This is a genomic window from Leptothoe spongobia TAU-MAC 1115, from assembly GCF_018739885.1.
In the GTDB taxonomy this organism is placed as follows: Bacteria; Cyanobacteriota; Cyanobacteriia; order Phormidesmidales; family Phormidesmidaceae; genus Leptothoe; species Leptothoe spongobia.
The window spans coordinates 1-113,696 of sequence record NZ_JADOES010000001.1; the positions used below are offsets into that span (position 1 = coordinate 1).

Below are 113,696 nucleotides of genomic sequence, written 5' to 3' on the forward strand. Positions count from 1 at the left end.
TGTTTTCTCAGAAATTGGGCTATTTTGGTTAATCTATATGTACTACTGTCTCATTTGAGACGGGTGCAAGATCTGAGTTATATAGAAATTCTCTGGTTGTGCCTAACGTTAGTATTTGCATCCCTACTTACAATCGGGCAAACATTCTGCCCTATGCAGTGAATAGTGTCCTTAATCAGACCTACGGCGACTTTGAGCTGATTATCTGTGATGATGCTTCTCCTGATAACACCGCTGATGTGGTTGCCCAGTGGAATGATCCGCGTATTCGCTATATCCGTCAACCCCAAAATATCAAGCGCAGTCGTAACATGCGATCCGGGTACGAAGCTGCCCAAGGAAAGTATTTCATCAAATTTGATGATGATGACGCGCTAACTCCCACCTTTTTAGAACGTACTGTTGCCATCATGGACAAGCAGCCAGGTGTGGATTTTGTTTGCACCGATCATTGGGTGATCAATGCCCACCATGAACGGGATGAAGCTGCCACAGTGGCTAACTCAGCCAAATGGGGCAAAGATCGTTTGTCTGACGCTGCGATCGATGACTTACTCAAGGAAACCTTTGTCCATCAAAGCTTGCAGGTGGGTTCTACGCTCTTTCGTAAAGCCTGTCTCAAGGAGGTGGACTTTATGCGTTTTGAGGCCGATGGTTGCGAAGATTTTGATTTATTGGTGCGTTTAGCTGCGGCTGGCAAAACCGGGTATTTTATCCCTGAGCGTTTAATGGAATATCGATTTCACGGCGGTCAAACCAGTCTAAGACAAGATATTCATTTTCTGTCTGCTAAGATTTTTTGTCTGGAGAGTTATCGATTTAACGAGCGTCCAGATTTAGAATCTATTCGTCACGCTAAACTCAACGGTCTAAAACAGGTGCTGGCAATGCGGTTAATCGAAAAAGGTGAGTCTCAGCGGGGACGACAGCTAATTCAGGAATTAGCGGCTCAGGGGCCTTTATCGTCTAAAGCTAAATTGGGCCAGGCCTTATCTTATTTACCCCTAGGTCTACGTCAATTAGCATTTCAAGGATTTCGCCAAATACGACCTCAGGACTACAGCGAACGTGTGCGTAATGCAGCGAGATAAAAAACATAGAAAGCTATCTCTTTTTCTAGGGTTTGCCCTGGGGCTCACCCAATGTTCGACACCGCCAGTTATAGAGCTTGAGCCTATCGATGTGAGTCAGGCACCTGTGTCGCGACCTCAACTCACTGTAGAAAATTGGCCCGATGATGCCGCCGCTGTTGCCAATGTCCATATCGTGACGATTCCCCCGAACTATCCAATGGACGTAGCCGTGGATGAAGGGTTAAAAACGGTAGAAGAATTTGCAGTTGAGACTAAGGCTCTAGGAGTGCTCAATGGTGGTTTTTTTGATCCAAATAATGCTCAAACCACTTCATTTATTACAGTTGATGGTTCTTTAGTTGCCGATCCTCGTGATAATTCAAGGCTACTAGACAACTCCGATCTGGCGGTTTATATGGAGCAGATTCTGAATCGTTCGGAGTTTCGCCGTTATGACTGTGGTGAAGCGATTCGTTACGACATTACGTTCCATCAGGGGCCTGTTCCCGATAATTGTGTGCTTCATTCTGCCCTGGGGGCAGGTCCCCAGCTTTTACCAGATGACTCATCCCAAGCAGAGGGGTTTACTGACTACGCTGACGGTACGCTTATCCGTGATGCCATTGGTAGCCAACAGCGCAATGCTCGTAGCACCATTGGGATTAAACAAGACGGCACTCTGGTGTGGGTGATGGTGGCACAGATCACCCCCTCTGGTGGGATGACCCTACCTGAACTATCTGCATTTATGGCTAGCTTGGGGATTCAAAAGGCCTTAAATTTGGATGGCGGGAGCTCATCATCACTCTATGCCTCATGGCCAGATATAGGAGCGTCAGATATAGAAGATGGTGTCCAACCTCGGTCTTACTATGGGCGGTTGGATCAAATGGGTCAAACAATACAACGCCCTGTCAAGTCAGTCTTATTGTTCTCTAGAGAGACCGGTGCACCCTTATCGACGGATTAGTCTCCAGAATAGACATCAGCATGTCGTAGGTAGCCTAGCTGGATAAGTATCCAGCAAATCACACCGTATATGGTGCCTGCTGTAATCAGAATTTTATACCCAGGCTCAACGACAGTCTGCATGGCAGGCGGGGTGAGTATGACCCCTGCCAGTAGCGATGTAGCTACTGACGTCAATATAAATGTAAATGAGCTAATAGCTTCTGGAGAACGTCGGGTTTTAGGCTGTTTTGAGCGTTTAACCTGTCTTACTAAGGTACGAATATTGTCAAGAGCCATGCCTGCCCAAGGCCATAACTGCATTCCACTGATAAAAGCGATGGGAAACATCAGAAAACCGACAAGACCACTCAGATGAGAGTAAGGGGCGACTAGAGCGGTTAGATGAGTTCCGCCAAAGCTGCCGCCAAAGAGCAGTATGGCTGACGTGAAAAAATTGACAGTTGATTTTGGGGCTGGAGACGATGACATGGGGCGGGCAAAAGTTGTTCTGTCTGTTACGTTTACAGCCCGATTGGATGAATGTACGGAAGGCCATCATGAACTTATGGATAAGTGTTCTTGACCTGTGTAGATCTACTCGCAGGGCGTTAACACGTCCCTCAAACGGATACTTAAAGAGCAACCCATAATTCACGTCAAGGGCTACCTTTGCCAGAAAGTTAAGCAATGAATTCTCAGAGGCCTAATTATTTTCTAGTCTTTGGTCTACCTTTAGCCAAATTTGTCTAACAGCTCAAAGCTTGGACCTGATCAAAATAAAATCCTACTGATGCTCTGCGGCATAGGCAGCACAATCAATACGAGAAGTGCCATTGCTAAAAGTCCCAGCATGTCACGTATGCCATCTAACTCACTCAAATCATCCAGGGCGGGATCGTCTCGACTAGGCATAAATACCAGGAGTAGCGCCCATAGCAAATATTCTGGCTGGATAAAAACCATGGCTGCGACTAATACACGGGCAATATTGCCAATGGCTGCGCCCCCCCAACGGCCATACATGGCATGGACAATGTGGCCCCCATCTAGTTGACCCACGGGCATAAGATTGAGTGCTGTTAGGACTAATCCTAAACAGCCTGCGATCGCAACTGAATGCAAGTAGATAGCCTGATCCATCTGTAAGCTATCTCCCAATGCCAGCTTACTTAGAAGGGTTAGTAAGATTGAACCCTTGGGATCTAAGGACTGAAAGTTAAACAGGCTAGATGCTTCGGTCAAGTCCACCACCTGGGAATGGGCCAGCCCCCAAATCACAATGGGTAGGCTGACAATAAATCCGGCTAGGGGACCCGTTAAGCCCAGATCAAATAATGCCCGACGGTTGGGGGCAGGGGCTTTGATGCGCACAAACGCGCCTACGGTACCTAGAAAGTAAGGGACAGGAATAAAAAATGGAGCAGTTACCGCAATCTTATGGCGACGTGCGCTAGCGTAGTGGGCTAGTTCACGCACCGCTAAAATCACCATGACCGCCAAACTATAGCCCAACCCTTTAACCAGCAGCCTTGGCTGAGAAAGCAGTTCTGGAATTGATAATTCTCCGACCAGGAGCAATCCTGCCAGGGTAGTAGTGCCCAAGGTCAATATAAATAGCACCAGAGATAATAACCAACCACTATTCTCGGAAGACTTTGGCTGACGCTTATTAGGGACCAGGGTAAAAACAGGGTGTCCATTACGTTCTTCCTGTAAGACCACCAAAAACTGTTCACCAAATTGTGATCTCACATTCTGCTGTACAGTACTATGCGCAACGGCTGGTGTTGCTTTGAGCCGTCCTCGGCAAACCATCATCTGTTGACGACGTTCAATCTTTTGCAAAAAGTACACGGACCAAGGGAAACATGCCCGCAAACGCTCTTCCTCTTCCCGCTTGATCAACATCGGCGGCGGTTGAGACGGACGCGCTCTAGGAAGAGGCACGGTGGGCATCTCGTCTTGGGGGCGTCGTCCCAATAGTACTACCCACGTATAAACCAAGGGACAGATAACGAACAATGACAATATCAAAAGATTGGGCGGAGCATAGCGACCATATTTTAGGACCCATGCCGTTAACGCCAAAATTGGCGTCATAATAATCAGCCACAACAGCCAGACAGGCGAGCGCGTCATTGTCGCTACACCGCGACGAATGACCCAGTAAGTCAAAATTCCCAGTAAAATCGATAACAATACAAATGTCATAAACCCGCAATGCAACCCCTGCTAGGGCCCTGATTTAAGATACCAGGTGGGCCAGAGGGTTAGAGGCAATTGCATCTTTGGAGATATTGGTGTCTACTTCAAACCCAGGCAGTAAACCTGCTATTAACGAAACCACTCGAACGACCATAAAATTACCCCAACCGATATTTGATGCCAACTCAAGGATCCATGCATTTCCACCGAATCGTGAAACGTTGGGTGGGACAGCTTATTTCATAGAGGTCTTATCAGATGGTGGTTTAAGCAGCAATATTTTAGTTGATTGTCCTGCTTGGAATGATACTAATGTAGACTTTCTGATTCAGCAGGGCGGCGTGGAATGGCTGGTCATCACCCACCGTGGTGGCAGTAGCCGTGTCCGTGACTGGCAATCAAAATTGGGCTGTGAGGTAGTTCTCCAAGAGCAAGAGGCGTATCTGCTACCCCAAGTTGATACCAACCCGTTTCACCGGGAGCGAACGCTCACACCTCAGCATCGACTACTGTGGACGCCTGGGCATTCTCCTGGCTCGATTTGTCTCTATAGTGCCATTCATAGTGGCATCCTTTTTACGGGGCGTCATATCCTACCTACTCGTCAGGGAGGTGCTACACCTTTACGGGTTTCTAAAACTTTTCACTGGCCCCGACAGCTCCAGCATATCCAGCGTTTATTAGATGAATTCACCCCCCAAACCCTAAGCTATATATGCCCAGGTGCTAATACTGGTTTTCTCCGAGGCAAACGATACATTGAGCAGGCTTATGACAAGCTGGCGAGTCTAGACCTCCAGGAACTGTCCAAGAGCCAAGCGCTGCTTTAGAGGGAAGGAGTTGAGAACTAAAGACTACTACTCACGCTATCCTCAGGCATCGGGTTAAACGTCTTCAAGATTTCACCCACTGGCAGATCAGCTGGATGCAATAACCAAGTCTGATGACAGGGTTGAAGTAGGGTCTCAACTAAGGGCGATAGCTGACTAATGGGTACTAGCCCCTCACGGGTTTTGAGCTTAATACCTCGTTGGTAGAGGGTATAGCCCCGGTTACGAATATGACGTAAGCCCACGTAAATTTCAGTCTCTGGGACAAGACCATAGGCTTGACACCTCGTTGCTGAGAGGATGTCCGTTTGCTGCTTATAAGTGTAATGACTAATGTCTGTAGCCTTCAGGAGGCGACGATTGACAAAGCGCTGACATAGGTCTGCAAGCAGCGGATCACTATGATTTTGCCACTGCTGGAGATGATAGTGCAGCACATAGTCATCCTGAGCCAAGTATTGTCCCAAAGGGAGGTCATCGACCTTGTTACTCAACCAGCTGGTCATGGTGGTGTCAGCCTCTAGAGTCCCTGCTGCGAGGAGCTTTCTTGCTCGCTTGATAGCCTGCTCCAAAACCCAGGTCGCGACTAGATTTTTGGGGTGATTATAAATGTGAGCGTACATAAAGTAGCGCACCACTAGGTAATGCTCAATGGCACCCAGGCCTTTCTTGGCGACGATTAGCTGCTGACTGGCTGGATCATAGTCCAGGGCCAAGATGATGCGGTCAAGATCCAGCTGACCATAGGAGGCTCCTGTAAAGTAGCTGTCGCGCATGAGATAGTCAATGCGATCGCAATCCAATTGACTCGATACCAATTGCCAAACGCAAGGCACCGGATGTTCATGCTTATAAATTTGCTCAATCTCAAGCCGTAGGCCTCTAGAAAAAGTATCCAAAAGCCCACGCACTTCAGGAGATAGTTCCAGAATACGCAGCGTCCAATACTCGTGATGACCACCAAATATCTCCTCAGCAGTATGGCTAAAGGGACCGTGCCCCACATCGTGCAGCAGAGCTGCGCACAGAACGGCTCCCCGATACTTACCCAGCATGGGATAAATAGCCGCCAAACGATCAAACGCCCGTCGAGCAATGGCCATTACCCCCAAAGAATGGGTAAACCGAGAACTTTCTGCACCATGGAACGTTATATTCGCTGTCCCCAGTTGACGAATACGCCGTAGCCGCTGAAAAACCGACGTATCAATGAGCTCAATCAGCAGTGCCTCAACTGGATCAGCACTATCTAGGGTGATAGCGCCATGGAGAGGATCATGATACGTACGAGTTTTAGGCGACACAGCTTATGTCATCGACGGCATTAAGGCTTTCATCAACATCTGAACCGCCGCCTGATATTGACTATCCTCACTGGTAGCAAACTGCTCACGGGTCAGGGGTTCAGTGGCTATAGTTTGATCTGGAGTGATCCCCAACTTATGGATATCGTTATGGTTAGGAGTTTCATACTTAGCAACGGTTACAGCTAGACCTGAGCCATGGGGCAGATCAAACAAAGATTGAATCAGTCCTTTGCCAAAGGTCGTTTCTCCTACTAGTTGGGCTCGTTTATTTTCTTGGAGAGCCCCGGCTAAAATTTCACTGGCGCTGGCAGTGCCTCCATTGACCAGAAGTATTAAAGGATCTTGTGTCAAGGCTTCAGGCCCAGCTTCAAAGCTTTCCAATATCCCTTGACGATTGACCGTATAGACAATGGTGCCCTCATCCAACCAGAGTCTGGCAATTTCAATCCCTGCTTGCAATAAACCGCCTGGATTGTTACGCAAATCCAAAATATAACCTGCCGCGCCTTGCTGCTCTAGCTTGGTCAGTGCTGCTCGAATATCCTCAACAGCATTGCCATTGAACTGGCCCAAACGAATGTAACCAATCTTTTGAGTGTCTTCAGAACGCAATTCTGAAAACACTGGATTAAGGTTAATGCGTTCACGGGTGAGGTTTACTTCAAACAACTCAGTCCCTTCTCGCTCTATTCCCAAAGTCACAATGGTTCCTGCTGGGCCTCTCATTCTGGCCGCCGCCTCATCCAATGAAAAGGATCCTGTTGGAACACCATTGATAGCGACAATCTCATCCCTAGGTGATAGCCCTGCCCGTTCTGCTGGAGAACCAACAATGGGAGCAATTACGCGTAAATGCTGATTATCGTCATCCTTAGCAATTTGCAACCCTACTCCCAAAAGTTCTCCAGACGTATTGGTTTGTAGACTTTGATACTGCTCCGGCGGCAAAAAGCGTGTGTAAGGGTCATCCAGCTTTTGCAGCATTGCTTGAGCCGCTTGATAAGCATCTTCCCAAGTGTTTAACGAACGTTTAAGTACTTTTTCGCGAGTAAACCACCAGTTCTGATGATTAAAGGTCTCATCCAAATAGGCCCGATTCACAATGCGCCAAACTTCCATCACCAGCTTTTGCTGTTCTGTAAAAGCAAAAGCTGGCAGATTGGCACACCCAAAACTTAGAACTGTCGCGATACATATCGCGCAGATACCCCTTACAAGAACTACGCGTAGCAGCCCAGTTTTTCTCATTCTTCGCTATAGCTCAAAAACACCGCTACTTAACTAAAAAGGCAATCCTGTCGTTAAGAGCTATCAGGACATCTGTCATCGTCCCTTTTAGTCAGAATAGCGGCTTCCTCAGAATACTGTGATCCTTTCTACACTTGCGATCGTAATTCATAGACGCCTTAGTCTATCGATACAAAATTAATTTTTGCAAACTTTTCTCAGTCATGTAATTTGATCGTCTAGGTTGCCATTTGTCTATGTTCAAACTACTTAAAAATCTTGGCAATGACCTATTCTCTGGGTGATTAAGCTATTTTCGCTACAGCTTTAACAGGGTAGAGAAGTTTGAAAATAGGCAGTTTCTAAAGGGTGGTTGTGTTACATTTTTTAGTAACGGCATAGATCTATTTTTATATCCGCGCTTCATGTTTACTAAGCAAGTCACCGACTCTAAAGCCTACCAATGGTTTAATGAGCGTCTTGAGATTCAGGCACTCGCCGACGATATTTCCAGTAAGTATGTGCCTCCCCATGTCAATATCTTCTATTGCCTTGGCGGTATTACTCTGGTCTGCTTCATTATCCAGTTTGCAACTGGTTTTGCTATGACCTTCTACTACAAGCCAACTGTAGTGGAGGCTTTCAGCTCAGTTCAGTACCTGATGACTGATGTTAGCTTTGGTTGGCTAATTCGCTCCATCCATCGTTGGTCTGCCAGCATGATGGTGCTGATGATGATTTTGCATGTTTTCCGTGTTTATCTCACAGGCGGCTTCAAGAAGCCCCGCGAGCTGACTTGGGTGACTGGCGTCATTATGGCCACTATCACAGTTTCCTTTGGTGTTACTGGTTATTCCTTACCTTGGGATCAGGTTGGTTATTGGGCTGTAAAGATTGTATCTGGTGTGCCCAGTGCAATTCCTGTTGTAGGCGGTTTAATGGTTGAGTTTATTCGCGGTGGAGAAAGCGTTGGTCAGGCTACTCTGACTCGCTTTTACAGTCTGCACACATTCGTTTTGCCCTGGCTGATGGCTGTGTTTATGCTGACTCACTTCTTGATGATTCGTAAGCAAGGTATTTCCGGCCCTTTGTAAGGATTTGAACCAGCTTGGCCCTGAGCCTTATCTTCAGTTTGCATCAGCTTTGATAGCTTTTAAATGTTTTAGTTGATTGCTGATTGTATATTCAATCTTTGTTTCAGGGTTAAGCTGTCTTTACCAGGTCGCGCATTCTGTTTAGAGGTAAATTAGGAGACGATTTGAGCTATGGCAACGATTAAGAAGCCTGACCTCAGTGATCCTCAACTTAGAGAGAAACTGAAGCAGGGCATGGGGCATAACTATTATGGTGAGCCCGCTTGGCCTAACGATTTGCTGTATATCTTCCCTGTGGTAATTCTGGGTAGTATTGCATGCTGTGTGGCACTGGCTGTGTTAGATCCTGCGGTTATAGGTGAGCCCGCTAATCCTTTTGCGACACCTCTTGAGATTCTTCCTGAATGGTATCTGTACCCTGCATTCCAAATTCTTCGGATTGTACCTAACAAGCTCTTGGGTATTGCTTTGCAAACTGCAATTCCTCTTGGTTTGATGCTAGTTCCCTTCATCGAGAGTGTTAACAAGTTTCAGAATCCATTCCGCCGCCCAGTGGCAACAGCTGTATTTCTATTCGGTACCTTGACTACTCTTTGGTTGGGTATTGGTGCAGCTCTTCCTATCGATAAGGCTTTGACTTTAGGCCTGTTCTAGAAATTGACTTTTCTTTCGCAGCAGGTTACTAGCATTAGCTTCTTGAATGTTCGCTGTATGTATGCGAATTTTCAAGAAGCTTTTTAATGTGTCAAGATACGGCTAAGACACCTACCCATTTAGAGGCATCTATCGATTTTTCAGTTGTTTTCGGGCAAACTATTGGTGCGAACGTGCCGGTTAGTCGGACATGTTAAAGCAAGATCAGTTGATAGTTCAAAGTAGGCTAGAAGACCTAACTCAAGTACAGCAGTGGTTTGATCATTTTTGCTCTGCATCACAGCTGCCATGGCTTGAGTCAGTTTTCGATCAAGTAAATCTAGCACTGGCAGAAGGGTTTACCAATGCTGTGAGGCATGCTCATGCTGAGTTGCCGACAGAAACTCCCATTGAGATAGATCTACTGCTTTGGCAGGAGAAATTGGAAGTGCAAGTTTGGGATATGGGGGGACCATTTGATCCTACCCAATTGGTTGAGCCAGAGCCAGGAACACTCAAAGTAGGCGGTTATGGTTGGTTTTTAATGCGCCGGTTGGCCGATAACGTTGATTACGAACGTAATGATTTGGGGCGTAACTGTCTACGAATTGTTAAATGTTCGGCAGCATCGTAAAGACGTTATGAAGTATAGATACCAGATAGTCTAGAGAGCTTATAGAAAACTGGGGCTTTGCAGATGCAATTAGCTCGTGGCCCATGGGCACAAGATACATTTGTTTTTATTGAAGTATTTGGTTGTGAAGGGGGAATTCAGTCCTACATCAAGGACGTGCTGATGGCCTATGCGGGCTTAGATAGCGTTGGGACTGCGACTATTTTTCTGTTGCGTGACAGCCTAGATGATATTCCGCCTGAGTTTTTATCGCGTTTTAATTTCCATTGTTTCCAGTCAGGGCGGCCAATGGTTGACCGCATTCGGTTGACCTTATCTTTGGGGTTACACTTATTGCTGAAGCGTCCCCGCTGCTTATTTTGTGGGCATATTAACTTAGCTGCTATGGTGAGGCAGTTAGCGCGATTGGCCCATGTGCCCTATACCGTGCTTACCTATGGTAAGGAAGTCTGGTTCCCTTTAAAGCCTGCTGAAAGAAATGCATTGCGAGCGGCTGATCGCATTTGGACCATTAGTCGTTACAGCCGTAACTTAGCAGCTGAGGCCAATCAGTTGCAGGCAAACCGTATTGAAATTCTGCCTTGTACCGTTGATGCACAGGAATTTACTCCTGAGATCGCAAATCTAGAACTACAGCAGCGCTACAACCTCTCAGATTCCAGGGTCTTGATGACGGTTGCTCGCCTGTGGAAAGGAGATCCGTATAAGGGGGTGGATGTAACGATACGGGCATTGCCTGAGATTTCAGATTCCTTTCCCAATGTTAAATATCTTGTGATTGGTCGTGGTGATGATCAGCCTAGGCTAGCTCAGTTGGCTAACGATTTGGGTGTAGCCGACCGTGTTGTATTTGCAGGCTTTGTGCCCAACGTAGAGCTTGTCGAACATTATCGTTTAGCCGATGTATATGTCATGCCTTCTCAGGAGGGGTTTGGTATTGTTTACCTAGAAGCTATGGCTTGTGGTATTCCAGTGATTTCAGGTAATAACGATGGCTCTGCTGATCCGCTGCAGGATGGTCGTCTAGGCTGGCGTGTGCCCCATCGGGATCCTGAAGCCGTCGCATTAGCTTGTATAGAAGCGTTACGAGGTGACGATCGCCGTTGTGATGGCATTTGGTTACGTGACCAAACCCTAGCAAAATTTAGTAAGGATGCTTTGACAGGGCAACTGAGGAAGCTTTTAGAAGATTTTGTGCCGCTTGCATCTCAAGAAAATAGTCAGTTCAAAAGCAGACTGCGAACCTAGAGGTCGGACGGTGAGTCAAGGTTATAAAATATAGGCTCAAAGGCCACGCAGGAGGCGACAGAATGACTCCCAACGGATTTAGGCAGTTACAGCTCAACTTTTCTGGCATGGGATGCTGGTTAACCCTGGCCATTGGGTTTGGGTTAATGACCACTGTAGGGATTGGTTGGCTTTTAAAATCCTTGTTGGTCCTGATTGTTTTGTTGGTTTCAATACCTATCCTGTTGATTGTTGGCGCTCAGTTCTGGCTCAAACGGAACCTAGTTGAAGGTGCCTGCCCATCTTGCTCACAGCCTCTGACTGGGTTCCAATCCATGATGCCTATGTCATGTCCCAACTGTGGAGTAGCATTGCAGGCCAAGGATGGCACCTTTGTTAGAGTGGCACCTGAAGGCACCATTGATGTGGATGTTGTAGATGTAGATACTGTCGGAACCGATACTGCCGAAGCCAATGAGGCAACAACTATTATAGATGTGGAAGTTTTGCCACCTGCCGATAGTTAGCTTTAAACCTTATCCACGTCCAGAACTGGAGTTTTACCGTGGGAGAAACTACAGGTTTCAACTTGGACGTGGTTTATAAGATCTTAGTTAGTTTTGTAAGATTTTTAATCTGATGTAATTCATAAAAATACCGCCGATGAAAATTCATGGGCGGTATTTTGGCTGACATGAGTCATCAAATTGGGGTGACTAAAGATTTACTGCTGAATGGTCAGCGTAAAAGGAGCGCTATCCCCATCAATATCTCCAACATATAGATGGTAGGTGCCTGCTTTATACAAGCCTCGAGATTGAATTGTCCCTCCATCAAAATCATGGGCTAGGATGCACTCGCGTGAGTTATTGTCAGGCCCGACCATCAGTAATGTGTAATCATTACTGCCTGTTACTGCGATTGATACCGAAGCAGTGGGCTGAGTGATGTTGAAAGAATAGTCAGGCTGAGCGGGGACAAAACCGCATTCGGTAGATGTTTGAGGACCACCACTGGTGCCGCTAATTTCCGTTGCTGACTGACCATAAACAGCAGCGGTGGGTGCAGCAGCCATAGTGGCAGCAATTAACAGAGAAGCGATGTTTTTTGTGGCAATATTTTTCATCGATAGCACCTCGGCAACTTATAGGGTAGCCTTACGAGAACACTGGGTCTTTGTCTGAATAACATCCCTCAGGATGTATATCTCAATACTAGTGTCAGGATACAGCTAACGCGATCAGGTATGTGCCAGTTTGCTGAAGATTAATAAAGTGGAATTGTCGTATAGCCTGTATTACCAGGATTTTTAGGTTTGATTGATGGTGACAATTAGGCAATTTATCCTAATGAACTTGGGATAAAGCTCGTAGGCTTACTGAAAACAGCAAGGTTTCTCAATGGCTCAGCAGATCATGAATGCGCAGAACTCAATGGTACCTATCCCAAGAACGCGTTTAGCTAGGCTGGGTTGCAGACGTTTAGTGGCATGGGGATTAGAGATTGGTTTAGTAGCTATGAGTGTTGCAGTACCTTGGGGGTTGGGACAATATGAGCTGGTGAGAGACACTCAGATACTTTCACCTATTGAAAAAACATCTGAGAATTTAACGGAGCAGAGGCCCTTTGAGCAACCTAAGGAAGATGTTGCTCTAAATCCTTTAGTGAAATTGGCCCAGAAGGGATGGGCCCGTATGGCTCAAATACCGCCCCATCAACTGCATCAGACAGTTCCGCGTGCCACCAACATTCTCTGGACAATTGCATTGATAGCGCCTGTGGTCGTTACTGGAGGGCAACTCATACAGTTGAGTTGTACGGGGAGTACTTGGGCTAAACGATGGTTAGGTATTCAGGTGATTTCGACGGCTGGTGGGTACCTAAAGCCAAGACAGGTCCTGATGCGCGAATTTTTCCGCTGGGGAGTCTCTGTCGGGATTGGTGCGGGAATCATGTTTGCCACGAATATTTCGTTGGGAGCATTGACTCCTGCTGTAATTGGTCTATTGGCCATGGTTGAAGGCATGACGGCGTTCGCTGCAAATGGTCGCCCATGGCATGATCGCGTGGCCAAGACCCGCGTAACGATGAAAACGGCTGGGTATTTGCCTATATCTAGCGAACCCTTGGTTTATTCTCTGCCTATTAATAATGATTTCTTGTCTGGTGGCGTTTTATCGGATGATGCTCTATCTCATGGCAATGGCGCGATACAACTCTATGGTGAAACGGCCAATGATGATGATTGGTGGCTCACTGAAGATGAGGGCAATCTGACATCGGTGGTTTTAGCTCCGCGTGCTTCGCGGACGTCTGGTAATAGCTTAGTGCTTGCTGAACGGCCTAAATCAGCGTTATCTGGTCAACTTTCCTGGGTACTAGTGTGCGGTGGTATGGTGCTGGCTTGTGTGGCTGGTTTTGGGTTTGGTCGGCTCACTCAATCATCGGCTAAGGGACATTTGGAGGAGGATGTTTTTTTACAGACCACCCAAGCTCTCTCGGCTAATATTCAGTCTGGTGGGGATTACAGTGCCGCTATTTTGATGCTGGCTCAAGTAGACGATCCTCGTACGGCTAAATATCTAACGGATTTACTGAGCCAAAGCTCACAGCCAGAAACCCTAACTACGATTCAACAGGCGTTGGTGAGTCAGGGGCTGGATAGTCTATCGCCTTTGTTGGCATTGGGTCATGTCCTGGAAAGTGATCTGCAGCAACCACTATCTGCTGAGATTCGTCAAGTTCGTTTAGAGCAGCGTCATGTGGTTCAGGGTGCGATCGCAAAGTTACTGACGATTTACAGCAATAGACTAGCCAATGCTCATTTTGACCGTGTTAACTTAGGCCTCTACCATGATGCGGATCGTTCGTTTCGCCTCATTCAGCCAGGATTATTGGCAGCAGGGACAAGTTGGCAGGGAGCCAACTTAAGTCAGGCCAACCTGGCAGGTGCGAGTTTCTTTGATGTGGGTGCTGATGGCAAAGCTGATTCCTTTGACGATAGGATTAGTGACCTCCGTGGGATTAGCCTAGTCGCTGCAAGTTTGGAGAAAGCTAATTTGCAAGGAGCACAATTAGCCAATGCCAATCTCCGTCGTACCAACCTGACAGATGCCAACTTGGTCTATGGCAACCTAGAAAGGACACAGCTAACGAACGCTCGGCTTGTTAATGTCAATGCATCTCAAAGCCATTGGCAAGGCAGCAACTTAGTGGGAGCAGATTTGACTCAGGCCAATTTTGATAAAGCTGATCTAAGCCAGGCCAGGCTCAACCGCATCGAAGCGTCCCATAGTAGTTGGAAAAAAGCGATACTAACCCAGTCAGACTGGGTTGGAGCTAATTTGATTGGATCAGATTTTAGTCAGGCCACCTTGTCCAGCGCCAACTTTCAAGGTGCGAATCTCGACAGTGTTAATTTCAATCGAGCTGATCTGAGACAGGCAAATTTACGTGAGGCCGATCTTAGACAGACTAATTTAATTGGCGTAAATTTAACCGACGCTGACTTGGCTGGTGCAATTTTTCATGATGGCAGCAATGTTAGTGGCAGCTTTATCACCCCTAAGGCACAGGTGAGTGCCACTAATCATCTTCAGGGTGTCAATTTTAGCCATGTGCGTAACTTGGATAGTCGCCAGTTAAACTACATTTGTGCCCAGGGCGGAATTCATCCCTCATGTCAGCAAGTGCAAGCCCAAGAAGATGATGGATAGACCATGCAACGTACTCGACTGAGCACATTAGTGGAGCAAGCGGGTCAACGCTTTAGTCAGTGGATCTTTAATCCCTGGCGTCGTATCTCTTTGGCTGTGATTAGCTTGCTATTTGGGAATTTTTTTGCCACCGCAATTGCGGCAACGGCAGGACAAACAGCGGAGATCGATATTCTGATTTCGGCCATTCTAGTGGCAATGGTTGAGTTAATTAGCTGGCTGTATCACCGCTCTCGTACCAGGGACCAACGTACGGTGTTACCGGAAATACTCAACTCTTTCAAGCTAGGAATGGTTTATGGGCTGTTTGTTGAGGCCTTTAAACTCGGTAGTTAAGGCCATGGATTCGATCATTTGAGTGAGTTGGTGAGCCTGTCTCTGAATACTTTTCCAGTCTTGATGACGGACATGATCATCGGTGAACAATCCGCTAGAAATCCCCACTGCTGTTGCGCCAGAGGCTAATAGTTCGGCGGCATTTTCAACCGTTACACCTCCAGATGGAATCAAGGGAATATGGCCAAAGGGGCCTCGTAAACATTGTAGATAAGTAGCTCCTCCAAAGGCCTTGATGGGAAATACTTTTACACTAGTGGCCCCCGCTTCCCAAGCGGTTAATATTTCGGTGGGAGTCATAGCTCCTGCTACCGTAGGAATATGAACGGTACGACCATGATTTAGCAAAGCTAATGATGTGTGAGGGCTAAAGCAGAACTGAGCACCCGTTGCGATCGCAATTCGCAATTCCTCCTCAGTCAAAATTGTTCCAACACCTACTGTGCAATGGGGTATGGCCTGTTGAATGGCTTGCAGTAGTGCCACGGGCTGATAACTATTCCAAGTGATTTCGAGTAAATGAATGCCGCCTTCAGCTGCAGCCAAGGCCATATTGAGACCACTCTCTACTGTCTCAGCCCTAATAACCGCAATTACTCGATGGGTACGTAAGGTTTTGAGCCAACGCTGTTGATATTCGACAGGATGCGGCAAATTTGGACGAGGATGAACTGAATGTAGTGCTGTCATAACCTGTGAAGAGGGCCTAGTTCTACGACCATTGTGCAGGTACCCATCATTTTTGTTTGAACCTCTTAGGCTTTTAGACCAATTTGCAATACAGAAATTGTTGCTTTTGTAAGCAGTGCTAACAAAAGCAACAATCCGTGTAACAAAACAGCAAACAAAACAAAAGCCGCAGGCTACCCTGCGGCTTTAGATGTCAAATCTCCTAGGAGTCAGACTGAGAAACGCTGGTTTAAGATCTAAGCAATACTGGCCATGCTGACATTGTTTTCAATCAACAGGCGCTGCAGCTCATCAGAATCAACCGTTTCCTTATCCACTAGCATGCTTGCGAGCTGGTCAAGGACACCACGATTGTCAACTAGAACTTGCTGGGCACGGCTATAGGCAACATCCACCAGACTACGAACTTCTGCATCGATAACGGCAGCTGTTTCTTCTGAGAAATCACGTTCAGTGGCGATGTCACGGCCCAAGAAGGGATTACCCTGCTGACGCCCCAGCGCCACCGGACCAAGTTTTTCGCTCATACCAAAGCGAGTTACCATCTGGCGGGCCACCCGAGCTACCTGCTGGAGGTCATTGGAAGCACCCGTGGTAACTTCCTCATCTCCAAAAACGATTTCCTCAGCTAGACGGCCACCCAAAGCTACTGCCATCTGGTTCTTGAGATAAGAACGAGAGTAAAGACCAGACTCCAGACGTTCCTCACTGGGGGTAAACCAAGTGAGACCACCGGCCTGACCGCGAGGAATAATGCTGATTTTCTGTACCGGATCATAGTCTGGCATCAATGCGCCAACTAGGGCATGACCTGCTTCGTGGTAAGCGACCAAAGACTTTCTCTTCTCGCTCATCACCCGATCTTTTTTCTCAGGACCAGCCAAGACACGATCAATTGCATCGTTAACCTCATCCATGGAGATTTCAGTCAGGTTGCGACGAGCAGCTAGGATAGCGGCTTCATTAAGTAGGTTAGATAGATCCGCACCGGTAAAGCCAGGAGTACGACGGGCAATTTTCTCCAGGTCTACATCCTTGCTAAAGGTTTTACCGCGAGAGTGAACCTTCAGAATTTCTAGACGACCAGAGTAGTCGGGACGATCAACGACTACCTGACGGTCGAAACGACCAGGACGCAATAGAGCTGCATCCAATACATCGGGACGGTTAGTCGCTGCGATGATGATGATGCCAGTGTTTCCTTCGAAACCATCCATCTCGGTAAGGAGCTGGTTTAGGGTTTGCTCTCTCTCATCGTTACCACCGCCAAGGCCGGCACCTCGCTGACGACCTACGGCGTCAATTTCGTCAATAAAGACGATACAAGGGGCATTATTTTTGGCCTGTTCAAACAGGTCGCGGACACGGGAAGCTCCCACCCCCACAAACATTTCTACAAACTCAGAACCGGAGATAGAGAAGAAGGGTACACCGGCCTCTCCAGCAACAGCCTTAGCCAACAACGTTTTACCAGTACCTGGAGGGCCTACTAGCAGAACACCCTTAGGAATCTTGGCTCCAACAGCTGTAAAGCGATCAGCATTCTTTAAGAAGTCAACGACTTCGGTCAGTTCCAACTTAGCTTGGTCAATCCCTGCTACATCCCCAAAAGTGACCTGGGTTTGGGGTTCCATTTGGACACGAGCTTTGGATTTACCAAAATTCATGGCCTGACTGCCAGGACCATTTTGAGCTCTGCGTAAAACAAAGAACAGCACCACCAATAGCAAAATTGGAATCAATAAGGTGCTCAGTACTTGCAGTAGGCGATTTTCTTCTGCCTGACGTTGAACCTCGATATCTACAGAGTTATCAGTCAGGATATCAACGAGACCAGGGTCACTAGGCAGGTTCACAACAATTCGACGATCTTTGCCAGCCGAGTCGGGGCCAGTTGGATCAGAAAAACGAGCTTGGCTACGATCAGCACTAATGACGACCTTCTCAATGGAGCCATTTTCAACTTCATTAATGAAGCGGCTATAACGCCATGATTCAATCTCAATGCGGGGTTGTTCGAAAAATGCAGTTGCCAGTGCGATCACGACAACCACTAATAATACGTAGAGTCCTGCGTTTCTCCAGCGCTTATTCACAGGGAGTAAGCCTCCTAAAAGTTTGTATTTTCAGCAATTTCAGCGAGCTGACCTATGCTGAACTGAGATTTGTTAACTTATGTTAACGCATTTCAGGATTCTGCATGGGTTGCTCCACTTAAGCCTTTTTCATGTCCAGAATTGAAGTTTCCCTGTACAAGGAACCTCAAGGTTTTAACTTGGACATGGCTTAGCAGTTGCGCTTGCGCATAGCAGGACGGTAAACCATTTGCCTGAGAGCGCTTAGACCTTCGTGGGTAGAACTATAGTTTAGTTTAATATTCCCAAACAGAACTGTGTGGATTGGCAGGATGCCGACCACACAGTTGCTGTAGACCAAGCATTCGAACTTTGCTACGAGATCTAGTGTCCAGGGTTGGTCAGTAATGACTTGGCTAGTCAATGTTTTGATCAATCGGGCTCGGGTAATGCCTGGCAGCAGGCCTGAAGTGAGAGGCGGTGTCCACCAATGACCAGATTGGTATCCCCATAGATTGCCGGTACTCGTTTCTAGCCATTCTTTATCAGTACTCAAGATGGCATCACGGGCTCCGTGTTTTTTGGCCGCTTGCATGGCTAACCAGCAAGGGAGGTAGTTGCTGGTTTTATGACTGGGTAAACAGCGTTGATACTGAGGACCTTGGGCAACCCAGACCACGACTCCTTCGGTTTGCTGCTGCTCGAGGTTCTGGGGTAAAGGACGAGCCGTGATCAATTCTTGGCCACTAGCAAGGATGGTCAGGCGTAAAACTGGGTGATAGGTGAGCAGTGTTTGACAGCCTACAATAACGTTTTGCCAATTGGGTTGGGGCCAGCTGAAGGCTTGTACAGATTGGGATATGCGATCGCAGTGCTCCCTCCATGCTGTCAATGGATGCTCCAGACTCCTCTCATAAACCCGCATTGTCGTAAATACGCTAGCTCCATAGGCTAATGCAGGATTTTTGGGATCAATCGATAGGGGCTCATTCTCATATAGCTTTCCTGCAAACCAATAGCTCATCTGTCACGTATTTTTAGAAGTTGAGGAGCTACTTAAAATCATCAAGCCTGAACCCCAAAGATTGCTCAAATCTTAGAAGATGAGAATAGGCTTGGACAGGGGGCAAAGGGTGCAAAAATCAACGGTTAAACTGAGTCAGTATGAGGCTGCCTACTTAGATATCGGCGCACCAGATAACCCTGTGTTGCTATTTCTCCATGGTTTTTTAGGTGAAAGTAGTTTGTGGCTTTCGCTCATGGACCTCCTCTGTGATCAATATCGCTGTATTGCTCTAGATTTACTCGGATTTGGCGGATCGGCCAAACCGAAGCTGAAATACGCTATCTGGCATCAGACGGCTTTTTTAGGTGAGTTTATCGCTGCCTTAGAACTCGAAAATGTCACCCTCCTTGGTCATTCCTATGGTGGTTGGACCAGTGCGGCCTTTGCTATTGAGCAGGCCGATGTGAACTCATCCATTCTGAGTAATCTCGTTCTGATTGCGCCAGCTGGAATTCGAGATGATAGCTTTGTGGGGCGTTATAACTACATGCGTCCGATTTTGTGGGAAACGCCTGTGGTGGACTGGGTGCTAACGGGGCTGAAACCTATTGCCAAAGTGACAGGCCAGCAAAAGACCTATGAGCAGGTGACCATGGCAAGACGGGAGTTTGGTAAGCAGCCTGTGGCGAAGTCCTTTATCGTCGATCGCTTACGACCAGAAGATGCCATCGACACAGTCGAGCAAGAGATTCATAAAATTGCAATACCAACTCTGGTGATTGCGGGTGCCCAGGATACGACGATTCCCCTATGGCATTGTGAAACCTATGGTCAGGGTGTAACCGGTGCCAGTTTCGAAGTATTACTCGAAGCTGATCATGATTTGATTCGGACGGATTGCGATCGCATCGCCACTGTGATTAACCAATTCCTTCGATCATCGGATGGAAGAAAAAGGCTAGACCAATAATGGTGTAAGTTGCCAGCAACAGTGTCCCTTCTAACCAGTTAGAGCTGCCGTCGCTACTAATGGAGTTGGCAATTAAAATCGATACAGCCACTGCAATTAGCTGGAAGTTATTAAAGTCAAGGTCCATGGGTTTACCCATTAGCCAACCAGCAATCACTAATACAGGTGCAACAAATAGAGCTATCTGCATGCTGGACCCTACGGCTACAGACAAAGACAGGTCCATTTTATTTTTCAACGCTACGGTTACAGCCGTAGCGTGTTCGGCAGCATTACCAATGATGGGCAACAAGATAACGCCCGTAAATAACTCAGACAGGCCTAGCTGTTTAGTTGCTACCTCTAAGGAGCCCACCAACCATTCGGATTCCACCGCAACGACCAGGGTAGCTGCTAGAAGCACCCCAACCCACAGAACCAGGTTCGGATCTTCATGATGTTCTTCGTCTACACCTTCCTCTGCTGCTGTGCCCACATCATATAGATAGGCATGGGTTTTCATAGAGAACAGCAGTGTTAGGCCGTACACCAAAATCAACACAATGGCTACGGCCACGGACAGTCGCTGTAGCGTGGGTTCACTAATGGATGGAGATGTAAAATCCACCGCCGTTGGGATCAAAATCGCAATCACGGCCAAGTTCATGGACGATGCATTCATACGGGCAATCACCGGTTGAAAGGTTTGCTCCTTGAATTTGATGCCTCCTAGCAGCATCGAAAGGCCCATGACCAGTAGTAGGTTCCCGATAATTGAGCCGGTAATGCTGGATTTTACGACATTGATTAACCCTGCATTGAGCGCAATCAGAGCAATAATCAATTCGGTGGCGTTACCAAAGGTGGCATTGAGCAAGCCGCCTAAGGAGGGGCCTACAACCACAGCAATTTCCTCGGTGGCATGGCCCATCCAGCCTGCTAACGGAATGATCGCAATGGCCGCTGTGGCAAAAATGGCCAATTCCCCCCAGCCTAGGAAATGGGCCGCCGCAGAAATGGGCACAAATACCAGCAGACCAAAGAAAATGAGGTTTTTGACAGACATGGAGGCATTAAAGCATCGTTGAGCATCATCAGATTACCCAAAGGAGGGACAACTGGGGGGATATTTCTGATGATTCTTGGGATGAACTTTACAAGTTGTGCAGGTATCTGAAGACCGTCATCGTTGGAGCCTTAGATTGATTACTGGGAATGATTACTGAATCTAGAAAGGGCGGCTTGATTTTGAAGTTGATTCTGGCAATTGTAGGCTCGCTGTCACTGACATTGGTGGTGTTTTACGCTTGGGCAACTTCCGGTAGCTACCCTCGCGAAAACTATACGGATATCCTGACCTATAACGTTGATAGCTCTGATGCTGACGGGCAGCAACTGTCCCTGGTGTCCTATAACATTGGCTATTTGTCGGGGTTAACAAATCTAGAAGCGGTGAAACGTCCTCAGACCTTATTTGATGACAATTTGGCAAATGTGATTGCTAACTTCCGTTCTATCAATGCCGATATCATTGCTTTCCAAGAAATTGATATCGACTCTAAACGTTCCTACCATGTCAATCAACTGGAAGCCCTCGCGAATGGTCTGGGTTTGGCTAAGGCTGGTTTAGCAATCAACTGGAACAAAAACTATGTTCCCTTTCCCTATTGGCCTGTTTCGGCCCATTTTGGCAAGATCGTTTCGGGTCAGGCTGTGCTTAGCCGTTATCCGATTGCTGAAAATCAGCGCATTGTGCTGGACAAAGTAGCCAGTCGTCCATTTTTCTATAATGCTGTTTACCTAGATCGTTTGGCTCAGGTGACTCAGGTGGACATTGGCGATCAGTCCCTTATGGTCATCAATGTTCACCTCGAAGCATTTGATAACCCTACGCGGTTTCAGCAAACCCGCATTGTACGAGACATGGCGGAAACCTATGCCAAGGACTATCCGGTGCTATTAGTGGGCGATTTTAACAGCGCCCTTAATCGCCCCGACGAGGGAGACCGATCCATTGAAATCATGGCAGAGTCTGAATTATTGACATCGGCTTTACCTAAGGCTCAGTGGACTAATCAGCCGACGTTTCCGTCGCAACCACCTGAGCATAAGCTCGATTATTTGTTCTATACGCCAGCGACCATCGAACTCAATGGCACTCGTGTGGTAACAGAGGTTGGAACAGCATCGGATCACCTACCCCTAATGATGACGTTTACGCTGAAGTAACTTGCCATTGTCTGACCTATCTGTCTATCGGGAAGAGCCCCCCTACTCGTTGAAGTTCTAACTGTTAAAACGTGCATCAAATCCTATGGAGCAGCTGAAGTATTCCCTTGGTCCCTTTGAATTGTTTGCCGCGATTGTGGGTGGTTCGCCATTTATTTTGGCAGGATTTCTGATGTATCACCCGATTGAGAGTTTGGCGGATTTGGTACCAGTAATTCAGAGTAGTGGAACGGTTGCGATCTCACTGACCATACTATTTGTGAGCTACATCGTTGGTGGAACCATCCAAGGACTCAGTTGGAAATATTTTCTGCGGCTGTGCAAACTCTTTAAATATGAATACACCTACTTCGGTACTCAGCTAACGGATAGAGACCATGCCTTGCAAACGTTAAGTCCAAATCAGCCGTATACCCTAGAGCTTGAAGATCGTCTAGTAATACAACTCCGCAAAGAAATTGGCATCCCGAAAAAATCGAGTTGGATGGACGATCGTCTCAAAGCTTATTTGCGTGAACACAATAGCCCTTCTGTAGCAGCTTCAGATACCTATATCGCCTCTCACATCATGTATCGCAACCTTTCTCTAGGTTGTCTGCTCCTATGTATAGTTAGCCTTTTCAATTCTGTCCGTTTAAGTTCCTTAGAACCGCTCTTGATCGCTCCCTTTATCGGCTATACCGCCTATCTAATGTTCTTACGGTCTGTGAGTTTCAAAAAGTGGCAAAATCGGACGTTAATTCTAGGCTTCTACTATGCGGCAACTAAAGCCGCTGGCTGCGAAGGTAATCCCTAGAGTCTGGTAACGTTGATGGACGGAGTTGTGACGATTGGGTCAAAGACTCTCCAAAAAACGTTTGCAGCAGTATTTGAAAATGTTTGGCTTGGCACTCCATACCTCCACACCTGAGCTAGGTTTAGCCATTAGTGATTTTGAAACTATCCAGCGGCATCAAACTTGGGATCTCGGCCGTGATTTATCCAGTCAGCTCCACGCATTACTCCAAGGTTTTTTAGCGCCCCAAAGCTGGGAAGATCTTCGGTTTATTGTGATCTGTATTGGTCCTGGTGGTTTTACAGGCACCCGTATTGGGGTAACTACGGCCCGTACCCTGGCACAACAGCTAGATATTCCCCTATTTGGTGTTTCTGCATTGGCTGCGATCGCTCACCATCAACTTACCGTTTCTAGCCACAATTCTGAGCCAGGAAATGGCCAGGCTACCGATATTGCGGTTACCATGCCAGCTAAGCGGGGGGCCGTCTATGGTGCTATTTATCACTGGAATGGTACAACTCTGCTGGCCAAGCTAGACGATACGGTTTTACCTGCTAGCGATTGGCAGGCGAAACAACTTCAATGGCCTCAGTCTTTATTACCAGTGTCTGTAGAGCCAGGAATAGGGTTGGCAGACACCACATTGTCACTATTGCAATTGGGATACGACCATTGGCAGGCGGGCCAGCATCCTAATTGGCGTGAGATTATTCCGTTTTATGGTCAGCATCCTGTGAAGGTCTAAAACTTATCTGTTAGTTAAAGGCCCTAGTCTTGGTTCGCTTGACCATCACGACGCCCTAATTCATAAATAGCGCTGCCCATGCAGGCAATGATGCCCCAGCTTAATGTCCAACTATGTCCGAGGCCGATGTCTAGCAAGTAGTTGCAAAGACCGCCAGCCAATACAAAGGGCAAGATGCTGCCGATGGAGGCGTAGAGTTCGGCGAGATTAGCTATGGTTGGTTGCGATCGCTGAGTCGAGTCTAACCATCCCGTTGCCTGGTGTTCGAGGGCATCCACTAACCTGGTGACAAAAGGCGAAAATATCAGGTACAGCGCCAGTGCCCACAAAAATACGCCAGAAATCCAAGCCGGATCAAAAATCATTAGATAAAGAAAAATTGTTAGAAAATTAGGCAAGCGCGATGGTTCGCCAATCCTGTTACCTTTCTTTAAAAAGGTTTATGCTCTATAACATAGGCTAAAGGATTTGATGCATTCTGTCGTCTCTTTTGTGGCTATTAATTTGCGCCGACTAATATGAAATCTAGGCATTGAGCAGAACCCTAGCGTTTGACTGTGACCGTAGTTCCCAACTCAATATAGGAGTACAGGTCTTCAATATCTTCATTCAGCATCCGAATGCAGCCATGGGAAATGGCTTCCCCAATTAGACTTTCCTCATTAGTGCCATGAAAGCCAATTTCACCGTCTCTGCTGGACAAAAAACCAATCCAGCGTGAGCCCAAAGGATTATTCTTGCCAGCCGGAACGATCTCACCAGTGATGGGATGTTGCCATGTAGGATATTCCTGTTTTTGAATCACGTTGAAACTGCCCACAGGAGTTTCCCACTCTGACTGCCCAATGGCGATGAGATACTGTTTGATAATTTCGCCGTGACGATAAACATTCACCTTGCGCGCGTTTAACTGAACTACCACCTGCACATCAGAGATGGGTTGTTTGAGAGGATTTATCAGCCGTGGTCTCCGCCCATTGACAATGGAAATACGGGTACTGAGATTGCTAAGCCTTTCAGTTGCTGGGGTATCTTCCACTTTCCAATCATAGGGATCTTGCCACTCTAGCAACGCTAATCCTAAGGCTGAACCAACGCACAATAACGCAAAACTACTGGCTAAGGGATGGATTCCTTGCATTATTGAAATGACTAGAAAATCTGGGATAGTCAAGGTCGCGTAACCACTCCATATCTTACCTATTTCAGGATTTTCTTGAGTTGTATCGCAGATGGACTACCTCAAGCATAGGTTGGTCTTTGCTCCCATGTTATATCCCTGAAGTTGTTAGAATCATTAATGCTGTCATTAGTCTGACACAACAGCTTCGTTCGTAAAGGCAAAAGAGTGTGACCGTTAAACCAGACTGGCTCAGAGTAAAAGCCCCCCAATGGGAACGGGTCGGCAATGTTAAAGGCATTTTGCAGGATCTTGCCCTCAACACGGTTTGCGAAGAAGCCTCCTGCCCTAATATTGGTGAGTGTTTTAATGCTGGGACGGCGACATTTTTGATTATGGGTCCCGCTTGTACTCGGGCTTGTCCCTATTGCGACATTGACTTTGAGAAAAAGCCTCAGGCATTAGATCCAACTGAGCCTTTGCGTTTGGGGGAGGCGGTCCGACGTCTGGGACTTAACCATGTAGTCATTACGTCGGTAAATCGCGATGATCTACCTGATGGTGGCGCAAGTCAGTTTGTGCGCTGTATTGAAGAGACCCGCAAGCTATCGCCCAACACCACGATTGAGGTGCTGATTCCGGACATGTGCGGCAATTGGGATGCCTTGGCCATCATCCTATCGGCAGCCCCTGAGGTCATCAACCACAATACGGAAACAATTCCTCGTCTGTATCGCCGGGTACGACCCCAGGGAGACTATCAACGGAGTCTTGAGTTACTGCAGCGTACCCGTGAGTTAGCGCCCTGGGCCTATACAAAGTCAGGCATTATGGTGGGCCTAGGGGAAACCGATGAGGAAGTGCGACAGGTGATGGCCGATCTGCGGGCTGTGGATTGCGATATCCTCACCATTGGTCAATATTTACAGCCCACTCAAAAGCATCTGGGAGTCAAAGACTTTGTCACCCCTGAGCAATTTGACCAGTGGCAACAGGCTGGGGCAGCCATGGGCTTTCTGCAGGTGGTGTCATCACCTCTCACACGCAGCTCCTATCATGCTGAAGAAGTGAGACGACTCATGGCTGAATATCCTCGACCTCGCCCCCAGCCCCAGGCCATCTAGGCTTCAAACAGCGGTAGAGCTTTCTCTAAGGTTTGTCGTACTGACTGAGCTGAGGTTTCCAGCGCCGCTTGTTCATTAGCGGTGAGGGACAATTCGACAATAGAGGCTGCGCCATTCCTATCGAGATGGCAGGGGACACCCAGGTAAATATCCTGTAGACCATATTGACCGTCAAGATAGGCTGAAACAGGTAGAATAGCCGACTGATTCTGAAGAATGGCGGCCACCATGGTGGCTGTTGCTGCGGCTGGCGCATAGTATGCACCGCCTGTTTTGAGATGATTAACGATTTCTGCACCACCGTGGCGGGTACGTTCCACCAGTTCCTGAATTTTGGCAGCAGAGAGTAGTTCTGTCAGAGGAATACTGCTAACCGTGGTGTGACTGATGAGGGGCACCATCAGATCCCCATGGCCCCCCAGGACCATTGTGGATACATCCTGGGGCGGAACCCCCAGTTCATGGGCAATAAACGTTCGAAATCTAGCAGAATCTAACACGCCAGCCTGGCCCATGACCCGGCTAGGGAGAAGGCCACTGGTCTGCCACGTCAAATAGGTCATGACATCCAAGGGATTGGTGACCAGGATGAAATGGGCATCGGGGGAATGGGGCAATGCTTTGGCGACCACATCTAAAATGATGCGGCCATTGACCTTAAGCAAATCATCCCTGGACATCCCTGGCTTACGAGGTAAACCAGCTGTAATCACAATTACCTGGGAGCCCGCCGTATCTTGATAGTCGTTGGTGCCAAGGATGTGGTGGGTGCAGCCTTCTAAAGGGCAAGCTTCGGCCATATCCAGGGCTAATCCCTGGGGGCGACCTGAAACAATATCTAGCAGGACAACATTACCTAAGTTTTGGGAGAGCAGACTGCGGGCAAGACTGGCACCGACATTACCGGCCCCGATGATGGTGATTTTTGGAATCGTGATTGCAGTTGGGTTGAGGACTGCAGTTTGAGGGGATGGACTAGCTACTGCCATAGGACTCCTAAAGACCGCTTGAGGGCACTTTAGTCAATCAGTCACCTAAAAAGTCGCCCAGAGACGGTTCACTAAATGGGTTGTAAATATACCCAAGTCAATGATTAATTTTGACTTGGATACAGCTTATATCTCCATTGTGTCGAGCATTACTTAAACTTGGGGGCATCCCATGGAGATTCTTAATACGTAGCGGCGCTTGCTCGTCCTAAGTTTTTGTTCCTTGCACAGGGTCGAAAGGAACGATACAGCCTTACTTGAATTCTTCTAGCTGTGCCACCTGCAGCCAAATATTGGGTGTGGGAACTCGACCAAATTTGACCAGGGCGTAGTCATCGCGAACTTCCAAAATCTCGCCTTGGGATTCAAAAATATAAGGGGGAAAACGAGTATCGCTAGCGGTGGCTTCTACACTGTTTTCTAGCTTTTCGCGTACGACACGAACAAAAGTACCTTTTTTGATTGCCATCACTAAGAAAAATAACCGGTCACTATATTAAACCTTGTCCACATCCAGAACTGTTGTTTTTCTGGAGAGTAACTTTCGGTTTTACTGGGTCGGTTTTCTTGATTTTAACCGACTTATTTTTGGCAGTTGGGGCAATAGTGGGCCGAGCGTCCAGCTAATTTAATCCGTTTAATAGGGGTGCTACACACGCGGCAGGGTTCGTCTTCGCGGTCATAGACCCAGGCCACGCCACCGTAGTTGCCGTTGGTGCCATGGATATCACGAAAGTCACTAAAGGTAGTACCACCGGCTTCGATACTGTCGTTGAGGACTTTGCGAATGGAGGTGTGCAGGCGTTTGAGACGGAGCTGGGAAATGCGATCGCACCTAACCTTAGGGCGAATACCACTCAAAAATAAAGCTTCGTCAGCGTAGATATTACCAATACCTGCCACCATTGCCTGATCTAACAAAGCATTCTTAACAGGGCGCTGTCTGCGTGCAAACCAGGTTTGCATGTAGCTGAGAGAAAACTGATCGGCAAAAGGCTCTGGCCCCAAACGTTGTAGCCCTGTCATGACTGTTTCGGGGGGGCTTGCTGGAGGAACCCACCAAAGACGGCCAAAGGTGCGCTGATCAACGTAACGTAACTCTCGATCGTTATCAAAAAACAGACGAACACGGCAGTGGGAAGAGACTGGCATTGATTGCTCGACCCATAGAAGTTGCCCCGTCATTCGTAGATGGCAGCCTAACCAGCCAGCTGGCTGATTTTGACGTGCTAAGACTGCCAGCAAATATTTTCCTCGACGCTGCCAAGTTGTAATCTCAGCTCCCATGATGGCAGCTAAAAAGTCTGTAACAGAAACGGGGTGGGCAATGCTGCGTTCTAACAGCACATTCCCACCCCGAACAGGTTTATACAGAGTAACTCGACTGAGCCCTCGTCGGACAGTTTCTACCTCAGGAAGTTCTGGCAAGGCAAGTTAAACAAACAACTTTGCTAAGTTTACCAAGCCATTCTAGATTGCTAGATCTATTAGACTACCTTTAATTCAGATTCAGCAAAGTTGTTGGTGTTGACGCCAGCATAGTTAACCTTGTCAAACCGAACAACAACCGAATACTTAATACCGCTTTGGTCAACGGACGCTACCTTACCAGTATCTTGAAACCAGTAGGATTCTTTCCGTAGGATACGTACTTTAGATCCACGCTTAACCATGAATAGGCCTCTCTTGTTCAAAGACGAGTAATTAATGATGCGAGCAGCAAGCTACTTCTCACCAGATTACTACTCCTTCGAACCGAACTTGCATTCTGGCCATTTAAGAATTGTTGCATATCGAAGATTTTAGAAATAATTCTTTAGAAAAAACCTTGAATAAAAAATACTGCCGTTCTGAACCAGACGTGATGTCCATAAAAACAAGCTAAAAGCCACGGAACATAAAGTCCCGTGGCTTTTAGCTTATCTAACTAAGGGTAGTTAAATACCAGGATTAGGGAGAGCTGGGAGCGTACTTATAGTTGATACAGCCTCAGTAGCTGGAGCAGCTTCTTCAGCAGGAGCTTCTTCGGTGGATCTAACTAGCCTCTCAACCTCAATTCCATTCTCAACTAAAATAACCCGTGGCTCTATTGCACGAGTATCAATACGCTTAACCAATACGCTGTCGTTAGCAATACGATCACCTGGTCTCACATAACGTTCGACTTCATTGGGTGCTTTAACAATGGCATAGGGCTGTCCTCCGATTTGGATGACACCTGATACCCTGACAGCTTGCGCGGTTGTCGGCTTTGGAATTTCGGGCAATGCTGCGATTTCTGGCCGGTTTGACTCTATCTCAGGTGCCTCGGCTACACTTGGGCGTGTCTGAGCCTCTGAGGAGGTTGGTGTGCTATTTCCTTGTGCCGCGACTCTGCCTGTCGCGGCTGCTTGACCAGACGCAGATGCTTGGCCACTGGCATTGTTACCACTGGCATTGTTAGTAGTTCCTGGGACCTCAATGGGTTGAGGGGGAACAAGTGGAATAGTCAGACCTGCAAACGGATCGGAGCGAGTCCGCTCCACTCCAATTGCTCGTTCATTAGGGTCAGTAGATTGAATTAAATCACGAGCAATAACAGTAGGAGAATTCTTTAAACCTTCAACGGCAGTAGTTGATATTTCGCCATTTGGAAGATTTGGCAGATTACCATCTGCCGTTTCTGCTGTTTGGCCCGTTTGCTCTGGCGATGGATTCTCGATAGTAACGTCATCAACGAGGTCATCAACATCGTCACGACTAAAGAACCCACAACCGCTCAGGGAAATTGCCCCAGTTGTTATTAGCAATACCAAGAGCAGACGCTGCATCTTTTCATCCTCCAAGGACTTTCGTTCGCAAAGTATAAGACAAGTTCTGCAGAATGCATAGAGGTTTATGCAAAATCCTTTTTTTCTTCCTCGGTGGGAGCCATTAAATCCCGCAGACGTTTGAGTCCACTTTTGACCCGACGAGAGACAGTTACTGCACTAATGCCTAAGCGTTCAGCGGTTTCCTTTTGAGTCAAGTCGTGTAAGAAGACAAACTCTAGTACTTCTTGGGTTCGACGCTCTAGCTGGGCTAATCCTTGCTGAAGACGAATACGATCTTCTTGAGCGAGTTGAAAACTCCGATATTTTGGATCGGGTAGTAAATCGCTAAGAGAAGCAGAGCCACTGCCTTCTTCTTGAATAGGAGCATCTAGACTTAGCAATGAACGGTTACGGCTGGCTAACTTAACTTCCTGCCATTCCTGAACTGTGATTTTGAGATGGTCGGCAATTTCTTGATCGGTAGGCTTACGATCTAATGTTTCTTGTAGCTGACGGATAACGCGCGCTGACTGGTGCTGTAAGGACTGCCATCGTCTTGGAATACGAACAATAGCGCTGCGATCGCGTAAATAATGTTGAATCTCGCCACGGATGTAGGGGATGGCAAAAGAACTGAATGCATAGCCCTTTGACATATCAAAGCGCTCAATAGCTCGAATTAGGCCTAAACTACCGACCTGCATCAGATCATCAAAGGTCTCATTGGAGTGGTATAGCCAATGATGGGCTTCTCTACGTACCAGCCCCAGGTTCATCTGGACTAATTTATTTCGTAGCTTGGGCGAACGATGTTTTTGATAATCATTCAGTATCTCTAGAGTTTCGCTTTTAAGCGCGTTGTTGAGTTTGGATGACGACATGGGGAACCCCTTTGACATTTATAGGCTCAACTCTATGCCCCACTGGGATAGATGCAGTATTGAGCTACGAAAAACAGAAACTTAAAGTTAAGAGATGAAACCACTACGTTTACCGTAGTGATTCAATAGTGAACATCCAGGCCCAAGAGCACAGTGACTGAAATCACAGCCTTTAACTTATCAAAGCAACTTTCAGGGCTAGGCTACTCTGTAGAAAATCATCTGAACAATGACGTATATACGGAAGTCTACGCTGAGCAGTGCCAGTATGATTACCATCAGTGCTCCAGTCTTTATGATGACTTTACGTACAATGCTGGTTTTTAAAGTAAAAAAGGGTAGAAAACTCTGGAGTTTTCTACCCTTTTTCAAATGTATTCTAGCGAAACTACCTAAGACCTAAAAAGCTTAGATTAGGAATGGGCATCGCTAAGCTCAGAATGCTCTAGGCATCAACTGTTTCTACACGACCGTAGAACAAGCCTTGTACCTTCACGTCGGAAGGCTCAGCAGTACCCATATCTGTGTCAGAAGGCTGCTCACATTCAAATGTGCCAGCAATTTCACCGGTGACACTATCCACTTTCTCAATCTGAAGAGAAATAAATCCCGTTCCAATTTCGAAAGCCTTGATATTTTCCTTGATCAACTCTTCTGTATCACCACCAGCTGGTAAAGCTACGGCTGTATCGTAACCCGTGGTTAAACCGCGACCTTTGGGATCTAAAAAGTTAGAAGTCCGATAGGACGGCACACGATACTCACCAGAAAAATCGGTAGATGATGTTACTGCACTTAATCCAGCCTGGGTCTTAGCAACTAAGCCTTTAATAGTAAATAGGAAAGGCACTTCCTCTCCACCTGGAAGGAGAACAGTTACAGCCTGGAAGTCCATTCCACCTTTCTCACGGAAGACCAAGCCGCCATCAGCGTCTGCTTCTAGCGCACCCCTTACCTGATCAAGGCTGGATGTATAACGGGTCAAAGATTTGCCAGGAACAAACTCAGCTTCTCGGCGCTTATTTGCGGGCTCTTCTTTAACAAAGTAGCTAGTGGGCTCTAAGCATAGACCAGCAATCTGGTAGGATTGGCCGTCTTCAATAGCAATCTCTCCGCGACGAACACTAGAAAGCTGAGGGCAGCTACCAGCTAATCCTGTATTTCTAATCTGATCGTAGGTTAAAGGAGTGTCACTACTAGCGCTAGGAGCATCGCTACATGCTGTTAATACACCCATGCAGAGTGCTAGAAATGCAACGATTAGGGCACGATACCTCATGGTCAACCTCAAACAAAAAGTATTTATGTAAGAAAATTTGTCAGTGGTTATATAACCGACTAGGGACTATAAGGTTGCCTATACCTAGAGCTTTCTATCTCAAAAAGCCTTCTGACTAGTCTGACTGAAGTCGCCCTCAGGATAGTCAACTAACCTTCCCGAAAGTATTTTACACGGACGAGTCCCCGGTGCATGCTGAAAATTGCAATCTGGTGTATTGGTTAACACTTTGAAGCCTGATATGGGACAGGCGTATCGGCTAATTTGGGCTACACTGTCTGCATCGTCAGGTTTTGGTGCAATCAGGGTTAGGCTGACTAGATGAAACCGTACTCTTCAGATGCCGAGCATGGGCAAAGTGCTGATATTGAAGCAATCCGTATCGCTGTGCAAGTGGCTGCTCAAAAAAGAGCCAATGATTGTGAGGCTCTTTTATCACTTTTGAGGCAATTGGAAGTGCTCCATCGAGATATTCGTGAAACCCTTTTTCAAGAGTCTTTGCCTACTAACCGTCAGCGTTTGTATCACTTGCTTAGGGATATTGAAATCAATGGTGGATGGCCTTATATCCAGCGGATGAAACTGGTGGAGTTGCTTAAGGGGGTGGATCCCTCCCTCGACCCAGAAGCCTCTGAAGATTAGAGGGAAGATTGTTGACGTATGACAAGTTACGTCGCACTGATGAACGTACGCAACAGACAGCATTTGCATAAGGGGTGATAGAATCTGCCAGTTTTTGGGTAATTGAATGCTATGGGCTGAATCAATTACTCAAAATTGACTTGATGTGCATTGTGTTCTACCAACAGATTTTTGTTGTGTTTAATTGTTCAACGGTATAGTGCGCGGCTATGGGAAATCTTCGGCATTTGAGCAGGAGTCACTGTTTGCTTCGGGGCATCTTGGTTCGAGGAGTATTGTCATTATTGGGAGTGGCCTTGATTCATCGGCCAATGCCTGGATTTGCTCAACTTGGAGATCTCAATCAGCACTGTCAGCTTTCTCAGGTTGAGGTTGATGCTAAGGAGTCTGTACGTCAGCAGGCGGCTAATGGAGATGCGTTGGCGATCGCACAATATGGTGATCTGCTCAAACGCCATGCTGAGTTATTGCGGACCTGTCGTCGACGTCAGTGGCCACGTCAGCAGGCTACCTGGATTAGGTTATACCCCTGTGATTTGAGACCCGGCGTCCTCGATGCCTTGATGGATCGGATCGTCAACTTGGGATATACCGAAGTCTATGTTGAGGCGTTTTATAACGGTCAGGTGCTATTGCCCCAGAGGGACAATCAGACCGCTTGGCCCAGTGTGGTGCAGCAACGGGGGTATGAGGATCGGGATTTGTTGGCGGATGCGATCGCAGCAGGCCACAAGCGCGGCCTCAAAGTACAGGCCTGGATGTTCACCATGAATTTCGGCTATTCCTATGGCCAACGACGAGATCGCCAGCAGGTTCTAGCCAGGAATGGTCGTGGTGAAACAACCTCAGTCTTTGCCAGCCGTGGTGGTAGCAATAACCCCGAAGAAATTTTTATCGACCCTTACAACTATCAAGCTCAAAGTGACTATTTACGAATGTTGCAGCTTGTCCTGCAGCGAAAGCCAGATGGTGTTCTCTTTGACTATATTCGCTATCCGCGTGGTACCGGCAGTAACTCTGTTGTAGGGCAAGTCGGTGATCTTTGGATCTATGGCAGTGCTGCTCAAAATTCCTTGATGCAAAGAGCCTTAAACAACAAAGGGAGAGAACTTATTCGACAGTTTCTCAACCGAGGATATTTGGTTGATGGAGATCTAGATCGCGTTGACCAAACGTTTCCAAATGAAGTGGAGCCTCTATGGCAGAGTCGTCAACAGTCCGGTAGTACGAGCGATGTGCCAGCTTCAGTGCGTCGTCCCGCTTTACAACTAGAACTGTGGCGTTTGAGTGTTGCCCATGCGGTACAGGGGGTGATTGATTTTCTCAATACGGCGGCTCAGCCTGTTAAGCAGCAAAATATTCCTGTGGGTGCCGTCTTTTTCCCCACAGCCAACCAGCCTGTAGGCACTCAAGGATATGATTCCCGTCTGCAACATTGGAATCGTTTTCCAAAATCCATTAGCTGGCATCCAATGGCTTACAGCATTTGTGGAAATACCAGCTGTATTGTGCAAGATGTACAAATGGTTTTACGTCAGAATAATGTCAGTAACGTTCGACCAGCATTAGCAGGGGTGTGGGGCAAAGCCATTAATAACCGGCCCTCTTTAGAAGCGCAGATGGCAGCACTCCAGCGAGCGGCCCCCAATATCAATTCAGTCAGTCACTTCGCCTATTCCTGGCAAGACCCAGAGTTTGACCGGGTACGAAAGTTTTGTGCATTGCCATAGATAGTGTCGATATGCCTTCATGGCAAGAGGCGTGAGAATATCATCTGAAATTGATGGCCACTGGGTTTGGCTTGTTTTAGGCCAGAATTCTCGTCAAGGAGGCTTTGACAAACAAACAGCAGATAGAGTCCTACTGTGATTACCAAAGCATGCCATAAACGTTGCTTCACCTTCACCACCTCATTACGTCTATGGTGTCTAATTTTGGCCACATCAGTTAGGACAGTCTTTAGCCTGGAACGCTTTAAGTTAAAACACCCATGTGACGCAAAAAATCCTGATGTCGGCCTTTTGCTAATAGCTTATGAGGATGATTTTCATTCCGTAACTAAATATGTTCCGTAAATGAAATTGTCACATTGATAAATGTCTTGATCGTTCAAAATTTTTGTCAATGGATTGGTCTAAAAACACTTTTTTAACAACCATTTTCATCGCTAAAGAATCAAAGCCGTCGATCTGTAAAAGACCGACGGCTTTGATTCTTTAGTAACAGATATGAGCAGAATGTATCCCAAGCATGCAATCATTACAAGTTCAGGATTACAGTCTTTTTAGCCCTTATTCAACACCCTCGATACGGTTTTCTACTTCCTCATAGAGTTCTTGCAAACGCTCGATGTTTTCTTCACTAGTTTCCCAATAGCCTCGACCATTGACCTCTAAGAGTGTAGTTACCATACGGCGGAATGAATTGGGGTTTAGATCCATCAACCGTTTACACATTTCTTCATCATCAATGAAAGTAGTGTTGGCATCCTCATAAACCCAGTTGTCAACAGCATCAGCAGTGGCCGACCAACCCATGGTATTGACCAGACGATTGGATAGCTCACGGACCCCTTCATAACCATTAGCCAGCATGCCCTCATACCATTTAGGGTTGAGCAACTTGGTGCGAGAATCTAAACGAACTGTTTCTGAGAGAGTTCGTACCTGGGCGTTAGCGGTGGTGGTATCTGCTACAAACGAGGTAGGTTTCTTGCCATCATCCCGCAACTGGCCAATCACCTTGGTCGGGTCAGAGTCAAAGTAGTGGGAAACGTCAGTCAGAGAAATTTCAGACGAATCTAGATTTTGGAAGGTTACGTCAGCCGTCTTCAGAGAGGCCTCCAACAAATCGCGAGACTTATCCATGACCCCAGGATTGTCAGAGTTGAAGGCAAAGGATTTACGCTTGAGGTACATTTCCTGGAGCTCAGATTCCTCTTCCCAGCTGCTGTTTTCAACGGCCAGGTTTACATTGGCTGCATAGGAACCAGACGCGTTAGAGAAAATGCGAGTTGCGGCTTCACGCAACGACAGACCCATTTCCTCAGCTTGTTTGAGAGCATGTTTCCGCACAAAGTTCATTTCTAGAGGCTCATCTGCTTCAGCAGCCATTTTCACGGCCCGATCCAGTAGCGCCATTTGATTAACAAACAAGTCGCGGAATACACCAGAGCAGTTGATAACAACGTCGATACGGGGTCTGCCTAATTCCTCTAGGGAAACAATCTCCAGCTTATTTACGCGGCCCAGAGCATCCGGTACCGGCTTAACCCCAACGAACCAAAGCATTTGTGCCAATGACTCACCGTAAGTCTTAATGTTGTCAGTGCCCCAAAGTACAGCGGCAATAGTTTCTGGATACTGTCCACCGTTTTCTTGACGTTGACGCTCTAATAGCCGATCCACCACCACCTTTGCAGACTGGACTGCTGCTGTTGTGGGAATGGACTGTGGGTCAAGGGCATGAATATTTTTGCCTGTGGGCAACACATCTGGATTACGGATGGGGTCACCACCAGGACCAGGCAATATGTACTCTCCATCCAATGCCTTGAGCAGAGACGCTAGCTCGTTATCAGCAACAACTTGCTGCAAACAAAACTGTAGATACTCAAACAAGGGCTTGAGGGCTTCTTCATCCACATTCTTATAGCCAAGATTGTGGAGAGCTTCCAACCAAGGATCCTTACGCTTACCAAAGTTAAAGAACTTCAGCATAGTCTGCAGAGATACGCGGCCCTCATCATCCAGCTGTTCGTTGACAATAGCTCCGACAGCGGCCCGAGTGGCTTCATTGATTTCGTACAGAAGCTGGACATCATCCAAAACACCCAGGTCACTGTTGTTATAAATCTCGGTGATATCGCGTTCGATGCTTTCAGCAATAATGCGCTGGAGACTTTTAAAACCTTCCTCTTCGCGATCTAGGCCTGCAATATTAACCAGAGTGGCCACTGCTTCTTCCGCCGTAGGTGGCTTACCGATAATGTGGAGACCGCAGGGAAGTAAACGAGATTCGATTTCCATCAGTTTGATGTAAATCTTACCGACGAGGGTATCGCGGTCTTCTTTGCTGATTTCGCTGGCATCCTCTATATCAGGGAAAACCACATCACGGTCCAAATTAACCTGACGGGCTTTCTCGATAATGGCGTTAACAATGGAAATCGCCCGACCACCGTCCTTAAGACTCTGATAAGAACCAATCAGTTCGCTCAACTCCTTTAGTCCCTTGTACAGGCCGGCATTTTCCGCCGGGGGTGTCAGGTAGCTAATGGTTTCTGCGTATCCACGACGCTTAGCAATTGTTGCTTCAGATGGGTTATTAGCGGCGTAGTAATAGAGGTTGGGAGTACTTCCAATCAAGTTGTCAGGATAGCACTGCCCCGACATCCCCATCTGCTTACCAGGCATGAATTCTAGAGAACCATGGGTACCAAAGTGCAGTACTGCATCCGCCTTCCAAATTTTCTCTAGAAAGGTATAGTAAGCGGCAAACCCGTGGTGAGGACTAGCCGAGCGGGAAAAGAGCAGGCGCATAGGGTCACCTTCGTAACCAAAGGTCGGCTGTACACCGATGAATAGATTGCCGTAAGTTTTTCCAAATACTAGAAGATTTTGGCCATCGGTGTTGAGGGTTCCGGGCGGCGGCCCCCAGTTTTCCTCTAAACGCTCGGAATAGTGAGTGAGCTGTTCATACTCGGCAACCGACATACGATAGGCAATATTCAGCTCAGGACTATTGTATTGAGCCTGGGCATCGTTAATCACCTCTAACATGAGGGCTTCTGCCGATTCAGGCATGCCTTCGATAGCGTAGCCACCGGCCTTCATATCTGCCATCGCCTGATAAATAGAGCCAAAGACGTTGAGGTAGGCAGCAGTTCCCACATTGCCCTTATCGGGGGGGAAACTAAATACGGTAATGGCTAGTTTTTTCTCAGCGCGGGAGATACGGCGCAGGTTGGCCCACTTGAGGGCCCGCTGGGCAATGATGGCTACCCGGTCTTGCAGAGTAATAGCACGACCGGTCATACCATCACGACCAGAAACCACAATCGGGTCAATGGCACCATCTAGCTCAGGGATAGCCATCTGTAGAGCCACCTGAATCGGATGTAGACCCAGGTCGCTATTTTCCCATTCCTCAGTGGTTTGGAAGACCAGAGGGAGTGCCACCATGTAAGGACGATTGAGCTTTTGCAGTGATTCAATTGCTTTGGGATGATCTTGCCGGGCAGGCCCACCCACTAGGGCAAAGCCAGTTAGGGACACCACGGAGTCGACCAGAGGCTCCTGACTCACAGGTTCGTAGAAGAATTGCTCCACAGGTTTGGAGAAATCTAGCCCACCCGCAAATACAGGGATTACCCGTGCGCCAAGATACTCAAGCTCCTGGACCATGGACACATAATGGGCTTCATCACCGGTAACCAGATGAGTGCGTTGTAATACGACGCCTACACAGGGAGCTTGCTCTCGCTTATGGGAGGCAGGCAAATCCTGACGTGAGCTATACCAGTTGAGGTATTCTTTAACATCCTCATACATACAAGGAGCAAGGGGATGCCAGATACCTGTATCGGGATAGGTAACAGGCTCCTCATAGTCCATTTTGTCAGGAGCACCTTCAATATCCTTATCGCCAAACATATAGCGATCGGCCAGCATCAGCATGAAGTTCTCCAGGTTCTCGGGAGAGCCGCCTAGCCAATACTGGAAGCTCAGCATAAAGTTGCGGGCGTCCTGGGCCTTGTCTACTGGCAGATACTTGAGCACCTTGGGCAGAGTGCGTAGTAACTTCAGCATGGCATCTTCAAAACTACCGCCTTGCTTCTGACGGCGCTTTTTCATGAATTCGCCAATGGCGCTCTTGGATTGGCCCAACTGAGCCATGGAGAAGCTACCCATTTTGTTGAGGCGCATCACCTGAGGCATGGAGGGGAAAACCACGGCCACGTCGAGGGTGTCACGGTGAGGGGTGACGGCGGCAACAACTTTTTCAGCGAGTTCTTCAATAAAAATTAGGGAGGCGACAAAGACGTTAGCTTCGGATACGTCTTGCTTAAATGCTTCATAGTTGGCATTGTCGCGAAGTTCTTCAATTAAATAACCACTAACCTCTACGGCAATGTGAGGGTTATTGGCGTTGATGGACTTAACCGCTGCTGACAGAGAACTTTGATACTGTGGCTCTAATACGACGTAGACCACTTTCATCAAGGACCGTTCGCCAAGGTTCTCGGGTGAGATATGTCTCACAGTGGGCTTGACGTTGGTGAACATGCAGTTTAACTCCTTCCTCTGTGTTTTAAACCATGTCCAAGTGGACCAGGTTTGTCTCTTCTAATGGGTGACAATAACTGCCACATAGCATATAAACCCAAGATTTTCTGGGGTTTTGCTACCAGTCAGACTGATTAGCCGATCATGATCGGCACAGTAATCGAAAAAGCATTTGCAAAAAACACTTTACAAAATCGAAGTGATTACTGTAATGAGAAACATTCCATAACATCTGAACAGGTTTTTAAACCTATTGTGTTTGTACCAGAAAATCCCTACTGACTAGGGATACAGCTATATATGCGATACAAAATGACATATTAGCTCTCGAATTGTGTAACAATTTTGTTACACAATTCGAGAGCACTACTAATCCTTATACTTCAAATAAAGTAAAAAGATAAGGGTTGACAAAAATTGAGTTTTACCAAAGTTTTCTTCGATTTTCTAGGCTTTACGGGATTTTGTTGAGCATTGTTTTGTGATCGCAACAATCTTCCATAAGATTTTAGGTTGAAGGGATAATCTATCGGTTGTTTTTTGGGTTGGCTATGCGAATTTTGGTGATGGGTGGAACCCGGTTTATTGGGGTGTATTTAACACGATTATTAGTGGCGGCGGGACACGAGGTGACACTGCTAAATCGGGGGAATCGGCCTGCGCCTGAGGGGGTGGAAGTCGTTAAGTGCGATCGCAAATCCCCCGATGCGCTCAAGGCAGTCCTCACTGGCAAAGCATTTGACGCCATCTACGACAACAACGGTCGTGAACTCAGTGATACCAAGCCCTTGGTCGAACTCTTTGGCGGTACCGTCAGTCAGTTTATCTATATCAGCTCTGCCGGTGTCTATCTCAAAAGTGAGCAGATGCCCCACCTTGAGGGTGACCCCATTGATCCCGACAGTCGCCATAAAGGCAAGCATCATACCGAAGACTACCTAGTTCAACAGGGTGTGCCTTTTACCTCCATTCGTCCTGTCTACATCTATGGTCCCCAGAACTATAATCCTGTCGAAAAATGGTTCTTTGACCGGCTCAGTCATGACCGTCCTTTGCTGATTCCTGGTAATGGTAAGGCGATCACGCAGTTAGGTCATTGCGCGGATCTCGCTGAAGCGATGGTGGCCGTCCTAGGTAATCCCAAAGCTATTGGTCAGATTTACAACATTTCAGGCAATCGCTATGTCACCTTTGACGGACTAGCCCATGCTTGTGCAGCGGCCATGGGTAAACCTGAACCAGATATTCGCCATTACGACCCCAATCAGTTCGACTTTGGTAAACGGAAGGCATTTCCTATGCGAGTTCAGCATTTCTTTGCCTCAATTGATAAGGCTCAACAGGATCTAGGTTGGACACCTCGTTATGATTTGGTCCGAGGATTAAAGGACTCCTATGACAATGATTATTGTCAGTCTGAGCAAGCCGTGGACTTTGACCTAGACGGGCAAATCTTGGCATCTAGGTAGCCTGAGGCTGGGTCGCCCGCCCTACAACCGAAATCCAGGTTCGGTAACCCCCCCTTCAGAGAATCGCTCTGGATTAGCACTATAGTAGTGAGCTTTTAAGAAACCAAATTTTGAGGTTCGTTTAGAAGCAGCGCTATTGCTGGTTGATGGGAAATGATGATCAGCAATACCAAAGACATGATTCGCCGGAGCAATTGATATGGGAAAAGTAGTTGGTATTGACTTGGGGACTACAAACTCTGTAGTCGCTGTGATGGAAGGGGGAAAGCCCACTGTAATTGCAAACGCAGAAGGTTTTCGCACCACCCCATCTGTCGTTGCCTATGCCAAGAGTGGTGATCGCCTAGTGGGTCAAATCGCTAAGCGCCAGGCCGTGATGAATCCGGTAAATACGTTTTACTCGGTGAAGCGCTTTATTGGTCGCCGCAATGATGAAGTTGGCAATGAGTCATCGGAAGTTCCCTACAACGTTCTAAATGTCAACGGCAATGTCAAAATTGAGTGCACCAATGCTGATAAGCAGTTTGCACCTGAAGAAATTTCTGCCCAGGTCCTGCGTAAGCTAGCGGACGATGCTAGTAAGTACTTGGGAGACCAGGTCAGCCAAGCGGTGATTACCGTTCCTGCTTACTTCAACGACTCCCAGCGTCAGGCAACTAAAGATGCTGGTCGGATTGCCGGTCTAGATGTACTACGGATTATCAACGAGCCGACGGCTGCTGCACTCGCTTACGGTCTTGATAAGAAGAGCAACGAAACCATTCTCGTCTTTGACTTGGGGGGTGGTACCTTCGACGTTTCCATTCTGGAAGTCGGTGACGGTGTATTTGAGGTACTGTCCACATCTGGTGACACCCACTTAGGGGGTGACGACTTTGACAAAAAGATCGTAGATCACCTGGCAGAGCAGTTTATGTCCCAAGAAGGCATTGACTTACGTAAGGATAAGCAAGCGCTGCAGCGTCTGACTGAGGCCGCTGAAAAGGCCAAGATTGAACTCTCTAGCGTTACCCAGGCAGAGATCAACCTGCCCTTTATTACAGCTACACAAGACGGTCCTAAGCACCTCGACCTTACCCTGACTCGGGCGAAGTTTGAGGAACTAGCGTCTGACTTGATCGACCGTTGCGGTGTACCGGTAGAAAATGCCATCCGCGATGCCAAGCTGGCTAAGGGCGACATCAACGAAATCGTACTAGTGGGTGGTTCCACTCGAATTCCTGCGGTTCAGGAGCTGGTTACTAAGATTCTGGGTAAAGAGCCGAACCAGAGTGTTAACCCTGATGAAGTTGTAGCTATTGGTGCTGCGATTCAGGGTGGTGTTCTGGCTGGTGAAGTCAAAGACATTCTGCTACTAGACGTAACTCCCCTGTCTTTGGGTGTGGAGACTCTAGGCGGTGTCATGACCAAGCTGATCCCCAGAAACACCACAATTCCTACCAAGAAGTCTGAGGTGTTCTCTACAGCAGTAGATGGTCAGACCAACGTTGAAATCCACGTCCTCCAGGGGGAACGTGAGATGGCTAACGATAACAAGGATCTGGGGGTCTTCCGGCTAGACGGTATTCCTCCTTCTCCCCGTGGCGTACCTCAAATTGAGGTGATCTTTGATATCGATGCCAACGGTATTTTGAACGTGACCGCTAAGGATAAGGGCACTGGTAAGGAGCAGTCCATTAGTATTACTGGTGCATCTACTCTGTCCGATGACGAAGTAGATCGGATGGTTCGTGATGCTGAAGCGAACTCGACCGCTGACAAGGAACGTCGCGAGAAGATTGACATTAGAAACCAGGCTGACTCGCTGGTCTATCAGGCTGATAAGCAGATGGGCGAGCTGGGTGACAAAGTTTCTGATGAGGATAAGGCTAAGGTTGAAGCTGAGATTGCCAGTTTGAAGGAGGCGCTCGCAGCTGACGATGCTGACCAGATCAAAGCTGGTACCGAGTCCCTGCAGCAAGCATTGTTTTCCCTCAGTAGCAACATGTACGGTGCTACTGAGGCAGCGGCAGCGGCGGCTGATCCGGGAGCGGCTAGTGGCGGCGATGCTCCTAGTGATGGCGGTGATGACGACGTCATCGATGCCGAGTTCTCAGAAGAAGGCGACAAGTAACCTTCATCAACCACGGCGGTTATCCTCTGTCGGGAGCGCCGCCGTGGCATAGCCGACAAACTTGCTCCGGCTAGCAAGGGGGTGGATGGTTTTACCATTCACCTTTTTTTGTTATTTACGATACAGAAGCGCTCAGCTTAACGTCAGGCTGCATCGTACCACCTTCAAATTTGTTGCTTGTAGTTGCTTGTGTATGAAGCGAGTATCCCTAGATTACCAACCTTATTTCAGGCCAATTAGCGAAACGATGCTGTGCCCAGTGAAATACTCGATGGCGATCAAAATCAAGAAGCCCATCATGGCAGCTCGTCCATTTAGCTGCTCAGCATATTGATTAAATCCTTTTTTGGGACGTTCAAGGTTGGGGCTAAGGGATGGCTTAATATCAGTCACGGTGTTAGGCGCTGGGTTATATCTATCTATTCTCACTATCAAAGGGAGAGTTCGTCAATCAGTTTTCCCAGATGGGGCATTCTATTTTATGGACAATGCTTGCCCAGGATCAGCAATGCCCTGCCTTTTTGCAGGAGCGCTAAGCTATAGCTAGAGGCTAATTCAACAGCTATAGCCTTGGAATTGTCCAAAACTAACCCCTTTCAACTGGAGGTGCCCGTGCAAATTGGTGTACCCAAAGAAATTAAAAACCTGGAGTTTCGAGTGGGGCTCAGTCCTAGCAGCGTTAGAGCCCTGACAGAACAAGGTCATCAGGTTCTGGTAGAGGCTGATGCTGGTGTGGGAGCAGGATTTAGTAATGCTAATTATCAGCAGGCAGGGGCAACAATAGTTGCGGCGGCTGAGGCTTGGCAGCAGGCCATGGTAGTCAAGGTCAAAGAGCCATTGCCTAAAGAATATGACTATTTACAAAAAGAGCAGCTGTTATTCACCTATCTCCATTTAGCGGCTAGTCGCGAGTTGACTGAGGCCTTAATGCACAGTGGTGCTACGGCCATTGCCTATGAAACCGTTGAGAAAAACCACCAGCGGCCTTTGCTGACGCCCATGAGCATGATTGCTGGACGGCTATCGGTGCAGTTTGGCGCAAGGTTTTTAGAAAAGCAACAGGGAGGTCGCGGTATTTTACTCGGCGGTATTCCCGGTGTGACTCCAGGCCATGTGGTAGTGCTGGGTGGGGGTATTGTGGGCACCGAGGCAACCAAAATGGCGGTGGGTTTGGGGGCTCGGGTCACGCTGATTGATATCAACCTGGATCGCTTAAATCAGCTCGAAGAATTATTTGGCTCACGGGTGCAGCTGCTTTACAGTAACTCTGCCAATATTGATATGGCAGTGAGTCAAGCTGATTTACTGATTGGAGCCGTGTTAGTGCCTGGTCGGCGACCACCGACGCTGGTGTCGCGATCGCAAGTCCAACAAATGCCCGATGGTGCTGTCATTGTAGATGTTGCTGTCGACCAAGGCGGCTGCATTGAAACCGTAAGGTCCACCTCCCACAGTGAACCCGTTTATGTAGAGTCGGGGGTATTGCACTACGGTGTCCCCAATATGCCAGGGGCCGTACCCCGTACCGCAACCGAAGCGTTGAATAACAGCACACTACCCTATGTACTCAAGCTAGCCAACCTGGGCTTAGGGGCATTGGACACAGATGCGGCGTTAGCCGAAGGGCTCAATGTCGTCAGTCATCAGCTTGTACATCCAGCTGTACAAGCTACCTTTCCAGACCTAGCTTAACGTTGCAGATTTAACATGGCCTGGCGAGTTTGCATTTGCAGCCAGCCCACCTGCTCTTGTTTATCCAGGTGGGCCACAGGCTTTAGGGATATGGCCTTACTAATTCTGACATCGACGGCACGGTAGCGAGCGATGGACCGAGTATTGGTTAAGTCGTAATGCTGTGCCAGATGGGGACGTACTGCCGGTGGGATGCTAATGGGCTCTAATTTTTCTGCTTTGGGGATAATCATTGCCGGAATGACGGGGACCTGAGCCGTATAGGCGAGATGGGCAAATCCCGATTGCAGTTCGGCGAGGGGAGCCTCAAAGTCGTTGGCAAAGATATAGCCCTCACCCTCTGGGAAAATACCGAGTAGTTTTCCCTGCCGTAGTCGCTGTAATGCTTTTTTGATGGATGAAGGGGTAGGACGTCCTTCAGTTTTGACAGGGACCATGCCGGTCAGCTGGAGCACCTGGCTGGTAATCGGAACTGCTGTCATATAGTCGGCAACCATCCAGGCAATGTAGCGTGGTAAGGCCAGGGTGATTAAAAGTCCGTCGGTGTCAGAACGGTGATTGCAGACGAGGATAGCTGCTCCATGCTGGGGTAAGTTGTTGATGCCGTGGGTTGCGATCGCAACACCCCTCAGCAAAAAAGGGCGTAATAACCATCGCAGGCTATGGTAAACCGCTATTTGAACATCCATACCATCATCATTGAGAATGAGAGTGAACCTGACTTTAATCTAGGCTAACGCGTTACCTTCATACTCATGCCCACACCCCGCGAGATTTTAGACGCTTTACTACCGAACCTCAAGATAGCCGCAGGCTATGCAGCAAAAATGCAGGCCAGTATTGGTGCTCGCCCCGATAAGGTAGCCGCAGATCATAATTTGTTTGCCGAGGCTCTGACAGACGCAGATCTATCTATTCAGACCTTTATCGAAGTGACGATGCTGTCGCTGTTTCCAGACATTCGTTTCTATGGCGAAGAATTTGAGCAGACCTACAACACTAAGTATTTTCGGTCGATTGAGTTAGGTCCCCAGGATGACTATTTGGTTACCCTCGATCCCATCGATGGTACTCGCTTCTACATGGATGGCCATCCCAACTATCAAATTATTCTGACTATCCTCAATGCTGATAGTTTTGAAGCGGTCATTGCGCTCAGTCCAGCTTTCGATCGGTTTTACTATAGCCTGCGGGGCCAGGGGACATTTTTGGGCTCTCTAGCAGATGACCTCGATAGTTGTCAGCCCTTAAAGATCGATACTCCCAAAAATCAGGTCATTCTCAGTTGGACTATGGGCCATCTGGCAGACGCCTTACGTGAAAATTTTAGTGTGATCAGTGTTCAACCTGACTATTCCCGTGAAGTGGCTATTCCCAATACGAATGGTCTCCTGACCGGTGACTTGACCGGGGCGATTTTAGCAGCGGGTAAGTTTATCGATGGCGGTGCCCTGAGCTGGATGGCTCAGGAGATGGGCTATGTGTTGACTGACCATCAGGGAAATGAGCTACCGGCACTGCAGGATTGTGAGAATTATCAGTGGCCTGGGGTGGTGGTGGGTTCCTCGCCAGCGGTGCATCAGAAGCTACTGGACGTATTGGCCCAGCAGTAACGGTAATGGGGTGGGCCATGTCCACTGGGGTATTGGCAGAACTAAGGGAGCTACCGGTTGCTGTGCACAATGATGTGTTGCTTTATACTGATCTGTGCACGTTTTTTACCCACAGTGACGAGCAGGATCAGGCGCAAAGGTTATTCTTGGGGAGGGCTTTAGCGGATGCTCAAATCCAGAACCGTTCCCGTAAAATTCGTGACAAGCTAATCAACTTGCCTCAGTACACTGTCGAGGCCACTCTGGAAGCTATGGACACGGTGGGCGATAGCTTGGCTGCGTTTAAGGATGAGGTGAAACACTCAGCTCAGTATGCTCTGAACCAAACCTGGCATAAAATTTGCGAACGCTTAAAGCTAGAGGGCCATCGCGGCTCGGTTAGGTCCGTGGCCTTTAGCCCCCAGGGGGATCGGATTGTCTCCGGTAGCGCTGACAACACTCTGCGACTGTGGGATCGTGAGGGCAACCCCATCGGTCAGCCCCTAGAGGGCCATCGCGACTCGGTTTGGTCCGTGGCCTTTAGCCCCCAGGGGGATCGGATTGTCTCCGGTAGCTCTGACAACACTCTGCGACTGTGGGATCGCATCCGCTGGCAGGACTGGCTCCATGACTGTTGTAATCAGCTGCTGCACCACAGCGACCTGGTACGGCCTAAGACTGATGCGGCTAGGGGAGCTTGCCAAGTGTGTATGGACCAGGCCTGGACACGCCGTGAGCGGGCCGAGTTTTTAGTGGCCCAGGGGAAGGCGTTGGCGTATTACGAGCAGGATGCGGATGGGGCGGTAGCGAAGTTTGATGAAGCGTTAAGTCTTGACGGGACGGCGTTAGAGGTGGAGCCGAGGGAGCTGGCAGAGCAGATTAAAGGGTGGGGGACCTCTCCCTAAGTCCCTCTCCTGGGAGAAGAGGGACTTTGATGGAATGCGGTTAGAAACGATGGGGATTGAGTACTTGCCGATACATGACGCTACCTCTACCTCCCCTTCTCCTCCCAGGAGAAGGGGCCGGGGGATGAGGTCCTCAATCGCTCCGCTATCACCACCAATACCCCCTCCAACGCCTTTTCACTGGCCGATTGTTTAGCCACAGCATTGGCAGAGTGACGGATGATGCGAGACATTTTTTCCTAGACGGTGGCGAAGGTTGAGGCAGCGGTAGCGATTGATGAGACGACGTTAGAGGTAGAGCCGAGGTGCTGGCGGAGCAGATTAAGGGGTGGACCTCTCCCTAAATCCCTCTCCTGGGAGGAGAGGGACTTTGATGGAATGCGGTTAGACAGAGAGGGAGGTTGAGTAACTTACCGATACATGACGCTACCTCTACCTCCCCTTCTCCTGGGAGGAGAAGGGGCCGGGGGATGAGGTCCTCAACCGCTCTGCTATCACTACCAACACCCCCTCCAAATCCTCCTGCACCTGTTGATTCGTCACCCGCAGCACCTGCAATCCCACCGATTCCATCCACGCATCTCGTGCCGCATCCTTTTCCTGCTGCCGATCATGAATGGTGCCATCGACCTCGACGACTAACCCGGCTTCATGGCAATAAAAATCAGCGATAAAGCGATCGATGTTATGCTGCCGCCGAAATTTGTAGCCATATAATCGGCTAGCCCGCAAACATTCCCATAAACTTTGTTCCGCTGGCGTTTGCCGCTGGCGTAGTTCGCGGGCTCGTCGGAGTAGAATGGCGGGAATCTGACGGTGGCGGCCTGAGATAGCAGAAAGGTTTGGATCGGTCATGGGCTTAGGGTAGACCTCTCCCTAACTCCCTCGATTGGGAAGAGAGAGATTGTTGAACCGCTGTAGGGCAGATTCTTTGTTTTAGAGGGCTTTAGCATCATTGGAAGTGTTGCTCGAAACCTCAGTTTTCAGCATTGGAGCAAAAAAAAGGATAGCCATTGGCTATCCTGACTTAATCGCGATTTAACTGGAGAAAACCTACTTGAGCTAATCTGTCTGCTAGACGATGAACTAAGGATCTGTCTGAGAGCTAACCCAAGCTGTACATCCCTGGGGATGGTTGCAACTGGGCATGACACTTCCAGCAGAAAGTCACCGTCCTAAGGAGCTAATAACATCGAGACCGCACCTAGTTCGCTATCTTGGGTAAGCAAATTACCCTCGGTATCGTACAAATACAGATCGATATCCAGACAGTGCTCATTGCAAGTGGCCGTAATTGTGTCACCGGTTGTGAAATTAGTTTGAACCAGTTCTGATTCGCCATTGGCGAGTCAGAAGGTCAACTCTTGAGCCTGAGCGGGAGACACGCTTAAGAACGTAGTCAGGGATGCAATTGCAACCAGGTATGAACCGTTCATAGGCTTAGTCAGCCCCTTAAAATTACGTAACACTATGGTTCCCTGTGAACATGCTTTTCCTCGTGGTGAAATATGCGGAACCTTTATATGAAGAGTTCTTGGGGCGTTCAGAGTACTTGAGGTGGTTATCGAGTTTGAAAGATATTCTGCACCATTTGCTTATCAGAATTGGCGGCGGCTCGGTCCAACTCATCAATTTCGCCTGGGCTCAGCCGCCAACCTAAAGCACCGATATTTTGTTTAGCCTGATCGAGACTTTTGGCTCCTGGAATTGGAGTAGTCCCTTTGCAAATGCACCAGTTCAGAGCGGTTTGGGCCATCGTCTTATCTCGTTCTATGGCTACTTCCCGCAAACAATCGAGCAGCGGCTGAATGCCTGGTAACAGCTGTCGAAATAAAATACCTCTTAGCCCCTTTGGTTTCGGTGTATCTACGCCATACTTACCTGTAAGTAACCCTAACCCAAGAGGACTGTAGGCAATCATCTGAATACCAAGTTCGTCACACACCTCTTTTAATCTCAGATCGGTGACTGGAAATGTGGATAACAGCGAATACTGTACTTGCAAACAGGTGATGGGCACTCCTCGTTCGGCAAAGCGTTTGTGTACCCAATGTAGGCGTTTGGGACCATAGTTGGATAGACCGACACCTTTGACAAGGCCTTGCTCGTACAGATCAGCGAGACCATCTAACAGAGGGCCTTCCTGCCAAGGAAAATAATTGGCCGTAGGCCAGTGCATTTGAGCAATGTCCAAACGCCCCATGCGTGCTTTTGATGCTTGACCGGCTTGGGCCATCATGCCGCGTGTCAATCGCCAGGGATAGGCGGCTAGTTTGGTTGCTAGGCAGATTTTGTTTTGATTGGGTCCTTGGTAAGCCTGGCTAAACTGGCCTAATAGCTTTTCACTTTGTCCCTTCAGCTTTCCTGTCCCATAGGAGTCGCCTGTATCAAATAGGGTGACTCCATTGTCAACACAATAGTTAAATACCTGTTGCAGGTCAGCATCCATGCTTTCGTCATAACCCCAGAGCAAACGGTTTCCCCAAGCCCAGGTACCACAACCCATTTCAGGCAAAGTAATCGTTGTGGCAGTGGAGACATTAGCAGGCATAGGGATGGGTAACGATGAATGACTAGATGCTGATACTGATTAGGAGCAGGAGCAGCAATGGCGACTAGATAAACCTATCGGTTTGGAGTAAATCCTGGCAAGAAATTATTCGGGATTTCTTATCTCTAGGTTTACAGTTCTGCTTTCAAAAAAGCTGTTGTTGATTGGTGATACGAAATCCGGGTTACCTGCGACCGATATCCCAGGGCACCCACAAGGGGATGCCCCTACAGGACTATCTGTTTTGAATCGGATTTGCTCAATTCGGATTTGGTATAAGATGACGCAGTCTAGACGGATGATTATTTGTCAGGACTTACCAGCTTAAATCCTCTCAAACCGCAGCAACGTTCAAAAAAACTGGGCTAGACTACGTCTAAATCATTTTATTGATAGGGCTGAGGCTGTGAAATCTTTTTGGTGGCTGGGTTGCTGTGGAGCGCTATTGGTGATCGGGGCTAGCCTGGGGCGGCATCATATTGTTTCAACTGGGTCGCCTGGGTCGCCTGGTCGAGCGATCGCACAAACCCCTCAGCTAACGACCCAAGCCAACGGGCAGTCAAACCAAGACCTGCTCACCGAGCTGGCCCAGGCTGATGTGATCTATTTAGGCGAAACCCACACAGACGCAGCCGACCACATGGCCCAGCTTGAGATCATTACAGCCATGCACCAGGCCCGTGGTGATATTGCCATTGGCCTCGAAATGTTTCAGCGTCCGTTTCAGTCAGTTCTGGATCAATACATTGCCGGTGAGATCACTGAAGCGGACTTAGTGGAGCAAAGCGAATACGAAACCCGTTGGGGCTTTGCCTGGGAGCTATATGCCCCGATTATGCGCTACGCCCAGAATAATCAAATTCCATTAATTGCGCTCAATACTCCGAGAGAAATCACCAAGAAGGTGGCCAGACAGGGGTTAGCCAGTCTAACGGGGGATGATTGGCAATATATCCCACCCATCGATGAAATCGACACCAGTGATGAAAACTATCAGGCCATGCTAGCCCAGGTATTTGGACATCATGGTGGTCATGGTAACAGCGGTCCCAGCTTTGAGAATTTCTTTGCCGCCCAGGTACTGTGGGATGAAACCATGGCGGCATCGGTCGCTGATTATGTCATCGCTGCTCCAGATACCCAGGTGATTGTGCTGGCTGGAGAGGGACATATTGTGTTCGACTTTGGTATTCCTAGCCGGGTGGAACGTCGTTTAGGGGAGGATCTGGTGTCCCATAGCGTACTACTTAACCCAACGTCCACATCCCCTGAGCTAGCTGATTTTTTCTGGTTTTCAGAGTCGACGACACCTGAGGTGGCTGAATAGTAAGCACATCTTTCAACTTCGCCCAAAGGTGCTGCTGATACGAAATCCTGACTGATAGCACCCGATATCGAAGGGCATCTACAAGGGAGTGCCCCTACAAGATTGTCCATCTTGAATCGGGGTTGAGGAATTTGGATTTGGTATTTTTCTTATTCCACTGGGATAAAGTCAAATCCTAGGCCAGAGCGTTCACCTGGTTGAATATGGACTAGCTGGGCCGCCCGGTTGCGATCGCCTGAGGGCAGAAAATGTACATTGCCTGTAGCTCCATCTGCTGAGAAATTCGCTTCATGTAGGGTTTTGCGGATGCCTTCACGACTGGGGTCTTCGAGCAGAGCTGCACCGAGGGCTGCGATCGCATCATAGGCCATGGCGCTGCGCCAACTAACATCACCACCCCAGATGTCACGTGCTCCCGTCACAAACTCAGAATTTGGATCCGACAATACATGCCAGGGAACGGCAACGACTAATCCCTCTGCATTAGCTCCCCCATCTTCTAAAACCCGAGGATGATACAGATCATCACCGCCAATTAAAGGAAATTCTTGATTTACCGCCGCCATCACATCAAGGGAGGGATCTAGCGTATCTGTACTAGATGCCAACATAATCACATCTGCCCCTTGTTCCTTGGCTAGGGCAATCTGCTTATCCGCATCAAAATTAGAAGAATCGGCAAGATCATACTCGGTCATCACCTCACCACCATCACTAAAGACAGACGTGGCAAACTCACTTTTCAGCGAAAGGCTATAGGCGCTATTGGAATCGTAATAAAGAATCGCTTTTTGCGCTCCGAGATCATTGATCATGTAGCGAGCCAAAGCAGCAGCGGCAAAGCTATCACTGGGCACTGTCCTTAAAACATAAGGACTAAAGCCAGATAACTCTACTGACGTACTAATGGCAGACACCATGGGCAGTTTGCCCTGGTTATAGACAGGAGCTGCCTCTAAGGTAACGCCACTGCTGTAATGACCGAGGACACCTAAAACCTCAGATCGTTTCACCAAGTCGGTGGCTACAGATTTAGCAATGCTTGGGTCATTATCATCATTGGCAATCAGAATCTTGATAGGAGTTCCACCGGCCCCAACCAATTGATTGAGTTCTTGTTGTGCCTGCCCTGCCCCCCGCAAGATTTCTAAGCCGATCTCACTTGTATTCCCAATCGGTGCAATCACCGCCAATGTATGGGCAGGTTTCTCACCAATACGGGCGTTATTTAGATATATAAATGCTTCAGGATCATTGCGATTCTCATTTAAGGCGGCTTCTAGGGCCGTAATAGCTGTTGCATAATTTCCGTCGGCATAGGCGGCAATACCTTGTTGCTTTAAATCTGAAGGATCAGGTAATAGACTCTGTGAGCCGTCACTCAATCGTTTTTCTAAAGGTGATGGTGATGGTGATTGAGGCTTTACTTTTACTTTTGGCTCTGAGCTTGATGTCGCAGCGACGTTGGCAGGTTTCCGACTAAACGAGCCTGAAATGCCCAAAAAGAAGATCCCTAGAATCCCAAACGTTGCTAAAAATAGGATTATTTCAAACTTGTAGTTTTTAAGTGTGCGCATGGCTCAGGCGGAAGAAGTTGAATTTAAAAATCAGCGAATCATTAACTCAGCCTGTCTAACCTCAACCATCCCTCATGGTTTACTTATCTGCTGAAGTTATTGGAGCTATGTTATTGCCAGTGAATATCTTATATACGCAGTAAGTTAGTAGACTTTCACATCATGTAACAAGTGACAGTAGTGTACCCAAGGCTGGCATAGACTTTGCCATTATTAAAGCTATGCTAGACCTACATATCAAAAGCCCTGCTACCGGAAGATAACAGGGCCTTTGATATGAATTGTAAAGTTGAAGCAATCGCTATTACATCGCGCTTAAGCGATACATTTTAAACGCTTCATCGATTCAGGACATAGATCTGTATCAAGGGCTAGTTTATTTAACTGACACCTTAGCACCAGCTTCCTCAAGTTGCTTCTTAGCGGCTTCAGCATCATCCTTGGAGACGCCCTCTTTGATCGCCTTGGGTGCACCCTCAACAATCGCCTTGGCTTCTTTGAGGCCCAGACCAGTCAGGGCACGAACAGCCTTAAGAACGGCAATCTTGTTGCCACCGAAGTCTTCGAGCACTACATCAAACTCAGTCTTCTCTTCAGCTGCTTCACCAGCACCAGCGCCACCGGCACCAGGAGCCATCATCATCATGCCACCAGCAGGTGCAGCAGCACTTACATCGAAGGTTTCTTCGATTTGCTTAACGAGTTCAGAAGCTTCTAGTAAAGTTAAAGACTTCAACTTTTCCAAAATTTCATCAGTTGCAGCAGACATGGATTTCTCCTTGATTAATTACAAAATGAATAGGCAATGGACCAAAGCTGGAACTTATTCGCCGCCGTCTCCACCTTCCTTGTCGACATAGGCTTGCAGACCACGAGCAATAGATGACGGGACTTCCTTGACACCCACTGCCACTTTTGTTGCCAGAGCATTGAGGGCACCTGCAATACGTGCGTATAGCTCTTCCTTGCTAGGTAGATCGGCTAGAGCTTCTGCTTCTGCACTGGTCAGAGTTTGTCCTTCTAGTACGCCACCACGCAGTTTGGTTTTCTTCGTGTCTTTCTGGAATTTTTTGTATTCCTTAACGACACTACCAATGTCTTCTTTGGTCAGTAGTAATGCAGTCGTATCCTTGAGGAACTCCTGTACAGGCTGCCAATTTTTATCGTCTTGAACCGCAATTTTGATTAGGGTGTTTTTTGCAATTTTGCAAGTACCGCCCTTCTCTCGAATACGGTTACGCAGATCGCTAATTTCAGCAACCGTCAGACCTTTGTAGTCAATAACAAAAATTGATTGGGTGTCGCTTAGGAGATCCTTAAGCTCAGCAACAATCTCTTTTTTGTTTTCTAGGGTTCTCCCCATTCGGATCTCACCTCCTTGATTGCGGGGATAGGTTGAAAATATGGCCAACTGCAAACTCAACCTAAAACACTCGACTGACAATGAATCTTGAGATCTAAAAAGGCCTCAGCTAATCGCCGAGACCCAAAGATGAGCGCTACTAACACCCATGCTCTACACCTCGGCAGGATATTAAGCAAAATGCACCTGCTGTCTTCGAATGCTTATTTGGTTGTTGGATGTCTTAGAGCAGTAGCAATATCTCCAAAGCTTTTATCTGTTGATTATCTCAACAGAGTGGATTAATTTATGCAGCGGATTCTTCCAGTTGAAGATCGCGCAGTGCACTAATATCCATTTTAATCGCAGGACCCATAGTAGCAGCTACTGACATTGTGCGCCAGTAACGACCTTTGGCTCCAGAAGGACGATTTCGATCAATTGTCTCTTGCAAAGCCTTTAGGTTGGTCAGTAGGTCTTCTGCGGAGAAATCAGCTTTGCCAAACATGACGTGGACAATGCCAGACTTGTCTGCTCGAAACTCCAATTTACCTGCCTTAAAGTCGTTAATCGCCTGGGCTAAGTCAAAAGTTACCGAACCACCTTTGGGGGATGGCATCAAACCACGGGGACCCAGGATACGTCCAAGCTTGGCTACCTTGGGCATCATGTCAGGTGTAGCGACAAGGATGTCAAAATCCATCATGCCTTTTTGGATTTCGTCGATCAATTCCTCAGAACCTGCCAGATCGGCACCATTTTCAGTAGCTTCGGCCACCTTTTCGCCACGAGCAATGACCGCAACCCGAACAGCTTGACCAGTACCGTTAGGAAGAGCCACAGTAGTACGCAACTGCTGATCAGTATATTTAGGATCAATGCCTAGGCGGATGTGAGCCTCAATTGTTTCAGTAAACTTTGCAGTCGCTGTTTCTTTGACTAACTGCATTGCCTCTAAAGGCTCGTAAAGCTTGTCCTGCACTTTGGTCTGCAGCTCTTTTAAGCGGCGCGACACTTTTTTCGCCATAAGTTACTCCTTGGGGTGATAGCGAAGTATGAGTTCTTCCCCAGATTGATTTTCTGATACTTTCAAAAAGTAAAATACGTGTACTGAATTAATCAGACACGGTGACTCCCATATTGCGGGCGGTGCCTTCGATGATGTTCATCGCTGCTTCAACGTCATTAGCGTTGAGGTCAGGCATTTTCATCTCAGCAATTTCTTGCAATTGGGCACGGGTGATTGAGCCAACTTTTGTTTTGTTTGGCTCACCAGAACCCTTCTCAATCTTTGCCGCTTTTTTGATCAGCACAGAGGCTGGCGGTGTTTTGAGAATAAAGGTGAAACTTCTGTCTTCAAAAACAGAGATTTCAACCGGAACAATTAGTCCAGCTTTGTCAGAGGTCTTAGCGTTGTACTCTTTGCAAAACGCCATAATGTTGACCCCGTGCTGACCCAAGGCGGGACCAATTGGCGGTGCAGGGTTCGCTTTTCCAGCTGGGATTGCCAGCTTAATAAGGGCAACTACCTTCTTCGCCATTGATTAACTCTCTTTTTGCACTTGGTTAAATTCCAGCTCAACGGGGGTATCACGACCGAAAATCGATAACAATGCCTTTAGCTTGCTCCGTTCAGGACTGACTTCAATGACTTCGCCACTAAAGTCCTTAAACGGACCAGACAGCACCAAAATTTTGTCACCTTCAGCCATATCAACTTTGACTACGGGTGCTTGCTCTTGGGTCTGCTTAAAGATACGCTCGACCTCCGCTCGACTCAAAGGCATGGGTTTAACATGCCCTCGCCCACGTCCAGTGGCACGGCGCTGTTCAGCACCGACAAAGTTAATGACATGGGGGGTGTTTTTGACCACTTGCCATACGTCATCCTCTAGAATCATCCGGATGAGGACATATCCAGGAAAAACTTTTTCCTCAATATTCTGACGACTACCATCCTTGCGCAACTTAACCGCAGGGGTTTGCGGTATTTCAATTTGAAAAATGTACTGGTTAACGCCCAGAGTAATAGCCCGTTGCTCAAGATTGAGCTTGACGCGCTTTTCACATCCGGAGGCTACTTGTACTGCATACCAGCGAGACTGAGACTTCCTTGGCTCGTCGGGAACCGCAGAGTCATTATTATCTGCTGTATAGTTTGGATCGTCAGAAGCGTAAGTCATTAAAACACCTGCCTAGAAGCCCAACCAAAGAGTTTATCCACTAAGTAAATAAGTGTCGCAGACACACCCACCATTAAAATTACAGCCGCCGATTCACTAATCAGCTGCTGTCTGGAGGGCCAAACTACTTTACTTAACTCTTCGCGGGTGCCTTTAACAAAAGACCCTGCATCAAATGAGTCAGAGGAGTCGCTTGCCTGCTTGTCCACTACTTTCTTAGCGTCCTTTTTGACCACGTCATTAGCTTCCTTGTTTCCTACATCGAGCCTGGTCGATTTGGTCATCAACCTAGAGCTATCCAAGCAAAAATTCTACCTAAAGCTTATTGCTTTGGAGAGAAAGAAAAACCTCTTTCCCTTTTCAGCAATAAATCTAAATGCTTCAGGCAGAACTTATGCTAATCGCTCAGCGCGCCCTGGAGGACTCGAACCCCCGACATTCGGTTTTGGAGACCGACGTTCTACCAACTGAACTAAGGACGCACGACTCTTTGAACTTGTCCCATTGTAAGGCTTAACCTGCGGGCTTTAGATGCCCTAGGGTTATTTATTTTTTGCCTGATTTTTCGATGGGACGGTCAAAGCGCTGTTTCAAGCGAGTTGCTTTACCAACGCGATCGCGCAGGTAGTACAACTTAGCACGACGCGCTTTACCTCTACGTAAGACCTTAATATTGGCCACGCGAGGTGCATGAAGTAAGAAAACACGCTCTACACCCACACCTTGAAAGATGCGACGTACGGTGATCGTCTCGTTGATACCACCATTGCGCATCGCAATGACAGTGCCTTCGTAGGGCTGCACACGTTCCTTACCACCTTCTACAATTCGGACACCGACCCGAACTGTGTCCCCAACATAGATTTTGGGGACATCTTCTTTGATATGTTCCGCTTCTATTGAGCGGATAATCTCCTCAGCGTTCATAAGCCCTGAAAAGCGCACGGTCTTTAATAGTAGGCCAACATGGTCATAAATACCAAGGGTTTTTAGGAAACCATTTTCAGGGTAGGTATGGCCCAACCAGCTAATAGGGCAGCAGGGAATGGTGAATGGGCAATAGGGGGATGGAGCAAGAATCTTGCATACTATAGAGTATGAGTTGGATAATTCGACTTTCGATATGAAGCCCTCCTTACAAAACTCAATCACCCACTATGAATGTTTTAGGTAATTTGCTTTCGCGAGCTTTGGCTGTTCCAGTCATGGTAGGACCGCGTAAACATCAAGGGATTGAGTTAAAGTCCGAGCCGGAACAAGAAACGATGCGGCAAGCGGGTCGGATTGTAGCGACGGTGCTCAAGGAGATTTCTGAACTGGTGCAGCCGGGGATGACGACGGCGGATTTGGATGATCATGCCGAGCGGCGGATTCGAGCAATGGGGGCTAAGCCTAGTTTTAAGGGGTATCACGGTTTCCCAGGCTCTATCTGTGCCAGCATCAATGATGAGGTGGTGCATGGTATTCCCCGCAAGCGTAAAGTCATCAAGGCTGGGGATTTACTAAAGGTTGACACTGGGGCCTACTACGACGGGTTTCACGGTGATTCTTGTATTACGATTGCAGTCGGTAAAATCAATACCAAAGCTCAGAAGCTGATGGATGCAGCTGAGGCGGCCCTCTATGCCGGTGTGGCTCAAGCACTCCCAGGTAAAACGCTACTGGATATTGCTGGAGCAGTTGAGGACAGCATTCGGGCGAGTGGCTATACCGTGGTTGAGGAGTTTACTGGCCATGGTGTGGGGAGAAATCTGCATGAGCCTCCATCAGTGTTTAATTTTCGGACTAAAGAACTGCCAAATGTGACCTTAAAACCGGGTATGGCTTTGGCAATTGAGCCGATCCTCAATGAGGGATCTAAGGTAACGCGAACCCTGAGGGATCGATGGACCGTGGTCACGTGCGATCGCAAACTTTCTGCCCAGTTTGAGCATACCGTCCTCATCACTGAAGACGGTCAAGAAATTCTGACTGATCGCTCCCAGATATAGCCTAGAGAAGGATTTCAGTATGACTACTATTACCGTCTAAAGGGACTGGGGCTATTGTCTTCCTCCAAGAAGTTCCGACTCCCTTCTGGCGGTGTCGGAGTTGTCCTGGGTTGGGTTGTCGTTTCTGGTGATGCTACACCTAGCTTGGCTAAACTAACGCAAGCGTCCTCGTTATATTTCACTTCAACGGGCACAGCATAAATCTTCTGGACAGCTTCATCGGGAAACTCACTATAATCCTTGATTTTACCTAGAGCAATATCGTTAAGAAATGGATAGCCAGAACTGCGAAGGAGAGTGGGCTCGGTAGCAATTTCTCCAGTTGCATCCACAACAATGCCGACTAAACCTGTTTTTGGTAACGGGCTCAGACATCTGTAAAGCTGTCGAGGGCCATTATCTTCAAGCATGAGGGGATAGCTGATTTCTAACGACTTTTCCAGTTCATGGATAGCTGACACTTGGATATCTGGCTGTCCTTCTAGCGTTGTTAGCCATGCCTGCTGAGCTTCGGCAGTGGCCACATCTCTCGTTTCTTGCAAACTGTACTGCAAACGAGCCAGGAAATCTTTTAGCAACCGGGGCACGGCTTTAGCGTCTGTGCCATCTCTCAGTGCCGTCAATGTTGGTGGTTTCTGAGTAGCAGACTCTCCTGTGGGGACAGTCACCGGCACAGGGTCAGAGCCAGTGTTTGTATTGTTGGGTAGATCGGGTAATCCAGGGGTTGGGGTATTACGAGCCGTTTGATTTGAACGGTTGTTTCTACTATTGCTGCGATTATTCGTGGTCCGACTGCCAGTATTAGAGCCACGGTTAGACGACGAACCGCTGCTAGTAGAACGTTGCTGACCACCTTGAGAACGAGCCTGAGATCGCTTCTGTTGATTGTTAGAATCAGTACCAGGCTTACCACCAGTTGGCGCTTGAGTAGTGGTTGCTGGACGAGCCGTAGCTAGACGATTAGCCGTAGCTTTAGGCGCTACCGTCTGACCAGCGCTGGGTTTTGCTGCTTTAGGCGGAATTCGAGTAACCGAAATACTTTCCCCTTCTGGATCAGGTGCAGGCACCAGGCCTTCAGAGGAACCACCGGCAACTGGAATCAGCAACAGTCCTGCATGCAGACCCGCTGCCAGCAGAAAAATAGGATTAAAAAGGAGTTTCAAAGCGTTCATGGCAGTGCGGGCAAACAATAAACAAAAGCCAATATATCCAGCTTAAACAATGGGAATGATGTTTCTGAAGTGAACTATTCCAAATATCTAACTGATTGTGTAAGGCATGGTTAAGAGAGTATCCAAGTCCAGGATGTGATTATCCCTGACGTGGATCGGCTGGCCAGACAAACACTAGCGTCGTCCCCTTTAAATCGATTAACGAGATGTAGTTCACTGGCTGTCCATCAGCAGAATAAACACCATAGAAAGGATGACCGCCATACAGGCCTTCATCCACCTGACTCATACCCGCGCTGGTCAAAGCCTGTCCTAATCCTTCACGGCTCACCAGTTCAATATTCCTAGAGATTTGCTTAAACGTGGCTTCGGGCAATGGCAAATAGGTGCCAGCATTGATGCTATCAGTCGTGAAAAAGGCATAGGGGTCAACCACATTCGTTATATCATCCGCCCTAAACCCCATTAAGACTGAATTTGTCGGGTCAATGTTTAACCATTGATTAGTGACATCAAAATTACTGGTTCCTTCACTTGAAGATCCTAAGAATTGACTTAAGCTGCTATTTAGAGCTGATTGCTGAGCTGGGTCAAAGGCAAAGGACTGTTCATCACCGTTATCCTCAAATTCATCGCCAACGTCATCCTCAAATTCATCGTCGAAATCTTGGTCGTCAATAACGTCCTCAAGTTGCTCAGGCACCTCTGTCAACACAGGTGGAGCGACAACGGTCGGTGGAGTCGCCTCTGGTGGTGGAGCTTGTGGCTCTTCTGGTGGTGGAGGAACCGGTTCTTCCGGGGCCAAGATATCACTGAGACTAACAGCTTCAATGGGGACTTCCTCTTCGGGTTCAGCCTCTACCACCGCTTCTAATTTAGGTACCGAAAGATCAACAGCAGGGAGTATCAGCAAAGCTCCATGGAAACCCAAGGCTATCCACACAACTGGACGTCTGAGAAAAGTAACTCCATAGGTTGAGACCTGAGCAGTTACATCCGGTAATGCCTGAACGAACAATATTGGCTGCATGATCAGGCTTTTTGCCGTCTTGACCAAACAATTGCCAGATTCAGGAGGATTAATACTTACCATGGGTTAGAGCACTGCGTAGTAAATACCAAGGAAACCTTGGAGGAGCGAACATTCCCCCAAGGCAAAAATGGTTGATGCACACTGAGCGTGTGAAATTCAAAAAAAACTTAGAACACCTATCCTTAGGACACCTATTGCCATGTCCTAAGGATGAAATCAAACGCTCATCAACAATTAGTTGAAGATAGTGTTTGCGTCTGTGTCGTAAGCTTCGAGAGTAGAATCGGTTGCATCTGTAGGCAGAGGAACATAACCAACTTCAAGGATCAAATCACCTGCAGCAGCTTGCTCAAGGTAGAAAGAAACGAAGTCAGCAACACCAGTGCTAGAGTCTGCTAGAGCTGCAGTATTTACATAGATGAAGATAGGACGACCAAGGGGCTTGTAAACGTCAGCTTCAACGTTAGCTACGGTAGGCTCAACAAATGCCTCACCGTTGTAGATGTTGGCTGCACCCAGAATCTCATCATTCTCTAGGTAGTAAGCTAAACCGAAGTAGCCAAGAGAGTATTCGTCACCAGCAACACCACGTACAAGGACGTTGTCATCTTCACTAGCAGTGTAGTCAGCGCGGCTAGCACCTTCTTCACCGTTGACCTTCTTAGTGAAGTAGTCAAAAGTACCGGAGTCAGTACCAGGACCAAACAAGCCGATTTCCTCATTGGGCCAAGCAGGATTAACCTGGTTCCAACGAGTGATAACGCCTTCAGCAGCAGGGTCCCAGATAGCGTTTAACTGTTCAACAGTCAACTCAGTTGCCCAATCGTTGTCAGGATGAATAACAACCGTTAGAGCATCGTAAGCAACGGGAACTGCAATGTACTCGATGCCAGCTTCAGCACAAAGCGCTTTTTCTTTGTCTTTGATGGGGCGAGAAGCATCAGAGATAACAGTCTCACCAGCACAGAATTTCTTGAAACCACCGCCAGTACCGGAAACACCAACAGTGATGTCTGCACTGCTGTTTACAGTGGCGTACTCTTCAGCCATCGCTTCAGTGATGGGGAAAACAGTACTAGAACCATCAATGGCAATAGTCTGAGCAACTGCAGATGTTGCAGTTAGAGCACCAGCAGTAGCTACTGCAGCTACTGTGCCGAAGAATTGAGCGAACTTAACCATAACTACACACTCCGTGGCTATTTGTTCAGGCCATGAAGCATGGTAACGATGCCACACTAAGACACCATTATCACCCAATTAAGGAGGGTTTTTGATTTGTTTAAGGCAAGGTAAAAAAAGAAGCTAAGCCGCCTGTGGTGAAATGCGACTTACCTTTCGGTAGAGTAATTAATAATTTGTCAACTGAATTTCAGCTCAATGTTAGAGCACAATGATGCACATAACATTGCTTTTAGTTAAAAACTCATAGAAATTTATAAACTCGACCGGATGTTCCCTCTACCAGAGGGATACGCCAGTAGTGTTCCCAAGCATATATGCAAACGTTCAACTCCATGAACATTTGTCGATATGTATTTATCGTTTCTAAACAAAAGTTGTGCTGCTGGTGGCTATATGTTGCCTTCAAGGTATCGATACCAGACAGCATTGCCGATGACAGTCAGTAGAAGAATGCTGCCGCCGCCTGCGATCGCAAGCATAGGATTGTAGCCACCGCGTGTGAGATTTTCCATCCACAAATGAGTCGTAGCTGAAGGAGTAATTTGATTGGCTAAAAATGGAGTCAGATAAATTAAAGCGCCACCACTCAGTAGCCAGCCCACCATGGATGCGAGCAGAAAAACTGTTTTGCCTTTGGTTTGAGTACTCATGACAATATTCTGTTTACTGAGCTGCTAAAGGGGTGCCACTTAAGCAGGCGTTTGCCATGGTGGCTCCGTCAAAGTTGGCATTGTCCACATGGGCGCACAGCAAATTTGCTTGGGTTAAATTGGCCCCTCTCAAAACAGCGCCGTTGAGATTTGCCTCTTCTAAATCAGCCCGCGATAAATCTGTCCCTGCAAGGTTAGCGTTGCTCAAGTCTGCATTTCGCAGAATGCAGCCAGCTAAGTTGGCCCCCCGTAAGTCAGCTCCCCGTAAGTCGGCAGCGACAAGGGTAAGATTGCTCAAAACAGCACCGGCTAAAAATGCTCCAGCAAAACTCGTATTTGTAGTGTCAGCCTCCAGTAAGATAGCGCCTCGGAGGTCGGCATTACGCAAGTCAGCATCAGTCAGGTTAGCGCCCATCAGGTCAGCGCCCCTCAGATTGGCCCGAAGATCGGCTTGTTTTAGCATCGCCCCATTAAGATTGGCTCCTTTGAGGTTTGCCTGGGCTAAATTAGCATTACTGAGGTCCATCCCAGCTAGATTGGCTCCCATCAATTCCTTGTTATGCCCTTGCAGAATAGCCTCTAGCTCGGATGGACTCATGGGGTGACCTCCTTGGATAAGGAAGACCATTTATTAGTCGTTGGGGCTTGAGATCGAATGTCTTCGAGCCATACTGTTGGCTGCTGACTGGGGCGTTCCGGTAGTTGTAGCATGCCAATTTCAGCTAGTCGTACGATGGTGCTCAGGGACTCGATTAGCTTGGGGTCAAAACGTCGATTGCTCAGTTTCTCACAGGCTGCTAACGCCTCACCGAGGGACATGGCAGACCGCTTACCTCTGGTTTCAGTGAGTTCTTGAAAATAGGCAACTAGTCCCAAAATTCTCGATTCTAGAGGAATATCTTCGCCTTTGAGGCCATTGGGTGTACCGCTGCCGTCCCAGTATTCTAGTTGATGGGTCACGATACGACTGACAGGTGTTAACTCAGGCATGGAGGACAGGAGCTGCCCTCCCAGAGCAGCGCGATCTCGCCAAAATACCAGGCTAGCCTGATCCAGATGATCAGCGGTTTGCTGAAAGATTTCCCTAGGAGCTTCAGCTAATCCAATGCGGAAAAGCAATCCCGCAAGGCGCAGGCGTCGGAGCCTGATGGTAGACAAATCAATCAGCTGACCTAACGTCTCTGCTAAGGCAGATACCTGTAGCGAAGCAACAGGATTGGCCAAGTCTCGTTCATCGATTTTTTGTACCATTCGCAAAAATGCCTGCAGCTTATTGGCAGCTAAATTGCGATTGAGCTTCAAAGCTTGTCCTTCTAGCTCCCACAGTTCGCGAGTTTGACGATTAACAGTAACCAATTGTTGTTGGCTACTCTGGAGGTAGTTAACAATGCGGGAAACGACACCACTTAAGTCAACACTAGTACCTGAGGGATTATTTTTGAGACCGTTAAAATGCTCTGTGAGTCGATCGGCAAGGGATGTATTGTAAGGGCGCATCCGATCGATCAAAATTTTGGCAGATAATTCTACCGACTGACGCTCAAAAGTCCAAAGACCATAAAACTTACGCTCCACGTCTATGGTTGGGATATTGTCGTTACGATAATCCTCTTCGGATAGCTCATGACACAGCACCATAGCTGCATAGCCAGGAGCCAAGATGATCAGGTTCCACTCTTCGGTGAGGCTATCATCTGCTTCGAGATCAACCAGATCGACATTAGGAAGTTGACTGGTGGCATGGTCGCTAAAGCCGCTGTCAGGAATGGCTGCGATCGCAACTTGCTGTGAACAATTAGCAATATCTCTATAGCGGTCAGCTTCTTGCAAATACCACTTACCTTGCTGGAACGTGACCAGTACTAATGGTTTAGCCCCATCAGACTGTTCCAGAATATGATCTTCTAGAGCATGGCAAAGAGCCACCAGCGTATTTTTAAAGTAAACACCATAGCTGGAGGGCATTTCACCCTCGGGCAGGGCGGCCTTGAGTTGATGAAGGGTAGCCTCAGAGTTCATAGAAACACGCTTAGTGAACCAAGATGAGCATCTGCTCCCAGAACAAAAAGCTGGTATATGCAGCCCCGAATTCTTACCAGATGGAGCTTATGCAGAAGCAGCTAAGTACTATCCATGATTTCATACTTTGATGAAAAGCGTGGTTAGTCCAAAACAAATTGCACTAATGATTTGATCACTGGCGCAGGGAGGCATTTGAGAATGCTCAAAAAGGTCAAGAGTGCTCGCTTTTGTTATGAAACGATACAAAATAAGTAGCTTAAATAGGCAAAAGTACTTACCTTGTATAAAGAGCCGCCCAGTTACCATGGGTGGAATTGAACAAAATCGAGTGAAAACTATGGCTAACCTATCCCAAGAACAGACCTGTCCTGCATGCGGTGTTACCGTTGCCAATGACGTGGTGCAATTTTCCAATGGGTCTACAGGTACCCGTGCCCGGCTTTATGCCAGGGTTTGTCAGTACGCTAAGAAGCCTGAGTGTATTAACCAAGATAAAGAGCTGATTGGTGTAGTGCTACATGAAGATGGCTTTATGGAAGCACCACCAATTAAGTTAGGTTAGTAGCGCCAGCTTTTCCTTGCTTTTTTCTATCCGAGTCGTTCTGCCACCTGCTTTAGCCGCTGCAACTGGGCTGCCATATCTTGCTTGGTCCAGTTAGCGGCAAATTGGTTAAAACCAAATGCCACTAGCGGATTCGGGATTTCAAATTCAAATCGGTTGAGCAGGTGAGTGCCCGAGCCTTCTGGCATACATTCCCAGCGATCTTTGCCTGTAAAAAAACCTGTAAATGCCCACACGACTAGCCCCGGTCGACGCTCCACTACTGTACTGATTAGACTGGGCTGCAGTAGCGGGATTTGGATAATAAAACGTGTCTGACTGTTTAGCTCTGTGCTCCAAGTCTCTGACATGGGTTCACATCGTAGGGCTGGATTCAGCCACTGATGCATGAGGTTGCGATCGCAAATACATCGTTCAACGGTAGTAGCACTGGCATTAATAACAATTGATTGCTCAAATACACCCATAGGTAGTGGCGGTCAGTGGCGTTATGGCTGTTCCAAACCACAATGGTCGATAGCCAATGAAGGCTACCGACCATTGTCACTTATTTAGGTTCAACAACGCTTAAGACAGACAACGCTAATGTCCGTGGTGGGCGTGTTGCTTGTGGTCGTGGTGATCATGGCTATGCTCACCGTGATGATGGCCATCATGGTGATGACCGTTGTGAGCGTGGTCATGGTGGTGACCTGAGAAGTCTTCAGCAATCTGTGCTCGTTGACTTTGATTGACCACGATCCCCTGTTCACCCAGGAGGTCCGAAATTAATCCATCGACCCAGCCAGCGGCCATGGCAGTAAATTCATCACTGTCATTGACACAGGGCATTTGCACATAGGTGACATCGGGGCGCTTGCGTCGTAGATGGCTGATAATATGCTCCACATCTAACAGGGTTTCGTGGTTTTCCGTGGCAAAGCCAATGGGCATCAAGACTAGAGCCGTTGCCCCCAAATCCATTAGATTTTGAGCAGCCAGGGTGACATTGGGCTGGGTCCACTCAATCATGGGAGTGTCGTGGTTGAGCCAACCAATGGAAATCAACGGATAGTTGTAAATTAATCGCTCCCTTACTGCTTCATAGAGGAGCTGGCTTTCCGTAATTCCTGAGGTAAAGCCCTTGGCCTTGTGGGGGCAGCCATGGTTCATCAGCACAATGCCAGTTTGTGACGGTAGGTGGGCCACGGCCAGATGCTGTTGAATTTTATCCTCGACCTGGCGAGCTAGTAAATCAATATAGTCAGGCTGATTGTAAAAGGACGGCATGTAGCGCGTACTTTGGAGCCAGTGGTCTTCTCCTGCCTTAAATGTTTGGGCTAGGGCGTTGTTAACCTGCTCTACGGCAATACCACTCGTGAAAATAGAATCCACCACTAGCAGAGGATAAATCATTAGCTTAGTGAATCCTTGGGACTGGATTTCCTCTAGTACCTGATGAGGTAAATGGGGTGCACAGAAGTTAAACGCCTTAAAGACGCTTACCCGTTCTCCCCATTTAGACTGCAGGTGGCGCTCGATGCCCTCACGCTGCCGCTCAAAAATAGCATTGTGGGGGGAAATAAAATGGTCATGTTGATGATCCCATTCATGGCGATCAAACAGAGCCAAAAGCTTGGCTAAGGGGGGATAAATCCAGGTGGGGACTGGGGCAAATTTGGCGGTGAGTAAGTTAAGAGCTTGTTCGTTGTAATTGGCAAAGTCTTCGTAGCTTTCTACTTCGCCGTAGCCCATGAGCAAGACCGCCACGCGATCGTCAGAGCTGGACGGATCTGGGGATGATAAATGCGTGCGCGAAATCGCAACCATAATAAATAATGTGCCTTAGAGGTGAGTTGAGCCGTCACAACGGACAGGGCTAACGATAGCTCACCTTTTGGGCTGTATGGCTCAGACCTCGCAAGAATTTAAGACTCCTGAGATGAATCGACATGCAAGTGTTGCTATCTGTTAAGTCTTGAGTTGTTTATATATCAGTGGTTGTAGCCAACACTACATAATTGTAAGCCTGATTCAAATGCCTCTCTCAATCACTCCATAATCGTCTGCGTTCGGCTCCCTTGAGGCGCTCATGAGTATCCTGGAGCAATGTGGGTATAGCTAGCTGCTGGGGGCAGCGGGGTAGGCAGTCACCACAGTCAGTGCAGCGATTTCCCTTACGTCCTGGGAACCAGTGTCCTGCCCGCTCAAACATGCCATAGCGATATTGGCCAAACTGCTCCATGTCGTAAGCAAGAGCTAGATTTCGCAGGCGCAGTACTTCCGGAATATTGATTGCTTCAGGGCAGGGTAGACAGTCATAGCATTGGTGGCATTGCTCAGTATCTAGGACGGTTTTCTGGGCCTGTTCTAGCCTTGCTAAGGTTGCTTGCTCTGTTGGGGCGAGAACACTGGTGCTGTTCGCAACCTGCAGGGGCCAATCAAGTTCTGCGGGCACCGCTGGCCCCACACTGAGGGTGGTGATCCGTGAATCGCTCAAAAGCCAGCGGTACGTGAGTAATAACGGATCAAAGGGAGCGCACAGTTCCTTGAGCTGATTGGGGGGAGTGTAGAGCTGTCCCCCTTTGTCTGCAGGGGAAATGATGAAAACACCCAGATCTTTTTGATGAGCTAGTTTAATGGCCGGGGCGTTGCGACGATTGAAAAAGTAGTAGTGCAGGTTGATAAAGCTGATTATGGGCAGTGCGATCGCCCCCATCACCACCTCTAAATCCCCATGGCTAGATGCACCGATGTGACGAATGCGACCATCCTCTAACACTTGGTTTAGCGCTGGTATCATCTCCTCAACCTGATGCAGATGCTCAGCTGTATTGACACCATGTAGGGCGAGGCAATCAATGTAGTCTGTTTTCAGCCGCTCTAGGGATTCATCCACGAAACGATCAACATCGCTCCCTGGTAACAGCTTAGTGGTTAAAACTAGCTCAGAACGATTTAAGCTGCTTAAGGCCTGGCCAAGATATTGCTCGCTTTGACCGTAAGCCCGCGCTGTCTCAATATGATTAATTCCCCGGTTCACGGCAGCCGTTAAAACCTGGTGAAAAGTATCCGCATTATCCAGGCATCGCATCGTACCCAGGGAAAAGACAGATAGGTTTAACTCTGTTTTGCCAAAGCGTCTATAGTGCATAGACTCAGCGAACATTCTGCTCTACTGATTAGACGAACGCCCCTTCTGTGCAAAATCTGATGGACTCAAGTTAGAGACAAAATCCCGGAATGCTTCTTTTTCAGCTTCATCGGCTTCTCGGTCGACGGGAATCGAGGCATCGGCTACCACTTCTTCCATCACCCATATAGGCGCACCCATACGCAGTGCTATCGAGATTGCATCACTGGGGCGTGAGTCCAATTCCTTAGTAACCTCTCCTTGCTTGATGGTCATAGTGGCATAAAACGTATTGTCTTTGAGGGAGTGAATGACCACACGATCTAAAGCCAGTTCCCAGTCATCCAGCAAATTGGAAAATAGATCATGGGTCATGGGACGCACAGAGTCTTCATTTTCCAAAGCGACGATAATGGCGCGGGCTTGCTCATTGGAAATAAAAATAGGCAATGCTCGTCGCTCGGATTCGTCACGCAGCAAAATTACAGGATTTCGTGAAACCGCATCCAATGCAATGCCAGCAACTTTCATTTCGATCATGGATATTAATCCTCTTGGCTCCGCAGGAATCTGACCCAGTAACTAGACTGTAGCACCTGAAAATTTCCGAAACTGTGTCAAACTATCTGCGAAATATGACAGTTGACCTTTGGAAAATATCAGTAGCAAATAAATGTGTTGAACGGCTGGTGCAAGTAATATTCCCTTTCTAAGCTAAAAGAGTCTGTTCAGCTTGTTGGCCATTTCATAAAAATCTTTATTTAGATTCTAAAAATCTTTATCTATAGCTCCATGCTTGTAACCTCTATAAATAAACCTTGTCCACGTCCAGAACTGGAGTTTTTCTGTAGAAGAAGCTACATGTTTCAACTTGGACGTGGTTTATGTGTGATTAAGCTGTTTAGAGTTGTGATAGTTATACGCTTATGGATTAGCGAATCCAGCACGCTCTAACATTACTGCCCCTAGAATTATCATAAGAATGTGTTTACCGGACTAATTCAGGCTTTAGGAAAGCTTCAAACCTTAGACAACGATCGGCTACAGGTTACTTGTCTTGAACCCTGTGATGTCATCATGACAGACATTGAGTTGGGGGATAGTATCGCTGTAGACGGTGTATGTCTAACGGTTGGCACTATTTTGCCTCAGGGGTTTATCGCAACGGCTTCCCCTGAAACGTTAGTGCGATCTACGTTAGGCAAAACTCCCATCAACCGTCCTGTAAATCTGGAGGCCTCACTTCGAGTCGGCTCCAAAATTGGTGGCCATTTTGTGACGGGGCACGTTGATGGTCAAGGCTATTTAAGTGACATTGTTCAAACTGATAGCGCTTGGGAAATCAGCTTTACAGTGCCTACAGGCCAAGCATCCCGCTATATTGTCCCTAAAGGCAGTATTGGGGTGAATGGCATTAGTCTGACGGTGGCTGAATGTAGCCCCTCTGGTGATTGGTTTAAGGTGGCAGTTATTCCTGTGACCTATGACGAAACGAATTTGCAGTACTTACAGCCTAATGACGCGGTCAACCTTGAAGGAGACATTCTGGGTAAGTATGTGGAGCGTTTTACCCAATTGGGTAATGGGGCAGTGGAGCCGGATATTTCGTTAGACTTCTTATCTGCCCATGGGTATGGCTAGCCTAAGGGCAATAAAGCGTATCCTTGGTTGCTCGTCCCGTTACCGGATTCACCCCTGCAGCGACTTCGCACAGCATGTCATTGGTCTGGACATCCAAATCCACATCGGTGAAGTCAGCGCCCTCTATATCTGCTTTACGAAAATCAGTACTAAATGCGTACGCACCTTCAAGGATTGCGTTTTTAAGATTCGCTCTAATAAACCGGGCTCCATCCAGGGTCGCGCCAGTCAAATTGGCATTTTCTAAATTTGCCTTGGTCAAGTTTGTGTCAAAGAGTCGTACGCCACGCAGGTCAGTATTACTTAGATCTGCCTCAGCCATGTCGGTTCTGGTGTAATTATTTCCACGCAAATCCTGACTTGCAAAACTTTGCTGCCTGAGGCTCTGACGGTCAAAATTTTCTGCCTGGGCTGGGGGTGTCCAAGTTAAGCACAGGACACAGATCAATAGGCAGCTTAGGAGCCAGCTTTTCCACCAAACGGAGTTTAGATACCTCATAACTTAGCGATCTCAACAGTACTAACCATGCATTCTAAAACCGTTTCAGTACCTATGACTATTGGCTTCGATACTTGACAAGTCAGTCAAAAAGGAAAAGTCCAAACAAAAAAGCCTCCGCTCTAGAGCGGAGGCTTTTTTTAAGCAATATCAGACCAGAGCTTAGTCTAGGTCATCCATTCCTAGTACTGCCTCATTTGTACGATCAATACCTTTCTCGAAACCACCAGCAGCAGCACGAGCGCGGCCCGCATGCCATAGGTGACCAACCAAGAAGAAGAAGCCAAGAACGAAGTGAGACGAAGACAACCATTGACGGGGATTCACAAAGTTAACAGAGTTAATCTCAGTGATAACGCCACCTACAGAGTTGATCGACGCGTTAGGCGCGTGGGTCATATACTCAGCAGCACGGCGAACCTGCCAGGGTTGAATGTCATTCTTGAGCTTGTCTAGATCAAGACCGTTAGTACCACGAAGGGGAGCTAACCAAGGACCATCGAAGTCCCAGAAACGCATAGTCTCACCACCGAAGATAATCTCACCAGTAGGAGAACGCATTAGATACTTACCAAGACCAGTAGGACCTTGAGCTGAACCAATATTCGCACCCATACGCTGGTCACGGACCAAGAAGGTCATGGCCTGCGCCTGGGAGGACTCAGCATTAGTAGGACCATAGAACTCACTGGGGTAAGCAGTATTGTTGAACCACACCATGCAAGAAGCGATAAAGCCCATCATGGACAATGCGCCCAAGCTGTAGGAAAGGTATGCCTCACCAGACCAGATGAAAGCACGACGTGCCCAGCCAAAAGGCTTGGTTAGGATATGCCATACACCACCGGAGATGCAGATCAAACCGATCCAGATGTGACCACCGATGATGTCTTCCATGCTGTCAACACCGACAATCCAGCCGTCGCCACCGAAGGGAGCACCGACTAAATAACCCCAGATCACAGCAGGGTCAAGGGTGGGGTTAGTAATGACACGAACGTCACCACCACCAGGAGCCCAGGTATCGTAGACACCGCCAAACAAAGTGGCCTTGAATACGAGTAACAGGGCACCACAACCAAGCAGAATCAGGTGATAACCAATGATATTGGTCATCTGATTCTTATCCTTCCAATTTTGTTGGAAGAAGTTGGAATACTCCTCAAGTGTTTCGGGACCACGAACAGCGTGATATATACCGCCCAGACCAAGAACTGCAGAGGAAATTAGGTGCAGTACACCAATGACAAAGTAGGGAAATGTATTAACAATTTCACCACCGGGACCTACACCCCAGCCCAAAGTAGCCAGGTGAGGAAGTAGGATAAAGCCTTGCTCATAGAGCGGCTTCTCAGGCACAAAGTGAGAGACTTCAAACAAAGTCATCGCACCAGCCCAAAGGACAATAAGACCGGCATGGGCCACATGGGCACCCAGGAGTTTACCGGAAAGTTCAATCAGACGAGCATTACCAGACCACCAAGCAAAACCTGTGGATTGCTGGTCACGACCTGAAATGTAATTACTAGAGAGCGTTACCACGTGGCAGTACCTCTTCGGGGAATACAAACTTCTCGTGGGGCTGGTCCTGAGAGGCCATCCACGCACGAATACCTTCGTTAAGCAGGATGTTCTTGGTATAGAACGTTTCGAATTCAGGATCTTCCGCAGCGCGGGTTTCCTGAGAGACAAAGTCGTAAGCACGTAAGTTCAGTGCGAGACCGACGATGCCAACCGCACTCATCCAGAGACCGGTGACCGGCACAAACAGCATGAAAAAGTGCAACCAACGCTTGTTGGAGAAAGCAATACCGAAAATCTGAGACCAGAAGCGGTTTGCCGTCACCATCGAGTACGTTTCTTCCGCCTGTGTCGGTTCAAAGGCACGGAAGGTGTTGGCTCCTTCGCCGTCTTCAAACAACGTGTTTTCAACCGTCGCTCCGTGGATCGCACACAACAGGGCTCCACCCAGGACGCCCGCCACACCCATCATATGGAAGGGGTTCAGGGTCCAGTTGTGGAAGCCTTGCAAGAAGAGCAAAAAGCGGAAAATGGCAGCCACACCGAAGCTTGGCGCAAAGAACCAGCTGGATTGGCCCAACGGATACATCAGGAAGACCGATACGAACACGGCGATGGGAGCCGAGAACGCAATGGCGTTATAAGGACGCAGTCCAACCAGACGCGCGACTTCGAACTGACGCAGCATAAAGCCGATCAAGGCGAACGCTCCATGGAGAGCGATAAAGGCCCATAGTCCACCGATTTGGCACCAGCGAACGAACGATCCTTGAGCTTCTGGTCCCCACAGCAGCAACAGGGAATGACCCATGCTATCTGCAGGAGACGAGACGGCGACCGTCAAAAAGTTAGCCCCTTCGATATAGGAAGAGGCGAGTCCATGGGTATACCAGGACGTCACAAAGGTGGTGCCAGTGAGCCAGCCGCCAATGGCCAAGAAGGCACACGGGAACAGCAGCAAACCGGACCAGCCAACGAAGACAAATCTATCGCGCTTGAGCCAGTCATCGACGACGTCGAAGACGCCTCGATTGGCTCCAGCACGGCCCATTGCAATGGTCATCTCAAATCCTCTTAATATGGCATCAAGTCCTATAGGTAAAGGGTTGAGGGATATATAAGCAACCCTTAAAGGACGTGGGGATGTCACAAGCACCCACACATAGGATGGCCGTAATCACCATCAGGTAGGATTTTGGCTTGTACTTTATGATAAATAGACTTTCGTTTTTTTACAATCTGTCACGTACTTCTCAGATTCAGAAAAATCGCTAAACCCCCTTTCATGAAAGAGATTAAGCGATTTTATCAAAAAATGGAGTGAAGATTTGTGTCGATTTTGATGGGTATTTACCCTTGTTTGCATACGTTTTGTACTTTTTGGAAAACATAAAGACACAATAAATGCATCGAAAATGCATCGCATTTTATAGTTTTTGTTCAAATATCTTCGATAGGGTACAGAGTGAGTCGTAAAATGTTGACCATGTCCATGTCGTCGACGGTAGCTATTTAGTCAACGCCTTCATATATCAGAACACTTCGCTCAGAATGATACGCTGTATAGATGAGTAGTTTCAGATGGTTGGTTAAACTACTTTCTGAAGGGTTAGGAGATACTAAAAGTTCAGCGCATGTATAATTCGAGCGTCATCGGCGGTAGTCTCAGTATTTCTGGTAATCGCCTGTTTGTATATGAAGTCAAAGGGCTAGACTCAGCAGCCGGGAGCACAGTGCCCGTGCGTCAGAGTGGAAGCACTTTCGTGACAGTTCCCTACGAGCGTATGGCCGAAGAAACTCGGCGAATTACTCGGATGGGAGGCGAGATTGTCAGCATTCGTGCAGTAAATGGCAATGTGCCAGTTGCATCTGTGACTCAAACAGCACCTGCAGCAAAGAAACCCATGTCCGAAACGAAAGCAAAAGCTAAAAAGCCTGGTGCTAATGTACCGGTCAATACTTATAAGCCTAAAAGTCCTTACCTGGGCGCATGCTTGTCGAATGAGCCTTTAGTGGCTGAAGGCGGAATTGGCATTGTTCAACATATTAAGTTTGACCTGACTGAAGGCGACCTTAAGTACGTAGAGGGTCAAAGTATCGGCATTATCCCTGAAGGGACTGACGAAAAGGGCAAGCCTCATAAGTTGAGACTTTATTCAATTGCGTCCACCCGTCATGGTGACGATGTAGACGATAAGACCGTGTCTTTATGCGTACGTCAGCTGACGTATCAGCACCCTGAAAGTGGTGAAACCATTAATGGTGTTTGCTCTACCTATCTCTGTAACCTAGAACCTGGAACTAAGGTCAAGATTACAGGTCCTGTTGGTAAGGAAATGCTATTGCCTGACGATCCTGATGCCAAGGTGATCATGATGGGTACGGGTACTGGAATTGCTCCATTCCGGGCTTATCTGTGGCGCATGTTCAAGGACAAAGAGCGTGCGGTCAATACTGACTACAGCTTCAACGGTATGGCTTGGCTGTTCTTCGGCGTACCTAAGACCGAGAATATCCTGTACAAGGAAGAGCTAGAGGAGATGCAGGCCAAGTATCCTGATAACTTCCGCTTGACCTATGCCATTAGTCGTGAGCAGCAGAATTCTGAAGGTGGTCGCATGTACATTCAGCATCGTATTGCTGAGTATGCTGATGAGCTTTGGGGTCTGATCCAAGATGAGAAGACTCATGTCTATATCTGTGGTCTGCGCGGAATGGAAGGCGGTATTGACGAGGCTTTGACAGCGGCAGCGGCTAAAACCGGTGTTAACTGGGATGAATATCGTCGTGCCATGAAGAAGGGTCACCGCTGGCACGTTGAGACTTACTAGGTTTTACTGACCTGGTCTGTCACGATGTCAATTACATAATATGTAAAAGCCAGGTGAATCTTCGGGTTCCCTGGCTTTTACAATGAGCTGTGGTAAATCGATTGGGATAGCACATTGGTTTTTAAGGTTGGATTATTAGGCTTGGGCACGGTAGGCACAGGCACAGCTAAAATTTTGTTGGACGCTGCCCAGCGTCATCCGTTGCTAGAGACCTTAGAGATCCATAGGGTGGGTGTACGCTCTTTGGATAAGCCTCGTGCTGTGGATTTACCAGAGGATTGTTTGACAACTGATCTCGAAGCAATTGTTACCGATCCTGATATTGATATTGTGATCGAAGTTATTGGTGGGTTAGAGCCTGCTCGTTCGCTGCTGTTAGAGGCGATTGAGGATGGTAAGCACGTAGTCACTGCTAATAAAGCTGTTATCTCTCGCTATGGAAATGAGATTGCGGCTGCGGCCAAAAAAGCTGGAGTCTATGTGCTCTATGAAGCAGCTGTCGGCGGTGGTATTCCTATCATTCAGCCGTTGCAACAGGCTCTAGGTGTCAACCGGATTGAGACGGTCACCGGCATTATTAATGGCACCACCAACTATATATTGACCCGCATGCAGGCGGAGGGTGGAGACTTCGGACCCATCCTGACCGATGCTCAGGCCTTAGGTTATGCCGAGGCTGATCCAACCGCTGATGTCGATGGCCTAGATGCAGCCGATAAGATTGCTATTTTGGCATCGATTGCGTTTGGTGGAAAAATCCGTCGCGAGGATGTTTTTACTGAAGGTATTCGCAATGTGAGTGCCTCTGATGTTGACTATGCGAAAACCTTGGGGTTTGTGATCAAGCTGCTTGCGATCGCAAAACGGAATCCTCTCAATGCAGACAAGACAGACACTATCCAGCTGCGTGTTCATCCAACCCTTGTCCCTCTCAATCATCCTTTAGCTAATGTGAACGACGTTAACAATGCGGTTTTAGTCGAAGGCGATCCCATTGGTCAGGTTATGCTCTACGGTCCTGGTGCAGGTGAAGGACCGACAGCCAGCGCCATCGTATCGGATGTTATGGCCATTGCCGCCACACTGCACATGGAGTCTCCGGCAGAGGAAAAATTACCCAATCCTTTACTCAGCAATGCCTACAGCGACTATAAAACCATTAGCCCCATGGAGGAACTAGAAAGTCGTTTTTATCTGCGGCTAATGGTAAAGGATCAGCCAGGGGTAATTGGTCACCTGGGAGAAATTTTTGGCAATCACGAACTGAGTCTAGAGTCGATTGTACAGATCGGTCTGCAGGATAATCTTGCTGAACTCGTGATTGTTACCCATGAGGTTCAGGAAGGTGCATTCCAACAAGCCATCACTGCTTTGAAAGAGTCTGGCGATGTGGATTCAATTGCGAGTGTGTTACGAGTGTTGGGATAAATTTTGAGTTCTGAGGTGATCCCGGTATCGGGAGAAGTTCTGCATCATTGGCGATGTCAGGCCCAGACAGACGCCCAAAATGCTGATGTCCCTTTGTATGAAGTGGACTGGTTGTTGCAGGGGGTGAGTGCTCTGAGTCAGTCAGACCTCAGTCTGGGGTTATATCGTGATCGGCTAAATGTGCCATTACGGCAATCACTGGCTTGGTTAACTGAGCAATGGCAGCGTCGTTTAGTTGAACGAGTTCCGGTCCAGTATCTGGTGGGTGAAACACCTTGGCGAGATTTGATGTTGACGGTGACGCCCGATGTGTTGATACCTCGACCTGAAACAGAGCTGATAGTGGATATTGTGCAGGCTTGGGCTGAGCAGCAGGAACTAACCTCAGAGCCACAGGTTTGGGCAGATTTAGGGACTGGGAGTGGGGCAATAGCAATCTCACTGGCAAAAACATTTCCCCAATTCCACGTCCTAGCTGTCGACATTAGTGCCGCCGCCTTGGATGTAGCCCGTCAAAATGCTGAGCGCAATCAGGTGGAAAATATCCAGTTTTACCAAGGCAGTTGGTTTGACACTTTAGAAGATTGGTATGGGCAGCTATGGGGCGTCATTGCCAATCCCCCTTACATTCCCAGTAATGTAATACTTGAGCTAGAGCCTGAAGTGATGAATCATGAACCGCACCAGGCATTGGATGGTGGTCAGGACGGGTTAGACGATATTCGCCTGTTGATCGAGCAAGCGCCTAAATTTTTCCAGTCCGATGGTTTGTGGTTGACCGAACATATGCAGGGCCAGGCCCAATCTATTGCAGCTTTATTGGCAGCTGAAGCAGTTTATACAGATATTCAGACTCACCAGGACCTAGCGGGTATCGAGCGATTTGTCTCAGCAAGGTTATCGTGCTTGGACCAGTTGTGACTACAGTCTGCATCATCGCTAGTGTTACCTAGTTCCCCGCTAGAATAGTTGAATCGCGGGCGACCGCTTTTGTTCTACTAAGCTATGGTTTCGTTAGCCCGTAAAAATTTACTCAAAGACCTGCCACGATTTTTGGTAGCCCAGGCAGGCATTATGTTTGCCGTTAGTTTGGTCACTATTCAAACCGGTATTCTCAAAGGCTTTACCCGTTCGACCACGCTGCTGATTGATAGCTCTGCTGCCGATATCTGGGTTGCTTCGGAAAATATTGTCAACTTTGAGCTAACAGAACCATTTCCCTATGTGCAGGTCCAGAGAGCACAGCAAATTGAAGGGGTGGCGTTAGCCGAAGCCCTCACGATTGGTTCAGGGCGTTGGTATTCGGACGGTAAGCTCACCACACTGCGGGTATTTGGCTTTGACCCTAATGGACAGTTGTTTCGTCCTGGGAAGGTTTCTGATACTGCGATCAAGGCCTTAAATGCTCCCTATTCAGCCCTGATTGATCGCACTAACCAGCGTTCTTTCCGCATTGATGGGGTGGGGGATATGGCGCGGATTCGCCAGCTGCCCGTCATGGTGGTTGGGTTTGCCCGCGATACCCAATCATTGGTATCTAGCAAATTTGTATTTACCTCGTTAGTGAATGCCAATGCCTATATCAGTTCTGGCTTTTCGTCGGGGTTGACCTGTCAGCTGGGCAATGGAGACATTACCTGTGTCAATGCCTATCAACGCGATGAAGATACGGGCAATGCTGAGGTGGTGGATCCAGAATCGTTGAATTCAGACTCGCCCGTGACCTATATTCTGGTTAAAGCGGCACCGGGGGAAGATGTACAACTCCTTAAGCAGCGGATAGAAAGTTCCTTGTCAGGGACAAAAACATTTACTAAAAATGAGCTGATCAACACCACCCAGTCCTATTGGCAAAATCGTACGGGTATTGGTTTTATCCTAGGTCTAGGGGCCATTGTTGGTGTGTTGGTGGGCATGGTGGTGGTGGCCCAAATTTTGTACACATCGGTTTCTGAGAATCTGCGCGAATTTGGCACTCTGAAGGCGATGGGGGCGTCAGATTGGGATATCTACAGTGTAATTTTGGAGCAGTCGTTGTGGATGGCGGTTTTGGGCTATTTGCCGGGGCTGTTGCTGTGTTGGAGTGTGGGAACTTGGACAGCTGCGACCCAGGGCATTGTGGTTCTGATCACGCCCATTAGTGCCGTTGGTGTTTTTGGGATTACGGTGGTGATGTGTGTGGGGTCTGCTGTTTTTGCAATTCAAAAAGTGACTCGTGTGGATCCCGGTATTGTATTTAAGGCTTAGCGTCCCTTGATGTAGATGAGCCCGTCTGTGAGGTGTGAGTTTAAGAATTAATGGTTGCGATCGCAGCACAAAATATCCAAATGTCCTTTATGTCGGGCACCACTGAAACCAAGGTGCTCAAAGGCATTGATCTGGCTATTCCCTCAGGGCAAATCCGTCTAATGATGGGACCTTCAGGGTCTGGTAAAACGACGCTGCTATCGATTTTGGCGGGTATTTTGACCCCGACGGCAGGGCAGGTACAGCTGCTGGGTCAAGAAATAACAACGCTCTCCCGCAAAGAACTCACCGGCTTTCGCCGTGACCACATTGGCTTTATTTTTCAAAGCTTCAATCTGTTTCCAGCCCTTACTGCGCTAGAGAATATTGAGCTGGCTTTACAGCTCAAGGGCTATAAGGGGCCAGGTAATAAGGAACAGGCCTTTGATCTTTTAAAACAAGTCGGTCTGGGCGATCGAGCTAATAATTTGCCTGCGGATCTATCCGGTGGTCAAAAGCAGCGGGTGGCCATTGCCCGTGCATTGGCGGGTGAGCCGGAACTGATCATGGCCGATGAACCGACAGCGGCGTTGGATTCTGCCACTGGTCATGATGTGATCGAGCTGATGCAGTACTTAGCGAAGAATAAGGGCTGCACGGTGCTGATCATTACCCATGATCCACGGATTACAGATGCTGCGGATGAGATTACTTACCTGGAAGATGGCATTTTGGCCAAACAATCGAGTTTAGTTAGCGGATTTCATTGAGGCGGCGGCGATGACTGCCACCCTAATTCAGAGTCCTGACAGGGTCGTTTTACAAAATATTAGCTGGCAAAGTTATCAGGGCCTGATTCGTGACTTTGCCCAGGAACCTGCTATTCGGCTCACTTATGACCATGGTGCTCTTGAGATTCGTATGCCGCTAGATCCCCATGAACCGTTTAAGAAGCTGATTGGTCGGTTACTTGAAGCAGTGACTGAAGAGCTAAATTTGGAAATTCGTAGTTTGGGTTCTAGAATCTGTGATCGAGAAGATCTCATAAATGGGTTAGAACCGGATCAGTGTTACTACATTCAAAATGAGCCTCAAGTTCGTGGCATTGAGGAGATCGATTTAACTCAATTACCACCACCAGATTTAGCAGTTGAAATCGATATTACAAGCAGTTCTCTGAACCGATTTTCTATTTATCAAACGCTGGGAGTTCCAGAAATCTGGCGTTACGATGGCAACCGCTTAGAAATATATGTCCTACAGGGCGATGAGTACATTATTCAATCTAGTAGCCGAGCGTTACCTTTATTAGCAACAGATATTTTGCGATTTCTTATCCCTCGCCAAACCCTGAGTGAGAATGCCTTAGTCAAGCAATTTCGTCAGTGGATTAGAAAACAGTAGAAGCTATCTTTCAAAAATGTCAGCGATGGTTACTTTAGCTGTAAATTCTGGCTAGTTTCGAGATGTTTTGTAAATAACCATGACACCATGACACGTAAAGAACATGGAATATGTAAACTTTGCCTCAAAGAAAGCAAACTATGTTATTCACATATTCTGTCAGAATTTCTTTATAAAGAAATGTATGAGGATCAACGATTTGCATTGAAGCAATCTGGGCATAAACAAAAAAAACAACAAAAGGGTATTCGTGAATATTTACTATGTGGAGAATGCGAGAAAAAACTTAGCAAGTATGAGTCTCATGCTTCAAGAATTTTAAAGAATAAGTGTGACTGGCCATCGCCAGAACATTCAGGCTATTTCACACTTAAAGCCTTCAATTATCAATTTTTAAAGGGTTTCTTCTTATCAATTCTCTGGCGTTCTAGTGTTTCAAAAAACCAGTTGTTTGATCAAGTTAATCTTGGAGGGAATGAAGAAGATATACGTTTGCGTTTATTAGGCGAAGATTTTGGAGGGCCCAGAAATTATCCTGTTTGTATGTTTACTTTGGAAGATAACCCGCTTAGTTTTTATGATGAGAAATATACATTAGGGAATTTTCACTTTATCCAGCCACCGGTAAGAAAAAGAGTCGAGAAAAATTGGGCATATATTTATGTCTATATGGGCTTTAAGGTTTTACAGTTCTCTTCATTTAGAGTTTCTTTATCCGAAAAATTCGATAATATTTATCTACAGCCAGATTGCTGGAGGATTGGACTACTCACAAAAGAAAATAATCCACAAACATACATTGATTTTGCTGAGAATGTTAAAAGAATTTTCAGCTAGTTGTAGCTTAATATCCTAAAAATCGTTCAATTAAGTGAGCATTGGATGGACTTGCTTATGTACCTCGTCCAACAGTGAAATGACTGCGGTGATAGCAGATGCTTTAGTTGGTCAAACCCAACTCCACGGAAGTCGCTGGCATAAATATCGGTTTACTAACTAACTGTCTGTAGTTCTTTAACGATACCTGTCAAAATTTCAGGCGCTAAGCGAGGCCGCCAACCAAGGTCTCGCATGGCCTTTTCACCACTGATGCGTACACAGCGGTCATATATATAGTGGACCAGTTCATTATTGAGGGGAGCATTCCAGAAAAAGAGCTTGCCAATGGGGTCTAGGATGTTACCAATGAGTCTGACCAATGGTTGAGGAGCATCCGCTGGAGCTTTTACCCCGGCTGCCTCCCCTAGAATTTTGAACATTTCGCCAATGGATAGCTCCCCGGCAGAGATGATGAAATGTTCGCCGGAGGGGGCTTTTTCGGCAGCAAGTACCATGGCCTGGACGAGATCGTCTACGTGGACGATGCCGGTGATGCGATCTCACTTATGACTGCTGCGTCCGTAAAGTTAGACGTCAATTGTGATGGTACTTGATAGATAGAATTGCCTATGACTTCAGCAGTTTGGGCATTTTGGGATTAAACGCTTACAAAAAAGTATGACCATGAAATGTCCCGTCTGTAGTGATTCATCTCTTCACATCACAAGTTTAGAGTCTCGCCTAAATGCATCATGCTGTTCAGACTGCCAAGGGCAATGGATCTCCGCTAATGATTACTGGACATGGCTAAAGCACCATGGCGAAACTCTACCTGAGAAAGAGCCTGATGAACTTCCCATTCAGGCTGATGATGTGCAACGAGCTAAGCTCTGTCCAGAATGTAAGCGCATCATGCTCCGTTATAAGGTGGGTCATAGCCTGGATTTTAGGCTGGACCAATGTGGCAGCTGTAATGGCGTATGGTTTGATGCCAATGAATGGGAAGCCCTCAAGCAGCGAAACCTGCATGATGAGGTTCACCTAATCTTTTCGGCTCCCTGGCAGTCTCAAGTGCGTAAGGATGAAGCGCGTAAGCTACTGGAAGCTATATACACCGAAGCGTTTAGTGATGACTATGGCAAGATCAAAGAAATCAAATCATGGATAGAAAATCATCCTGAGCAGGAGAAGATTCTCAACTATCTGAGTAATGAGGATCCCTACGAGATCGGCGCGTCAAACTCGGCTAATTAATTTGTATCCCATTTCGTCACTAAGAAACCCGGAGTTCTTTGACAATTCCGGTCAAAATTTCTGGTATGGAACGGGGCTGCCAGCCTAGGTCTCGCCTAGCTTTTTCACCACTAATGCGAACACAGCGGTCATAAATGTAGTGAACTAGCTCATTGTTCAGGGGCGCGTTCCAAGAAAATGCTTTGCCGATGGGGTCCAGGAGCCCCCCAATCAGTCTAACCAGAGACTTCGGAGCATCCACCGGCGCTTTAACACCGGCTGCATCGCCCAGGATATTAAACATTTCGCCGATGGATAATTCCCCGGCAGAGATGATGAAATGTTCGCCAGAGGGTGCTTTTTCCGCTGCCAGTAACATGGCTTGGACGAGGTCGTCGACGTGGACGATGCCAGTGATGCGATCGCATCCCGGCCAAATCGGTAACCTTCCCTGCAAAAACAATTTAATCACCGGCCCAAAGTGCGGATCATCCGCCCCAAAAATCCCACCCGACATTAAGCTTACCGCTGAAAACCCATCAGCCACATGCTGATTCACCAGCTGCTGCGCCTTGAACTTTGTCTCATCATAGGCTGAGGAAAATCCTTCCTGGGTACGCTGATAAGTTTCATCGATCACCTTGCCCGCCGTATCACCATAGATACCGATGGTGCTGCAATAGACTAGCTTGGGCGGATTAGGCTGTGCCCTGATTGCCGTCAATACCGTACGCGTTCCCTCCACATTCACCCGCTCCATGCGGGCCGCATCCACAATGCCCAAGTCCACGCAGGCCGCGATGTGAAACACCACATCTACATCTGCCATCGCCTGGTTTAAAGCATCTGCATTGGTAATATCGCCATACACCAACTGCACATCTAGATCGGCCAACCGCGACAAGTCACTGGTGCGGCGCACTAAACCGACCACATCATTGCCTTGGGCAACCAATAGCTGAACCAGGTGGGATCCCGTGAAACCGTTTGCCCCTGTAACCAGTGCTTTCATCCGTTTCTCCCATAGTCCCAGGCTGTATCGTAGCGGAAATCAGGGAGCGGCTGAATTTGTAACTAAAAATCGTCTTTAAAGAAAAAGCAACTTAAGATGTAGATACTTTAAGAGCCGCTTCTTTGGATGATTAAAACAATTAATAAGTCTGACTTTGTTCTCACACCATATATGCAGAGCAATGACTTACGAGCCACTTATCAAGTTCTAAATACAATCATCCCCTATATTTTTCTATGGTTTTTAGCGGTCAAAGTAGTCGATATTTCTGTTTGGTTACTGCCGCCGATCATTATTTTGCTAGTGCTCTTTTCATTGCGCTGCTTTTCCTTAATGCATGATTGTGGTCATTACTCACTTTTTAGTTCTAAAAAAGTCAACCGAGTGGTTGGCTTTATTTTTGGGCTGGTGAATGCCATGCCCCAATATTGGTGGTCGCGAGACCATGCCTATCATCACAAAACAAACGGTGACTGGGAACGCTATCGCAGTATTGGTGATTTTTTATCTACTAAAGAATATGCTCTACTCACGCCATCTGACCAAAGGTTATATGGGATGCTTAGACATCCTTTAATGGCGTTTCCAGGTGGCTTTTTCTATCTAGCCTTCAAACCCAGACTGATTCTGCTTCTAGGCAGCTATGACTTTATCTGCCATGCTTTTGCTTGTTTAAAGTCGGATGCTAGTTTAGGTCTATCAACAATTATTTCGTCCCATAAACCTAAGCATTGGTCCACAGCCGCAGAGTTTTGGGATATCCTCCTAAATAGTTTTTTTGTTGTAGGAGGATGGCTTTGTCTTTGTCACTTGCTGGGGCCAGTTTTCTTCCTGAGCGTGTACTCAATTGTTTTGACGCTATCTGCGGCAATTTTTATCAATATTTTCTTTGTGCAGCATATTTTTGAAGGAACCTATGCCCATAAAACAGAGGGTTGGGACTATCTAACTGGAGCCCTTGAAGGCAGTAGTTATTTAGATGTACCCGCATTTTTTAAGTGGTTTACTGCGGATATTAGTTATCACAGTATTCATCACCTATCTGAGAAAATCCCTAACTATAATCTGAAAGCGTGCCATGAAAAAAACGGCCACTTACTTACCCATGTAAAGGCAATTCGGATTAGCGATGTGCTTGACTGTTCTAAATTTATTTTGTGGGATGCTGACGAGAATAAACTGACATCTATTCAGGAATTTGACCAGCGTCAGGTTAATGCTTTTTCATAAATCCGGTAGGTTTTGTAGATGGTGGCTCCGGTGCTTTCGATGATGTTACGCGATCGCATATTGTCCTCATATACCCAGGATAGCTCGGAGCGCTTATAGGGTCGTTTTTTCTCTGTACCGCCCTTCATCCCCAAGTAAACCACCGCCAGGGCGACCATTCTACGACTGTATTCCGGTAGTGTACAAATAGCCAGCACCCTTGCCTGATCTATCTTGCGACGATACCAAAGAAACTTGAGAATGCCAAAGATATTGAGTTTTCCCTTCACCTGTTTGAGGGCAATGTTGTAATCAGGTAAGGCCATAAAAAAGCCCACCATCTTGTTGTCTGAATCTTTTTTTGGATCTTCTGCAATGACGAAGATGTCTGTATCCACTAAGGTTTGCAGCTCCCGTGCCTCGAACATAAACTCCTCTTCCGTACGGGCACTGGAACTCCAGTTATGGGCAAACGCAGTGGTAAACAATTCGTAGATCTGACGACAATCTTGATCAAAAGCCTCACCCTTGGTGTGGATACTTCGGAAAGTAATGCCTGCTTTCTGAGCAATTTTATAGCCTCTTTCAAAGCTATTTGGCAATGGATGATCTAATGGCAAATCATAGGCATAGGCATCTTTTGCCTTTTGCCAGCCATTCGCCTCCATGATGTCCAAATAATACTGGGGATTGTAGGGCATCATTAACATCGGATCTGAATCAAACCCATCTACCAAAAAGCAACAGTTATTGTGGGTAGACAGATCGATTGGCCCCCGAGCGTGGGTCATCCCCTGTTGCTGGAGCCAGTCAGCCGCTGCATTTAAAAGCGCTTGACCAATTTCAATGTTATCGATGCATTCAAAAAAACCTATTAATCCGATTGAGATGCCTTCTCGCTCAATCAGTCGATCATTCACTGCTGCCACTACCCGTCCTACGGGTTGATCACCCTGATAGGCAAGAAACTGCTGCAGCTTTCCATATTGGAAAAACGAATTTTCTGCAGCGAACTGCTTAGCGATACTTGACTCAATCGGTGCCACCCAATGAGGATTATCGCGATAGACATAAGCTGGCACAGCAATAAATGCAGCCTGTTCGTCAGCTGTGGTAATTGGCTTAATTGAGAAAGTACTCATGGGGGAATGTGAGTATTGAATGGTGAATAGGAATTGTATTTAAAGTTAGAGCCTTTAACGCTTAAAAGGCTAACTTGACCTTGTTGTTCTAATTACTATCCACCATTCATGATTCACCCTCTATGCATACTGAGCAACTGCACCGCCTAGTTTTTGACGAACAGTGACCATGGACTCCACCAACTGATCCATTTCGGCTTGGGTATGGAGGGCATTGGCCGTAATCCGTAGACGAGGCTTGGCAATAAACCAGATCGCCGAAACCCAGATACCATGTTCTTCCATCAGAGCACGGGCAAAGGCCTTGGGATCCAAATCTGGAGGCAACAGTACAGGGACTACGTTAGTTTCACCAATGGCATCAAACCCAGCAGCGATCAGCTTAGAGCGTAAGTACCGAGTATTGGCCTGAAGTTTTGCCACCCGTTCCGGTTCGCGGCGTACCAGACGAATGCTTTCTAGAGCCGCAGCTGTCACTGGTGGTGGTAGGGAAATCGTACCGATGGATGTGGGTGATACGTCCAACAGATCGATCAACTCACGGTTAGGGGAGCTAATGGCCGCACCTGCAGAACCTGCAAACTTGGAAAACGTGGTCATAATGACGGGGACAATACCTCGCTCAACCACCGACTGAGGCGTAATGCCAAAGTGGTCATAAATTCCCTCACCCTTACCACCAATTGCCCCACTGGCATGGGCTTCATCCATAACCACAATGCTGCCAGGGTAGTCTTCCATAATGTCTAACATGCGGGGCAGAGGTACCACATCACCATCCATAGAGAAGACGGCATCAGAAATAACAATCACCCGATCATCAGGACGGACATAGCGACGCATCTTGCGCTCTAGGTCATCCATATCACAGTGACGGTAGGCTTTGACCCGTACTTTAGGGCTGTGGCCAAACATTTTACCTGAGCGATTATCAGCGTTGACCACGGCTGCAATGATGCAGCCGTGGTTGAGGACATCGCTAAAGATAATGGTCTCGCGAGTGTGCTGAAACCCTTGTACAGGAACTGCTAGGTGGCAAAAACCATCCATCAGAGCCTGTAATGCCATCCAAGCATTGAGAAACAGCTGAGTATGGGGCAAATGCTTAAATTCAGAAATTTCTTCTTCTAGCTGACGGTGTAAGTCAATCCGACCACTGAGGACCGAACAAGAGCTATTAGAGGTACCATAGCGGCGGATAGAGTCGATGGCGGCCTGAGTTACCGCATTATCTTGGGCCATGCCCAATACATCGTTGGTACAAAACGTTAGGACCTGGTGCCGCTTGCCAGTGCCCTGTTCCTCTACATCTATCTGATTACCATTTTTTTGATGGCAAATGAACTTGTCAGGGTATAACCCGCTTGCATGCAAACGTTGCACGTAGTCATTAACGACTTCCACAATTTACTCCTCATCACCTACATTGAGCATATCAATCAACCAAGATCTGAGCTAAAAAAGCCGATAATCCCTGGCAACAGGCCTTGGTAACGGAGGCTTGGGCATCCCAAGCGGGCGATTCACACAAGCATACCGTTACTAACCTCCTGGGATGGTTGGATTGAAGACTCTTTTGATGCATCAACAGAAGATGTGTGAGAAACGCCTGAACGCTCATATTGACCGACAATCACTCGCTGTAAAGCAATTATTGCCGGATTGACCTCGACGTAGTTACGGTGCGGATCGATGGAATAGTTACGTTGCTCGCTTTCCATCATCTCTACATCCTGGTGTAGAAATTTGAGGAAAATATTGTTCAAAATCACCTTTTCCAGAACCCTCGCGATAGGACCGTTCAATAACCACTGGGGCAATGGCAACTTGAGAAACATTAAGGAAAAAGATTTTGTTTCTGTAGGTCCTATAGGCAAACGCATCAGATAGAGCGACGATACTGATTCGAGGGACGTAGCGTAGTGGGGATAACGATAGTGAATAGATACCGTACGAGTGGCACTATCGCTACCTTTTGTCCCTAAGCCTAGTAATTTACTTAGAAAGCCTTCGTAGGAAACCTGGTATTCGGCGGCTACACCATCATCGTCTTGCTTGAGCTTGAGTAGTTTAGGCTCGTACCAGCCTTGAAGATCCTTATGTAAAAAGCCATGGAAAACATCCATCGTATTCTCATTACAGATGGAGAAATGGGCTTGAAAATGGCCGGGAATACGTACCATAAACCATCCTGGTTGGCCATATTGAGGCACATCTGGCAGCGGCTGTTGCTCGGCTAGTTCGGCTAAACCTGGAAACACCCACACGATGCCATAGGCTTCGCGGGTGGGATAGCTTTTGGCTTGGGCACAGGGCAGCTTCTGTTCCTTGGGAAAATAAGGAATACCGACACATTGACCATCACTATCAAATTCCCAACCGTGATAGGGACACACCAAATTGTTGCCATGGACCTCTCCCTTGTGCAGTTCCACTCCTTTGTGGGGGCAGGCATCGGCCATGGCATGAACTGTGCCATCAGCATCTCGGTAAACCGCTAGGGAAGAGTCCCATATCTTTACAGAGACTACTTCTTCAGGCTTGAGCTGGTCTGCCCAAAAGACTGGGTACCAATAGTTTGGGTTAATACCAACGGCGCGTGCACGCCGATATATGGGTTGACCTTTAAGAACAGCAGATGCTTCCATCTTCAATGGCTAGAATTGTAAGAGTTGACGGTGATTAGCAGTAAAGCCTTTTCACTGTAAGAGACTTATCTTGATTTTTACTGAGGAAAACCCTTATTAAGGGTAGATTTTTGACTCAATTCAGGGATTATCGTAATTGCAGTATGGCGGGGATAAACACTCCGCTGACAAATTTTAGTGACGCTTCTCGAACTGTCAATAGAGCTTGCTAAGAACAATTAGGCTGTCAGCTAAAACATGAATAGACGCCTCGGCAGATAGTAGACATATGCACGTAACAATGCGCATGGACAAGGTATAAGTTTTTGCCTATGCCCCGCCTCTGTAATCAGTTATGGGTAATGTTAACATCTATTAACTTGTCACGAGTGATTGGCCTTTGAGGTGTCGTTCCTACAAGTGTTGTTGTGTGCCCACCTATGACCACTGTTTATCAGAAAGTTGCCCCTGAGCTAGAGACGTTAGACCGCTTTCCACCACCATCGCCAAAACACCACCCCTGGCAGGTATTAGCTGTCCTAATGGTGGCGGGGTGTTTGTCAAGTGCGGCTGGAGCGGTGGTGGCCCCCGTTTTTCCAGAAATTGTTGATCAGTTTCAGCTGAGCACTCGCTGGGCTGGGGTTCTAGTGAGTGCCCATACCTTGACGACAGCCCTGGCAAGTCTTGTGTTTGGATTGTTGGCCAGTCGTTTGGGCAGCGTACGCATTTTACTGTCTAGCCTGGTGGGCTATGCCATTTTTGGCGGACTGGGAGCCATGGCTCAAGGTTTTTGGGGGATCTTGCTCTCGCGGGCACTGGTGGGTGTGGCTAGCGGTGGTATTGGTGCCGGTAGTATTGGCATCTTGAGTAATCTCTACGATGGCGAAGCCCGCACTCGGATGATGGGCTACGCCACTAGCGCCTTGGCTACGGCCACTGTGATTTTTCCGATTTTGGGTGGTTGGTTAGGGCTGTACCATTGGCGTTGGGCCTTTGTGCTCTATGGGTTGGGTTTGCCAGCCGCGCTAGCGGGGTTATATTTTTTGCCAAAAGGGCGACGGCGTAAGGTCCGTGGTATTCCTCAAACTGATGGTATTGGCGACATTCTCAAACAAGGACAGGTGTTGCTGATTTTGCTGGCGTTAGCGACAGCATCGGCAATTTTCTATGTGGTTGTAGTCTATGCACCGCTGTATTTGAAAGAGGCAATTGATGCGTCATCCTTGCTCAATGGTTGTGTTTTGGCGGCACGCTCGGTGGGTGCGGCGGTGATTGCGGCGGTGGGTGCGGCTAAGGTTTCGAAACGCTTGGGGCCTGGGGGGGCGATCGCATCTGGATTCTTCCTCATGGCTCTTTCCCTCGCCACCATTCCCAATGTCTTATCCCCACCCCTAATGTTACTAGCGGGGTTACTCTTCGGACTAGGCTTTGGTATCGTCATGCCCAACTTCTACAGTGCCCTGGCTGATTTATCCCCTGACTCACAGCGATCTGGTGTATTAGCTATTGGCACTGGCTGTGCGTCTCTGGGGCAATTTATATCACCCTTTATTTTTGGCCCCGTATGGGCCAGTGCTGGCACGGATGTATTTTTCCTGGCAGCGGTGATTGCTGCTACGGTGGGATTTCTAAATTGGCTGCGTCGTTAAGGCCGACCGCTCGATGATTCTCAAGTATTCACTGCTGAAATTTCTCAAAACAGGTGCCGTTCCCCTGTTATTGACCACAGTTGCATTAAGACAGATTATTTTAGTCCATACAGCTGGTCTAAGTCCGTGGCATGGAGGTGGTTTTGGCATGTTTGCCTCCATTGATCGAGATGAGCGGCGTGTGGTGACTACCCAGCTGATTGACTGTAGCCAGACTTCCAGCTTTCTGCTGACCAAAGTTATGGCTGACTACCCTGGGTTATTGAGTCAAGACACTTACACTCATATCAGCACCTTTCCCACTGAGGCCGGGCTGCACCGTATGGGCAAAAAGTTGCTCTCCCTAGAGTCCCAGAGTCTCATTGCTGAGCTTTACGCGACCAATCGCGAAAAAGGCTGTGATTCAAAACTTAAATTGCAGCCCTGGCGATTGGTGTATGACGGCGAGTCTATTGCCTATAAGCCGATTACTGCTCCGGTTGAGGTTCAGCCATGAAGTTGGTCAATCAATGGAACGCTTGGCTGAGTCATCTGATGCAGCCACCCATATATATTTTGGTGCTACGGCTGACGACGATTTTGCTTTTACTCCACGGTGTGGATCACTGGCGCTGGACCATGTTGCCAGAAAAGCTATTGGCGTTAGCGATGCTGCTGTATTCGCCGCTGGTGCGTCAGCCCTGGGCCTGGCTAGCCATGGGTCTATGCCTGGTTGTAAACAACCTGTGGCATTGGTCTAGCTTGGTGAACCATGAATATCTCTATACCTATTGGGTGTTGGTGTGTGCGATCGCAGTCTGGAGTCGGACACCTAAGCAGGTACTGCGGTGGAATGCCCGCTGGTTAATTGGTCTATGTTTTTTATTCGCCACGCTTTGGAAATTTCTAGGTGGGGAATATTTAGACGGTTCGTTTTTGCATCTGACGTTTCTGCTAGATAGTCGTCTGGCAATGGGAGCTGTCTTATTTGGTGGTTTAGACTTGAGCACCCTGGCTGAGAATCGTCAGATATTTGAAACCATGCAGGCATCAGCCGCTGTTTTAGACCCGCAGCAGCTGGCATCAACACCCCGCATGGCAGTTGTGAGCTTGGTGCTGTCTTATTGGACGATTTTGATTGAGGGATTAGTTGCAGCCAGTTTTTTGCTAACAGAACTCCGCTGGCTGCATAATAAGCGAGACTGGTTGCTACTTGGGTTCGTGATTACGACCTATACAGTGATTCCCGTGCTGGGATTTGCAGCCCTACTGATGGTAATGGGGCTGATTCAAGTCAAGAGTAATTTTATTGCGCGTATTTATTTGGGATTGCTGATATTAATGCCCATTTGGATGCCGTTACCCCAAGGAATTTTCTGGTTGCTTCAAAAAATATTTTTTGGATCGTAATTTGTCAGACCGTCTTGCCGCAAATCCCTGACTTAGCCTATCTCGGTATCAGGTGACTCTTGCAGCAGCCATAGTCCGCTATAGGTCATGCCTGAATCATCGGGACGGATGAGCAGAAAATGTAATCCTTTTGCTGTGGCTTTACGTTGCTCAAAGACATTGGCGGCACCGCGTACATCGGTGTCTTCAAACGTTGTGAGAACGAAGCGATCGCAAAGCCCCGCTTCCAAAATTAGTCCGTCTGGCTGCCCCGCCATGTACTTCAAAAAAGCAGGTCGCGTTGATGCTAACCACTGAGCTAGACCCATAGCTCGTCGACCACCATCAATTACCACGCCAGGAATCAATACAGTGCTAGACAGACCAATCTCTAACGGCAGTAGCTCTTTAGGCACTGAACGTAAGGGAATCGCCTCGTACTGAAACCGCAGCAAATCAGCATTAGATAATCCTGCAAAACGCCAGGTTTCACCCCAGAGATTATCGGGTAAAGGTACCGGTGTAGAACGCTCAATAGCAAAAGGAGAATAGGTCTCCCCAGTGTAAGTTTTGAGATTCGGGTACCAGGCTGCGCGCTGTCGTAACCACTGTTTCAGCGTAGGCAAGCCACGTTTAGCGACTACGGGAATATCCAGTTCTCGACAGGCAACTTCAGCCAGGGTCTGGGTTTGAGGACGAAAAACATGCAGTTCCTTAGGCCGATAGCCCGCTCGATGGATCGCTTGCTTGAGCTGCTGACGTAGCCACATGGCATCAGCTTCTGACTGGGGGCAGGTTTCTGCATAGCTAAATCCCATGTCGGGAGTGCATAACAATAACTCCCATAGGGAATTTTTCTCAGCGTTTTTTAAGGGACGGCGATAGAAGTCAAGTTGCCAGGGGGGACTCATGAAATGTAGAGCTGATTGACATAGTCAGACACCATGCGATCGCTATTAAAAATAGGCGCAATGGTGCGAATGGAGGCTTTCATTCGTTTCACCCAGCCATGGGAAACGTGGTTGCGATCGCAATCGTAATATAACCGCACAATGTCCCGTTCTAGCTGAGCGTAAAACGATTCTGCATCTATCGTATCCTGAACATCTTGATCTCTTGTTTCAGCATCTTCACCAATGGTCCAGCCGTTGAGGTGGGCTTTGTACCCTTCACACCACCAGCCATCTAGCACACTGAAGTTGATGCCACCGTTAAGGGCCACTTTCTGACCGCTGGTACCCGATGCCTCTAAGGGACGACGGGGGGTGTTGAGCCATAGATCAATGCCCTGGACCATCAGCTTGGCTGTATACATGTCATAGTCTTCGATAAAGGCAATCCGGTCCCGCAAATCGGGATGACGACTCCATTCCGCAATGCGTTGAATAATCCGCTTTCCGGCAGTGTCATTGGGGCGAGCCTTGCCCGCTAGGATGAGCTGTACCGGGCGCTTTTGATTAGAAAAAATACGGGTGAGTCGATTGAGATCACGAAAAATCAGGTCGCTTCGTTTGTAATCGCTAAAGCGGCGAGCAAATCCGAGGGTAAGCACCTGGGGATCCAACAGCCGTTCCACTGCATTGATATCGTCAGAGCATTCTTTGCGCTCCTGTCTGGACTTGAGCACGCGATCTCGGGTATAGGCGATCAACCGGGCTTTGAGAATCTGATGTCGCTGCCACAGCCGCTCATCAGGGATATGCTCAATTTTGCTCCAGGTTTCAGGATCGCTGATGCGTTCGGCCCAGTGTTTACCCAAATAATCCTGGTATAGATCTTCCAACAGGGGAGCAATCCAACTACGAGCATGGATACCATTGGTGACATAGCCAATAGCCGCTTTTTTGTCCGAGCGTTCAGCATATAAATTTTGCCAGAGTTGGCGGGATACCTCTCCGTGCCGTTTACTCACCGCATTAGTTGACCGGGTGAGCTGCAGTGCTAGAGCGGTCATACTAAACACATTAGGGGTTGAGGATTGGGCTCCCAGGGCTAAAAATTCTGCACGCTCTAGCCCTAACCTGGGCCAGTAGTCAGAAAAGTAGTCCTCCATCATGTCTACGGAAAAAGTTTGACCTGTCGGCACTGGAGTATGGGTGGTAAAGAGAGTGCGATCGCAAACATAGGGTTTGACATCGTCTAGGGTGCCACCCATTTGCTCTAACTCAAACCGAGCCAGCTCTAATAGGGCGAAGGCAGCATGAACATCGTTCAGATGATAAATCGCTGGTTCGATACCCAGTGCTTGCAACATACGTACACCACCCACACCCAAAAGAATTTCTTGAGCTAGCTGTCTCTCGGGCTTGCCACTGTACAACTGTGCTGTAATCTGACGGTCATCAGTATCGTTCTCAATTACATCTGTATCTAATAGATAAAGTAAGCTGCGCCCCACCTGGACTTGCCAAACCTGGGCCTTAACCATGCGCTGACGAATAGTCACTCGAATCTTGAGTCGTTGACCATGCTCATTGCAGACCGGAGTCAGCGGAAGGCTTTCAAAATGATTGTTCCGGTAGTGGGTTTCTTGCCAACCGCTGCGGTTAAGTCGTTGGGCAAAATATCCCTGGCGATAGAGGAGCCCTACCCCCACCATGGGGAGTCCCAAATCTGAGGCAGATTTAAGATGGTCGCCTGCTAATACACCAAGGCCACCGCAATATAGGGGCAATGATTCATGGATACCGTACTCAATACAAAAATAGGCCACCGGGTTATCGGCAGTGATACTAGGGGCTGCTTCCTGGGCCCAGGTATGGTCACGGTGAAGATAAGTTTGAAATTCGGTTGATAGTGTTTGCAGTCGTTTGAGATAATTTGGATCCTCTGCCAGCTGCCATAGCCGTTCTGGAGTGATGGTCTGCATTAAGGCCACGGGATTGTGCTGACAGTCTTGCCATAAATCGGGAGCCAACACTCGAAATAGAGAGCCGCGTTCTGATGTCCAGCTCCACCAGTAGTTGTAAATAAACTGGGTCAATGGCTTCAGGGGAGGAGGAAGCTTGGTATTGAGGGAGCGACGAAGATTCATGGGCTCTTCCAAGAGGAGGTAGATAACAGGAAATGGGGCTTTGGCTCAAGGCGATCAGCTCAAAATGGGTGCAGACCTACTGCGATATAGTAAACCAGTCTTAAATCCTGACTATGGCCCCAATACTTACCCAATTTGGTCAACAAATGTCCCACCTCACAGGGGTGCGGGCAATCATGAAAGATATCATCGAAACTCTGCAGTCGGGCCAGTCTGCAGAGTTTATTAACTTAAGCGCGGGTAATCCGGTAATTTTGCCGGAGGTGGAGCAGCTGTGGCGCGACTGTACAGCGGATTTACTGGCCAGTTCAGACTATGGGGAAGTGGTCTGTCGATATGGGTCTAGCCGTGGTTATGAACCTCTGATTGATGCGATCTCAACCGATTTCAATCAGCGCTATGGCCTCAGCCTCAAACCCGAGAATATTTTGATTACCCCCGGTAGTCAGTCCCTCTACTTTCTGGCCGCCAATTCCTTTGGCGGCTATACGACCGAGGGACAGCTCAAGGAAATTATCTTACCCCTGAGTCCAGACTACACAGGCTATGGTGGTGTTTCACTCTATCCGGAAGCTGTACGAGCCTATCAGCCCACCCTAGAGGTGGATACCGCTGCTCACCGATTTAAGTACCGACCAGATTTTAGTCAGCTGACCATTACTGAACAGACTGGGTTTGTCCTATTTTCCCGCCCCTGTAATCCTACCGGCAATGTCCTTTCTGATGATGAGGTAAAACGTATTGCCACACTGGCAGCCAATGTCCCTGTCTTTATTGACTCTGCCTATGCGCCGCCGTTCCCAGCCCTAAATTTTACTGAGATGACGCCCGTGTTAGCCCCCAATGTGGTTCATGGTATAAGTCTTTCGAAAGCGGGACTGCCTGGTGAGCGGGTGGGCATTGCCATTGGCGATGCGGCCACAATTCGCATCCTAGAATCATTCCAGACCAATCTATGTATCCATTCCTCCCGCTATGGTCAAGCCATTGCAGCTAAGGCCATTGCCTCGGGAGCGTTAGCCGAGATTTCTAAAACTGCCATTCGTCCCCACTACCAACAAAAATTTGCGGTGATCGAGTCCACCTTGGATGAAACGATGCCCGATGTGCCATGGTATCTCCATCGGGCTGAAGGTTCTATCTTTGCCTGGTTATGGCTCCAGGACCTACCGATGGACGATCAAGCCTTCTACCAAGCACTTAAGCAATATGGGGTGATCATTGTTCCTGGGAGTCCCTTTTTTCCTGGTCTACGAAATGACTGGGAGCATAAGCATCAGTGCTTTAGGATTAGCCTGACGGATACAGCTGAGAGAATCGAGATTGCAATCCGTCGGCTGGCCAACTTGACCGAGGAAGTCTATGGGCAAGGGTAGCCAAGGTAGCGTAATTTTAATCAAAAACACACCCATGCCTTCTCCTGAAACTGCCGAAATCGATTGGCTCCCCATTGGCCGCATTGTTGGCCCCCATGGTCTCAATGGCGAGGTTAGAGTCTATCCAGATACCGATTTTCCAGAACGGTTTGAGCAGCCTGGGCAGCGCTGGTTGCTCAAGTCTGGAAGCTCAACCCCAGAGCCGATCAAGCTGATTAAGGGTCGATTTCAAGATGGGAAAGGTCTTTATATTCTGAAACTGGCTGGGATTAATCATCGAGATCAGGCAGAGGCGTTGCGGGATGCCAAGTTGTTGGTAACGGTTGATGATCGTCTACCGCTAGAGCCAGGGGAATTTCATGTGGGAGATCTCATGGGCCTGGCCGTTATTGTACAGACTACTGGAGAGCAGATCGGCACAGTGATCGATGTTTATCGGGCTGGGAATGATTTATTAGAAGTGACGCTGATTCCGACAAGCCTTGAACATGCGCCTCAAGACAAGCCTCGAACTGTACTCATTCCTTTTGTGGAAGCGATTGTGCCAGTGGTTGACTTAGCCCAAAGACGGATTGAAATTACCCCACCGGCTGGCCTAATTGACTAGGGTTGGGTCGGTCATTCAACCTTCTATCCTCAATCCAGCTGCATGGGCCTGGCTGGTTAGCAATCGTCGAATCCGCTCCAGGGTTTTGGGATCATTGATGCGTTGCTCTTGATATCCTCGTTTCCATACAGGAGCGCCCGGCACGCCTCTGACAAGATTGATGCGTTTAGCCGCTGCCGCCTTAAATCCCGCGACAAATGAGGAGAGGGCACGCGGTTTTAGTGGGCTTTGGCGCAGACTGGGTGGTTCATTGTTGACCACAGCTACTAATGCTCGTACACCATTGGGTAGGACTGTCCAAAGATCTAGTGCTATATCCCGCTGATGAGCAGCAGCGATCTGTCGCCATTCATCCGCTGCAATCTGCCCCGAAGGATTCAGCTGGGTATGTTCACCCAGGCGTTCGCCAAACAGAAATTCTTCTTGATGGGTTGATAGATGAACGTGATAAAACGTGGCGCTGGTTTGGGAGTGACCCAACTGGAATAAACTAGCCAACCTTCCCTCAGTGCCTATCGAGGCATTGTGTTGTCTTCTGTTGGTCTAGATTTCCCAAAAAATTATATGAATTCCCGCTACCTTAAAACGCGATTTCCCCTGTGGGGACGTTCCATGGAACGTCCCCACAGGGGAAATCGATTTTGATTCCAATGGGCAGAGCGAGACTCGAACTCGCATGACCAAAGGCCGCCACATTTTGAGTGTGGTGCGTCTACCAATTTCGCCATCCGCCCGTAGCTTCAACATTATAGTTGATACTGCGCGTTTGTAGGAGTTTTTGATAATCTTGGGTGCTATGCCACTGGGTGACTTCCTTGGCCCGCAAGACTGGGACCGGATGAGTCAGATCCTGAGTACGCATTTGCTTGAGAAAAAGACCAAGCTGGTCATGACTTAGATCTTCATAGGCCTGGGCCTGGGCCAGAAAAGCATCCAGATTTAGTTGGGGCGAGAGCGTAGCAGACCCGCCGGTCAGTTTCATCAATACCGAGGCCACTGTACGAGAATCTTGGCTGACAAGAAGGGCAGCACGATCGCAAGTAAACTCAGCGCAGCGGACCCATTCCATAATCTGGCTTTGTAAGTTTTGCGCTAGAACAGGCCCCAAGGGCAATTGACTAGCCGCCAATGCAATCAGATTCGCCAGGGTTAGATAGACACCGTGATCACATTTGAGATGCCCCAATTCGTGACCAATGACAGATTGGAGTTCCTTGGCATTGATCAGTTCAATCAATGCAGTATGGACCACAATAAAGGGTTGCTTGCCCCGCATGGCAAAGGTATAGGCATTGGGAATCGGATGCTGCTTTATATACAGCTGGGGCTGTTCAATATCTAAAATTTGACAGGCTTCAACCAGCAGACTGTAGATATCGGGGAGCTGATCAGGCCCTACCAAAACGCTAGTAGCAATATTTTCCAAATAAAAAAAATGCTCTACTGTCGGCCTCAGCAAGGTTCGTATTGCCAGGCCTAGACCTGGCAATTGCTTAAGAGATTCAGTGGCTTGCAAATCTAAAGGATGGCGGAAATGATTGGCCCGCAATCCGGTCAAAATAGACTTATCATCCACGTTATCCACCTCACTGATGTCTAACACTACGCTTATAGTGTAGCGGGCCTACCCTAAACAACAACTGGCCGCTCCTTAGAGACTGCAGTGATGGTAGTATCCTCACCCTGAACACGACGTCGTAACTTCGCACCCACAGCTGTCAGCTTAGCTTCAATATTTTCATAGCCTCGATCTAGATGATGCAGACCGTGCAGGGTGGTTTTACCTTCAGCAGCTAGACCTGCTACAAGTAAAGCTGCAGCTGCTCTCAGATCAGTGCCAGTGACTGGTGCGCCTGATAAAAAGGGCACTCCACGGATGACGGCAGTATTACCCGTGAGGCGAATATTTGCTCCCATCCGATTAAACTCAGCTACATGCTGTAAGCGATTTTCAAAGACAGTTTCTGTAATGACGCTGTTTCCCTCTGCCAGGGTAGTTAGAGCCATAAACTGAGCCTGCATATCCGTAGGAAACCCTGGATGGGGACGAGTCTCAATCTCAACGGGCAAGAGGCGTTGACCTGGCACAATTCGGACTCGGCTATGACCTTCCATCTCAATTTTGGTACCAGCTTCAGCCAGCTTGGCAATTATGGGGGTTAAATGCTCGGGAATAATGGGCGATAGGCTAATGGGGGACTTGGTCATGGCCCCAGCCAACATAAAAGTACCAGCTTCAACCCGATCTGGGATGATGCCGTAGTCAGTAGAGTGGAGACTCGGAACACCAGCAATGGTAATGGTATTGGTGCCAGCACCACGAATACGAGCTCCCATGGCACGGCAGAAATTGGCCAAGTCTAATACTTCTGGTTCTTGAGCCGCATTTTCAATGACGGTTTCTCCTTCAGCTAAGGTAGCAGCCATCATCAGCGTCTCTGTAGCTCCAACACTGGGATAGTCCAGATAAATTTTGCCGCCTTTGAGTCGACCACGACTACCCGGCACATAGGCATGGACGATGCCATGGTCCATGTGGACTTCTGCACCCAGAGCCTGCAAGCCACGAATATGAAGAGCTACAGGGCGAGCACCAATAGCACAACCTCCAGGCAAAGGGATACGGGCCACACCCAAGCGAGCCAGCAAAGGACCAATGACAAAGAAACTGGCTCTGAGTTTACTGACAATTTCGTATGGTGCACGGGAGTGACTGATGTCACTGGCATCTACATCAAGAGTATCGCCATCACGAGATACCTTGACGCCCAGTGCTTTAAGCACGTCTGCCATACGGCCAATGTCAACCAGATTTGGAATATTACGAATTCGGCAGTCCTGAGAGCACAGGATGGTTCCTGCCATGACGACTAAAGCCGAGTTTTTTGCCCCACTGATGGGAATGTGGCCGTCCAAGGGGCGTTTGCCCCAGATTTCAATGACAGGTGCAGACTCGCTGGAGGAGCGTTTATCAGCCTGAAGTGAGGTATTGATGGGATTGTCCTCCGAATTCAATAAAGTTAAGACTCAGCCACACAAGAACACAAAATTGACACGAAAACCAGTTTTGTCAATATTGGTGATGATTCTATCTGAAAGTACTTATTTGTTAAGTCATATTAATATCCTTTTGTCTCTCTACAGATGTTTTAGATTTTCTGAAATGTAAAACACGATGAGTTTTACGAAAAAATGGGTATTGACGAATCACTCTCCTTGCTAGACGATAAGAAGCTATGGCTGCTTTTGTAGTCTTGTGCGGAACTGGCGGAATTGGTAGACGCGCTAGATTCAGGTTCTAGTGTTCGCAAGGACTTCCGGGTTCAAGTCCCGGGTTCCGCATACCCTAATTTTTTCCAGTTGGATTGATTGCGCGTTCAGACGTCCGAATTTATACGTCTGTCAAAACACCTCTATGTTTAGGGGATATCAGTGCTATTATTCAGTTTTTCTTATTTATTCAGACTTTTTTATCGATTATTCAGCCAATGCTCAGAAAAATGGCATTGACTATTCAGCCAATGCTCAGAAAAATGGCATTGACTATTCAGCCAATGCTCAGAAAAGTAAAGTCTTGAAGATATCCATGGTCTAGTAGCGTTTGCTGAACGGCTGAACGGTAGTAGTGTTACTTCACTGCCCAGCTGACAGTTTAGGGCTATGTAGGTAATCAGAACCGTAGCCCACAATAACGTCTGGATGTTAGAAACCTCTGCAACAATTACCAGCACTAAGAACCCTTTGGCCAAGCAGTTTCGTAAGCTCCATCAGGCAAAGGAGCGACGTCGCCAAAATATGTTTTTGCTAGAGGGTACCCATCTGTTACAGGAGGCTTGTGCGATTAAGTATCCCCTGAATCAGGTGGTGGCAACGGAGGACTGGTGTCGTGCCCATCCTGATTTGTTGAATCTGTTGCAACGCTTTACCACCGACATCCGTTTGGTTACGCCTGAAGTCCTAGACAGCATGTGTACAACCGTAAGTCCTGATGGTGTGGTGGCTATTGCTCAACGGTACGATATACCAACGATTGCGAGAACTGTCTCCCTGGGAGTAGCACTTGAGCGATTACAGGATCCTGGCAACTTGGGAACGGTAATTCGCACTGCAGTAGCCTCTGGGTGCGATCGCATCTGGCTAACGGCTGACAGTGTAGATGTGGATCATCCCAAAGTGCTAAGAGCGACAGCAGGACAATGGTTTCGATTACCTCCCCAGACCGTCCCCACCTTAGAGGGATTGGGGGAACTAGGTGTTCAGCTTGTGGCCACCACGCCAGTAGCTTCCTTGGACTATTGGGACCTAGATCTGCGACAGCCGACGATATTTCTCATGGGTAATGAAGGGGCTGGGCTATCTGAACAGACAATGGAACTGGCGACTCATCACGTTAAAATCCCCCTGGCGGCTGGGGTGGAATCTTTGAATGTTGCGATCGCAACTGCGGTACTACTCTATGAAGCCAAACGTCAGCGTCAGGACTGTTGAGAACTGGGCTGAGTGGTTTGGATGTTTTGGGTCGCATGAGAACTGAGTGGAAGCACTTTGGCATTCTCTGGCTCAGATGCTTTGGAGCCACTGTCCGGCAACACGTTTTCTTCCCTTTCTCCCACAAGTGGCTCTCCCAAAAGCTCGTCCAAGTGCTCTAAAGACTGCATAAAGTCTGCCACAGCAGACTGTCGTAGCTGATGACGTTTGTCCATAAATCCTGCCTCGCTAGTCGCCCCTGACTGCCATGACTGACGATGAGTCTAATCATGGCAATTGATTTAGGGAGCTATTAGTAATGAGATTTGTGAATCAAACTCTAGCCAAGATGTTCCAATTTCAAGAAAACTAGAAAAATAATCAATCATTATGTGAGGAGGATAGTCCTCTGGGAACCCGTCCAACCAGGATAGATCCGTTCTACAGGGATGGCGTTAGACACTGAATATCAAGGACTTGGAAACAATGCCGTCGCTGATTTAGAAGATGAATCACTCTATTAGAAATGCCATAGGACAGTAGCTTTCAGATGAAATCTTCTCGAGGATCAGCAACGGCAAAATAATTCCTCAATATTCAAGTTGTCTAATATCCACGATCTAGTTGAGAATGTACTTTGCCCCTATGTTACCCATATCGTTGGCTAAGGGGGTCGCTAATGTGCTGAAAACAGGAGATCGTTGTGAGTTCGTCCTTTGATTACGACCTAATCATTGTGGGTGCCGGTGTGGGTGGCCATGGCGCAGCATTACACGCTGTGAAAAGTGGTTTAAAGACCGCCATTATCGAAGCAGCAGATATGGGAGGTACCTGTGTTAATCGGGGATGTATTCCATCGAAGGCTCTGCTAGCTGCTTCCGGTCGTGTGCGTGAACTACGGGATAAACATCATCTACAGTCCTTTGGAATTCAGGTAGGGGATGTGCAGTTTGAACGTTCTGCCATTGCCGATCATGCCAGCAATCTGGTGAGTAAAATCCAGGGGGATCTCACCAATAGCCTCACTCGCCTAGGTGTAGATACGATTCATGGTTGGGGCAAACTGGCTGGTGCCCAAAAAGTCACCGTGACTAATGCTGATGGCGAAAAAACTTACACCGCCAAAGATATTATGCTGTCACCAGGGTCGGTTCCCTTTGTACCACCAGGAATTGAAACTGACGGTAAAACTGTATTTACCAGTGACGAAGCGATCAAGCTCGACTGGTTGCCTCAATGGGTAGCAATTATTGGTAGCGGCTACATCGGTTTAGAGTTTTCCGATGTATATACAGCCCTGGGTTGTGAGGTCAGTATGATTGAGGCACTGCCACAGCTGATGCCTACATTTGATCCAGACATTGCCAAAATCGCTAAGCGAGTACTCATCGATCCCAGAGATATCGATACTCATGTGGGTGTTATTGCCAAAACGGTTACCCCTGGATCACCCGTGACCATCGAACTAGCGGATTTGAAAACGAAGGAAACTGTCGATGTCCTAGAAGTAGATGCCTGCCTGGTGGCAACTGGACGGATTCCTGCTACGAAGAATATGGGTCTGGAAAGTTTAGCCATTGAAACTGATCGCCGTGGGTTTATCCCCGTCAACGATCATATGGCGGTTCTGCGCGACGGTGAACCCATTCCTCATCTCTGGGCCATTGGCGATGCTACTGGCAAGATGATGTTGGCCCATGCGGCATCTGCGCAAGGTGTGGTAGCTGTTGAAAATATTTTGGAAAATCATCGCACTGTTGACTATCGCAGTATTCCGGCAGCAGCTTTTACTCATCCAGAAGTGAGCTTTGTGGGAATGACAGAACCTGCCGCTAAGGAGTTGGCTGCGGCTGAAGGTTTCCAGGTTGGTTCTGTACGTAGCTACTTCAAGGCTAATTCCAAGGCACTGGCAGAAAATGAATCTGACGGTTTGGCTAAGGTAATCTACCGCAAGGATACGGGGGAAATTTTAGGTACCCATATCATTGGTATTCATGCAGCAGACCTGATTCAGGAGGTAGCTAATGCTATTGCCCAGGGGCAAACGGTCAAGGATCTATCCTTTATCGTACATACACATCCCACCCTGTCTGAGGTATTGGATGAAGCCTTTAAGCGGGCCGAGGTGATGGCATGAAAATCAGACGACGTCATCCCAATCCGGCTGTAGCTGTCGATACCTTGCGCTATCAGGTGAAAGTGCCTGATAGTGAGCCCCACAATATTCTTGAGAAAATTGTGTGGCAGAAGGAGGCAGAGGTGGCACGCCTACGGGAAAAGACCCCCCTATCGGAGCTGCAACGAAAGGTACTAGCAATAGCACCTCCGTTAGATTTTGCTGAGGCATTACGCCATGGTCAGACGACTCCGGCTGTGATTGCTGAGGTTAAAAAGGCATCTCCTAGCAAGGGAGTGATTCGAGAGGACTTTGATCCAGTTGAGATCGCAACTGCCTATGAGCAAGGCGGTGCTACTTGTCTATCTGTACTCACCGACCGTAAATTTTTTCAGGGAAGCTTTGACTATCTTGCCCAGGTGCGTCAGGCTGTAAAGCTTCCATTACTTTGTAAGGAATTCATCATTTATCCCTACCAAATCTATCAGGCACGGATCCACGGAGCCGATGCTGTCCTGCTAATTGCGGCTATTCTGTCAGATAAAGACCTGGGTTACTTTACTCGGATTGCCAAAGCTTTGGGGATGACAGCCCTGGTAGAAGTTCACACGGCTGAAGAACTAGACCGGGTGCTAACCTTAGAATCCGTAAACGTCATTGGAGTGAATAATCGTAATCTTGAAGACTTTTCGGTAAGTTTAGAGACTACTCGCGATCTCTTAGCTCAGGCAACAGCCCATGCCAGGTCTGCGGAGATTGTGTTTATCAGTGAGTCTGGTATTCATCAACCAGATGATGTCGCTCAGGTTTCCCAGGCCGGAGCCCAGGCCATTTTGGTGGGTGAGTCGCTAATGCGACAAGCTGATCCCGGCGCGGCTATTGGTCAACTCATGGCCTAAGCGACCGTAGGTCGTTCATTTTCTACCAGTTTCAGGTTCCTTACTCTGATTTTTCCGACTATGGATCGCCCTATTCCCCTGCCATCACATATTCATTACGAACTCCTATTACAGCTTCTAGAACGTGAGACTGCTGCCGCTATTTATCAGCACTCCCCTCAAAAGGAACAGCTGCATGAATTGATCATTACTCTACGCAAAGCTATGTCTCAACAAAAACAGTTAGAGGCAAGTTGCAGAGTTTCTAATCTATCCGTGGAATATCACTGGTCATTGAATGAAAAACCAAGCGTTTAAGCTGGCTACGGCGTCCCAGCACAATTAGAGAGCAAACTACCCCCCTGAAGCATTGAGCTTCAGGGGGGTAGTTTGTTTTTTCTAATCTCTAAGAGAATGACCTAGACACGACATCCCTAAGGGTGAAGCAGAAGGTCAGGAAAAAAACGATTGAACTCAATCAGGATGCCAGCCGTAATTGTCATCCAAATTGCAGCTACTACAGGAGCTGTAGACAGATACTTCATCATGGGAATTCTTTCCTAAATAAAGTCGGGTCAAAAATAATAATCAAACTTAGGTGTAGCCAACGAGTCTAACTACACCCGTAAGTTGAATCACCTACCGAGGTGAAATAGTGATCTCATCATCCTTCGCAAACATTGCACCAGATGCTATGTCTTTGAATGCAACCAAAGGCCATGCAGCACCACCTAAGGAAGACTTGATAGCCAAGCCAGTATCGATGATGATCTCCATCTCTTCAGGCTTCTTAGCAGAACGAGACTCAATCAGGTAAGAACGACCAGCCCAACCAATCCAGCCAGCAATGTAGAGGAAGAGGATACCAGGAATGACAAATTCACCCAGGTGACCTAAATCACCATCTACCACCAAGTGAGGCAGGCCATCTTCCCCACAGAGCAAGGTGGAATTAGCATAAAAGTCAAAACGCGCTTTCGCAGCGTCTGTTTTAGCCGCAGAAGCACGTTGTTGGAACGCTGCAGATTCGCCACAGGGGGTCAAACCCGCCACGTTGTCCCCAGCTAGACTAGCAGAAGCAGGTGCTGCGAAGCCAAGCCAGAGGCAGATTACTAGAGCCAGAGCAAACAACCGTCGCATAGAGTGTTTCCTTTGTGTTTTACAAAAGACAAAAAATAGATTTCAGAGATTCTCTTAATTTAGATTGACAACCGTAAAGCTGAATCCAGCATAGCCATAACATGATGAATGCTTTCACAGAAGCTCAACGTAGTGTTTCGCTACTTTTTAAGTAGTTATAAAAACTGAACCAACGTGAACTAAATTAAGGATCTACTTGACTCTCAGGGATCATACCTTTCTGCCAAACCCTGACAGGGGAATTGCTCACAAGACTTTACATGCTGACACATTTGACCCATGGCGACGATTTTAGCAATTGAAACAAGCTGTGATGAAACAGCAGCAGCTGTCGTTTGCGATCGCCAAGTGCTCAGTAGTATCGTTGCATCACAGATTGACCTGCATCGTCGCTATGGCGGTGTGGTGCCTGAACTAGCCTCCCGTGAGCATTTGCTCACCATTGGCGACACAGTGAAGGAGGCCGTCAGCAAATCTGACTTAGCCTGGAGCGATATTGATGCAGTGGCGACGACTTGTGCACCAGGATTGGTGGGCGCACTGCTGGTGGGTATGAGCGTTGGCAAAACTCTGTCCATGGTGCATCAAAAGCCTTTTTTAGGAGCCCATCATTTAGAAGGGCATATCTATGCAGCCTATCTAGAGCACCCAGAACTAAAGCCACCTTTTCTTTGCCTACTGGTATCCGGTGGGCATACCAGTTTGATCCGTGTCGATGACTGCGGCCAGTACAAGGTTTTAGGAAAAACGCGAGATGATGCGGCAGGTGAAGCCTACGATAAGGTCGCTCGGTTAATGGACCTGGGGTATCCCGGTGGTCCCACTGTGGACCGATTGGCTCAGCAAGGGAATCCCAAAGCATTTCGATTGCCAGAGGGAAATATTTCCTTGCCAGAGGGAGGCTATCACCCCTACGACGCTAGCTTTAGTGGTCTAAAAACGGCAGTTCTAAGATTGATAGAACGTCTCAAGGCCGATGGCATCGACCCTCTACCAGTGGTGGATATTGCTGCTAGTTTTCAATATGCTGTCGTGCGGGCATTAACCAAGCGGGCGCTTCGCTGTGCGCAGGACCAAGATTTGCCCGCCATTGTTCTGGGTGGTGGTGTTGCTGCCAATAGCAGCCTGCGTCAGGTGCTCACCACGACAGCTGCCGATCAAGGGATGCAGGTGTATGTGCCATCTCTCAAATTCTGTACTGACAATGCAGCGATGGTTGCTTGTGCAGCCAGTGAGCATTTTGATCGGGGGCATCGTTCTAGTCTAGATCTGGAAGTTTACTCCCGTTTGCCCCTAGAACAAGTCGCCGTGCTATATCAGACTAGCCATTAGTCAATAACCATTGGCGCACCTTGGTCTCCAAGGCCAAAGGCTGTTCCAGCATGGCAAAGTGTCCACATTGCTTGAAGGTCACTACCGTCTGCTGCCCCTGTCGAAAAAACTGATGAAAACTGGCTAAATGTTGGACATAGCGAGGCTCCATTACCGTATCCTGCTCACCGGCAACAAAATATACAGGCTGAGATAGCTGTGCCACTATGTTGGGAAGCTGATGTACTTCATCTTCAGTTGTTGAGGCCAATAGGGATTGGGTCGCTGCTTCTGGATCTGCCCGCAGGAAATCTATAAGGCGTTGTTTGCCCCACTGGTAGCTCAAGGGTTGCTGCACCATGATCTTGGCAAATATCCAGGGCAGGACAGGCAAGTGCTGTAACCACTGAGGACGCCTTTCCAGCATTTGTTTACCCGCATTGCGAAACTTTTCAAAGGCATTGTGGATATAAATTCCACCGCCAGCATTGACACATATAACTCCCTTGACCCGTTCTGGAAACAAATGGGCTGCCCATAGAGCAATACTGCCGCCTAAGGAATGCCCCATCAACCACACATGATCTATTTCCAGTTTTTCTAATAAGGCATTGAGATCATGAGCATAGGCCGTGAGGCCATAGGTTGCCATCTCTGAAATATCAGAGCGACTTGAAAGCTGCTGAGTAGAATCTCCAAACCCTCGTAAATCGTAGGCTAAACAAGCAATATCTGGGGCAAGTTGCTGCATTAACGGTTGCCAGTAAGCCCGACTTAGCAACCAGCCATGGATGCACACCAGCACTGAACGATGAGGGGGAGAAGTTGAAAATAAATGGGGAGTGAAATCATAGACATGGGGCACTCCGAAGACAGGTGTCACCACCATGGTGAAGATAGAATTCGCACAACGACATTCAAACGTGAACCAGTCCCAAAGAGCTTTTCTAGGTTAAGAGAGTCCAACGTTAGCGATAAAAACCAACATACAAACATCCAAGCGTTGTCAATAGAGACCACCCAGCAAACGCTCACGCATGCCTTCAGCAATCTTATGACCCAAATATTCTGGGATTAGACTCTCATTTGGACCCAAGAGGTACAAAATCAACCGAGTACGACCGCGCCATACCAATAGATTAGCATTCACCACCAGTAGATCCTCTTGCCAGATGGCATACATGACTTTGTAAAACAGGCCTGGTTGATTATCTGCTTCGATCAGGAGGGCGGGTAAATGGAAGACGGGATCGACATAAAATTCGGTTTCAACTTTTTCTAAGCCAGCATTGAGATTAAACTCAACGCTCAGCATTTCTTCGACTTCATAGCGACCGGCTAGGGCCTCTCGAATAGCTCGACAGGTATTGTCAGCAGTTTTTTCACTCAGAGCCTTGCCTCCGCGTGAAACGACCAGCTTTACAAATACCAACATGGGTGGATATATCTGCCCATACAGGCTAAGGCTATGGATGGTCAGGCCGTAGGCTGTTAGTACACCAAAAATATCGCTGAGTAAAAACGATTGATTGCGATATGCAAAATGGAGGGCACTGCGATTACCTTCCGGTTTAATTTCGATGACTGCTTTTTTGGTCTTATAGAGCTGATAGGCAAGCCGTAAATTTTGTAGCTGAATTTCACTACTGACAAATTGCTCATAAAATTGCGGGAACGCTCGATTGAAGCGCTTCAGCAACTCTACTGTCGATGTCTTTAATCCGGCTGCCATATATATTCAGAAACTGCATTAGTTGTACTGATTGATTGCCTGATGTATTGCTTGGGAGGGATCGACCAGTTTTTCATAGTTCCGATTATTGATCTCAAGCATCCAAAGTAATCTCATCAGCGTGCCGTGTCGATAGGAAAACTAGTCATCTGTCAGTCTCAATTTTGGGGTTAAGTATGTCGGTTTAGTCGGCGGCACGGAACTCAACCACTCACAACTCGTGACTTACATTTATCTTCGTACCCAAGGTTTTCAGATCGACGCAGTAATAGCTTGCCCGCAAGTTTACCGATTGGTACTTAAGACCGATTGGTACTTAAGTTTTAATTGATTCTAAATCAATGTTTTTACCCTCCTAGGAAAGGATAGACCTATACTGCTAGAGTTAAGACAGAATTTATCTTTCCAACCGTTTTATATGCATGGGTTTCTGGAAAAGCTTATTTAGTCCAACCGAGGCTTCATCAGTGCCCACGCAAGCTGTTTCTGATGATTATGCGATAAACACGACAGGTTCTGAGCAGACAGCTCGTATTGTTTTTAGTACAGATCGCAATATTGATTTGTACGAACTTGAAGAGCTTTGTGATTCTGTTGGTTGGTCACGTCGCCCCTTGCGTAAGGTAAAAAAAGCCATTCAACATAGTTTTTTGGTAGTTACTATGTGGGAGTTGCAGGGAGCTCGCAAGCGTTTGATTGGGTTTTCGCGGGCCACCTCGGATCATGCTTTCAATGCGACCATCTGGGATGTAGTTGTTCATCCTAGCTATCAGAGTAGGGGGTTAGGTAAAGCTTTGATGCATCAGTTGATCAAAAAATTGCGTAGTGAAGATATTAGTAACGTCACCTTGTTTGCCGATCCCCAGGTAGTTAATTTTTATAAAAACTTAGGCTTCATGCCGGATCCAGAAGGAATTAAAGGCATGTTTTGGTATCCGGAGTAGGGGTAATCAGTAACGTTATCTGCATAGCTGTTTGGCTTCAGCGATCCACTGGGAGACTTGGGTTGTATCTGGGCTGAGGTCGGCTCTTTGCATTAGTTTCACCTGTAGCCGCTTAAGTTGAGCATGAAGCTGGGCTACGGGTAGTAGGGCAAGTTGCTGGGGTGAACTAATGCCAGCATGGAGCAGGAGTCCACAATATTGGCAACCAACGCTAGGAATACAGGCAAGTTTGGCTAGAGCTGTCCACTTGTTGATGTGCTTGACATGGGAATTCAGCCTTTGCGCAAGTTTTAGACGCGCGGCTTGACTACGGGTCACCTTGAGTAAATCAAGTGTGGTGATAATATTAAGCGCTCTTAGCTGCTGCTGTTGATCGTCAGGGATTCCTGGCAGCTGCTCGATAGCCCAGTTTTTCAATTGGATTGAATGTAATGTCATGGTTCGAGACTAGCCCTCCATGGATCAAACGAAGGAGTTATGTTAGGTTGTTAATCTGCTACACTAGTTCTTCCGCAGAGTAATTGCTCTAGGGTGCTTTTGACAACGGGATGTAGCGCAGCTTGGTAGCGCGCCTGCTTTGGGAGCAGGATGTCGCAGGTTCGAATCCTGTCATCCCGATTACATATTTGATAAGTGGCTTGTACGTTTGAAGCCAAAGTTGCCTCATGGGACAATAGAACCGTTAACATTTATTTAATTTAATGCGAGTACCAATCGCGAAGTAATAGTTATTGCGGTGGTCAATTTTGAAAATGTCTTTAAGAGGTCTGAAATCCGACAGGGATATTAGATGCTAAGGATAGACAAAATTAAATTTATTAAAGGTTTTTGCGTCATCGGGGAGAAATTTATGAAAGCAAGGTTGAAGGGATTACTATGTGGCCTTATCGGTGCAGGCTTAGTAAGCGCTGCACTGCCTATGTTGGAAGTGAAGGCTCTTTCTCAATCAGAACTATTAGAAAAACTTGCCGCAGTTTCTGTCTATGTTGTGACCAATAGGGATGGTGTTTTCATCACTAGACAGGGGGATTTTCCAGCCGATGGTCTAGGCAATATAGAACTGCTAAACGTATTTTTCTCTGAATCAGATGCTCAAAGTTTTGCAGAAAAGTTAATCGAAGCAGATCCAAATTTAAGGGGTAACGGTTCGATCGGGTTAACTAACCTATCGGCAGTGTATGATTTTGCTGCGCAAGAATCCGATCTGCCTCGAAAGCTCAGCTTCTCACCACAAGCTGAAGACTTGAGGGCTGCCGTTGCCATTGACCCTAACTTCCTTGCGGGAGAGACTACGCCTCCTGTGCCGCTTTTTACCATCGAAGATTCGGAGGGGAATCCTATCGCGTTAGCGTTTGGCGACTCTGAAGAGACCTATATTTCCATGTTTCTATCTAGCCGCGATGCTCAGGGGATTCTCGATGCTCTGAATGCTGGGAAGCCAGAGTTACAAGCGCAGCTTAGTGTTTACTCGCTGAAAGACGTTTCTCGTAGTCTGGTAGCAAGTGATGATGCACAGTATGAAAAGGTTCGATTTTTCCAGTCTGCAGAGGTGATTAATCAAAACCAGACTTTAGAATAAGAACGTTCGCAAAGCATCATAGATTTGGTGAGCAATAAATAGTTTGGTGCCAGCTTGTAAGGGCGTTTGATTTTGCTGGGCATCTATGACTACTCCTTGGTTGAGATCGCTCCCAAATCCACTATCCGGCTGATCCACTGGATTCGCTACAATGGCATCCAATCCTTTCCGCTTTAGCTTGCCTAATGCAGGTTCAATAATATTGCCAGTCTGAGCCGCAAACCCAACCAGGGTTTGCTCAGCTCTTTTGCTAGCTGACAGTTTTGCAGCGATATCTGTAACGGGGGCAAGGGGCAGAGGATTGGGCAAATCCGCCTTAGCCAGTTTGCCCTTGATTTGTAGCTGTGGGCGCATATCGGCCACGGCGGCAGCCATGATAATCAAATTCGCGGTCTCCAACTGAGATATGAGAGCAGCTTCCATCTCAGCAGCACTGATTACAGCTATAGCTTGAACCCTATCAGGAATGGTCTGACGAAGGAGGTTCTCCATAGGGCCATGAACTAGGGATACATGGGCTCCTCGATGGACTGCTGCAGTGGCTAAGGCAATGCCCATGCGTCCGGTGGATGGATTGCCGATATAACGGACGGCATCGATATATTCTTGGGTGCTACCGGTACTGATGAGGATATGTTTGTCCCGGAGGTCGCGTTTGCCTTGCGTGTAGTGTAGAGAGTTTAAGGCGGCGAGGATGGTTTGGGGCTCGGCCATGCGTCCGGTGCCGATGCGATCGCAGGCCAACCGCCCAGCCGTCGGCCCCACAGCATGATAGCGTTCATCTTCTAATACTTGCTGCCAGTTGCGCTGGACAGAACGCTGCTGCCACATGTCCGTATTCATGGCTGGAGCGAGCAACACAGGACAGGTAGACGCCAAAACTGTATTTGTCAGTAGATTATCCGCTAGACCGTTTGCTAACTTGCCTAGCGTATTTGCCGTTAGCGGCGCAATTAAAAAAATATCCGCCCACTCAGCTAGCTCGATATGTAGCGGTCGAGCCTGATCAGCGGACCAAAACTTATCATCCGTATAAGCAGCATGACGAGCAAGAGTCGCAAAGGTCAAAGCCGAGACAAACGACTCTGATGAGGATGTCAAAATAACTCTTACCTCCACCCCAGCTTTAGCAAGGGTGGATACCACCTCACAAACCTTGTAGGCTGCGATACCGCCACTAATACCGACAAGAACCTTGGCGGCTTGTAACGTATCTGCCATTAAGCTTCGTCAAAGGCTTCCATATCCAGCAAGTGTAGATAAGATTCCACTAACTCTGGTCGTTGAAAAGCAACAGATCGCAGTCTATGCCAATCTCGCAACCCTTCAAAGGCTGTCGTATACTCATCTTGCTCTAGACGTTGTGCCAGCTGATCGACTTCTTCTTGCGTGACGTCAGCAATCGGCTTATCAGAAACTTTGCTTGTACTTGAAACCATGGTGCTGGCTCCTTTGGGCTGGGCGCTATCCAATAGTGTATTCGGTGTTGTATCGACTGTCCCGGAGTACGCCTGAATTGTTACACCGTGTCTTCGCAAAACTTTCTAGCTACATCCAGCACCTGTAGGCTGATTTCATGCCCCATGTTGAATTCATGATAGTCAACATCAACTGACAATGCGGTTAGGTCAGTTTTGTTTTGGTGGGCTTGGGTGATGGGTACTACTGGGTCCTGAATTCCGTGAACGAGCAGAATAGGACGAGGGCTGATAGGTGAGGATATGGGACCGTGGCTATAGCCGCTGAGGACCATCATGCCGGCTACAGGTAGTTGCATACCTACATCTAAAACCATAGCGCCCCCTTGGGAAAAGCCACCGAGGATTGTGTTTTCTAAGGGAATGCCTGTTTTGTTCGGTAAAGCGGCAAGCCAATCGAGTAACAACTGGCGACTTTGCTGCAGATCTGTTTGGTGAGTAAAAGATTGATCGAAATCAAAAATATCCGGTAAGGCGTACCACATACGCCCGCCGGGGGCTCCCATGCTGCCAGTTAATTTGTGAGCATGAGGTGCATCAGGAAACACCATTTGGTAGTTAGCCAGTTGCATATAGGGAGCGATGCCTGCCACATCCTGGGCGTTGGCCCCCCAACCATGAAGAAGGATTAATAGATGACTAGCGGTGGCGTCACCGGCAGACAGGGCACGAAGTGACATAGGCACAGTTTTGGGCAAGAAGGTCGCTACGGATTCTACCGTAGACCTGTCAGACTCTGTTCTATCTCTAGGAAATGCAGCCCCTGCCGATTCTGAGTATTAATGCCGATATTGGAATAACTGCAACGTTCAGTGAACAGGGACGAAGTAGCACTAGAGGGCCCATCTGAACATATAAGATGTTGCTGTTGTAAGGGTAGTTGACCACATAAATTTCATCAATACTGCATGAATCCGTAAAGTCCACTGCATTTGAAGCTATGGATGCCCTCTGTTAGTCCGATGGGCTGCTAACTTTTCATCGCGTTAATGCTATGCAGTATTCCTTGTTCCGAAGTGTGTTCTTAAAAGCAACTGTTCCTGTTGTACTGGCTTCCCTGGTTTGGCAAGCCCAGGAACTGCCAACCCGTGGCAATGCCTTGCCTGTCTCACGGTCGACCGTAGCCCAGCCCAAGGTAAGCTCAGCCCAGGGATGGAATTCTGTATTGCATGTGGCTCGTCTTGTGGAGAGCCGTCAACGCAGCACCAATCTGGTGCTGCAGTTAGAGGTACTGAATAAGCCTCAGACCACCTATGCCAATGCGGTCTATCAAGTATTTGCTAGGACCCGTGGTGATAGGGAATGGCAAGAAATTCATACCAACCGAGGTGCGCGGCTCATGCCTGGTAACGGTGGTAAGTATGTTCTTGAGTCGGAGGTCATTTCTATTGCCGAGCTAGAACGAGAGATCCGTGATGAATTGGGTGAAGATCTACGCATTGAAGATGTAGAACTGGACTGTGTCGTCAGTATTCGCTATGACCTGGCTGGTGGTGGTCGTGATCTGCGCGAAAAAATCACCTATCGACAGAGCTACAGTGAAATCAGCACAACTTCGACCACCGCGATTGTTCGTAGTTCCACATCAAGTACTGTCACAGCCAGTAGTACGTCATCTACAGAAACTGCAGTATCTGGCCAAACATCCAATCGTCAAGCCATCCTTACCTCAGGTGGGCATGACGACGACGATGATGACGACGACGGTAGTTGGGAAGGTGACGACGATGATGATGACGACGATGATGATGACGGTGGTAATCGAAATCACCGTGGTCGTCGACGCAGTTCCAATTCTCGGACAGAAGTGAGCGGCAATCGTTCATCCCGTAGACGCTCAGAGATTCAAAGTCAGGTTACTCGCGCTTGGGATTCGGTGTTGCATGTGGCACGTCAGACGGGGAGCAGCCAGCAGAATCGTAATTTAGTTCTGCAGTTAGAAATCCTGAATAAGCCTCAGACCACCTATGCCAATGTGGTTTATCAAGTGTTTGCGAGAACTCGTGGGGGTCGTTGGCAGGAGATTTATACCAATAGTGGAGCCCGACTGATTGAGTCTGCTGGAGGCAAATATATTCTGAAATCGGAGGTAATTTCTCTGACCCAGTTAGAGCAGGAACTACGGGATGAACTGGGGGATGAGCTGCGACTGGAGGATGTGGAAATTAACTGTGTGTCGAGTATTCGCTATGACCTGGCTGGGGGCGGACGGGATATTCGGGAAACGTTTTCCTATCAGCGGAGTTATACGAGCATTGTGAGTACGACGGTGACTGAAATTACTCAAATTGTTGGTTCGTCGACTACGATCATCGATAATCGTTCGGATGATCATGGCGATTGTCGCCGGTGTAGCGGTGGTGGCGATGACGACGATGATGATGGCGGCGATGACGACGATGATGATGGCGGCGATGACGATGATGATGACGATTAATGGTTGCCGTCGCTTAGGGTAGTCCTAGGTCTAGAAGAGTTTTGCAATAAAGTCCTGCAACGTTAAAGACCAATCAGTCGAGGGGCTTATTAATCTAAGTCCCCACTGATTAAATGATGGATTTTGCGTTTACTCAGTCCACTTAAACCACGTCCAAGTTGAAACCTGTAGCTTCTTCTACGGAAAAACTCTAGTTCTGGACGTGGACAAGGTTTATATTGCCAACGGTGGCAACATATCAACAATCTGAACAATCAACCTATCAAACGCCAATGGCGAAACCTCCAAGGTTTCGGCCAGAATCGTTTGGGCCTGATATCGACCATCTTTGGGTTGGCGAAATGTATAGAGCTGCCGTTCGATGACGTCGAGTATCCAGTATTCTTCAATACCTGCAGCCGCATATAGAGGAGCCTTAGTCTCCAGGTCATATTTCAGGCTAGAATCTGCCACTTCAATAACTAACAATACCTCTTTGGGACTGGGATGGTGAGTACTGTAGGCGAGTGGGTCACAGGCAGCAATGGTGATATCAGGCTCGGGTTCAGAGTGATTACTTAACCGAATAGGATCCTGAACGCGAATAATGGCTTGTTTTTGCAATGCCAACTCAAATACGGTCTTTATTCGAGTGGTGGCAGAAGCATGGGCAAAGCCCTTTGCGACCATTGTGACAATTTCTCCATTAATC

Annotated in this window: 114 protein-coding genes, 4 tRNA genes and 1 other annotated feature (1 of these 119 running past the window's edge); of the genes, 51 read left to right on the top strand and 67 right to left on the bottom strand. The window is 47.8% G+C overall.

The window, feature by feature from the left end:
* The first annotated feature begins 98 nt into the window (after window positions 1-98).
* Entirely contained in the window at window positions 99-1,091 is a 993-nt protein-coding gene (locus IXB50_RS00005; RefSeq protein WP_215606882.1) for a glycosyltransferase family 2 protein, read from the top strand.
* Entirely contained in the window at window positions 1,078-2,043 is a 966-nt protein-coding gene (locus tag IXB50_RS00010; RefSeq protein ID WP_215606883.1) for a phosphodiester glycosidase family protein, read from the top strand. The genes IXB50_RS00005 and IXB50_RS00010 overlap by 14 nt, the downstream gene beginning before the upstream one ends.
* Here IXB50_RS00010 and IXB50_RS00015 read toward each other — a convergent pair.
* Together IXB50_RS00015 and IXB50_RS00020 are read right to left on the bottom strand one after the other, a co-directional pair.
* Window positions 2,040-2,513 carry a hypothetical protein gene (locus IXB50_RS00015; RefSeq protein ID WP_215606884.1) on the bottom strand — a complete coding sequence of 158 codons (474 nt, stop codon included), beginning with the start codon at window positions 2,511-2,513 and terminating at the stop codon, window positions 2,040-2,042. The genes IXB50_RS00010 and IXB50_RS00015 overlap by 4 nt on opposite strands.
* A gap of 282 nt (window positions 2,514-2,795) precedes the next feature.
* Window positions 2,796-4,235 carry a site-2 protease family protein gene (locus IXB50_RS00020; protein WP_215606885.1) on the bottom strand — a complete coding sequence of 480 codons (1,440 nt, stop codon included), beginning with the start codon at window positions 4,233-4,235 and terminating at the stop codon, window positions 2,796-2,798.
* An 89-nt stretch (window positions 4,236-4,324) separates the two neighbouring features.
* Between IXB50_RS00020 and IXB50_RS00025 the strand changes: the two genes are divergently transcribed.
* Window positions 4,325-5,059: an MBL fold metallo-hydrolase gene (locus IXB50_RS00025; RefSeq protein WP_246564004.1), complete on the top strand. Its 735-nt coding sequence runs from the start codon at window positions 4,325-4,327 to the stop codon at window positions 5,057-5,059.
* Between the two features lie 17 nt (window positions 5,060-5,076).
* Here the strand turns inward: IXB50_RS00025 and IXB50_RS00030 are convergent, their stop codons facing one another.
* Together IXB50_RS00030 and ctpA are read right to left on the bottom strand one after the other, a co-directional pair.
* Window positions 5,077-6,363 carry an HD domain-containing protein gene (locus tag IXB50_RS00030; RefSeq protein ID WP_215606886.1) on the bottom strand — a complete coding sequence of 429 codons (1,287 nt, stop codon included), beginning with the start codon at window positions 6,361-6,363 and terminating at the stop codon, window positions 5,077-5,079.
* Window positions 6,364-6,366: 3 nt separating this feature from the next.
* Complete coding sequence (gene ctpA, locus IXB50_RS00035; RefSeq protein ID WP_215606887.1) at window positions 6,367-7,614, bottom strand: carboxyl-terminal processing protease CtpA; 1,248 nt, start codon at window positions 7,612-7,614, stop codon at window positions 6,367-6,369.
* Window positions 7,615-8,018: 404 nt separating this feature from the next.
* On the opposite strand from ctpA, the gene petB reads away from it, so the two are divergent.
* The 5 genes from petB to IXB50_RS00060 all read left to right on the top strand — a co-directional run bounded on the left by petB (window position 8,019) and on the right by IXB50_RS00060 (window position 11,708).
* On the top strand, window positions 8,019-8,687 hold the full coding sequence (gene petB, locus IXB50_RS00040) for a cytochrome b6 (protein ID WP_215606888.1): 669 nt from the start codon (window positions 8,019-8,021) through the stop codon (window positions 8,685-8,687).
* 171 nt (window positions 8,688-8,858) lie between these two features.
* On the top strand, window positions 8,859-9,341 hold the full coding sequence (petD, locus tag IXB50_RS00045; RefSeq protein WP_215606889.1) for a cytochrome b6-f complex subunit IV: 483 nt from the start codon (window positions 8,859-8,861) through the stop codon (window positions 9,339-9,341).
* Between the two features lie 190 nt (window positions 9,342-9,531).
* Entirely contained in the window at window positions 9,532-9,954 is a 423-nt protein-coding gene (locus IXB50_RS00050; protein WP_215606890.1) for an ATP-binding protein, read from the top strand.
* 63 nt (window positions 9,955-10,017) lie between these two features.
* Window positions 10,018-11,202: a glycosyltransferase family 4 protein gene (locus IXB50_RS00055; protein ID WP_215606891.1), complete on the top strand. Its 1,185-nt coding sequence runs from the start codon at window positions 10,018-10,020 to the stop codon at window positions 11,200-11,202.
* A gap of 62 nt (window positions 11,203-11,264) precedes the next feature.
* Window positions 11,265-11,708, top strand: coding sequence for a hypothetical protein (locus IXB50_RS00060; RefSeq protein WP_215606892.1), 444 nt, complete (start codon window positions 11,265-11,267; stop codon window positions 11,706-11,708).
* Window positions 11,709-11,905: 197 nt separating this feature from the next.
* Here the strand turns inward: IXB50_RS00060 and IXB50_RS00065 are convergent, their stop codons facing one another.
* Window positions 11,906-12,307, bottom strand: coding sequence for a hypothetical protein (locus IXB50_RS00065; protein ID WP_215606893.1), 402 nt, complete (start codon window positions 12,305-12,307; stop codon window positions 11,906-11,908).
* Between the two features lie 307 nt (window positions 12,308-12,614).
* Between IXB50_RS00065 and IXB50_RS00070 the strand changes: the two genes are divergently transcribed.
* Window positions 12,615-14,897: a pentapeptide repeat-containing protein gene (locus IXB50_RS00070; protein WP_281413216.1), complete on the top strand. Its 2,283-nt coding sequence runs from the start codon at window positions 12,615-12,617 to the stop codon at window positions 14,895-14,897.
* A gap of 3 nt (window positions 14,898-14,900) precedes the next feature.
* Entirely contained in the window at window positions 14,901-15,233 is a 333-nt protein-coding gene (locus IXB50_RS00075; RefSeq protein WP_215606895.1) for a DUF565 domain-containing protein, read from the top strand.
* On the opposite strand, the gene IXB50_RS00080 is transcribed toward IXB50_RS00075, so the two are convergent.
* The 3 genes from IXB50_RS00080 to IXB50_RS00090 all read right to left on the bottom strand — a co-directional run bounded on the left by IXB50_RS00080 (window position 15,183) and on the right by IXB50_RS00090 (window position 19,022).
* Complete coding sequence (locus IXB50_RS00080; RefSeq protein ID WP_215606896.1) at window positions 15,183-15,923, bottom strand: bifunctional 4-hydroxy-2-oxoglutarate aldolase/2-dehydro-3-deoxy-phosphogluconate aldolase; 741 nt, start codon at window positions 15,921-15,923, stop codon at window positions 15,183-15,185. The two genes, IXB50_RS00075 and IXB50_RS00080, sit on opposite strands and share 51 nt — an antisense overlap.
* Before the next feature lie 236 nt (window positions 15,924-16,159).
* Entirely contained in the window at window positions 16,160-18,019 is a 1,860-nt protein-coding gene (ftsH3, locus tag IXB50_RS00085) for an ATP-dependent zinc metalloprotease FtsH3 (RefSeq protein ID WP_215606897.1), read from the bottom strand.
* Window positions 18,020-18,209: 190 nt separating this feature from the next.
* Window positions 18,210-19,022, bottom strand: a complete 813-nt coding sequence (locus IXB50_RS00090) for an aminotransferase class IV (protein ID WP_215606898.1) — start codon at window positions 19,020-19,022, stop codon at window positions 18,210-18,212.
* A gap of 109 nt (window positions 19,023-19,131) precedes the next feature.
* Here IXB50_RS00090 and IXB50_RS00095 point away from each other — a divergent pair, with 109 nt between their 5' ends.
* Window positions 19,132-19,974, top strand: a complete 843-nt coding sequence (locus tag IXB50_RS00095) for an alpha/beta fold hydrolase (RefSeq protein ID WP_215606899.1) — start codon at window positions 19,132-19,134, stop codon at window positions 19,972-19,974.
* Here IXB50_RS00095 and cax read toward each other — a convergent pair.
* Window positions 19,925-21,019 carry a calcium/proton exchanger gene (gene cax / locus IXB50_RS00100; protein WP_215606900.1) on the bottom strand — a complete coding sequence of 365 codons (1,095 nt, stop codon included), beginning with the start codon at window positions 21,017-21,019 and terminating at the stop codon, window positions 19,925-19,927. The genes IXB50_RS00095 and cax overlap by 50 nt on opposite strands.
* 149 nt (window positions 21,020-21,168) lie before the next feature.
* Between cax and IXB50_RS00105 the strand changes: the two genes are divergently transcribed.
* From IXB50_RS00105 to tsaB, 3 genes are all read left to right on the top strand, one after another.
* Window positions 21,169-22,182 carry an endonuclease/exonuclease/phosphatase family protein gene (locus tag IXB50_RS00105; RefSeq protein WP_246564007.1) on the top strand — a complete coding sequence of 338 codons (1,014 nt, stop codon included), beginning with the start codon at window positions 21,169-21,171 and terminating at the stop codon, window positions 22,180-22,182.
* Window positions 22,183-22,267: 85 nt separating this feature from the next.
* The gene (locus IXB50_RS00110) at window positions 22,268-22,978 is read left to right on the top strand and encodes a hypothetical protein (protein WP_215606901.1); all 711 of its coding nucleotides are present in this window, start codon (window positions 22,268-22,270) and stop codon (window positions 22,976-22,978) included.
* 34 nt (window positions 22,979-23,012) lie between these two features.
* A complete protein-coding gene (gene tsaB, locus IXB50_RS00115) occupies window positions 23,013-23,705 on the top strand; it encodes a tRNA (adenosine(37)-N6)-threonylcarbamoyltransferase complex dimerization subunit type 1 TsaB (protein ID WP_246564008.1) in 693 nt (230 codons plus the stop codon).
* A gap of 23 nt (window positions 23,706-23,728) precedes the next feature.
* Here the strand turns inward: tsaB and IXB50_RS00120 are convergent, their stop codons facing one another.
* Entirely contained in the window at window positions 23,729-24,070 is a 342-nt protein-coding gene (locus tag IXB50_RS00120) for a hypothetical protein (protein ID WP_215606902.1), read from the bottom strand.
* 179 nt (window positions 24,071-24,249) lie between these two features.
* Complete coding sequence (locus IXB50_RS00125) at window positions 24,250-24,846, bottom strand: L,D-transpeptidase (protein ID WP_215606903.1); 597 nt, start codon at window positions 24,844-24,846, stop codon at window positions 24,250-24,252.
* Window positions 24,847-25,055: 209 nt separating this feature from the next.
* Between IXB50_RS00125 and lipA the strand changes: the two genes are divergently transcribed.
* Window positions 25,056-25,949, top strand: coding sequence for a lipoyl synthase (gene lipA / locus IXB50_RS00130; RefSeq protein WP_215606904.1), 894 nt, complete (start codon window positions 25,056-25,058; stop codon window positions 25,947-25,949).
* Here the strand turns inward: lipA and mdh are convergent.
* The 7 genes from mdh to psbO form a co-directional block, all read right to left on the bottom strand.
* Window positions 25,946-26,938 (bottom strand): malate dehydrogenase, encoded by a 993-nt coding sequence (gene mdh, locus IXB50_RS00135; RefSeq protein ID WP_215606905.1) that lies wholly within the window; start codon window positions 26,936-26,938, stop codon window positions 25,946-25,948. The two genes, lipA and mdh, sit on opposite strands and share 4 nt — an antisense overlap.
* A gap of 253 nt (window positions 26,939-27,191) precedes the next feature.
* Complete coding sequence (ndhO, locus tag IXB50_RS00140) at window positions 27,192-27,407, bottom strand: NAD(P)H-quinone oxidoreductase subunit O (protein ID WP_215606906.1); 216 nt, start codon at window positions 27,405-27,407, stop codon at window positions 27,192-27,194.
* A 113-nt stretch (window positions 27,408-27,520) separates the two neighbouring features.
* Complete coding sequence (locus tag IXB50_RS00145; RefSeq protein ID WP_215606907.1) at window positions 27,521-28,366, bottom strand: DNA-formamidopyrimidine glycosylase; 846 nt, start codon at window positions 28,364-28,366, stop codon at window positions 27,521-27,523.
* 59 nt (window positions 28,367-28,425) lie between these two features.
* On the bottom strand, window positions 28,426-28,611 hold the full coding sequence (locus tag IXB50_RS00150) for a photosystem I reaction center subunit IV (protein WP_215606908.1): 186 nt from the start codon (window positions 28,609-28,611) through the stop codon (window positions 28,426-28,428).
* A 264-nt stretch (window positions 28,612-28,875) separates the two neighbouring features.
* Complete coding sequence (locus IXB50_RS00155) at window positions 28,876-29,748, bottom strand: hypothetical protein (RefSeq protein WP_215606909.1); 873 nt, start codon at window positions 29,746-29,748, stop codon at window positions 28,876-28,878.
* A 65-nt stretch (window positions 29,749-29,813) separates the two neighbouring features.
* On the bottom strand, window positions 29,814-30,611 hold the full coding sequence (locus IXB50_RS00160) for an RNA polymerase sigma factor SigF (RefSeq protein WP_215606910.1): 798 nt from the start codon (window positions 30,609-30,611) through the stop codon (window positions 29,814-29,816).
* Window positions 30,612-31,056: 445 nt separating this feature from the next.
* Window positions 31,057-31,890 (bottom strand): photosystem II manganese-stabilizing polypeptide, encoded by an 834-nt coding sequence (psbO, locus tag IXB50_RS00165; RefSeq protein ID WP_215606911.1) that lies wholly within the window; start codon window positions 31,888-31,890, stop codon window positions 31,057-31,059.
* A gap of 321 nt (window positions 31,891-32,211) precedes the next feature.
* Here psbO and IXB50_RS00170 point away from each other — a divergent pair, with 321 nt between their 5' ends.
* Together IXB50_RS00170 and IXB50_RS00175 are read left to right on the top strand one after the other, a co-directional pair.
* Window positions 32,212-32,532: a hypothetical protein gene (locus IXB50_RS00170; protein WP_215606912.1), complete on the top strand. Its 321-nt coding sequence runs from the start codon at window positions 32,212-32,214 to the stop codon at window positions 32,530-32,532.
* A gap of 245 nt (window positions 32,533-32,777) precedes the next feature.
* Window positions 32,778-34,262, top strand: coding sequence for a glycoside hydrolase family 10 protein (locus IXB50_RS00175; RefSeq protein WP_246564009.1), 1,485 nt, complete (start codon window positions 32,778-32,780; stop codon window positions 34,260-34,262).
* Between the two features lie 561 nt (window positions 34,263-34,823).
* Here the strand turns inward: IXB50_RS00175 and IXB50_RS00180 are convergent.
* Window positions 34,824-38,819 carry a magnesium chelatase subunit H gene (locus IXB50_RS00180; RefSeq protein ID WP_215606914.1) on the bottom strand — a complete coding sequence of 1,332 codons (3,996 nt, stop codon included), beginning with the start codon at window positions 38,817-38,819 and terminating at the stop codon, window positions 34,824-34,826.
* Window positions 38,820-39,370: 551 nt separating this feature from the next.
* Here IXB50_RS00180 and IXB50_RS00185 point away from each other — a divergent pair.
* Window positions 39,371-40,288: an NAD-dependent epimerase/dehydratase family protein gene (locus IXB50_RS00185; protein ID WP_215606915.1), complete on the top strand. Its 918-nt coding sequence runs from the start codon at window positions 39,371-39,373 to the stop codon at window positions 40,286-40,288.
* Window positions 40,289-40,487: 199 nt separating this feature from the next.
* Complete coding sequence (gene dnaK / locus IXB50_RS00190) at window positions 40,488-42,401, top strand: molecular chaperone DnaK (RefSeq protein ID WP_215606916.1); 1,914 nt, start codon at window positions 40,488-40,490, stop codon at window positions 42,399-42,401.
* Window positions 42,402-42,623: 222 nt separating this feature from the next.
* Here dnaK and IXB50_RS00195 read toward each other — a convergent pair whose 3' ends face one another.
* Window positions 42,624-42,794: a hypothetical protein gene (locus IXB50_RS00195; protein WP_215606917.1), complete on the bottom strand. Its 171-nt coding sequence runs from the start codon at window positions 42,792-42,794 to the stop codon at window positions 42,624-42,626.
* A 219-nt stretch (window positions 42,795-43,013) separates the two neighbouring features.
* On the opposite strand from IXB50_RS00195, the gene ald reads away from it, so the two are divergent.
* Window positions 43,014-44,093, top strand: a complete 1,080-nt coding sequence (gene ald, locus IXB50_RS00200) for an alanine dehydrogenase (RefSeq protein ID WP_215606918.1) — start codon at window positions 43,014-43,016, stop codon at window positions 44,091-44,093.
* Here the strand turns inward: ald and IXB50_RS00205 are convergent.
* The gene (locus tag IXB50_RS00205; protein WP_215606919.1) at window positions 44,090-44,782 is read right to left on the bottom strand and encodes a lysophospholipid acyltransferase family protein; all 693 of its coding nucleotides are present in this window, start codon (window positions 44,780-44,782) and stop codon (window positions 44,090-44,092) included. The genes ald and IXB50_RS00205 overlap by 4 nt on opposite strands.
* 66 nt (window positions 44,783-44,848) lie before the next feature.
* Here IXB50_RS00205 and IXB50_RS00210 point away from each other — a divergent pair, with 66 nt between their 5' ends.
* Together IXB50_RS00210 and IXB50_RS00215 are read left to right on the top strand one after the other, a co-directional pair.
* Window positions 44,849-45,706 (top strand): inositol monophosphatase family protein, encoded by an 858-nt coding sequence (locus IXB50_RS00210; protein ID WP_215606920.1) that lies wholly within the window; start codon window positions 44,849-44,851, stop codon window positions 45,704-45,706.
* Complete coding sequence (locus IXB50_RS00215) at window positions 45,634-46,590, top strand: WD40 repeat domain-containing protein (protein WP_215606921.1); 957 nt, start codon at window positions 45,634-45,636, stop codon at window positions 46,588-46,590. Before IXB50_RS00210 ends, IXB50_RS00215 begins: the two co-directional genes overlap by 73 nt.
* Window positions 46,591-46,676: 86 nt before the next feature.
* On the opposite strand, the gene IXB50_RS00220 is transcribed toward IXB50_RS00215, so the two are convergent.
* The 3 genes from IXB50_RS00220 to IXB50_RS00230 form a co-directional block, all read right to left on the bottom strand.
* Window positions 46,677-46,823 (bottom strand): hypothetical protein, encoded by a 147-nt coding sequence (locus IXB50_RS00220; RefSeq protein ID WP_215606922.1) that lies wholly within the window; start codon window positions 46,821-46,823, stop codon window positions 46,677-46,679.
* Between the two features lie 199 nt (window positions 46,824-47,022).
* Entirely contained in the window at window positions 47,023-47,445 is a 423-nt protein-coding gene (locus IXB50_RS00225; RefSeq protein WP_215606923.1) for an endonuclease domain-containing protein, read from the bottom strand.
* Between the two features lie 706 nt (window positions 47,446-48,151).
* Window positions 48,152-49,141, bottom strand: a complete 990-nt coding sequence (locus IXB50_RS00230) for an aldo/keto reductase (RefSeq protein WP_215606924.1) — start codon at window positions 49,139-49,141, stop codon at window positions 48,152-48,154.
* Window positions 49,142-49,547: 406 nt separating this feature from the next.
* Here IXB50_RS00230 and IXB50_RS00235 point away from each other — a divergent pair, with 406 nt between their 5' ends.
* Window positions 49,548-50,468 carry a ChaN family lipoprotein gene (locus IXB50_RS00235; protein WP_326520689.1) on the top strand — a complete coding sequence of 307 codons (921 nt, stop codon included), beginning with the start codon at window positions 49,548-49,550 and terminating at the stop codon, window positions 50,466-50,468.
* A gap of 149 nt (window positions 50,469-50,617) precedes the next feature.
* On the opposite strand, the gene IXB50_RS00240 is transcribed toward IXB50_RS00235, so the two are convergent.
* The 9 genes from IXB50_RS00240 to rplS all read right to left on the bottom strand — a co-directional run bounded on the left by IXB50_RS00240 (window position 50,618) and on the right by rplS (window position 56,497).
* Window positions 50,618-52,045 (bottom strand): ABC transporter substrate-binding protein, encoded by a 1,428-nt coding sequence (locus tag IXB50_RS00240; protein ID WP_215606925.1) that lies wholly within the window; start codon window positions 52,043-52,045, stop codon window positions 50,618-50,620.
* Between the two features lie 376 nt (window positions 52,046-52,421).
* Window positions 52,422-52,814 carry a 50S ribosomal protein L7/L12 gene (rplL, locus tag IXB50_RS00245; protein ID WP_215606926.1) on the bottom strand — a complete coding sequence of 131 codons (393 nt, stop codon included), beginning with the start codon at window positions 52,812-52,814 and terminating at the stop codon, window positions 52,422-52,424.
* A gap of 54 nt (window positions 52,815-52,868) precedes the next feature.
* Window positions 52,869-53,408 carry a 50S ribosomal protein L10 gene (rplJ, locus tag IXB50_RS00250; RefSeq protein WP_215606927.1) on the bottom strand — a complete coding sequence of 180 codons (540 nt, stop codon included), beginning with the start codon at window positions 53,406-53,408 and terminating at the stop codon, window positions 52,869-52,871.
* An 86-nt stretch (window positions 53,409-53,494) separates the two neighbouring features.
* Window positions 53,495-53,624 (bottom strand) — a sequence feature (ribosomal protein L10 leader region).
* 70 nt (window positions 53,625-53,694) lie between these two features.
* Entirely contained in the window at window positions 53,695-54,414 is a 720-nt protein-coding gene (gene rplA, locus IXB50_RS00255; protein ID WP_215606928.1) for a 50S ribosomal protein L1, read from the bottom strand.
* 88 nt (window positions 54,415-54,502) lie between these two features.
* Complete coding sequence (rplK, locus tag IXB50_RS00260; RefSeq protein WP_006518043.1) at window positions 54,503-54,928, bottom strand: 50S ribosomal protein L11; 426 nt, start codon at window positions 54,926-54,928, stop codon at window positions 54,503-54,505.
* Between the two features lie 3 nt (window positions 54,929-54,931).
* Entirely contained in the window at window positions 54,932-55,570 is a 639-nt protein-coding gene (nusG, locus tag IXB50_RS00265) for a transcription termination/antitermination protein NusG (protein WP_215606929.1), read from the bottom strand.
* Window positions 55,570-55,806: a preprotein translocase subunit SecE gene (gene secE / locus IXB50_RS00270; RefSeq protein ID WP_215607057.1), complete on the bottom strand. Its 237-nt coding sequence runs from the start codon at window positions 55,804-55,806 to the stop codon at window positions 55,570-55,572. Before secE ends, nusG begins: the two co-directional genes overlap by 1 nt.
* A gap of 173 nt (window positions 55,807-55,979) precedes the next feature.
* A tRNA-Trp gene (locus IXB50_RS00275) sits at window positions 55,980-56,052 on the bottom strand.
* 64 nt (window positions 56,053-56,116) lie between these two features.
* The gene (gene rplS, locus IXB50_RS00280) at window positions 56,117-56,497 is read right to left on the bottom strand and encodes a 50S ribosomal protein L19 (RefSeq protein WP_215607058.1); all 381 of its coding nucleotides are present in this window, start codon (window positions 56,495-56,497) and stop codon (window positions 56,117-56,119) included.
* A 230-nt stretch (window positions 56,498-56,727) separates the two neighbouring features.
* On the opposite strand from rplS, the gene map reads away from it, so the two are divergent.
* Window positions 56,728-57,561 (top strand): type I methionyl aminopeptidase, encoded by an 834-nt coding sequence (gene map / locus IXB50_RS00285; protein WP_215606930.1) that lies wholly within the window; start codon window positions 56,728-56,730, stop codon window positions 57,559-57,561.
* 29 nt (window positions 57,562-57,590) lie between these two features.
* Here map and IXB50_RS00290 read toward each other — a convergent pair whose 3' ends face one another.
* From IXB50_RS00290 to IXB50_RS00315, 6 genes are all read right to left on the bottom strand, one after another.
* Complete coding sequence (locus IXB50_RS00290; RefSeq protein ID WP_215606931.1) at window positions 57,591-58,733, bottom strand: hypothetical protein; 1,143 nt, start codon at window positions 58,731-58,733, stop codon at window positions 57,591-57,593.
* A 139-nt stretch (window positions 58,734-58,872) separates the two neighbouring features.
* A complete protein-coding gene (locus tag IXB50_RS00295; RefSeq protein WP_215606932.1) occupies window positions 58,873-59,826 on the bottom strand; it encodes a hypothetical protein in 954 nt (317 codons plus the stop codon).
* Window positions 59,827-60,000: 174 nt separating this feature from the next.
* Window positions 60,001-60,948, bottom strand: a complete 948-nt coding sequence (locus IXB50_RS00300; protein ID WP_215606933.1) for a PstS family phosphate ABC transporter substrate-binding protein — start codon at window positions 60,946-60,948, stop codon at window positions 60,001-60,003.
* Window positions 60,949-61,340: 392 nt separating this feature from the next.
* Window positions 61,341-61,601 (bottom strand): hypothetical protein, encoded by a 261-nt coding sequence (locus IXB50_RS00305; protein WP_215606934.1) that lies wholly within the window; start codon window positions 61,599-61,601, stop codon window positions 61,341-61,343.
* A 13-nt stretch (window positions 61,602-61,614) separates the two neighbouring features.
* Window positions 61,615-62,199 (bottom strand): pentapeptide repeat-containing protein, encoded by a 585-nt coding sequence (locus tag IXB50_RS00310; RefSeq protein ID WP_215606935.1) that lies wholly within the window; start codon window positions 62,197-62,199, stop codon window positions 61,615-61,617.
* Complete coding sequence (locus IXB50_RS00315; protein WP_215606936.1) at window positions 62,196-63,620, bottom strand: HD domain-containing phosphohydrolase; 1,425 nt, start codon at window positions 63,618-63,620, stop codon at window positions 62,196-62,198. Before IXB50_RS00315 ends, IXB50_RS00310 begins: the two co-directional genes overlap by 4 nt.
* A gap of 307 nt (window positions 63,621-63,927) precedes the next feature.
* On the opposite strand from IXB50_RS00315, the gene IXB50_RS00320 reads away from it, so the two are divergent.
* On the top strand, window positions 63,928-64,185 hold the full coding sequence (locus IXB50_RS00320) for a hypothetical protein (protein WP_246564010.1): 258 nt from the start codon (window positions 63,928-63,930) through the stop codon (window positions 64,183-64,185).
* Between the two features lie 26 nt (window positions 64,186-64,211).
* On the opposite strand, the gene IXB50_RS00325 is transcribed toward IXB50_RS00320, so the two are convergent.
* From IXB50_RS00325 to IXB50_RS00340, 4 genes are all read right to left on the bottom strand, one after another.
* Entirely contained in the window at window positions 64,212-64,652 is a 441-nt protein-coding gene (locus IXB50_RS00325) for an SRPBCC family protein (RefSeq protein ID WP_215606937.1), read from the bottom strand.
* A 115-nt stretch (window positions 64,653-64,767) separates the two neighbouring features.
* Window positions 64,768-65,994, bottom strand: a complete 1,227-nt coding sequence (locus tag IXB50_RS00330; protein WP_215606938.1) for a ferrochelatase — start codon at window positions 65,992-65,994, stop codon at window positions 64,768-64,770.
* Between the two features lie 217 nt (window positions 65,995-66,211).
* A complete protein-coding gene (locus IXB50_RS00335; RefSeq protein ID WP_215607060.1) occupies window positions 66,212-67,318 on the bottom strand; it encodes an aldo/keto reductase in 1,107 nt (368 codons plus the stop codon).
* A 21-nt stretch (window positions 67,319-67,339) separates the two neighbouring features.
* Window positions 67,340-67,837, bottom strand: coding sequence for a bifunctional nuclease family protein (locus IXB50_RS00340; RefSeq protein ID WP_215606939.1), 498 nt, complete (start codon window positions 67,835-67,837; stop codon window positions 67,340-67,342).
* Window positions 67,838-68,281: 444 nt separating this feature from the next.
* Here IXB50_RS00340 and IXB50_RS00345 point away from each other — a divergent pair, with 444 nt between their 5' ends.
* A complete protein-coding gene (locus IXB50_RS00345) occupies window positions 68,282-68,938 on the top strand; it encodes a riboflavin synthase (protein WP_215606940.1) in 657 nt (218 codons plus the stop codon).
* Between the two features lies 1 nt (window position 68,939).
* On the opposite strand, the gene IXB50_RS22355 is transcribed toward IXB50_RS00345, so the two are convergent.
* From IXB50_RS22355 to psbD, 3 genes are all read right to left on the bottom strand, one after another.
* Window positions 68,940-69,437 (bottom strand): pentapeptide repeat-containing protein, encoded by a 498-nt coding sequence (locus IXB50_RS22355; protein WP_215606941.1) that lies wholly within the window; start codon window positions 69,435-69,437, stop codon window positions 68,940-68,942.
* 162 nt (window positions 69,438-69,599) lie between these two features.
* The gene (gene psbC / locus IXB50_RS00355) at window positions 69,600-70,979 is read right to left on the bottom strand and encodes a photosystem II reaction center protein CP43 (RefSeq protein ID WP_215606942.1); all 1,380 of its coding nucleotides are present in this window, start codon (window positions 70,977-70,979) and stop codon (window positions 69,600-69,602) included.
* Complete coding sequence (gene psbD, locus IXB50_RS00360) at window positions 70,963-72,021, bottom strand: photosystem II D2 protein (photosystem q(a) protein) (RefSeq protein ID WP_215606943.1); 1,059 nt, start codon at window positions 72,019-72,021, stop codon at window positions 70,963-70,965. The genes psbC and psbD overlap by 17 nt, the downstream gene beginning before the upstream one ends.
* A 571-nt stretch (window positions 72,022-72,592) precedes the next feature.
* On the opposite strand from psbD, the gene petH reads away from it, so the two are divergent.
* The 7 genes from petH to IXB50_RS00395 all read left to right on the top strand — a co-directional run bounded on the left by petH (window position 72,593) and on the right by IXB50_RS00395 (window position 79,684).
* Window positions 72,593-73,789, top strand: coding sequence for a ferredoxin--NADP reductase (gene petH / locus IXB50_RS00365; RefSeq protein ID WP_215606944.1), 1,197 nt, complete (start codon window positions 72,593-72,595; stop codon window positions 73,787-73,789).
* A 114-nt stretch (window positions 73,790-73,903) separates the two neighbouring features.
* Window positions 73,904-75,217 (top strand): homoserine dehydrogenase, encoded by a 1,314-nt coding sequence (locus IXB50_RS00370; RefSeq protein ID WP_215606945.1) that lies wholly within the window; start codon window positions 73,904-73,906, stop codon window positions 75,215-75,217.
* A gap of 3 nt (window positions 75,218-75,220) precedes the next feature.
* On the top strand, window positions 75,221-76,138 hold the full coding sequence (gene prmC, locus IXB50_RS00375) for a peptide chain release factor N(5)-glutamine methyltransferase (protein ID WP_216867548.1): 918 nt from the start codon (window positions 75,221-75,223) through the stop codon (window positions 76,136-76,138).
* An 84-nt stretch (window positions 76,139-76,222) separates the two neighbouring features.
* Window positions 76,223-77,464 (top strand): FtsX-like permease family protein, encoded by a 1,242-nt coding sequence (locus tag IXB50_RS00380; protein WP_215606946.1) that lies wholly within the window; start codon window positions 76,223-76,225, stop codon window positions 77,462-77,464.
* Window positions 77,465-77,514: 50 nt separating this feature from the next.
* Window positions 77,515-78,213: an ABC transporter ATP-binding protein gene (locus IXB50_RS00385; RefSeq protein ID WP_215606947.1), complete on the top strand. Its 699-nt coding sequence runs from the start codon at window positions 77,515-77,517 to the stop codon at window positions 78,211-78,213.
* 10 nt (window positions 78,214-78,223) lie between these two features.
* Window positions 78,224-78,847, top strand: coding sequence for a Uma2 family endonuclease (locus tag IXB50_RS00390; RefSeq protein WP_215606948.1), 624 nt, complete (start codon window positions 78,224-78,226; stop codon window positions 78,845-78,847).
* 87 nt (window positions 78,848-78,934) lie between these two features.
* A complete protein-coding gene (locus tag IXB50_RS00395; protein ID WP_215606949.1) occupies window positions 78,935-79,684 on the top strand; it encodes a hypothetical protein in 750 nt (249 codons plus the stop codon).
* A gap of 155 nt (window positions 79,685-79,839) precedes the next feature.
* On the opposite strand, the gene IXB50_RS00400 is transcribed toward IXB50_RS00395, so the two are convergent.
* Window positions 79,840-80,181, bottom strand: a complete 342-nt coding sequence (locus IXB50_RS00400; protein ID WP_215606950.1) for a Rossmann-fold NAD(P)-binding domain-containing protein — start codon at window positions 80,179-80,181, stop codon at window positions 79,840-79,842.
* A 169-nt stretch (window positions 80,182-80,350) separates the two neighbouring features.
* On the opposite strand from IXB50_RS00400, the gene IXB50_RS00405 reads away from it, so the two are divergent.
* Window positions 80,351-80,920, top strand: a complete 570-nt coding sequence (locus tag IXB50_RS00405; RefSeq protein WP_215606951.1) for a TFIIB-type zinc ribbon-containing protein — start codon at window positions 80,351-80,353, stop codon at window positions 80,918-80,920.
* 19 nt (window positions 80,921-80,939) lie between these two features.
* Here the strand turns inward: IXB50_RS00405 and IXB50_RS00410 are convergent, their stop codons facing one another.
* Window positions 80,940-81,911, bottom strand: coding sequence for an NAD-dependent epimerase/dehydratase family protein (locus tag IXB50_RS00410; protein ID WP_215606952.1), 972 nt, complete (start codon window positions 81,909-81,911; stop codon window positions 80,940-80,942).
* Window positions 81,912-82,037: 126 nt separating this feature from the next.
* Between IXB50_RS00410 and IXB50_RS00415 the strand changes: the two genes are divergently transcribed.
* A complete protein-coding gene (locus tag IXB50_RS00415) occupies window positions 82,038-83,141 on the top strand; it encodes a fatty acid desaturase (RefSeq protein WP_215606953.1) in 1,104 nt (367 codons plus the stop codon).
* On the opposite strand, the gene IXB50_RS00420 is transcribed toward IXB50_RS00415, so the two are convergent.
* From IXB50_RS00420 to IXB50_RS00430, 3 genes are all read right to left on the bottom strand, one after another.
* Window positions 83,120-84,262 carry a hypothetical protein gene (locus tag IXB50_RS00420; protein WP_215606954.1) on the bottom strand — a complete coding sequence of 381 codons (1,143 nt, stop codon included), beginning with the start codon at window positions 84,260-84,262 and terminating at the stop codon, window positions 83,120-83,122. The two genes, IXB50_RS00415 and IXB50_RS00420, sit on opposite strands and share 22 nt — an antisense overlap.
* A gap of 120 nt (window positions 84,263-84,382) precedes the next feature.
* A complete protein-coding gene (locus IXB50_RS00425) occupies window positions 84,383-85,666 on the bottom strand; it encodes an aminotransferase class I/II-fold pyridoxal phosphate-dependent enzyme (protein ID WP_215606955.1) in 1,284 nt (427 codons plus the stop codon).
* A 119-nt stretch (window positions 85,667-85,785) separates the two neighbouring features.
* Window positions 85,786-86,910 carry an aromatic ring-hydroxylating dioxygenase subunit alpha gene (locus IXB50_RS00430; protein WP_215606956.1) on the bottom strand — a complete coding sequence of 375 codons (1,125 nt, stop codon included), beginning with the start codon at window positions 86,908-86,910 and terminating at the stop codon, window positions 85,786-85,788.
* A 419-nt stretch (window positions 86,911-87,329) separates the two neighbouring features.
* Between IXB50_RS00430 and IXB50_RS00435 the strand changes: the two genes are divergently transcribed.
* From IXB50_RS00435 to IXB50_RS00445, 3 genes are read left to right on the top strand one after another with little or no spacing between them, the layout of a single operon-like run.
* Window positions 87,330-88,538: an MFS transporter gene (locus IXB50_RS00435; RefSeq protein ID WP_215606957.1), complete on the top strand. Its 1,209-nt coding sequence runs from the start codon at window positions 87,330-87,332 to the stop codon at window positions 88,536-88,538.
* A 13-nt stretch (window positions 88,539-88,551) separates the two neighbouring features.
* Window positions 88,552-89,034, top strand: coding sequence for a hypothetical protein (locus IXB50_RS00440; protein ID WP_215606958.1), 483 nt, complete (start codon window positions 88,552-88,554; stop codon window positions 89,032-89,034).
* The gene (locus tag IXB50_RS00445; RefSeq protein ID WP_215606959.1) at window positions 89,031-89,927 is read left to right on the top strand and encodes a hypothetical protein; all 897 of its coding nucleotides are present in this window, start codon (window positions 89,031-89,033) and stop codon (window positions 89,925-89,927) included. Before IXB50_RS00440 ends, IXB50_RS00445 begins: the two co-directional genes overlap by 4 nt.
* Before the next feature lie 32 nt (window positions 89,928-89,959).
* Here IXB50_RS00445 and IXB50_RS00450 read toward each other — a convergent pair whose 3' ends face one another.
* Window positions 89,960-90,817 carry a Tab2/Atab2 family RNA-binding protein gene (locus IXB50_RS00450; RefSeq protein WP_215606960.1) on the bottom strand — a complete coding sequence of 286 codons (858 nt, stop codon included), beginning with the start codon at window positions 90,815-90,817 and terminating at the stop codon, window positions 89,960-89,962.
* Window positions 90,814-92,940 carry an alpha-glucan family phosphorylase gene (gene glgP / locus IXB50_RS00455; protein WP_215606961.1) on the bottom strand — a complete coding sequence of 709 codons (2,127 nt, stop codon included), beginning with the start codon at window positions 92,938-92,940 and terminating at the stop codon, window positions 90,814-90,816. The genes IXB50_RS00450 and glgP overlap by 4 nt, the downstream gene beginning before the upstream one ends.
* A gap of 113 nt (window positions 92,941-93,053) precedes the next feature.
* Between glgP and IXB50_RS00460 the strand changes: the two genes are divergently transcribed.
* Complete coding sequence (locus IXB50_RS00460; protein WP_215606962.1) at window positions 93,054-94,316, top strand: valine--pyruvate transaminase; 1,263 nt, start codon at window positions 93,054-93,056, stop codon at window positions 94,314-94,316.
* A 34-nt stretch (window positions 94,317-94,350) separates the two neighbouring features.
* On the top strand, window positions 94,351-94,923 hold the full coding sequence (rimM, locus tag IXB50_RS00465) for a ribosome maturation factor RimM (RefSeq protein ID WP_215606963.1): 573 nt from the start codon (window positions 94,351-94,353) through the stop codon (window positions 94,921-94,923).
* 15 nt (window positions 94,924-94,938) lie between these two features.
* On the opposite strand, the gene IXB50_RS00470 is transcribed toward rimM, so the two are convergent.
* The 4 genes from IXB50_RS00470 to murA form a co-directional block, all read right to left on the bottom strand.
* Entirely contained in the window at window positions 94,939-95,421 is a 483-nt protein-coding gene (locus IXB50_RS00470; protein ID WP_215606964.1) for a hypothetical protein, read from the bottom strand.
* Between the two features lie 153 nt (window positions 95,422-95,574).
* Window positions 95,575-95,657 (bottom strand) — tRNA-Leu (locus IXB50_RS00475).
* The gene (locus IXB50_RS00480) at window positions 95,636-96,526 is read right to left on the bottom strand and encodes a M48 family metallopeptidase (RefSeq protein ID WP_326520691.1); all 891 of its coding nucleotides are present in this window, start codon (window positions 96,524-96,526) and stop codon (window positions 95,636-95,638) included. Before IXB50_RS00480 ends, IXB50_RS00475 begins: the two co-directional genes overlap by 22 nt.
* 26 nt (window positions 96,527-96,552) lie before the next feature.
* Window positions 96,553-97,938, bottom strand: coding sequence for a UDP-N-acetylglucosamine 1-carboxyvinyltransferase (gene murA / locus IXB50_RS00485; protein ID WP_216867549.1), 1,386 nt, complete (start codon window positions 97,936-97,938; stop codon window positions 96,553-96,555).
* A gap of 243 nt (window positions 97,939-98,181) precedes the next feature.
* Here murA and IXB50_RS00490 point away from each other — a divergent pair.
* The 3 genes from IXB50_RS00490 to IXB50_RS00500 all read left to right on the top strand — a co-directional run bounded on the left by IXB50_RS00490 (window position 98,182) and on the right by IXB50_RS00500 (window position 99,411).
* A tRNA-Leu gene (locus tag IXB50_RS00490) sits at window positions 98,182-98,265 on the top strand.
* 73 nt (window positions 98,266-98,338) lie between these two features.
* The gene (locus IXB50_RS00495) at window positions 98,339-98,518 is read left to right on the top strand and encodes a hypothetical protein (RefSeq protein ID WP_215606965.1); all 180 of its coding nucleotides are present in this window, start codon (window positions 98,339-98,341) and stop codon (window positions 98,516-98,518) included.
* 104 nt (window positions 98,519-98,622) lie between these two features.
* A complete protein-coding gene (locus tag IXB50_RS00500; RefSeq protein ID WP_215606966.1) occupies window positions 98,623-99,411 on the top strand; it encodes a TrmH family RNA methyltransferase in 789 nt (262 codons plus the stop codon).
* On the opposite strand, the gene IXB50_RS00505 is transcribed toward IXB50_RS00500, so the two are convergent.
* Entirely contained in the window at window positions 99,399-99,626 is a 228-nt protein-coding gene (locus IXB50_RS00505; RefSeq protein WP_215606967.1) for a hypothetical protein, read from the bottom strand. The two genes, IXB50_RS00500 and IXB50_RS00505, sit on opposite strands and share 13 nt — an antisense overlap.
* Before the next feature lie 467 nt (window positions 99,627-100,093).
* On the opposite strand from IXB50_RS00505, the gene lpdA reads away from it, so the two are divergent.
* The 3 genes from lpdA to IXB50_RS00520 are packed head-to-tail and all read left to right on the top strand — an operon-like array spanning window position 100,094 to window position 102,702.
* On the top strand, window positions 100,094-101,527 hold the full coding sequence (lpdA, locus tag IXB50_RS00510) for a dihydrolipoyl dehydrogenase (RefSeq protein ID WP_215606968.1): 1,434 nt from the start codon (window positions 100,094-100,096) through the stop codon (window positions 101,525-101,527).
* Window positions 101,524-102,405 carry an indole-3-glycerol phosphate synthase TrpC gene (gene trpC, locus IXB50_RS00515; protein WP_215606969.1) on the top strand — a complete coding sequence of 294 codons (882 nt, stop codon included), beginning with the start codon at window positions 101,524-101,526 and terminating at the stop codon, window positions 102,403-102,405. The genes lpdA and trpC overlap by 4 nt, the downstream gene beginning before the upstream one ends.
* Window positions 102,406-102,465: 60 nt before the next feature.
* On the top strand, window positions 102,466-102,702 hold the full coding sequence (locus tag IXB50_RS00520) for a DUF5340 domain-containing protein (RefSeq protein ID WP_215606970.1): 237 nt from the start codon (window positions 102,466-102,468) through the stop codon (window positions 102,700-102,702).
* Between the two features lie 116 nt (window positions 102,703-102,818).
* Here the strand turns inward: IXB50_RS00520 and psaJ are convergent, their stop codons facing one another.
* Window positions 102,819-102,932: a photosystem I reaction center subunit IX gene (psaJ, locus tag IXB50_RS00525; protein WP_215606971.1), complete on the bottom strand. Its 114-nt coding sequence runs from the start codon at window positions 102,930-102,932 to the stop codon at window positions 102,819-102,821.
* Between the two features lie 91 nt (window positions 102,933-103,023).
* On the bottom strand, window positions 103,024-103,524 hold the full coding sequence (locus tag IXB50_RS00530; protein ID WP_215606972.1) for a Photosystem I reaction center subunit III: 501 nt from the start codon (window positions 103,522-103,524) through the stop codon (window positions 103,024-103,026).
* 279 nt (window positions 103,525-103,803) lie between these two features.
* Between IXB50_RS00530 and tsaD the strand changes: the two genes are divergently transcribed.
* Entirely contained in the window at window positions 103,804-104,856 is a 1,053-nt protein-coding gene (gene tsaD / locus IXB50_RS00535) for a tRNA (adenosine(37)-N6)-threonylcarbamoyltransferase complex transferase subunit TsaD (protein ID WP_215606973.1), read from the top strand.
* Here the strand turns inward: tsaD and IXB50_RS00540 are convergent.
* Window positions 104,846-105,724: an alpha/beta fold hydrolase gene (locus tag IXB50_RS00540; RefSeq protein ID WP_215606974.1), complete on the bottom strand. Its 879-nt coding sequence runs from the start codon at window positions 105,722-105,724 to the stop codon at window positions 104,846-104,848. The two genes, tsaD and IXB50_RS00540, sit on opposite strands and share 11 nt — an antisense overlap.
* 117 nt (window positions 105,725-105,841) lie before the next feature.
* Window positions 105,842-106,567: a hypothetical protein gene (locus IXB50_RS00545; RefSeq protein ID WP_215606975.1), complete on the bottom strand. Its 726-nt coding sequence runs from the start codon at window positions 106,565-106,567 to the stop codon at window positions 105,842-105,844.
* A 422-nt stretch (window positions 106,568-106,989) separates the two neighbouring features.
* On the opposite strand from IXB50_RS00545, the gene IXB50_RS00550 reads away from it, so the two are divergent.
* Window positions 106,990-107,511, top strand: coding sequence for a GNAT family N-acetyltransferase (locus tag IXB50_RS00550; protein ID WP_215606976.1), 522 nt, complete (start codon window positions 106,990-106,992; stop codon window positions 107,509-107,511).
* 15 nt (window positions 107,512-107,526) lie between these two features.
* Here the strand turns inward: IXB50_RS00550 and IXB50_RS00555 are convergent, their stop codons facing one another.
* Entirely contained in the window at window positions 107,527-107,949 is a 423-nt protein-coding gene (locus IXB50_RS00555) for a DUF4332 domain-containing protein (protein WP_215606977.1), read from the bottom strand.
* Between the two features lie 106 nt (window positions 107,950-108,055).
* On the opposite strand from IXB50_RS00555, the gene IXB50_RS00560 reads away from it, so the two are divergent.
* Both IXB50_RS00560 and IXB50_RS00565 read left to right on the top strand, forming a co-directional pair.
* Window positions 108,056-108,129 (top strand) — tRNA-Pro (locus IXB50_RS00560).
* Window positions 108,130-108,361: 232 nt separating this feature from the next.
* The gene (locus IXB50_RS00565; RefSeq protein WP_215606978.1) at window positions 108,362-109,090 is read left to right on the top strand and encodes a Tic22 family protein; all 729 of its coding nucleotides are present in this window, start codon (window positions 108,362-108,364) and stop codon (window positions 109,088-109,090) included.
* Here IXB50_RS00565 and coaBC read toward each other — a convergent pair.
* The 3 genes from coaBC to IXB50_RS00580 all read right to left on the bottom strand — a co-directional run bounded on the left by coaBC (window position 109,082) and on the right by IXB50_RS00580 (window position 111,248).
* Entirely contained in the window at window positions 109,082-110,311 is a 1,230-nt protein-coding gene (gene coaBC / locus IXB50_RS00570) for a bifunctional phosphopantothenoylcysteine decarboxylase/phosphopantothenate--cysteine ligase CoaBC (protein WP_215606979.1), read from the bottom strand. The two genes, IXB50_RS00565 and coaBC, sit on opposite strands and share 9 nt — an antisense overlap.
* The gene (isiD, locus tag IXB50_RS00575) at window positions 110,311-110,529 is read right to left on the bottom strand and encodes a protein IsiD (protein ID WP_215606980.1); all 219 of its coding nucleotides are present in this window, start codon (window positions 110,527-110,529) and stop codon (window positions 110,311-110,313) included. The genes coaBC and isiD overlap by 1 nt, the downstream gene beginning before the upstream one ends.
* Window positions 110,530-110,609: 80 nt before the next feature.
* Complete coding sequence (locus IXB50_RS00580) at window positions 110,610-111,248, bottom strand: alpha/beta hydrolase (protein ID WP_215606981.1); 639 nt, start codon at window positions 111,246-111,248, stop codon at window positions 110,610-110,612.
* Window positions 111,249-111,562: 314 nt separating this feature from the next.
* Here IXB50_RS00580 and IXB50_RS00585 point away from each other — a divergent pair, with 314 nt between their 5' ends.
* Window positions 111,563-113,005, top strand: a complete 1,443-nt coding sequence (locus IXB50_RS00585) for a hypothetical protein (RefSeq protein ID WP_215606982.1) — start codon at window positions 111,563-111,565, stop codon at window positions 113,003-113,005.
* A 213-nt stretch (window positions 113,006-113,218) separates the two neighbouring features.
* Here IXB50_RS00585 and IXB50_RS00590 read toward each other — a convergent pair whose 3' ends face one another.
* Window positions 113,219-113,696 carry the 3' portion of a Uma2 family endonuclease gene (locus tag IXB50_RS00590; RefSeq protein ID WP_215606983.1) on the bottom strand. The gene runs 92 nt beyond the window's last position, so only the last 478 of its 570 coding nucleotides appear in the window; its start codon lies off the right edge, out of view; it ends in the stop codon at window positions 113,219-113,221.

What these genes read in the sequence shown, in the direction of transcription:
- IXB50_RS00545 (WP_215606975.1), bottom strand. Translation starts at nt 106,567, where the DNA reads ATGGCAGCCGGATTAAAGACATCGACAGTAGAGTTGCTGAAGCGCTTC.
- IXB50_RS00210 (WP_215606920.1), top strand. Translation starts at nt 44,849, where the DNA reads ATGCCCACACCCCGCGAGATTTTAGACGCTTTACTACCGAACCTCAAG.
- IXB50_RS00290 (WP_215606931.1), bottom strand. Translation starts at nt 58,733, where the DNA reads ATGAACGCTTTGAAACTCCTTTTTAATCCTATTTTTCTGCTGGCAGCG.
- IXB50_RS00435 (WP_215606957.1), top strand. Translation starts at nt 87,330, where the DNA reads ATGACCACTGTTTATCAGAAAGTTGCCCCTGAGCTAGAGACGTTAGAC.
- IXB50_RS00125 (WP_215606903.1), bottom strand. Translation starts at nt 24,846, where the DNA reads ATGCAAGGAATCCATCCCTTAGCCAGTAGTTTTGCGTTATTGTGCGTT.
- isiD (WP_215606980.1), bottom strand. Translation starts at nt 110,529, where the DNA reads ATGGTTTCAAGTACAAGCAAAGTTTCTGATAAGCCGATTGCTGACGTC.
- ndhO (WP_215606906.1), bottom strand. Translation starts at nt 27,407, where the DNA reads ATGGCAATCAAAAAAGGTACTTTTGTTCGTGTCGTACGCGAAAAGCTA.
- cax (WP_215606900.1), bottom strand. Translation starts at nt 21,019, where the DNA reads ATGTCTGTCAAAAACCTCATTTTCTTTGGTCTGCTGGTATTTGTGCCC.
- psaJ (WP_215606971.1), bottom strand. Translation starts at nt 102,932, where the DNA reads ATGATGAAGTATCTGTCTACAGCTCCTGTAGTAGCTGCAATTTGGATG.
- IXB50_RS00050 (WP_215606890.1), top strand. Translation starts at nt 9,532, where the DNA reads ATGTTAAAGCAAGATCAGTTGATAGTTCAAAGTAGGCTAGAAGACCTA.
- IXB50_RS00400 (WP_215606950.1), bottom strand. Translation starts at nt 80,181, where the DNA reads ATGGTACTTGCTGCCGAAAAAGCCCCCTCCGGCGAACATTTCATCATC.
- IXB50_RS00330 (WP_215606938.1), bottom strand. Translation starts at nt 65,994, where the DNA reads ATGGTTGCGATTTCGCGCACGCATTTATCATCCCCAGATCCGTCCAGC.
- IXB50_RS00500 (WP_215606966.1), top strand. Translation starts at nt 98,623, where the DNA reads ATGTTAGAAACCTCTGCAACAATTACCAGCACTAAGAACCCTTTGGCC.
- mdh (WP_215606905.1), bottom strand. Translation starts at nt 26,938, where the DNA reads ATGGCAGTAGCTAGTCCATCCCCTCAAACTGCAGTCCTCAACCCAACT.
- IXB50_RS00160 (WP_215606910.1), bottom strand. Translation starts at nt 30,611, where the DNA reads ATGTCGTCATCCAAACTCAACAACGCGCTTAAAAGCGAAACTCTAGAG.
- IXB50_RS00520 (WP_215606970.1), top strand. Translation starts at nt 102,466, where the DNA reads ATGGATCGCCCTATTCCCCTGCCATCACATATTCATTACGAACTCCTA.
- IXB50_RS00440 (WP_215606958.1), top strand. Translation starts at nt 88,552, where the DNA reads ATGATTCTCAAGTATTCACTGCTGAAATTTCTCAAAACAGGTGCCGTT.
- IXB50_RS00445 (WP_215606959.1), top strand. Translation starts at nt 89,031, where the DNA reads ATGAAGTTGGTCAATCAATGGAACGCTTGGCTGAGTCATCTGATGCAG.
- IXB50_RS00530 (WP_215606972.1), bottom strand. Translation starts at nt 103,524, where the DNA reads ATGCGACGGTTGTTTGCTCTGGCTCTAGTAATCTGCCTCTGGCTTGGC.
- IXB50_RS00430 (WP_215606956.1), bottom strand. Translation starts at nt 86,910, where the DNA reads ATGGAAGCATCTGCTGTTCTTAAAGGTCAACCCATATATCGGCGTGCA.
- IXB50_RS00105 (WP_246564007.1), top strand. Translation starts at nt 21,169, where the DNA reads ATGATTACTGAATCTAGAAAGGGCGGCTTGATTTTGAAGTTGATTCTG.
- IXB50_RS00230 (WP_215606924.1), bottom strand. Translation starts at nt 49,141, where the DNA reads ATGCCTGCTAATGTCTCCACTGCCACAACGATTACTTTGCCTGAAATG.
- rplS (WP_215607058.1), bottom strand. Translation starts at nt 56,497, where the DNA reads ATGAACGCTGAGGAGATTATCCGCTCAATAGAAGCGGAACATATCAAA.
- IXB50_RS00220 (WP_215606922.1), bottom strand. Translation starts at nt 46,823, where the DNA reads ATGTCTCGCATCATCCGTCACTCTGCCAATGCTGTGGCTAAACAATCG.
- IXB50_RS00385 (WP_215606947.1), top strand. Translation starts at nt 77,515, where the DNA reads ATGGTTGCGATCGCAGCACAAAATATCCAAATGTCCTTTATGTCGGGC.
- IXB50_RS00460 (WP_215606962.1), top strand. Translation starts at nt 93,054, where the DNA reads ATGGCCCCAATACTTACCCAATTTGGTCAACAAATGTCCCACCTCACA.
- rplJ (WP_215606927.1), bottom strand. Translation starts at nt 53,408, where the DNA reads ATGGGGAGAACCCTAGAAAACAAAAAAGAGATTGTTGCTGAGCTTAAG.
- petD (WP_215606889.1), top strand. Translation starts at nt 8,859, where the DNA reads ATGGCAACGATTAAGAAGCCTGACCTCAGTGATCCTCAACTTAGAGAG.
- IXB50_RS00065 (WP_215606893.1), bottom strand. Translation starts at nt 12,307, where the DNA reads ATGAAAAATATTGCCACAAAAAACATCGCTTCTCTGTTAATTGCTGCC.
- nusG (WP_215606929.1), bottom strand. Translation starts at nt 55,570, where the DNA reads ATGACTTACGCTTCTGACGATCCAAACTATACAGCAGATAATAATGAC.
- IXB50_RS00565 (WP_215606978.1), top strand. Translation starts at nt 108,362, where the DNA reads ATGAAAGCAAGGTTGAAGGGATTACTATGTGGCCTTATCGGTGCAGGC.
- IXB50_RS00170 (WP_215606912.1), top strand. Translation starts at nt 32,212, where the DNA reads ATGAAACCGTACTCTTCAGATGCCGAGCATGGGCAAAGTGCTGATATT.
- petB (WP_215606888.1), top strand. Translation starts at nt 8,019, where the DNA reads ATGTTTACTAAGCAAGTCACCGACTCTAAAGCCTACCAATGGTTTAAT.
- IXB50_RS00555 (WP_215606977.1), bottom strand. Translation starts at nt 107,949, where the DNA reads ATGACATTACATTCAATCCAATTGAAAAACTGGGCTATCGAGCAGCTG.
- IXB50_RS00410 (WP_215606952.1), bottom strand. Translation starts at nt 81,911, where the DNA reads ATGAAAGCACTGGTTACAGGGGCAAACGGTTTCACGGGATCCCACCTG.
- IXB50_RS00540 (WP_215606974.1), bottom strand. Translation starts at nt 105,724, where the DNA reads ATGGTGGTGACACCTGTCTTCGGAGTGCCCCATGTCTATGATTTCACT.
- IXB50_RS00185 (WP_215606915.1), top strand. Translation starts at nt 39,371, where the DNA reads ATGCGAATTTTGGTGATGGGTGGAACCCGGTTTATTGGGGTGTATTTA.
- rplK (WP_006518043.1), bottom strand. Translation starts at nt 54,928, where the DNA reads ATGGCGAAGAAGGTAGTTGCCCTTATTAAGCTGGCAATCCCAGCTGGA.
- psbD (WP_215606943.1), bottom strand. Translation starts at nt 72,021, where the DNA reads ATGACCATTGCAATGGGCCGTGCTGGAGCCAATCGAGGCGTCTTCGAC.
- IXB50_RS00205 (WP_215606919.1), bottom strand. Translation starts at nt 44,782, where the DNA reads ATGGATGTTCAAATAGCGGTTTACCATAGCCTGCGATGGTTATTACGC.
- IXB50_RS00305 (WP_215606934.1), bottom strand. Translation starts at nt 61,601, where the DNA reads ATGAGTACTCAAACCAAAGGCAAAACAGTTTTTCTGCTCGCATCCATG.
- IXB50_RS00150 (WP_215606908.1), bottom strand. Translation starts at nt 28,611, where the DNA reads ATGGTTAAGCGTGGATCTAAAGTACGTATCCTACGGAAAGAATCCTAC.
- IXB50_RS00380 (WP_215606946.1), top strand. Translation starts at nt 76,223, where the DNA reads ATGGTTTCGTTAGCCCGTAAAAATTTACTCAAAGACCTGCCACGATTT.
- IXB50_RS00155 (WP_215606909.1), bottom strand. Translation starts at nt 29,748, where the DNA reads ATGCAGCGTCTGCTCTTGGTATTGCTAATAACAACTGGGGCAATTTCC.
- rplL (WP_215606926.1), bottom strand. Translation starts at nt 52,814, where the DNA reads ATGTCTGCTGCAACTGATGAAATTTTGGAAAAGTTGAAGTCTTTAACT.
- psbO (WP_215606911.1), bottom strand. Translation starts at nt 31,890, where the DNA reads ATGAGGTATCGTGCCCTAATCGTTGCATTTCTAGCACTCTGCATGGGT.
- tsaD (WP_215606973.1), top strand. Translation starts at nt 103,804, where the DNA reads ATGGCGACGATTTTAGCAATTGAAACAAGCTGTGATGAAACAGCAGCA.
- IXB50_RS00420 (WP_215606954.1), bottom strand. Translation starts at nt 84,262, where the DNA reads ATGAGTACTTTCTCAATTAAGCCAATTACCACAGCTGACGAACAGGCT.
- IXB50_RS00390 (WP_215606948.1), top strand. Translation starts at nt 78,224, where the DNA reads ATGACTGCCACCCTAATTCAGAGTCCTGACAGGGTCGTTTTACAAAAT.
- IXB50_RS00120 (WP_215606902.1), bottom strand. Translation starts at nt 24,070, where the DNA reads ATGATTTTTGATCCGGCTTGGATTTCTGGCGTATTTTTGTGGGCACTG.
- IXB50_RS00415 (WP_215606953.1), top strand. Translation starts at nt 82,038, where the DNA reads ATGATTAAAACAATTAATAAGTCTGACTTTGTTCTCACACCATATATG.
- IXB50_RS00310 (WP_215606935.1), bottom strand. Translation starts at nt 62,199, where the DNA reads ATGAGTCCATCCGAGCTAGAGGCTATTCTGCAAGGGCATAACAAGGAA.
- petH (WP_215606944.1), top strand. Translation starts at nt 72,593, where the DNA reads ATGTATAATTCGAGCGTCATCGGCGGTAGTCTCAGTATTTCTGGTAAT.
- IXB50_RS00340 (WP_215606939.1), bottom strand. Translation starts at nt 67,837, where the DNA reads ATGATCGAAATGAAAGTTGCTGGCATTGCATTGGATGCGGTTTCACGA.
- IXB50_RS00550 (WP_215606976.1), top strand. Translation starts at nt 106,990, where the DNA reads ATGGGTTTCTGGAAAAGCTTATTTAGTCCAACCGAGGCTTCATCAGTG.
- IXB50_RS00315 (WP_215606936.1), bottom strand. Translation starts at nt 63,620, where the DNA reads ATGAACTCTGAGGCTACCCTTCATCAACTCAAGGCCGCCCTGCCCGAG.
- IXB50_RS22355 (WP_215606941.1), bottom strand. Translation starts at nt 69,437, where the DNA reads ATGAGGTATCTAAACTCCGTTTGGTGGAAAAGCTGGCTCCTAAGCTGC.
- IXB50_RS00505 (WP_215606967.1), bottom strand. Translation starts at nt 99,626, where the DNA reads ATGGACAAACGTCATCAGCTACGACAGTCTGCTGTGGCAGACTTTATG.
- map (WP_215606930.1), top strand. Translation starts at nt 56,728, where the DNA reads ATGAATGTTTTAGGTAATTTGCTTTCGCGAGCTTTGGCTGTTCCAGTC.
- rimM (WP_215606963.1), top strand. Translation starts at nt 94,351, where the DNA reads ATGCCTTCTCCTGAAACTGCCGAAATCGATTGGCTCCCCATTGGCCGC.
- IXB50_RS00020 (WP_215606885.1), bottom strand. Translation starts at nt 4,235, where the DNA reads ATGACATTTGTATTGTTATCGATTTTACTGGGAATTTTGACTTACTGG.
- IXB50_RS00300 (WP_215606933.1), bottom strand. Translation starts at nt 60,948, where the DNA reads ATGGTTAAGTTCGCTCAATTCTTCGGCACAGTAGCTGCAGTAGCTACT.
- IXB50_RS00585 (WP_215606982.1), top strand. Translation starts at nt 111,563, where the DNA reads ATGCAGTATTCCTTGTTCCGAAGTGTGTTCTTAAAAGCAACTGTTCCT.
- ctpA (WP_215606887.1), bottom strand. Translation starts at nt 7,614, where the DNA reads ATGAGAAAAACTGGGCTGCTACGCGTAGTTCTTGTAAGGGGTATCTGC.
- IXB50_RS00295 (WP_215606932.1), bottom strand. Translation starts at nt 59,826, where the DNA reads ATGGTAAGTATTAATCCTCCTGAATCTGGCAATTGTTTGGTCAAGACG.
- IXB50_RS00495 (WP_215606965.1), top strand. Translation starts at nt 98,339, where the DNA reads ATGTTTAGGGGATATCAGTGCTATTATTCAGTTTTTCTTATTTATTCA.
- IXB50_RS00180 (WP_215606914.1), bottom strand. Translation starts at nt 38,819, where the DNA reads ATGTTCACCAACGTCAAGCCCACTGTGAGACATATCTCACCCGAGAAC.
- rplA (WP_215606928.1), bottom strand. Translation starts at nt 54,414, where the DNA reads ATGGCGAAAAAAGTGTCGCGCCGCTTAAAAGAGCTGCAGACCAAAGTG.
- IXB50_RS00450 (WP_215606960.1), bottom strand. Translation starts at nt 90,817, where the DNA reads ATGAGTCCCCCCTGGCAACTTGACTTCTATCGCCGTCCCTTAAAAAAC.
- IXB50_RS00015 (WP_215606884.1), bottom strand. Translation starts at nt 2,513, where the DNA reads ATGTCATCGTCTCCAGCCCCAAAATCAACTGTCAATTTTTTCACGTCA.
- IXB50_RS00110 (WP_215606901.1), top strand. Translation starts at nt 22,268, where the DNA reads ATGGAGCAGCTGAAGTATTCCCTTGGTCCCTTTGAATTGTTTGCCGCG.
- dnaK (WP_215606916.1), top strand. Translation starts at nt 40,488, where the DNA reads ATGGGAAAAGTAGTTGGTATTGACTTGGGGACTACAAACTCTGTAGTC.
- IXB50_RS00010 (WP_215606883.1), top strand. Translation starts at nt 1,078, where the DNA reads ATGCAGCGAGATAAAAAACATAGAAAGCTATCTCTTTTTCTAGGGTTT.
- IXB50_RS00405 (WP_215606951.1), top strand. Translation starts at nt 80,351, where the DNA reads ATGAAATGTCCCGTCTGTAGTGATTCATCTCTTCACATCACAAGTTTA.
- IXB50_RS00240 (WP_215606925.1), bottom strand. Translation starts at nt 52,045, where the DNA reads ATGCGCACACTTAAAAACTACAAGTTTGAAATAATCCTATTTTTAGCA.
- IXB50_RS00320 (WP_246564010.1), top strand. Translation starts at nt 63,928, where the DNA reads ATGGGTGGAATTGAACAAAATCGAGTGAAAACTATGGCTAACCTATCC.
- IXB50_RS00060 (WP_215606892.1), top strand. Translation starts at nt 11,265, where the DNA reads ATGACTCCCAACGGATTTAGGCAGTTACAGCTCAACTTTTCTGGCATG.
- IXB50_RS00395 (WP_215606949.1), top strand. Translation starts at nt 78,935, where the DNA reads ATGACACGTAAAGAACATGGAATATGTAAACTTTGCCTCAAAGAAAGC.
- IXB50_RS00580 (WP_215606981.1), bottom strand. Translation starts at nt 111,248, where the DNA reads ATGTCACTTCGTGCCCTGTCTGCCGGTGACGCCACCGCTAGTCATCTA.
- coaBC (WP_215606979.1), bottom strand. Translation starts at nt 110,311, where the DNA reads ATGGCAGATACGTTACAAGCCGCCAAGGTTCTTGTCGGTATTAGTGGC.
- IXB50_RS00225 (WP_215606923.1), bottom strand. Translation starts at nt 47,445, where the DNA reads ATGACCGATCCAAACCTTTCTGCTATCTCAGGCCGCCACCGTCAGATT.
- IXB50_RS00080 (WP_215606896.1), bottom strand. Translation starts at nt 15,923, where the DNA reads ATGACAGCACTACATTCAGTTCATCCTCGTCCAAATTTGCCGCATCCT.
- IXB50_RS00335 (WP_215607060.1), bottom strand. Translation starts at nt 67,318, where the DNA reads ATGCACTATAGACGCTTTGGCAAAACAGAGTTAAACCTATCTGTCTTT.
- IXB50_RS00090 (WP_215606898.1), bottom strand. Translation starts at nt 19,022, where the DNA reads ATGAGCTATTGGTTTGCAGGAAAGCTATATGAGAATGAGCCCCTATCG.
- trpC (WP_215606969.1), top strand. Translation starts at nt 101,524, where the DNA reads ATGAAAATCAGACGACGTCATCCCAATCCGGCTGTAGCTGTCGATACC.
- IXB50_RS00070 (WP_281413216.1), top strand. Translation starts at nt 12,615, where the DNA reads ATGGTACCTATCCCAAGAACGCGTTTAGCTAGGCTGGGTTGCAGACGT.
- IXB50_RS00055 (WP_215606891.1), top strand. Translation starts at nt 10,018, where the DNA reads ATGCAATTAGCTCGTGGCCCATGGGCACAAGATACATTTGTTTTTATT.
- glgP (WP_215606961.1), bottom strand. Translation starts at nt 92,940, where the DNA reads ATGAATCTTCGTCGCTCCCTCAATACCAAGCTTCCTCCTCCCCTGAAG.
- IXB50_RS00325 (WP_215606937.1), bottom strand. Translation starts at nt 64,652, where the DNA reads ATGGGTGTATTTGAGCAATCAATTGTTATTAATGCCAGTGCTACTACC.
- IXB50_RS00075 (WP_215606895.1), top strand. Translation starts at nt 14,901, where the DNA reads ATGCAACGTACTCGACTGAGCACATTAGTGGAGCAAGCGGGTCAACGC.